The following is a 110,756-nucleotide window of genomic DNA, read 5'->3' on the forward strand; positions in this document are numbered from 1 at the left end:
CGTGCGCCGCGTCGGCGAGGTTGTTCACGGCCGTGGTGGACTGGCCCAGCGGGCCGAGGACAAGGAACATCGCCGGCGTCAGGGCGAGCGGCAGCGGCCCGTGGTGGACCAGCCGGGAGAAGACCGCCGACAGGATGAGCAGGGTGGCCAGCAGGCTCATCCCGAACAGGGCGTAGCAGCCCAGCAGCATCGCCTGGCGCCACTGTCCGGCCGGCAGGTGCGGCACGAGCGCCGGACCGAGCGCGGCGGAGACCATGGGGGCGACCACCGGCAGCAGCCACACCGGGGACGCCTCGCCCGGGGCGATGCGGTGCCGGGTGACCATCAGATACGGGATGGCCGCCGTCGCGGCCAGGCCCACGACGGTGCCGGCCACCCACAGGGTCGCGTCGACGGCGACCGCGGCGCTCTCGCCGACGACCGCCGAGCCCACCGAGAGCGTGGCGCCGCCGACCGCGAGCAGGGCCATGGCCAGACAGCCGTAGAAGGGGGCGACGGCCGGGTCGGCCAGGTGGCGTCCGGCCTGGTCGCGATGGCGGGCCCAGTGCCCGGCGCGGGCCGTGAGCAACGCGAGGAGCAGCACGGCGGACAGCGCCCACACCACCTCGCACGCTCCCCGCAGCCCTGGCGGCCGGACCGGCAGCGCCGCCCCGGCGCTCGCGACGATCGCGGTGCCCATGACGGTGGCGTACCAGTTGGGGCCGAGGTGGCGGAGGGGACTTTCGTTGCTCATGCCATCTACCTTCGCCCGGGGGCGAGGCCCTCACCAGGGACCATAGGGCTATGAGGGCATAAGCTGAAGTTATGAGTGACTCACTGCCCGTGCCGCTGGCGCACCGCGTGCCCGACCTCGCGGCGCTGGAGCTGCTGCTGGCCGTGGCCCGGCTGGGCAGCCTCGGGCGGGCCGCCCGGGAGCTGGGCATCACCCAGCCCGCCGCCAGCGGCCGGGTGCGCAGCATGGAGCGGCTGCTCGGGGTCGCGCTGGTCGAGCGCTCGCCGCGGGGCTCGCGGCTGACGGACGCCGGGGTGCTGGTCACGGACTGGGCGCGCAGGATCGTGGAGGCGGCCGAGGCCTTCGACGCGGGCGCGCAGGCGCTGCGGTCGCGGCGGGACTCGCGGCTGCGGGTGGTGGCGAGCATGACCATCGCCGAGTACCTGATGCCCACCTGGCTGGTCGCGCTGCGTGCGGAGCGGCCCGGCACGGCGGTCTCGCTGCTTGCGGGGAACTCGGCGGCCGTCGCCGAGCGGCTGCGCGCGGGCGAGGCCGACCTGGGCTTCGTCGAGGGGCTCCAGGTGCCGCCGGGGCTGGACGGCGTCGTCGTCGGCCGCGACCGGCTGATGGTCGTGGCCGCGCCGGGGCACCCCTGGGCCCGGCGCCGGGCGCCGCTGGAACCGGGGGAGCTGGCGGCGACGCCGCTGGTGCTGCGCGAGCGCGGGTCGGGCACCCGACAGGTGCTGGATGCGGCGCTGGCCGCGCACGGGGGGCTGGCGGAGCCGCTGCTGGAGCTGGCGTCGACCACGGCGGCGAAGGCCGCGGCGGTGGGTGGCGCAGGGCCGTCCGTCCTCAGCGAGCTCGCCGTCGGCGAGGAGCTGGCGGCCCGCCGCCTGGTGGAGATCCCGGTGGCGGACCTGGAGCTCCGCCGCGACCTTCGGGCGGTCTGGCCCGCGGGCCACTACCCGGCGGGCCCGGCGCGGGACCTGCTGGGCCTGACGTGGTCGCCGGCCGGGCAGCGCGCCTGACGCGGTTCACCACTCCAGGAGCAGCCTCGCCGGCGCGATGACGTTGATGCCCGGCTCGTACACCCGCTCCTGGCCCCGGACCAGGCGCAGGCCGGGGCGGTGCCGCATCAGCGCGGTGAGGCCGGCCCGGGTCACCGTCCGGGCCAGGTTGACGCCCAGGCAGTAGTGCAGGCCCTGGGAGAAGTGCAGGCTGCTGCCCAGCAGCGGGCGGTGCGGGTCGAAGGCGTCGGGGTGCGGGAAGTGCCGCTCGTCGCGGTTGGCCGAGGCGGTCAGGGCCCAGACGGCCGCACCCGCCGGGATCACGACGCCGCCCACCTGCGCATCGGCCGCCGTCTTGCGGAACACCCCGAGGGCGAGCCCCGAACGCCGCAGGGTCTCGTGGAACAGCCCGTCGAAGCGGGCGGGTTCCTCCCGCAGCGACTCCCAGCGCTCCGGCTCGCTCAGCAGCTCGTTGCAGAGGTTGACCAGGGCGAAGCCGGTCGGCCGGATGCCCGCGGTGACGATGTCGAAGCTGAAGAAGCTGATCAGTTCTTCGTCGCTGTACTGCGCCTCGCCCCGCGCCACCTTCCGGGTGAGCAGGCTGATCAGATCGTCCCGCGGCGCGCGCCTGCGCTCGGCGATGACGCCCGCGAGATAGCCCTCCCACTCCTTGACGTCCTTGGCGTAGCCGAGTTGGAGGTGCTCGGGCGGCTGACCGAAGAAGAAGTCGTTGAGCGCCCGGTGGTAGCGCAGGATGCGGTCGTGGTCGGCGGCGGGGAGCCCGGCCAGCTCGATGACGATGTCCGCCGACAGCGGCCGTGCGTACGCCTCGACGAGGTCGGCCGGGGGCTCGGCGGGGAACGCGCGCACGTGCCGCTCGGCGATCCCGGTGATCCGCGACTCCAGGCGCGCCACGCCCCGGTGGGAGAAGTACTGCGTGACCGGCCTGCGCAGCCGCTCGTGGACCGGCGACCCGTCGAACCCCATGTTGGGCGCCGCGAACGTGCAGGTGTCCTCCAGGACTTCGCGGACCTCGGCGGGAACGCCCGCCAGGATGAAGGAGCGGGTGGAGGACGGGAAGAGCTCCGCGTCCTTGAGGATCCCCGCGACGTCGTCGTACCGCGTGACGACCCAGGTGCCGAGTTTCTCGCTGAAGAAGACCGGCGCCTCGTCCCGCAGCCGCTTCAGCAGCGGGTGCAGGCCGGGGGAGCCGGGTGTGAGGAAGGTGGTGGATATGGATTCGGGCGAGAGCGCCGGGCAGTGGTCCGCCCCGGCGCCCGCCCCCGTCGTGATGTCGGACGGCTCTGACAACGTCTTCCCCCGTTTCGCCGATTGCCTGACAAGAGTCCCGGATTTACCAGTTGTCCGGTAGGGGGGAGAAAGGTCTTATCAGGCCTCGACAGGCGAAATACGGCGTTCGTCAGAAGGGCCCCTCGACCGCCGCCCGTACCAACGCCTCGGTCAGGCGCAGGTCTTCACGCGCTTCCGGGTGCCACTGCACGCCCAGGACGAAGCCCCCGCCCGGCCGCTCCAGCGCCTCGACCGTGCCGTCCTCGGCGTACGCGGAGGCGACCAGGCCCTCGCCCAGGCGGTCCACGGACTGGTGGTGGTGGGTGGCCACGCCGAAGGCGTCCGGCAGCAGCTTGCCGGTCAGTGTGCCGGGCACCGGCTCGACGGCGTGGTCGGTGAAGGTCCCCGGCGCCGGGTTGTGCCCGTCGTGACCCACCAGGTCCGGCACGTGCTGGCAGAGCGTGCCGCCCGCCTGGACGTTCATCACCTGCATGCCCCGGCAGATGCCGAGCACCGGCACTCCGCGCTCCAGCGCGGCGGAGAGCAGGGCCGTCTCCCAGCGGTCGCGCTCGGGCACCGGGGCGCCTGCGCGGGCGTGCGGGGCCTGGCCGTACAGGGCCGGGTCGAGGTCCTCCCCGCCGCCGAGCACCAGGCCGTCCAGGCGGCTCACGACCGCCTCGGCCGCGCCCGGCTCGTCCGGCGGCAGCATGACGGCGAGCCCGCCCGCCCGTTGGACCTGGGCGGGGTAGGAGGCCGGGAGCAGTGCGGCCTTCAGGTCCCAGGCGCCCCAGCGGGCGCGGGTGAGATAGGTGGTGATGCCGATGAGGGGTTTCGCGGTCACGGTCTGTACGTCCCTTTCCGTGTGGTGCGGCAGCGGTTGGTCGTCGAACACCGGTCATTCACGGGCCAGTTCCGCCTCTGCCCGGGCGAGCGCCGCGAACTCCTCTTCCGGTGCGCCCGCCACCAGGCGGTGCCTGCTGTACAGGGCGAAGTACGCGGCGGCCACGGCGTAGACGCCCAGGGCGATCAGCGCCGCCGCGACGTCGACCACGAAGGTCGCCACCAGCGCCGCGCACGCCAGCACGAAGGCGGTGGTGGAGGTGAGTACGCCGCCCGGCGTGCGGTACGGCCGGGCCAGGTGCGGCTCGCGGCGGCGCAGCACGATGTGGGAGAGCGACATCAGCGCGTAGGAGATGGTGGCGCCGAAGACCGCGACGTTGAGCATGCGCGCCCCGTCACCGGTCGCGGCGGCCAGGCCGAAGCCGAGCGCGCCCGGCACCAGCAGCCCGAGGTAGGGGGCCTTGCGGCGGCTGGTGAGGGAGAGGAAGCGGGGGAGGTAGCCGGCCCGGGAGAGGGCGAAGAGCTGGCGGGAGCCGGCGTAGATCAGGGAGAAGAAGGAGGCCACCAGCCCGGCCAGGCCCGCGTAGTTGACGATCCGGCCGAGCGCCGTGCCGTGCCCGTCGGTCTCCAGGGCGGCGACCAGCGGATTGCCCGCGTCCTTCATGGCGTCGGCGCCGCCTGCTCCAGTGGCGGCGAGGAAGGTCAGCAGGGCCAGGAGCAGCAGGATGCCCATCGAGGTGGCCATCGCCTTCGGCAGCGTGCGCGCCGGGTCCCGTGTCTCCTCGGCCGCCAGCGGCACGCCCTCGACGCCGAGGAAGAACCACATGCCGAAGGGGAACGCCGCCCAGATGCCCAGCAGTCCGAACGGCAGCCAGGAGGAGGAGCCGAAGGCGCCCGCGTCGACGGGTATGTCGTTGAGCCGTCCCGCGTCGAAGTGGCCGAACGCCCCGGCCGCGAAGACCAGCAGGGCCGCCACGGCGATGCCGGTGACCACGAAGCTGAAGCGCAGCGCCTCGCCGACGCCCCACAGGTGGATGCCGATGAAGAGGACGAAGCACGCGAGGTAGACCGGCCAGCCCGACGTGAGACCGAACAGGTGCAGCGACTGGACGTAGTCGCCGATGAAGATGGCGATCGCGGCGGGCGCGAGCACGTACTCGATGAGGATGGCCGTGCCGGTCAGGAAGCCGCCCCACGGGCCGAGGGCGCGCCGCGCGAAGCCGTAACCGCCGCCCGCCGTGGGCAGGATGGCGGCCATTTCGGCGAGGGCGAAGACCATGCAGGTGTACATCAGCCCCATCAGCACGGCGGCGACGGCGAGCCCGCCGAAGCCGCCGTGCGCGAGGCCGAAGTTCCAGCCGGAGTAGTCGCCGGAGACGACATAGGCCACGCCCAGGCCGGTGAGCAGGAGGGGGCCGGCGCTGCCCCGGCGCAGGGTGCGCTTCTCGAGGTAGTCGGCGGTGCCCTCCCCGGGGGCGGCGTCGGCGGGCGGTGCGGTGGGGGAGTCCGTGCGATCGGCCATGAGCCGCTCCTGCCTCGGGGACTGGGGTAAAGGTTTTGCGCCATACCTTTGCGGTGTCGACGGCGGAAAGGCAACCCCCTTGCGTAAAACCCCGGTTACGTGCGAGGTGCCGGGACGTTACGCCAGGAACCCCCGCAGCAGCGCCGCCGTGCCGCAGCAGTGTTCCCGCATCACCTCGCGCGCCGTGTCCGCGTCCCCGTCCAGCACCGCCTCCACCAGCGCGGTGTGCTGCCGCTGGGAGTGCTCCAGGTTGCGCACCAACAGCGGTATGCAGTCCAGCAGGTCGTTGACCGACGCGCGCACGGCAGCGTACTGCGCGGCCAGCGTGGCGGATCCCGAAAGTTCGGCCAGGGTCAGATGCAGCAGCGTGTCCAGGCGGCGGTAGGCACCCAACGGCGCGTCATGGGTCGCGGCCAGCGCCTCCCGCAGCCGGTGCGCCTGCGCGCCGGACAGCCCGTGCGCCGCGCACAGCCCCGCCGCACCCACCTCCAGCACCTCGCGGAAGCGCAGCGTGTCCTCCACGTCCACGGCCGCCAACCGCTGCCGCAGCACGTCCCCGTCCGCCACCGGCACCGCCTTTGCCAGCACGAACGTCCCGCCGTACCGGCCGCGCCTGCTCTCCACCAGCCCCTGGTCCTGGAGCACCTTCAGCACCTCGCGCAGCGTCACCCGGCTGATGTGCAGCCGCTCGGCCAACTCCCGCTCGGCGGGCAGCCGTTCGCCGTGCTCCACCAGCCCCAGCCGCACGATCTGGAGTATCTGCTCCAGGGCCTCCTCGAAGCCGTTCCCCGCGCGGACCGGCCGCAGCACCGTCGCCAGCCGGTCCGCCGTCCGCTCGTCCGCCGATGCACCTTCGTTCATCGGACCCCCTTCCCAACCAATGGTCTACGGCCCTACCTTAAGACCTCCGGTCGTACCGACAGGAGGCAACACCGTGGCACACCGCATACCCCCGCTCACGGTCGACGAGCTGCGTCGGCTCGTGGACACCGGGGAGATCGACACAGTCGTCCTCGCCTTCACGGACATGCAGGGGCGGCTCCAGGGAAAGCGGTTCGCCGCCCGGTTCTTCCTCGACGACGCGCTGGAGCACGGCACCGAGGGCTGCAACTACCTCCTCGCCGTGGACGCAGACATGAACACCGTCGACGGCTACGCCATGTCGTCATGGGAGCGGGGCTACGGCGACTTCGCCATGCACCCCGACCTCAGCACCCTCCGCCGCGCCCCCTGGCACCCCGGCACCGCCCTCGTCACCGCTGACCTCGCCTGGCACGACGGCTCGCCCGTCCTCGCCTCGCCCCGCCAGATCCTGCGCCGCCAGCTCGACCGCCTCGCCTCGCACGGCTGGAGCGCCCACGCCGGCACCGAGCTGGAGTTCATGGTCTTCAAGGACACCTACGAGGACGCCTGGAACCGCGGCTACCGCGGGATGACCCCGGCCAACCAGTACAACATCGACTACTCCGTCCTCGGCACCGGCCGCATCGAGCCCCTCCTGCGCCGCATCCGCAACGAGATGGGCGCGGCGGGCATGACCGTCGAATCCGCCAAGGGCGAGTGCAACCTCGGCCAGCACGAGATCGCCTTCCGCTACGACGAGGCGCTCACCACCTGCGACCAGCACACCGTCTACAAGACCGGCGCCAAGGAGATCGCCGCCCAGGAGGGCATGGCGCTGACCTTCATGGCCAAGTACGACGAGCGCGAGGGCAACTCCTGCCACATCCACCTCTCGCTGCGCGACGAGGACGGCCGCCCGGTGCTCGCCGACGACACCGGTCCGTACGGCATGTCGAAGACCATGCGGCACTTCCTCGCCGGACAGCTCGCCGCGCTGCGCGACTTCACCCTGCTGTACGCACCGAACATCAACTCCTACAAGCGCTTCCGCCCCGGCTCCTTCGCCCCCACCGCCGTCGCCTGGGGCCCCGACAACCGCACCTGCGCCCTGCGCGTGGTCGGCCGCGGCCACGCCCACCGCTTCGAGAACCGCCTGCCCGGCGGCGACGTCAACCCCTACCTGGCGGTGGCGGGCATGGTCGCCGCGGGACTGTACGGCATCGAGAACGGCCTGGAGCTGCCCGAGGCCTGCACCGGCAACGCCTACGCCGGAGACGCCGCACACGTGCCGGCCACCCTGCGCGAGGCCGCCGAACTGTGGGAGGCCAGCCCGATCGCCCGCGCCGCCTTCGGCGACGAAGTCGTCGAGCACTACCTCCATATGGCGCGCGTCGAGCAGGAGGCCTACGACACCGCCGTCACGGACTGGGAGCGCTTCCGTTCCTTCGAGCGGATGTGAGCCACCCCGGCGGCCCGCGAGGGGGCGGCCGCCGGAAGGAACGAGCAGGGAGACCACGTGCACGAGCACCACATCATCAACCCGGCGACCGAGGAACTCATTGCCACGGTCCCGGCGGCGACCGCTAGGGACGTGGACGCGGCCGTCCGCCGCGCCACCGCGGCGCAGCGCGGCTGGGCGGCGCTCGCCCCCGGCGACCGCGCCCGCCACCTGCGCCGCTTCGCCGCCGCCGTCGACGCGCACCTGGAGGAACTGGCCCAGCTGGAGGTCCGCGAGGCGGGCCACCCCATCGCGGGCGCCCGCTGGGAGGCGGGCAACGTCCGCGACCTGCTCGACTACGCGGCCGGGGGCGTCGAGCGGCTCACCGGCAGCCAGATCCCGGTCGGCGGCGGCCTGGACGTCACCTTCCACGAGCCCCTGGGCGTCGTCGCCGTCATCGCCCCCTGGAACTTCCCCATGCCCATCGCCGCCTGGGGTTTCGCCCCCGCCCTGGCCGCGGGCAACGCCGTCCTCCTCAAACCCGCCGAGACCACCCCGCTGACCGCCCTGCGCCTGGCCGAACTGGCCCTGGAGAGCGGGCTGCCGGAGGGGCTGCTGCAGACGCTGCCGGGCGCCGGTCCCGTCGCGGGCGCCGCGCTCGTCGAACACCCGGGTGTGGCCAAGATCGTCTTCACCGGCTCGACCGCCGTCGGCCGGCAGATCATGGCCAAGTGCGCGGGGGACGTCAAGCGCGTCACCCTCGAACTCGGCGGCAAGAGCCCCAACATCGTCTTCGCCGACGCCGACATCGAGCAGGCCGCCGCGGCCGCCCCCGGCTCCTTCCTCGACAACACCGGCCAGGACTGCTGCGCCCGCAGCCGCATCCTCGTCCAGCGCGGCGTCTACGACCGCTTCATGGAACTGCTCGAACCCGCGGTCGCCGCCTTCACCGTGGGCGACCCCGCCGACCCGGCCACGCAGATGGGCCCGCTGATCTCGGCCGCGCACCGCGAGCGCGTACGCTCCTACGTCCCCGAATCCGCCCCGGCGGCCATCCGCGGCGAGGCCCCGGCGGGCAAGGGCTTCTGGTACCCGGCCACGGTCCTGGAGGGCTCGCCCGGCGACCGCGCCGCCACCGAGGAGGTCTTCGGGCCCGTCGCCGTCGTCATCCCCTTCGAGGACGAGGCGGACGCGGTGCGCATCGCCAACGCCACCGAGTACGGCCTGTCCGGCTCGCTGTGGACGCGGGACGTCTCGCGCGCCCTGCGCGTCTCGCGGGCCGTCGCGGCGGGCAACCTCTCCGTCAACTCCCACAGCAGCGTGCGCTACTGGACGCCGTTCGGCGGCTTCCGCCGCTCCGGCCTGGGCCGGGAGCTGGGCCCGGACGCGCTCGCCGCCTTCACCGAGACCAAGAACGTCTTCATCGCCGTCGAGCCTCTCGAGGCCCGATGACCCGGGGGCGACCCCCGCACCCGCACGCCCCCCAGCCGTACTGCCACATCCACAGAAGGGCCAGAGCATGACCGACCAGACCCCCGCCGTCTGCCGCCGCCTCGTCGGCCGCACCGCCGTCGTCACCGGAGCGGGCAGTGGCATCGGCCTGGCCACCGCCCGCCGGCTCGCCTCCGAAGGCGCCCACGTCGTCTGCGCGGACATCGACGAGAGCGCGGGAAAGGCCGCCGCGGCCGAGGCCGGCGGCCTCTTCGTCAAGGTCGACGTCACCGACCCCGCGGAGGTGGAGGCGCTCTTCAAGACCGCCTACGACACCTACGGCTCGGTCGACATCGCCTTCAACAACGCCGGGATCTCGCCGCCCGACGACGACTCCATCCTCACCACCGGCCTGGAGGCCTGGAAGCGCGTGCAGGAGGTCAACCTGACCTCCGTCTACCTGTGCTGCAAGGCGGCGCTGCCCTACATGCAGCGCCAGGGCAGAGGTTCCATCATCAACACCGCCTCCTTCGTCGCCGTCATGGGCGCCGCCACCTCCCAGATCAGCTACACCGCCTCCAAGGGCGGGGTGCTCGCCATGTCCCGCGAACTGGGCGTGCAGTTCGCCCGCGAGGGCATCCGCGTCAACGCGCTGTGCCCCGGACCGGTCAACACCCCGCTGCTCAAGGAGCTCTTCGCCAAGGACCCCGAGCGCGCCGCGCGACGGCTGGTGCACGTGCCGGTGGGCCGGTTCGCCGAGCCCGAGGAGATCGCCGCCGCCGTCGCCTTCCTGGCCAGCGACGACTCGTCCTTCGTGAACGCCGCCGAGTTCCTCGTGGACGGCGGCATCGCGGGCGCCTACGTCACCCCGCTGTAAGGTCCATGACGGTACGTCGGGTCCGGTGCGCAACCCCACCGGCCCCGACGTGCGTCCTTGCCCCACGTACCAAAGAGAGCACATGCGCACCAAGTCCGCCATCGTCGTCGGCCTCGCTGCCGCCGCAGCCCTCGCCGCCGCGGTCCCGGCCGGCGCCGCCGCCCCGGCCCACGGCAACCCCCGCACCGACTGCCCCCGGCTCGACGCGAACCTCGCCTGGTACGGCGACAACCGCGCCAAGCTGCAGAAGATGATCGACGAGCGCGGCACCTGCTCCGGCATACCCGGCGGCAGCCGCCCCGTCGCCGCCTTCGACTGGGACAACACCGTCGTCAAGAACGACATCACGGACGCCACGCTCGCCTGGGCGCTGGGGCACGACAAGATCCTCCGGCCCAAGAGCTGGAAGGACACCAGCAAGTGGCTGACCCCGGCCGCCGACCGCGCCCTGACCAAGGCCTGCGGCACGTCCGTACCCGTCGGCAAGCCGCTGCCCACCTCCCGCAACACCGCCTGCACCGACGAGATCTTCGAGATCCGCGAGAAGTCGCAGACCATGGCCGGCGAGAGCGCCTTCGCCGGTGACTGGAACCACCGGCGCACCGTCCCCGCCTACGCCTGGATCCCCCAGCTGTTCGCCGGGCACACCCCCGCCGCCCTGACCTCCTTCGCCGAGCGGGCCCGCGCCGAGCAGCTCGCCGCGCCCGTCGGGGCCACGCAGAAGGTCGGCACGCACACCATCGCCGGTTACGTGCGCTACTACGACCAGCAGAAGGACCTCATCCGCACCCTCAAGGCGGCCGGATTCGACGTCTACATCGTCTCCGCCTCCTCCGAGCCGATCGCCGAGGCCTGGTCGGGCGGCGTCGGCCTCGACCGCAAGCACACCATCGGCATCCGCAGCATCACCGAGCACGGCCGTCTGACCACCCGCACCAAGGGCTGCGGCGACGTGCCGGACGGGCAGGGCGAGGCTCTGCCGTACATGGACGGCAAGCGCTGCCTGATCAACCAGGAAATCTTCAAGATCAAGGGCGCCAAGGCCTGGCAGCAGCAGGACTGGTCGCACCGCATCGCGCTGGGCGCGGGCGACGCCGACACCGACGTGACGTTCGTGAACGACGCGACCGGCGCGCACATCGCCGTCAACCGCAACAAGGCCGAGCTGATGTGCCGTGCCTTCGACGACGCGGACGGCCGCTGGGTGGCCAACCCCATGTTCATCGACCCGATGCCGCGCAAGTCCGGCACGTACCCGTGCTCGACGACGGCCGCCACCGCCCCTGACGGCTCGCACGGCCCCGTGCTGCGCGCGGACGGCAGCGTCATCCCGGACCAGACGGACAAGGCGTACTGACCGGGCACGCCTCCGGCCGCCGGGGACCGGCGGGTTTCGGCCCATCGGTCCCCGCCCGTGGATCAAGGCACCGGTAACACGCCCGCCGCGCCGTCGGCTTCGGCATGATCGGGGGAGCGAACGCCGGCTCACGCGCATCCCACTGGAGGCCCCCGCCATGACCGACACCATGCTCGCCGGACGACTGGACCTGCGCGGCGGCGGTTTCGCCGTCGAGGAGATACCCGTGCCCGCACCCGGCCCGGGACAGGTCCGCATCAAGGTCGAGGCGGCCGGGATCTGTCTGTCGGACGTCCACCTCATCGACGGCAGCCTCAAGCCCGTCCGCCCCGCGGCGGACAAGATCACCCTCGGGCACGAGACCGCGGGCGTCATCGACGCCCTCGGCCCGGACGTCCCCGGCCCCTGGGCCGTCGGGCAGCGCGTCCTCCTCCAGGCGGGCGAGCGCTGCGGGACCTGCCCGGCCTGCGTCCGCTTCGAACCCTGCCGCAACGTCCTCACCCGCGGCGTCGACTACGACGGCGGCTGGGCCGAATACGCGCTGGCCACCCACCACACGCTCGTCGCGATCCCCGACGACCTCCCCTTCGCCCAGGCCGCCGTCATCCCCGACGCCGTCTCCACCCCCTGGGCCGCCGTCACCGCCACCGGACAGGTCCGGCCCGGCCGCCCCGCGGGCGTCTGGGGCGTCGGCGGCCTCGGCGCGCACGCCGTGCAGTTGCTGCGCCTGGCCGGGGCCGCGCCCGTCATCGCCGTCGACCCGCTCCCGGCCGCGCGCGAGCGCGCGCTGGAGTTCGGCGCCGACCTCGCGCTGGACGCCGCCGCGCCCGACATCCGCGACCGCATCCGCGCCGCCACCGACGGCCTCGGCCTGGACCTCGCCCTCGACATGGCGGGCGTCCCCGCCGTGCGCGAACAGGCCGTGCGCTGCCTGGCACACACCGGACGGCTGGTCCTGGTGGGCCTGGGCCCGGCGCCGCTGACCGTCACCGACAGCATCGGCTTCAGCTACCGCGAGCAGCGCATCCTCGGCCACTACGGATCCCAGCCCGGGCACGTGGCCGAACTCGTCACGCTCGCCCGGCTGCACCGCCTGGACCTCTCCCGCTCCATCAGCGGCACCCTCCCGCTGGCCGAAGCCGCCGCCGGGGTCGAGCGCCTGGCCAAAAAGGACGGCAACCCGATCCGGCTGATCCTCACGCCCTGAGTTCTCGCACCTTCACAGAAATGTGTGGCCCTCGCCCCGGTAGGTGGGCACCGTCTCCGTCACCCGGTCGCCGTCCACGAGGTGCAGCGCCGCGAAGTGCTCGCACATCTCGCCCGCCTTCGCATGCCGGAACCACACCTTGTCGCCGATGAGGAGGTCGTCCGCCGCGTGCCCGAGCAGCGGCGTCTGCACCTCGCCCGCGCCCTCCTGCGGCGCGTACCGCAGCCCGGCCGGCAGGTACGGCACCGGCAGCCGGTCCCGCCCCGGCACCCCGGACGCCGGATAGCCGCCGCCCAGGACGGTCACCACACCCAACCCCGGGCGGCGCACCACCGGCAGCGCGAACAGCGCCGCCGGGCGGCCGGTGAACGAGCGGAAGTCGTCGAACAGGCGCGGTACGAACAGCCCCGACCCCGCGGCCACCTCCGTCACCGCCGGCTCGGCCGCCGTGTGCTGCACGCTGCCCGTACCGCCGCCGTTGACGAACTCCAGCTCCGCCACGGCCCGTACCGCCCGCACCGCCTCCGCCCGGCGGGCCGCCAGCTCGCGGCGGGCCGCCGCCTGCATCAGGCGGACCGCTGCCGAGCGCAGCGGACGGCCCGCCACCGCATCGCCCACGCCCGCCACATGGGCCTCGTACGCCATCAGCCCCACCAGCCGGAAGCCCGGCCTCCGGTCGATCAGACGGGCCAGCTCCGCCAGCCGCTCCGGGGTGCGCAGCGGTGAACGCAGCGCCCCGATCCGCGCCCGCCCGCCCAGCAGGCGCAGCGAGGTGTCCAACTCCAGGCAGACGCGCACCTCTTCGCGCCCCGCACGCGCCGCGTCGACCACCGCCAGCTGGGCCGGGTCGTCCACCATCACCGTGACCGCGCGGGCGAGCTTGGCGTCGGACGTCAGCTCGGCGAAGGCGGACCGGTCGGCCGAAGGGTAGGCCAGCAGCACGTCCTCCACACCGGACCGCGCGAGCCACAGCGCCTCGGCGAGCGTATGGGCCATCACGCCGGCGAACCCGTCCCGCGCCAGCACCCGCTCCAACAGCGCCCGGCACCGCACCGATTTGGTCGCGATGCGCACCGGCTTGCCGTGCGCACGCCGCACCAGATCGTCCGCGTTGGCATCGAACGCCCGCAAGTCGACCACCGCCAACGGGGCGTCCAAGTGGCCGGTGGCCCGGTCGTAGCGTGCCCGCTCGAAGGACATGGCGGGCAGCTTGCCAGAGCCGGATTGCCCTGGGTAGGGGTCCGGCACGGGTGAATGGCACACGCCGCGGCGGGCATCGTAAAGTGGCGCGCACGCCACCGGCCTTCCGCCGCGGGCGTGATGTCCGAACTACGGCGGTACGGGGTACAGCGGTACGGTGAGCCGGCTCGCAAGGGGGAGCGCTAGGTGAGTACCGAAGCGGAAGCGATGCGGCCGCCACCGCTCCCCGCCTACGCGCCGCCGCTCCCGGTGACGCCGCCCGTCGCCGGCCTGCCGCAGAAGTCCCGCCGCGCTGCGGCCGCCGCCGCGTGCCTGGTGGTCGGGCTCGGCCTCGTCACCGGGGCGATAGCGGGCACTTGGGCCGCCGCCGGGCCGCAGGACCGCCCCGCCGCCCAGGCTGCCTATGCGCGCGGCGGCACCCTCTGGCAGAACGTCCCCGTCGACACGCTCTTTCCGCCCGCCGTGCACGCCGACGCGGCCGGCCCCGGCGGAGCCGACCGCGACTGGACCCGCATCGGCGTCGCCCCCGACGGCGGCTGCACGGGCGCCTTCGACCCCTTGCTGACCAAGGCGCTGGCCCCCGTCGGCTGCAAACGGCTGCTGCGCGCCACCTACGCCGACGCCACCTCCACCAGCGTCACCACGGTCGGCCTGCTCATCACGGACACCGACCCGGCGGGCATGCGGGCGCTGCGCGACCGCTTCACCGAGGAACGGCTCGACGAACGCCCCGACCTGATGCCCCGCCCCTACGCCCCCAAGGGCACCGTCGCCGACGGCTTCGGCGACGCGCAGCGCGGCAGTTGGCGCATCAGCGTGCTCACCGACGTCCCGGTGGTCGTCTACGCGGTCACCGGCTTCGCCGACGCCCGCACCGGCATCCCACCCCAGCCCGCCGACCAGGCCGTCGTCCCCGGCGCCACCACGGCCCCCGCCCAGGCGGGCCTGGGCCACGACGCGGCCGCCCTCGCCGAGCAGACGGAACGCACCTACCGCGCGGCCGCGCGGCAGAGCCCGCAGGAGGCACGCCGGTGAGGGGAGGACGCGCGCTCGCCGGGGCCGCCCTGGCCGTGGCCCTCGCGGCCGCGGGCGCCGTGCCCGCCCGGGCCGACGCGATACGGACGCAGGAGTGGGCGCTGGACTCGCTGCACGTCCAGGAGGCCTGGAGGACGACCAAGGGGGCCGGCGTCACCGTCGCGGTCCTCGACACCGGCGTCGACGAGAACCACCCCGACCTGCACGGCCGGGTGCTGCCCGGCAAGGACCTGGTCGGCCTCGGCGCCGGGCCGGGCGACCGGGCGTGGGCCCGGCACGGCACCGCCATGGCCGGGATCATCGCGGGGCGCGGACACGGCGAGGACGACGCGGACGGGGTGGTGGGCGTCGCACCCGAGGCCCGGATCCTGCCGGTGCGAGTGATCCTCGAAGACGGCGACCCGGCCCGGGCCAAGGCCCGCGGCGCTCGCGGCGGGGCGCTCGCGGACGGCATCCGCTGGGCCGCGGACCACGGCGCCGACGTCATCAACCTCTCCCTGGGCGACGACAGCGACACCGCCCACCCCGAGCCGAACGAGGACGCCGCCGTGCGCTACGCCCTCGGCAAGGGCGCGGTCGTGGTCGCCTCGGCGGGCAACGGCGGCGAGCACGGCGACCACGTCTCCTACCCGGCCGCCTACCCCGGCGTGATAGCGGTCACCGCCGTCGACCGCTACGGCGCCCGGGCCTCCTTCTCCACCAGCCGCTGGTACGCCACCGTCAGCGGCCCCGGCGTCGACGTGGTGATCGCCGACCCCGACCGCCGCTACTACGAGGGCTGGGGCACGAGTGCGGCGTCCGCCTTCGTCTCCGGCTCGGTGGCGCTGCTGCGGGCCGCGCACCCCGGGCTGACGCCGCCGCAGATCCGCCGGCTGCTCGCGGAGACCGCCCAGGACGTACCGGCCGGCGGGCGCAGCGACGAGGTGGGCGCGGGTCTGGTGGACCCGGCGGCGGCCCTGGCCCGTGCCGAGGGGGCGGCGGGGGCGGGCACCCGGGCGGCTCCGGGCAGCGCCCCGCGCTACTTCGGGTCCGGCCCGCAGGCGGTCGCGGCGGACGCCGGTGACGATGGCTTCGGGGCTCCCGCGATGCTGGCGGGGGCGCTGGGGCTGCTGTTGCTGGGGGCGGCGGCGGTGCTGCGGCGCACACCCCGGTTCACCCGGCCTTCGAGCACGATGCACGTCGGCGCGGATCCGGGTCTCCGGGGCCACGCCCCCCGGGGATAAGCTCGGGCCGTGGCGCTCAAGAACATCCCCGACCCCGGCTTCTCCGACGACGACGGCTCCGCCGACCCCGCACTGGCACAGGCGCTCGCCGCCTGGGCGCGGGACCCGGCCGCCGAGAGCGGGGTGCTCGCCGCCCTCCCGAAGGCCCGCCTGCTGGTGCCCGTCGTCGCCGTGCTCGGCGAGGTGGAGACCGGCTCGGACGGGCTCAAGCGGGAGAAGACCAGCGACATGGCCGTCCCGACGCTCCAGGCTCCGGACGGGCGGCGCGCCCTTCCCGCCTTCACCTCCCTGGAGACGCTGGCCCGCTGGCGTGCGGACGCCCGGCCCGTGGCCGTACCGCTGCACCAGGTGCTGCAGGCCGCCGCGCACGAGAAGGCGGACACGATCGTGCTGGACCTGGCCGGTCCGGTGACCTATCCGCTGACCGGCCCGGCGCTGCTCGCGCTGGCCGAGGGGCGCGCGAGCGCCCACCCGCTGACGGACCCGGCGGTCGCCGAGGCGCTGCGGGCCGTGCTCGCGACCGAGCCCGGCGTGCACCGCGCCCACCTGGTCGCGGCCGCGGACGCCGACGGCACCCTGGCCCTCGCCCTGGCCCCCGGGGCCGCGGCCCCCGAGGTGGTGCGGCGCGTCGCCGAGGGGCTGGCCGCCGACGAGGTGCTGCGGGCCCGGCTCGTACGGGGCCTGGACCTGGCCCTGCTGCCGCCGGAGGCAGCCGTTCCGGGAGAGCCGCTCTTCACCCGCTGATCTCCGACAGGCGCCCGGGGAGGGACCGTCCGACAATGCCTAAGGACGGTCCACGAGATCCTCAGGAGGTCGCCATGGACGCCCTGAAGAACATCAAGCCGGACCTGAGCCATCTGGATCCGGTCGTGACCAGGGCCATCGCCGCCGAATTCCTCGGGACGCTGTTGCTGGTCTTCTTCGCCGTGGGCTCCGTGGTGCTCGCAGCCGACTACATCGGTGTGCTCGGTATCGCGCTGGCCTTCGGCTTCACTCTTATGGCCCTGGTGTACGCGCTGGGCCCGGTCTCGGGCTGCCACGTCAATCCGGCGGTGACCTTCGGCATGCTCCTGGAGCGCCGCATCACCCTGCACACGGCGATCGAGTACTGGATCGCGCAGCTGCTGGGCTCCATCGTCGGCTCGGCCATCCTTTTCCTGCTCGCCAAGCAGGTGCCGAAGCTCAAGACCGACGAGGCCTTCGGCAGCAATGGCTACGGCGACCGCTCAGCCGTGCACGTCAACACCGGCGGCGCGTTCCTCGCGGAGGTCGTGCTGACCTTCCTGCTGGTGTTCGTGCTGCTGGCGGTGACCCACCGGGTGGCCATGGTCGGCTTCGACGGGCTGGCCGTCGGCATCGCCCTCGCGGTGGTGCACATCGTGGGCGTGCCGCTTACCGGCACCTCTGTCAACCCGGCCCGCAGCATCGGCCCGGCCCTGTTCGCGGGCGGCGCGGCGCTCTCACAGCTGTGGCTGTTCATCATCGCTCCGCTGGTCGGCGGCGCCCTGGCCGCCTACGCGCACCGGGTCACCCATCCGCTGCACTCCGCCGCCGTCTCCGCGGACGACCTCGCGGCCTCCGAGCCGCTGGCCGGCTCGGGTGAGGGCCGGCCCGACCGGCCCACCTTCGGCGGCCGGGCCGACTGACGGCTCAGCCGAAGACCGGGCCCGTGAACTGCTCGCCCGGACCCTTGCCCGGCTCGTCCGGCACCACCGACGCCTCGCGGAAGGCCAGCTGGAGCGACTTGAGGCCGTCGCGCAGCGGTCCGGCGTGGAAGTTGCTGATCTCGGTGGCGCTCGCGGTGACCAGGCCGGCCAGCGCGTGGATCAGCTTCCTGGCCTCGTCCAGGTCCTTGTGGGCCTCGCCCTGCTCGGCCAGGCCCAGGTTGACCGCCGCCGCGCTCATCAGGTGCACCGCCACCGTCGTGATCACCTCGACAGCGGGGACGTCCGCGATGTCGCGCGTCATGGTGTCGAAGTCCGGTGCCCCGGCCTCGTCGGCGGTCCCGGGGGTGGGCTCGGGAGTGGCGTCGGGGGTCGCGTCGCTCATCGTTGTTCTTCCGCTTCTTCGGGCACTGCTTCGTGCTGGACGATGGCCCCAGCCTATGGCCACGGCGCGCACGAGTGGGGACCGGGCCGGGTCGCTGGTATGCTGGTGAGCGACCGGTCGGACACTCGTGTGCCCGACCCACAAGTGGAGGCTCCGATCTCCCACCTCGCAGACCCCCGGGTCGGCAGGTCTCCGGTCGGCAGAACTCATCGTTCCGTACGGACGATGAGAAGCTGTCCAGCGCGCCTCGCGGTTCACCGCGGCGGTGCTCCGGTGTGTGAGGAGCTCTGCCTGTGACCCGTCCGAGGCGTTTTTTGCGTTTCGTGCGACGCGGCGGTCATACCGAAAAGACGTTACGCGGCTGTCCGCCAGGCGGCCGTGTGGTGCTACCGAGGAGGCCCCATCAGCGCCGAGCCCCGCATCAACGACCGGATCCGAGTCCCCGAGGTGCGACTTGTCGGTCCCAGTGGCGAGCAGGTCGGCATCGTGCCGCTTGCCAAGGCCCTGGAGCTTGCGCAGGAGTACGACCTCGACCTGGTCGAGGTGGCGGCGAACGCCCGTCCGCCGGTCTGCAAGCTCATGGACTACGGGAAGTTCAAGTACGAGTCGGCCATGAAGGCCCGTGAGGCGCGCAAGAACCAGGCGCACACGGTCATCAAGGAGATGAAGCTCCGGCCGAAGATCGACCCGCACGACTACGACACCAAGAAGGGTCACGTCGTCCGGTTCCTCAAGCAGGGCGACAAGGTCAAGATCACGATCATGTTCCGTGGTCGCGAGCAGTCCCGGCCCGAGCTGGGCTACCGACTGCTGCAGCGCCTCGCGGAGGATGTCCAGGAGCTGGGTTTCGTCGAGTCGAACCCCAAGCAGGACGGCCGCAACATGATCATGGTTCTCGGTCCGCACAAGAAGAAGACCGAGGCGATGGCCGAAGCCCGCGAGGCGCAGGCCGCCCGCAAGGCCGAGCGCCAGGGTGGATCCAGCGCGGACGCCGCCGAGGAGCCCGCAGAGGCGTGATTCCGGGGCCCTCGGCCCCGGCTCACCCGGGGCATCCGCCCCGGACAGCAATCGAACCAGCTGACGCTCCCGTGCGCCCGCATGCCGGGTGGGAGCGCCACCGACGAGGAGATACGGCGCGATGCCGAAGAACAAGACGCACAGCGGTGCCAGCAAGCGCTTCAAGATCACGGGCTCCGGCAAGGTGCTGCGTGAGCGCGCCGGCAAGCGCCACCTGCTCGAGCACAAGTCGTCCAAGCTGACGCGTCGCCTCACCGGCAACGCCGAGATGGCCCCGGGCGACGCCAAGAAGATCAAGAAGCTTCTCGGCAAGTGACGCCCTGCACCCCCGGCCGCAAGGTCACGGGGTGCGCGTCTGACACCGGGACCCAATCGATTTCGGGCCGCGTGAGATTCGACCGCGGCCCCGCTACAAGGAGTTAATCAAGTGGCACGCGTCAAGCGCGCAGTCAACGCGCACAAGAAGCGTCGGGCGATCCTCGAGGCGGCCAGCGGTTACCGCGGCCAGCGGTCGCGCCTGTACCGCAAGGCCAAGGAGCAGGTCACCCACTCCCTGGTCTACAACTACAACGACCGCAAGAAGCGCAAGGGCGACTTCCGTCAGCTGTGGATCCAGCGCATCAACGCCGCTGCCCGCCAGAACGGCATGACGTACAACCGCCTCATCCAGGGTCTGAAGGCCGCCAACATCGAGGTGGACCGCAAGATCCTGGCCGAGCTCGCGGTCAACGACGCCAACGCGTTCGCCGCGCTCGTCGAGGTGGCCCAGAAGGCGCTGCCGGCCGACGTCAACGCGCCGAAGGCCGCCGCCTGATCCGGCGCCCGCAAGGCTCGAGCGGACCCGCAGGCCCCGGAGGCCTGCGGGTCCGCTGCCTTTTGCACGCCGCCTGCCGGCCTGCCGCGCGCGTCAAGCGCAGCTCCGTACCGCACCGCACCACCACAGTGAAGTGAGCCGCCGCCCATGGGCACCCCCGAGCTGATCTCCTCGCGCTCCCCCCGCGTCATCGCCGCACGGCGGCTGGCCAAACGCAGCTTCCGGGTCAAGGAGCGCCGGTTCATCGCCGAGGGCCCCCAGGCCGTGCGCGAGGCCATCGAGCACCGCAGCGCCGGCGAGCCCACCCTCCTGGAGCTCTTCGCCACCGTCGAGGCGGCCGAACGGCACGCCGAGATCGTCGGCGCCGCCCGCGCCGCCGGGGTGCGCTTCCACCTCGCCTCCGACGAGGTCATCGCCGACCTCTCGCAGACCGTCACCCCGCAGGGCCTGATCGGCGTCTGCCGCTTCCTGGACTCGCCCTTCGAGGAGATCCTTGCGGCCCGCCCCAAGCTGGTCGCCGTCCTGGCCCACGTCCGCGACCCCGGTAACGCCGGCACCGTGCTGCGCTGCGCGGACGCCGCCGGGGCCGACGCCGTCGTGCTGACCGACGCCTCGGTGGACCTGTACAACCCCAAGTCCGTACGGGCCTCCGTCGGCTCCCTCTTCCACCTGCCGGTCGCCGTCGGCGTCCCCGTGGAGCAGGCCGTGCACGGCCTGCGCGGCGCCGGGGCGCGGATCCTGGCCGCCGACGGCGCAGGCGAGCGCGATCTGGACGCCGAGCTGGACGAGGGCACCATGGGTGGCCCCTCCGCCTGGATCTTCGGCAACGAGGCCTGGGGCCTGCCCGAGGAGACCCGGGCGCTGGCCGACGCGGTGGTGCGGGTCCCGATCCACGGCAAGGCCGAGAGCCTCAACCTCGCGACGGCCGCCGCGGTGTGCCTGTACGCCTCCGCCCGTGCGCAGCGCGCGTCCGGAGGGTGCCGCTCCGTGACCTCCAGCTAGTAGGGTTGCGCTCCGGGGGCTCGGGAGGGGGTGCGGATGACGAACGTCAGGACTTCCGGGAGCGTGGCCGCCGACTGCGTGCCCGCTTCCTTCGACGGCCTCGGCCTGCACCCCGACGACCTGCCTCACGGCCTGGTCGTCGCCGACGACAGCGGACGCGTGACCTGCTTCAACGCCGCCGCCGCCCGGATCACGGCGGTGCGCCCGGGCGAGGCGCTCGGCCGCCCGCTGGAGAGCGCCCTGCCGCTGGAGGACCTCGACGGCCGCCGCTGGTGGGCGCTGACGGACCCCTACGGCGGCCTGGCCACCCGGATCGGGCAGCCCGAGCGGAATCTGCTGCTCCCCGGCGGCCGCCAGGTGCTGGTCTCCGCCCGCTACATCCGGCCGCGGCCGGGCGGGCCCGTGGTGCGCCTGGTGATCCAGCTGCGCGGCACGGAGGCCCGCCGCCGCACCGAGCGCAGCCACGCCGAGCTGATCGCCACCGTCGCCCACGAGCTGCGCTCACCGCTGACCTCCGTCAAGGGGTTCACGGCCACGCTGCTGGCCAAGTGGGAGCGGTTCACCGACGACCAGAAGCGGCTGATGCTGGAGACCGTCGACGCCGACGCCGACCGCGTCACCCGGCTGATCGCCGAGCTGCTCGACATCTCCCGCATCGACTCCGGCCGCCTGGAGTTGCGCCGCCAGCCGGTCGACATGGCCGCTGCCGTGCGGCGCAACGTCGAGGCGCGCACCCGGGCCGGCCAGCCCGCCGACCGCTTCGAGATCAAGGTCGCGGATTCGCTGCCGCCTCTATGGGCAGACCCGGACAAAATCGACCAGGTGCTGGGCAACCTCCTGGAAAACGCGGTGCGCCACGGTGAGGGAAGGGTCACCATAGAGGTGTCACCAGCACTGATCAAGGCCCGGACGGAGGGGACGGCGGTCACCGTGAGCGATGAGGGCCCCGGCATCCCCGAGGAGTCGATGGGCCGCGTCTTCACCCGCTTCTGGCGGGGCAGCAAGCGCGGCGGCACCGGCCTGGGCCTGTACATCGTCAAGGGCATCGTCGAGGCCCACGGCGGGACAATCACGGTGGGGAGGGCCGTCAAGGGCGGCGCCCAGTTCCGATTTACCCTGCCCGTGGGCGCCCCGGCCTTCCTGTCCCAGGGCTGAGCGGCCGCCCGCGGGCTCATCCGACCACACGCGCCCCTTAGACTCGACCTTTGGCACCTTTGGCAACCACCAGTGGCCAACGTCGTCGGGCGAAGCAGCGCGAACCGAAGCCAGCGAATCGGAAGCACGGGAAGAGATGTCGGCACCCAATAAGTCGTACGACCCTGTCGAGGTCGAGGCACTGAAACCGGAAGAGATCGAGCGCATGCGGGACGAGGCGCTCGCCGCCTTCGCCGCCGCGGGCGGTCTCGACGCGCTCCACGAGGCCAAGGTCGCGCACACCGGCCCCACCTCCCCGCTGTCCCTCGCCAACCGCGAGATCGGCGCGCTGCCCCCGCAGGCCAAGGCCGAAGCGGGCAAGCGCGTGGGCATGGCCCGCGGTGCCGTGAACAAGGCCCTCGCCGCCCGCCAAGCCGAGCTGGAGGCCGAGCGCGACGCCCGGGTGCTGGTCGAGGAGGCAGTGGACGTCACGCTGCCGCACGACCGCCTCCCGGCCGGCGCCCGGCACCCGCTCACCACGCTCTGCGAGCGCATCGAGGACGTCTTCGTGGCCATGGGCTACGAGGTCGCCGAGGGCCCCGAGGTCGAGACGGAGTGGTTCAACTTCGACGCCCTGAACTTCGGCCCCGACCACCCGGCCCGCGCCATGCAGGACACCTTCTTCGTGCAGGGCAAGGCTGCTGCTGATAGCGGCTCCGCCGCGGGGTCGGCCGAGTCCGGCGTCGTCCTGCGCACCCACACCTCCCCGGTGCAGGTCCGCGCGATGCTCGACCGCGAGCCGCCCGTCTACGTGGTCTGCCCGGGCCGTGTCTACCGCACGGACGAGCTGGACGCGACCCACACCCCGGTCTTCACCCAGGTCGAGCTCCTCGCCATCGACGAGGGCCTGACCATGGCCGACCTCAAGGGCACCATCGAGCACATGGTGCGCTCGCTGTTCGGCGAGGGGCTGACCACGCGGCTGCGCCCGAACTACTTCCCCTTCACCGAGCCCTCCGCCGAGCTGGACATGCAGTGCTATGTCTGCCGCGGCGAGTCGGCCGGCAACCCCGACCGTCCGTGCCGCACCTGCTCCAGCGAGGGCTGGATCGAGCTGGGCGGCTGCGGCATGGTCAACCCGCGGGTGCTGATCGCCGCGGGCATCGATCCGGAGAAGTACAGCGGCTTCGCCTTCGGGTTCGGCATCGAGCGACTGCTGATGTTCCGCCACAACGTCGAGGACATGCGAGACATGGTCGAAGGTGACGTGCGCTTCACCCGGCCGTTCGGGATGGAGATCTGATGCGCGCCCCGCTTTCCTGGCTGCGGGAATACGTCGACCTGCCCGCGGGCGAGACCGGCCGTGACGTACAGGCCGAGCTCATCGCCGCAGGTCTCGAGGTCGAGCGCGTCGAGCAGCTCGGCACCGGCCTCACCGGACCCCTGGTCGTCGGCCAGGTCCTCACCATCGAAGAGCTCGAAGGCTTCCGCAAGCCGATCCGCTTCTGCACGGTCGACGTCGGGCAGGCCAACGGCACCGGCGAGCCGCAGGAGATCGTCTGCGGCGCCCGCAACTTCTCCGTCGGCGACAAGGTCGTCGTCGTGCTGCCCGGCGCCGTGCTCCCCGGCGACTTCGCCATCGCCGCCCGCAAGACCTACGGCAAGACCTCGCACGGCATGATCTGCTCGGGCGAAGAGCTCGGCATGGGCGACGACGGCACGCACGGCATCATCGTGCTCCCGCAGGAGTACGAGCCCGGCACCGACGCCATCGAGCTGCTGGAGCTCGTCGACGAGGTCCTGGACATCGCCGTCACCCCCGACCGCGGCTACTGCCTGTCCATGCGCGGCATCGCCCGCGAGCTGGCCACCGCCTACGGCCTGCCGCTGCGCGACCCGGCCCTGCTGGACGTCCCGGCGCCCAACAGCTACGGCTACCCCGTCCAGGTCGCCGACCCGGCCGCCTGCGACCGCTTCACCGCCCGCACGGTCACCGGCCTCGACGCCGAGGCGCGCTCCCCGATCTGGCTCCAGCGCCGCCTGCAGAAGGCGGGCATGCGCCCGGTCTCGCTCACCGTGGACATCACCAACTACGTGATGCTCGAGCTGGGCCAGCCGCTGCACGCCTACGACCGCACGCGCATCCAGGGCGCCATCGGCGTCCGCCGCGCCGAGCCCGGCGAGAAGCTCACCACCCTCGACGGCACCAAGCGCGTCCTGGACGCCGAGGACCTGGTCATCACCGACGACCGCGGCCCCATCGGGCTCGCGGGCGTCATGGGCGGAGCCGAGACCGAGATCGCCGACCACGGGGCCGCCACGAGCTCCACCGAGGTCGTCATCGAGGCCGCGCACTTCGACCCCATCGTCGTCGCCCGTGCCGCCCGCCGCCACAAGCTCTCCTCCGAGGCGGCCAAGCGCTTCGAGCGCGGCGTCGACCCGCAGGCGGCCTCCGCGGCCGCCCAGCGCACTGTCGACCTGCTGGTGCTGCTCGCGGGCGGCACCGCCGAGGCCGGAGTCACCGAGGTCGTCACCCCCAGCGGCCCGCACACCATCGCGATGCGCGCCGACCACCCGGACCGTGTCGCCGGCGTCCGCTACGGCCGCGAGAGCGTCGTGCGCCGCCTGCAGCAGGTCGGCTGCGACGTCTACGGCCAGGACGAGCTGATCGTCACCGTCCCCAGCTGGCGGCCCGACCTGACCGACCCCAACGACCTCGCCGAAGAGGTCATCCGGCTGGAGGGCTACGAGAACCTGCCCTCCACCCTGCCGCAGCCGCCCGCCGGGCGCGGCCTGACCGAGCGGCAGCGCCTGCACCGCCGCGTCGGCCGGGCACTGGCCGGGGCCGGCTACGTCGAGGCGCTCAACTACCCCTTCGTGGGCGACGAGGCCCTCAACCACCTGGGCCTGGAGGCCGACGACCCGCGCCGCACCGCCGTGCGCCTGGTCAACCCGCTCTCCGACACCGAGCCCGCGCTGCGCACCACCCTGCTGCCGGGGCTGTTCGCCGCCCTGCGCCGCAACGACGGCCGCGGTGAGCACGACCTGGCGCTCTTCGAGACCGGCCTGGTCTTCCGGCCCACCGGTGACGAGGCCACCCCGGTCCGGCTGCCGGTCGACCGCCGCCCGACCGACGAGGAGATCGCCGCCCTCGACGCCGCGCTGCCCCGGCAGCCGCGCCGTGCCGCGGTGGTCCTCGCCGGCGCCCGCGAGCAGACCGGCTGGTGGGGCCAGGGCCGCCCGGCCACCTGGGCCGACGCCGTCGAGGCCGGCCGGACCGTGGCCCGCGAGGCGGGCGTCGAGCTGATCGTCCGCCAGGACCAGCACGCGCCGTACCACCCCGGCCGCTGCGCCGCGCTGCTCGCCGTGGTCGACGGCCAGGAGACGCTCGTCGGCAACGCGGGCGAGCTCCACCCGCGCGTCACCAAGGCGTTCGGCCTGCCCGAGCGCACCTGCGCGATGGAGATCGAGCTGGACCTGCTGGAGCGGGCCCGCACGGGCGCCCTCCAGGCCCCGCACGTCTCCGCCTTCCCGGTGGCCACCCAGGACGTCGCGCTCGTCGTCGACGCCTCGGTCGCCGCGGCCGACGTCGAGGCCGCGCTCAAGGCCGGCGCCGGTGAACTGCTGGAATCGCTGCGCCTGTTCGACGTCTTCACCGGCGAACAGCTCGGCGAGGGCAAGAAGTCGCTGGCGTACGCGCTGCGCTTCCGCGCCGACGACCGCACCCTGACCGCCGAGGAGGCCTCGGCGGCCCGCGAGGCGGCGGTCCGCTCGGCCGTCGAGCGCACGGGCGCGGTGCTGCGCGGCGCATAGCACCGCACGGCAGCTGCGCCGTCCGCACAGGTGAGGGGCGCCCCGGAGATCCGGGGCGCCCCTCGCGTCTGTCACGCGTGATGGCCGAGCACCACCCGAATATCACTCAATGGGTGGAATCGGGAGGTCGGGTCGTTACTTCGGCGTGAAGGCTCGGCAAGAATCGTGCGCGTCATTGCTGCTATGGGGGGCCGACGGCATGATCCGTACAGGGGCGGTGCGCTGCCGGCGGAATCTGGTGTTGGCGCTTCCCGGACTCTGGGTGCTCGCCGTGGTCGTCTGGGAGCTGGTCAGCCCGCTCGGCACACAGTTCGTCGAACTGCTCGCCGCCGCGCCCGCGATCGCCTGTGCGGGCAGCGGCCGCCGCCAGTGCGTCGTGCTCGGCGGCGGCTGCGCGCTCTTCGCGCTCCTCCCGCTCGGCTCCGCCGGGCGCGCCGCCCCCGGCACCCGGCTCGGCACCTGCTGCGCGATCCTTGCCGTCGTCGCCGCCAGCTACCTCACCTCCGGCCGCGGCCGCAGGCTCGCCCAGGAGCTGGAGCGGGTCAAGGAGATCGCGGCCACCGCACAGCACGCCCTGCTGCGCCCCGTGCCGCCCCGGCTGGGCGGCCTCACGCTCGCCGGCGGGCACCTGTCGGCGAGCGAAGGCGCCCTGGTCGGCGGCGATCTCTACGAGGCCCTGGCCACCCCGTACGGCGTGCGGGTCGTCATGGGCGACGTCCGCGGGCACGGGCTGCCCGCGCTCGGCATCGTCGCCGCGCTCCTCGGCAGCTTCCGCGAAGCCGCCCACGACGAGAGCGAACTCCCCGGCGTGCTGCGCCGCCTGGAGCGCGCCCTGCACCGGCACCTCGGCGACGGGGCGTGCGGGGAAGCACAGCCGGAGCGGCAGTCGGCCGAGGAGTTCGCGACCGTGCTGCTGCTCGAAGTCCGCGAGGACGGCGAGGTCGTGGCGCTCAACTGCGGGCACCCCTGGCCGCACCGGCTCTCCGCCCTGGGCCACGGCCGCAGCAGCCGTGCCGTCGCCATGGCGCCCGGCGACCCCATGCCGCCGCTCGGGATGTTCCCGCTCCCCGCCGACACCCCACCGCTCGCCCTGGACCGGCTGCTGCCCGGCGAGGCTCTGGTGCTGCATACGGACGGCGCCGAGGACGCCCGGGACGCGGCGGGGGAGTTCTTCCCGCTCACCGGGGTCCTCGCCGAGGCGGCCCATGGCCGGTCCGTCGTCCCCTCGGCCGTCGTCGAGCACGTCCGGGGCGCCCTGCTGAGGCACACCGGCGGCGTGCTCACCGACGACTTCGCCCTGCTGGCCCTGCGCAACGACCACCCGCGCTCGCCGGCCGCCATGGCCGCCCTGCCGCCCGTCCGTTCCTGCCTGCGCGAGTGAACGCCCGTCCGTCCGTGGCCCGTTCACACCCCGTGCGAATCGATCTCCACTACGCTGAGCCCACCGAGCGCATCGGAGGGCAGGGATGGAGCCCAACACACTGCTCGACGCCATCCTGGACGAGGCGGGGATATCCCACGCCGGTCTGGCCGCCCACGTCAACGCGGCGGGCCGGGCCCGGGGGCTGGCGTTGCGCTACGAACACACCGCCGTCGCCCGCTGGTTGAAGGGTCAGCGCCCGCGCGGTCAGGTGCCCGACCTGATCTGCGAGGTCCTCGGCGAGCGGCTGCACCGCGCGCTGACCCTCGACGACATCGGGCTCGGCACCCCCGGCACCCCGCGGGTGCCCGGCACCCCGCTGTCCGGCTTCGTCGAGCGCGCCACCGCCCTGTGGCGCTCCGACGAGCAGCAGCGGGAGCACATCGTGCGCGCCCCCGCGGTCACCGGCACCCCCGCCGTCATCCCCGTGTGGGAGTGGGAGAACCCGCCCGAGGACGCCGACGTCTCCCGGCGCGGACTGACCCGGGTCTCGGCCGACGACATCGAGATGCTCCGCGCGGCCCGCGCCCACTACGAGCAGATGTACCGCAAGGCCGGGGGCATCGCGACCCGCGTCCGCGTCGTCGGTTTCCTCAACTCCGAGGCGGCGCCGCTGCTGCGCGGCGCCTACTCGGATGCCACCGGGCGCCAGCTGCACCGCGCCACCGGCGGCCTGGTGGCCGTCGCGGGCATCTGCGCCTACGACTCCGATGCGCACGGACTCGCCCAGCGCTACTTCCACCAGGCCCTGCGGCTGGCCAAGGCCAGCGGGGACCGGGGCCTGGGCGCGTATGTGATAGCCCTCCTCGTCAACCAGTCGCTCTTCATGGGGGAGTACCGGCAGGCCGTCGCCTTCGCCGAATCCGCGCTCCGCGCCGCCGGCGCGCAGCTGACCCCGGCGCTCGCCGCCGACCTCTACGCCATGCAGGCCAAGGCATACGCCCGGCTCGGCGACGGCCAGGGCGCGCTCGGCTGCATCCGGCGCGCCGAAGCGGCCGCCGAACGCATCCACCGTGGCCAGGAGCCCGCCGAAACCGGCTACGTCCAGCCCGGCCTGGTGAACGTACAGGTGGCGGAGGCGCTGCTGAGCCTCGGCGACCTCGGACCCGCCCGTGAGCATGCGGACCGGGCCGTCGACACCCCCGCGCACGACCGGGGCCGTGTCCACCGGCTCGCCATGCTCACGCACATCGAGCTGCGTCAGGGAGACGCGGACAAGGCGGTGGCCACCGCACGGGAGATGACCGAGCAGGCGAGAGGCATGGAATCGCAGCGCTTACGGGACCGGCTCCGTGCGGTGCGCGAGCACCTGATCGAGAGTGGGTGCGCGGCCACGGCCGAGGCCGCCGAGATGATCGACGGGGCGCTGCGCGTGCCCTTGTGAGGAGTGTCGTGAGGACAGCGCCCGGGAGGTGGCCACCTCGGCGGAAGGTGGCAGACACGTGCGTTGGAAGAATCTCAAGGAACTGACGGTCTACGAGAACCGCTGGTTCCAAGTCAATCTCGCGGATGTCGAACTCCCCGACGGCCGTCACCTCGACCACTTCCTCATCAGGCTGCGGCCCGTCGCCGTGGCCACGGTGGTCAACGCGGCCAACGAGGTGCTGCTGCTCTGGCGGCACCGTTTCATCACCGACAACTGGGGCTGGGAGCTGGCCGCGGGCGTCGTCGAGGACGGCGAGGACATCGCCTTCGCGGCGGCCCGCGAGATGGAGGAGGAGACCGGCTGGCGGCCGGGGCCGCTCAAGCACCTGATGTCCGTCGAGCCGTCCAACGGCCTCACCGACGCCCGGCACCACATCTACTGGTCGGATGAGGCGGAGTACATCGGTGACCCGGAGGACGGCTTCGAGTCGGACCGGCGCGAGTGGGTGCCGCTGAAGCTGGTGCCCGACCTGATCGCCCGCGGCGAGGTGCCGGCCGCCAACATGGCGGCGGCGCTGCTGCTCCTGCACCACATCCGGCTCGGCTGACGGGCCCGGAGGACAGGGCGCGCTCACCGTCCCGAGGCCTGCCAGACGGCGACCGCGAGGCCGGCCAGGCCGGTGAGCGCGGCAAGTGACGCCAAGGGCCATTTGCCGTGCTCCAGGGCCCGCAACCGCTCCTCGACCTCGGTGAGGTCGCGCTCGGCCTGGTCGCTGCGCTGGGTGAGGAGGGCGAGGTGGCCGTCGATGCGGACGACGCCGACGTCGAGGCTGCGCCTGAGCTCCGCGAGCTCGGCCGCCTTCGCGGCGTGCTCGGGATGGATGGTCACGGTCCGTACCCCTTCCGGAAGAATCTCCGCGTGTTTGCGTAACGAGGCGAGTCAACCGCGTGGGCGGGCGGGGCGGGAGCGTGTGCGGAGGGTATCTGCGGGTCAGTGGCGCACACCCCGTGCGAACGACGGCCCCCGGCGCGGAAGAGCGCCGGGGGCCGGTCGGGGAAAAGCAGGTCAGTAGGTGTAGAAACCCGACCCGGTCTTGCGGCCGAGGCGGCCTGCGTCGACCATCCGCTGCAGCAGCGGGGGAGCGGCGTACAGCGGTTCCTTGTACTCCGCGTACATGCTGTCGGCGACCGAGGCGACCGTGTCGAGGCCGATCAGGTCGGCGAGCTTGAGCGGGCCCATGGGGTGGGCGCAGCCCATCTCCATGCCGTTGTCGATGTCCTCGCGGCTGGCGATGCCCGACTCGAACATCCGGATGGCGGAGAGCAGGTAGGGGATCAGCAGGGCGTTGACGACGAAGCCGGAGCGGTCCTGGGCCCGGATGGCGTGCTTGCCCAGGACCTTGCCGACCAGCGCCTGGGCGCGCTTGATCGTCTCCTCGCCGGTGGTGAGCGCCGGGATCAGCTCGACGAGCTCCTGCACCGGGGCCGGGTTGAAGAAGTGGATGCCGATGACCCGGTCCGGGCGGGAGGTCGCCACGGCCAGCTTCACCAGCGGGATGGAAGAGGTGTTGGAGGCCAGGATGGCGTCCGGGCGGGTGACCACCTGGTCGAGCACCTGGAAGATCTCGGTCTTGACCTGCTCGTTCTCGACGACCGCCTCGATGACCAGGTCCCGGTCGGCGAATTCGCCGAGGTCCGTGGTGAAGCTCAGGCGCGCCAGGGTCGCATCGCGCTCCTCCTCGGTCATCTTGCCGCGCTCGGCGGCCTTGCCCAGGGAGTTGGTCAGCCGGGTGCGGCCCAGCTCCAGGGCCTCACCGGTGGTCTCCGCGACCTTGACGTCCAGGCCGGAGCGGGCGCACACCTCCGCGATGCCCGCGCCCATCTGGCCGCAGCCCACCACCCCGACGCGTGCCACGTCTGCCACAGTGTCCGTCACATCGTGCCTTTCGCTGATCTTCGTCGACCGGCGGGAGGCCGAAGGTCGTCCGGCTGCCGCCTTGGGAAAAGACGTTACTCCGCGCGGCGGGGTGCCCGGCGGGCCGGGGCGGGCATGCTGTGCGCAGACGGTGCACCCGTTGCGACGGGACGACAGCGAGAGGGGGCCCGCATATGGGGCGTATGGGTCGAAGGTCGTTCACCGTGGCCTCCGTGGCCTCCGTGGCGGGTGTGCTGGCCACCGGTGAAGCGGCCGCGCAGACAGTGGCCGAAAAAGGCGCCCATGACCGGAAGCGAGAATTCCGCGGCATGTGGGCGGCCACGGTGGTCAACGTCGACTGGCCCTCACGACCGGGCCTGCCCCCCGATCGGCAACGCGCCGAGCTGCTCGGGCTGTTCGACACCGCCGTGGCCCGCCGGCTCAACGCCGTGCTGCTGCAGATCCGCCCGACGGCGGACGCCTTCTGGCCCTCGCCGTACGAGCCCTGGTCGGAGTACCTGACCGGCACTCAGGGGCGCTCGCCCGGCTGGGATCCGCTGGCCTTCGCGGTGCGCGAGGCCCACCGGCGCCGGCTGCAGCTGCACGGCTGGTTCAACCCGTACCGGGTGGCCAATCACACTGACCCCACGCGGCTCACCCCGACCCACCCGGCGCGCAGACACCCGGACTGGGTGCTGCCCTACGGCGGCAAGCTCTACTACAACCCCGGCCTGCCCCAGGTCCGTCGCTTCGTCCAGGACGCCATCCTGGACGCCGTCCGGCGCTACGACCTCGACGGCGTGCACTTCGACGACTACTTCTACCCCTACCCCGTCGCCGGGCAGACCTTCGACGACACCGCGGCCTACGAGCGCTACGGCAAGGGCTTCCCCGACCGCGCGGCATGGCGGCGCGACAACATCGACCTTCTGGTGAGGGAGACGGGGGAGCGCATCAAGAGGTGCAGACGGGAGGTGCGGTTCGGCATCAGCCCGTTCGCCGTCTGGCGCAACGCCGACACCGACCCCCGCGGCTCGGACACCCGGGCCGGGGTGCAGACCTACGACGACCTGTACGCCGACACCCGCAAGTGGGCCCGCGAGGGATGGATCGACTACATCGTCCCGCAGTGCTACTGGCACCTCGGCTTCGCCCCGGCCGACTACGCCAAGCTGGTGCCCTGGTGGGCACAGACGGTCCACGGCACGAAGACGCAGCTCTACATCGGTGAAGCCCTCTACCGCGCGGGCGATCCGGCACAGCCCTCCCCCTGGCAGGACCCCGCCGAGCTCTCGCGGCACCTCACGCTCTGCCACGAGCACCCGGAGGTCCTGGGGAATGTCTATTTCTCGGCCAAGCAGGTGGTCGCGGACCCCATCGGGGCGATGGCGCGCGTGGTGAAGGACCACTACCCCCACCGCGCACGCCCGCCGCGCTGAGCCGTGCGGCCACCGGGGCCGCTATGCGTTGCCGGTGGCCTTGCGGTGGTCCACCACGGAGTCGGGGCCGGGAGACATGACCGTCTCGTGGCCGTTCTCCGCACGGACACGGTACGGCGGTGTGCCGTTGGGGCCCAGCACCTCCACGATCTCCACGACGTGGTCCTCCTTGCCGACCACTCTGCCGTGCACAACCAACCGGTCGCCCTTGCTCGCATGCATCGACGGTGACCCTTCCGTTCGAGAGGGGACAGGTGCCTCGGACGCTCCCAGCCTAGGGTGACCGCCGGTATATGGCACGCGCAACGTACGAGCCCTATGCCCGCTGGGTCACCCCGATGCAGACCAGCACGGCCACGGCCGCCAGCGGCGCCGCCGGCGTCAGGTGCTCGCCCAGCAGCGCCACCGACCAGACGAGGGTGAGCAGCGGCTGCGCGAGCTGGAGCTGGCTCGCCTTGGCGATGCCGATCGCGCCCATCCCGCGGTACCACACCCATAGGCTCAGGAACTGGGCCGCGCCCAGCCACAGCATCCCCGCCGTCATCCGTCCGCCCAGGTGGACGGGCTCGACGGACAGGGCCACGGCCGCCCCGGCCAGGGCCAGGGGCAGGCAGAGCACCAGCGCCCAGCCGATGATCTGCCAGCCCGGCAGCTCGCGCGCCAGCTTGCCGCCCTCGGCGTAGCCCGCCGCGCAGATCAGCAGGGCGCCCAGCAGGTACAGGTCGCTCAGGCCGGGCCGGCCGCCGCTCTGCTGCACGGCGAAGACGACGACCACGGCGGCCCCGGTTAGTGCCGCGGCCCAGAACCGCCCGGAGTGCCGGGTGCGGGTGCGCACCGCCGCATACGCGGCCGTGGTCAGCGGCAGCAGGCCCACGACCACGGCGGCGTGCGAGGTCGAGGAGGTCTGCAGGGCGAGGGTGGTGAGCAGGGGAAAGCCGACGACGGTTCCGGCGGCCACCGCCAGCAGGCCGCCCAGATGCCGCCGCGCCGGAGGGGAGACCCGCCGGTCGAGCAGGCACCCGCCCGCGATCAGCCCGCCGAGTACGGCCCGGCACGCGGTCACCGACCAGGGGCCGAGCCCGTCCAGGGCCCACACGGTCGCCGGGAAGGTCAGCGAGAACATCGCCACGGCGAGCGCCGCGAGCAGGACTCCGCCGCTTACTGCTATCGCCACGCGGCCGGTAGCGCTATCTTGTGCTGTCATGCACGAGCGTAACAGCGTCGCCGAACTGGCTCTCACCCTGCGGAGCGAGCTCAACCGCTACTCTCCGGGTGAGAAGCTGCCGTCCAGTCGGGCACTGGTCGAGCGGTTCAGGGTCAGCCCCGTCACCGTCTCGCGGGCGCTGGCGACCCTGGCGGCCGAGGGCCTGGTCGTGACCCGCCCCGGCGCCGGGGCCTTCCGTGCCGAGCCGCACCCCGCTTCCGCACCGCCCGGCGACACCTCCTGGCAGCAGGTCGCGCTCAGCGCCGAGGCCGGCGAGGAGGCGGTGCCCCGGTCCGTGGACGCCGCCGGAGTGATCGCGAGCCTCGCCGGGCCGCCGCCCGGCGTCATCGAGCTCAGCGGCGGCTACCTCCACCCCTCCCTCCAGCCCGAACGCGCCCTGGCGGCCGCCCTCGCCCGGGCCGGCCGGCGCCCCGGCGCCTGGGAGCGCCCGCCCCTGGAGGGCGTGGCCGAGCTGCGCTCCTGGTTCGCCCGCGAGATCGGCGGCCCGACGGGCTCCGTCACCCCCTCCGGGGTCCTGGTCACCGCGGGCGGACAGAGCGCACTCACCACCGCGCTGCGCGCCCTCGCCCCGCCCGGCGCGCCCGTGCTCGTCGAATCGCCCACCTATCCCGGCGTGATCGCCGCCGCCCGCGCCTCGGGGCTGCGGCCCGTGCCCGTGCCCGTCGACGCCCAGGGCGTACGGACCGATCTGCTCGCCGAGGCGTTCCGGGCCGGCCGGGCGCGGGTCTTCGTCTGCCAGCCGCTCTTCCACAATCCGACCGGCTCCGTCCTCGCCGAGGACCGCCGCCGAGAGGTGCTGCGCATCGCCCGCGAGGCGGGGGCCTTCGTCGTCGAGGACGATTTCGCGCGCCGTCTCGCACACGAGGATGCGCCGCCGCTGCCGCCCACGCTCGCCTCCGAGGACGCCGACGGCGTGGTCGTCCACGTCTGTTCGCTGACGAAGTTCACCTCGCCCAGCCTGCGGGTGGGCGCCCTCGCCGCCCGTGGCCCGGTTCTCGACCGGCTGCGGGCCATCCAGGTCGTGGACAGCTTCTTCGTGCCCCGGCCGCTGCAGGAGACCGCGGTCGAACTCGTCGGCTCGCCCGCCTGGCCGCGCCACCGCCGCGCCCTCGCCGCCGAGCTGCGCGTGCGCCGAGAGGCGCTGCTTGCGGCGCTCGGCCGCGAACTGCCCGGATCCGAGGTGGCGTACGTGCCGCCGGGCGGCTTCCACGTGTGGGTGCGGCTGCCCGACGGCACGGACGAATCCGCCCTCGCGGCGGCCACCCTGCGCGCGGGCGTCCTGGTCACGCCCGGCCGCCCCTTCTACCCCGCGGAGCCCGCGGCGCCGCACCTGCGCCTGTGCTTCGCCGCCGCCGCGGGGGTGGCGGAACTGAGGGAGGGCGTACGGCGGTTGGGTGCGGTGATGCGCGAGGTGTGACGGTCCCCGGCCTCAGCCACCGGCCGCGGCCCGCGCCGCGGCCCGGCGCAGCCACGCATGGGCCGGATCCGCATCCAGCCGTGCATGCCAGGCCATCCCCATCGGCACCTGCGGCAGCGACAGTGGAATCTCCAGCACCGCCAGCGGCATGACCTCGGCAGCCCGTGCCCCCACCGGTGCCGGCACCAACGCCAGGGCATCCGAGTGCAGAGCGAGGAAGCACGCCGTCATCTGCGTGGGCACCGTCGCCAGCACGTTCCGCCGCAGGCCGAGCTCCGCGAGGCGCTCGTCGACCACGCTGTGGAAGCGCCCCCGCCGCGAGACGGTGATGTGCGCGGCCGCCGCGAACCCCTCCACAGTCAACGGCCCTTGCGCGTGCGGGGAATCCGCGCGGCAGACGGCCGCATAGCCGTGCGGGGGCAGCTCCAGGCTCCGTACGTCGTGCGGGAGCTCCGGAAGATGGCCGATGTCCAGGTCGACGCGGTCGCGCAGGTCGGCGGGGTCCTCCTCGCACTCGGGCAGGATCCGCAGCCGGATGCCGGGCGCCTCACGCGCGATGCGGCCCGTCAGCTCCGGCCCGATGACGACGGCCAGGCCGTCGTTGGTGCGCACGGTGAACTGCCGTGCCACGGAGGCGATGTCGAGCGGCTGCGCCGGCTGCAGTGCGGCCAGCGCGCCGATGAGCGCCGCCTCCACCTGCGGACGGAGCTCCAAGGCCCGTGGGGTGAGGGCGAGTCCGCGCCCGGCCGGCACGAGGAGCGGATCCCCCAGCACCCGCCGCAGTCGGCCGAGCGTACGGCTCATCGCGGAGGCGGAGACGCTCATCTCGGCAGCCGCGCCCGTCACACTCCCCTCGCGCAGCAGGGCGTTGAGGGCCGGGAGCAGATTCATGTCCGGTAGCTGCATGCGGTCATAGTTGCATGCGGATCAAGGCTGGTATGACCACTCGGACCTTGTGGTCAACTGTCCCGGGCCCGAGGATGAGAGACATGATCGACGCCAAGCAACGCAACGTCGCGCTCCTGGTCGCGGGCTGCTTTTTTATGGAAAACCTGGACGGCACCATCGTGTCGACCGCCGCCCCGAGCATGGGCGCGGCCCTGGGCGTGGCCCCCGCCGCGATCGGCCTGGTCGTCACCGCCTACCTGGTGACGCTGGCCGTGCTGATACCCCTCAGCGGCTGGCTGACCGCCCGCTTCGGGGCGCGGCGGGTGTTCCTCACCGCCATCACCGTCTTCACCCTTGCCTCGCTCGCCTGCGCCCTGAGCGAGAACCTCGGGCAGCTGGTCGCCATGCGGGTGCTGCAGGGCGCGGGCGGTGCGATGATGGTGCCCGTCGGCCGGCTGATGGTCGTGGCGAAGGCGGAGAAGCCCGACATCCCGCGGCTCGTGTCGTACGTGGTCTGGCCGGCCCTCGCCGCCCCCGTCATCGCGCCGCTGCTCGGCGGCCTCATCACCACCTACGCCGACTGGCGCTGGATGTTCCTCGTCAACCTCCCGCTGGGGGCGGTGGCCTTCGCCGTCGCCTGGCGGCTCGTGCAGGCCGGGCCGGAGGCCGGCCGTCCGCCGCGCCTGGACTGGTGGGGCGTCGCCCTCACCTCCACCGGCCTCGGCGCCCTGACCTGGACCGCCCATCTGCTGTCCGCCGCAGGCGCGGCCTGGGGCCCGGCGGCCGCCACCGGTGCGCTGTCCGTCCTCCTGCTGGCGGCGGCGGCCCGTCATCTGCTGCGCACCGAGCAGCCGTTGGCCGACCTCCGAACGCTGAAGGTGGCCACCTTCAGGGCGTCGGTGTCCGGCGGTTCGCTGTTCTGGATCGTGGTGGCGGCTGTTCCCTTCCTGCTGCCGCTGCTGTTCCAGGAGGCCTTCGGCTGGAGCGCGGTGGAGTCCGGCACGGTGGTGCTCTTCGTCTTCGTGGGCAACATCGGCATCAAGCCCGCCACCAACCGGCTGCTCGACCGCTACGGCTTCCGTCCGCTGCTGCTGGCCGCCACCGCCGGGGTGGCGGCGACCACGCTGCTGTGCGGCTTCCTCACCGCGTCGACGCCGGTTGCCGCGATCGTCGTCCTCGCCGTCGTCAGCGGCGCCGCGCGCTCGCTGGGGCTGACCTGCTACCAGGTCATCGCCTTCGCCGACATGCCCCAGGAGCGCATGCGCCACGCCAACACCCTGCAGTCCACCGCCCAGCAGGCCGCGGCGGGCCTCGGCGTGGTGGCCGCCACGGTCGCCCTCCGCCTCGGCGGCCCCCTCGGCGACGCGCTGCCGGGCCGGCCCGGCGCGACCACCGCCTACCACGTGGCATTCGGCCTGCTCGCGCTCGTATCGCTGGGCGCCCTGGCCGGAGCCCTGCGGCTGCACCCGGCCGCGGGCGACGCGGTCCGCCGCCCGGCGGCGCCCAAGCAGCCCGCCCCGGCCGGGCGGTAGCGGTCAGGACGGCGGCAGGTGCCGGGCGAAGAAGGAGTGCACCCGGCGGCGCACCTCGGGCACCGCCACGGCCGGGGAGGCCGCGCCGACCAGAGCGTTCCGGTCGGCGGCGGGCATCAGTCCGGCGGCCTGCAACTGGGGTGCGAGCGCCGCGTAGTCGGTGAACACCCAGTGCGCGGCGTCGCGGATCCTCTCCCGGCGCGCGCATCCCCGCGGGTGGGCGAGCAGCGGGGTCCAGGACCGCTCCAGCTCCTCCCGGTGCGTGAAGCCGTCGCTGCCCAGCAGAAGCAGCGGCCGGCCCGCCCCGTACCGGGCCACCGGGAACAACTCCCCGGGCCGGCCGGGTGTTTGCGGAGTGTGGTCCAGATAGCCCTCCATGTTGACCGCCGCGCGGATGCGACCGTCCTCGTACAGCGCCTCGGCCGCGGTGGTGCCGCCCGCCGAATGGCCGTAGACGCCCACCCGTCGCATGTCCAGCGCGAGGCCCAGGCCCTCGGGCAGCGCGCGGCCCTTCGCATCCGGGTTCCGGCCCGCCGCCAGGGCCTCCAAAGAGTCCAGTACGAAACGGACGTCGGCGATCCGGGTGGTGATCGCGGTGTCGAAGCGGTGCGCATCCATGCGGGGGTCCCCGCGGAAGACGGTCGTACGGACCTTCTCCCGCCCCTGCATCGTGCCGGGGAAGTCCACCTCGCTCGCGTCGCCCGGGTGGTCGACGGTCACCACGATCCAGCCGTGGCTGGCCAGTTCACCGGCGAGCCCGGTGCCCATGGTGCGCGGGTCGCCGCCGCCGGGGCTGTACACCAGCACCGGCCGCCGCACGGTCTGTGCGGGGGCGCCCGTGTGCACGTACGTCAGGGTGGACCCCCAGTTCACGCCCTTGTCCGGCAGGTGGTGGAAGACGACGTCCACGTCCCGGAAGGCCTTCGCGGCGCCCTCGGTCAGCTGCGGTGCGAGGGGGTGGCCGTGGACGGTGCGGGCCGGATAGCAGACCGTGATCATCACCTCCCGGACGGGGATCGCCTCCCACGGGTCGCGCCGCTTGTGGTCGACGAGATACAGCGTGGCGGCCCCGACCGGGTGCGGGCCGCTCGGCGCGGGCAGCCGCAGGGTGAGCCCGTCCGCGGCCCGGGCCCGCGCGGTGCCCAGCGGTCCCGCGAGCACGAGCCCGGCGGCGAGTACGGACGAGGCGAGGAAGGTCCGCCGGTCCGTACCGACGGTCTTACGGATCAAGGAAGAGGTCATGCCGTGCATGCTGGCGCCCGGCGGCCGGTACGGGCGATGGTTGAGGCCCAGCCCGAAACGATGGCGCAGCGCCACCGGGGAGAGCAGTGATCCGCATCCGCCTGACGGCCGCCGACTTCGCCCGGGTGCGCTTCGCGTCCAGGCCGGCCCCGTTGCAAGAGCTCAACACCGCCCTCGGCATGATGGTCCGTCACGACGAGGAGCTGTTCTTCGGCAGGTGGCGACGGCGCGTGCTGCGCTGTCTGCCCGCTGCCGTCGAGCCGCTGGCCGACCTCGTCCCCGCCGGGCGGGCGCCCGGATTCCTCGACGTGACCGACGACAGCCTGGGGGAGGGGCTCGACACCGTCCGGTCCTGGCACCCCGACCGGGTCCGCTCCGAGATCGAGCGCGTCTACGCCGGCCACCCCGCGCCGCCCCCGCCGTGGATCCGCGGCCTGCACCGGGGCGATGCCGAGGCCTGGCGCCTCCTGTGCCGCGCCCAGCAGGCGGCCTTCGACACGATCGTGGGCCCCGTATGGCCCGTCGTACAGGACCTGCACCACCGGGAGTTCGCCCGCCGGGCCGTGGCCGTGGCCGAGCAGGGCATCGGTGCCGTGCTCGCCGGGCTCGTCCCCGGCGGCCGACTGCGGGGGGACGTCTGGGAGTTCGCGGGGCCCGGCGGCCTGGAGATCGAGCCGGGCGGCCGGGGCGTGCTCCTCCTGCCCGCCTTCCACTGGACCGGCCACCCCCTCATATCCGACCTGCCCAGCCGCCCCCTGGTCGTGACCTACCCGGCCGGTACGGGCCTTCCGCCCGCACCGGCCGGGCCGGGCGGCGCGGAGGACGCACTGGCCGCGGTGCTCGGCCGCACGCGCTTCGAGATCCTGCTTCTGCTGGCCGAGGAGCACACCACCGGCGACCTGGCGCGGCGCCTGCGCGTCAGCAACGCCACCGTCTCTGCCCACACGGCCGCACTGCGCGGTGCGGGCCTGGTCACCACGGCCCGCGCCGGACGCGCGGTGCTGCACCGGCGCACCGCCCTGAGCGCCTTGCTGGTGCAGCGCCGTACGGGCCCCGCCTCACGGGCCAGGTGAGTGGCACCCCTCGGTCAGCCGTCGAGATCCTCCACTTCGAGCCGGCCCAGCCGCTCGGGGTCGGCCAGGATGTCGATGGCCGTGACCTTGCCGTCGGTGACCGTGAAGCCCAGGACCGCCACCGGCCGCCCGTCCACGGTCGTGACGATGCCCGCCGCACCGTTGACGAGCGCGGGCCGGGCGGATTGCGAAACGCGCTGGAAGGTGAGCGCCTGCCCGGCCACCGCGGCCGCACCGCGCACCACCTTGGCCGCGGCCTCGCCCCCGGTGTCGGCGCGCAGCACGACGTCCGGGTCGAGCACGGCGACGAGCGCGTCGAAGTCGCCGTCCCGGGCCGCGGCGAGGAAGGCGTCGACGGCCTTCCGCTGACGGGTGAGATCGGCGTCGGGCACCGTGGCCGCCCCCTGCACCCGGCGGCGCGCCCGGCTGGCCAGCTGCCGGGCCGCGGCCGGGGTGCGCCCCACCATCGGGGCGATCTCGTCGAAGGGCACCGCGAACATGTCGTGCAGGACGTACGCGAGCCGCTCCGCGGGGCCCAGCGTCTGCACCACCACGAGCAGCGCCAGGCCGACCGAGTCGGCCAGCATCGCCTGGTGTTCGGGATCGATGGCCTCCACATGGCCGACGAGCGGATCGGGCACCCGTACGTCCAGCGGCTCCTCACCGCGCGAGGTGCGCGACCGCAGCATGTCGAGGCACACCCGGCCGACGACGGTCGTCAGCCAGCCGCCCAGGTTCTCGATGCCGTCGCTGTCGCTGCGCACCAGGCGCAGCCACGCTTCCTGCACCGCGTCGTCCGCCTCGGCCAGCGAGCCGAGCATGCGGTAGGCCACCGCCCGGAGATGGGTGCGGTGGGTCTCGAAGCACTCCGCCAGAAAATCTTTCTCGTCCATCGGTCACATTCTCTCTGCGCGTTCCGTCAGTGGGATGACGGACGAAATCCCGTCGATGTGACACGTGATGGAGGAGCACTCATGCAGGCACGTATGCAGAACCCCGCCCAGATCATTCCCGAGGCCATGCCGGCCGTCCTCAGCGTGGTCAAGGCCGCACACCGGGGCGGTGTGCCGGAGACGACCCTCCAGTTGGTGCACCTGCGGGCGAGCCAGATCAACGGCTGCAGCTACTGCGTCGACGGCGGCGTGCGCGGCGCCAAGCAGAAGGGCGAGACCGACGAGCGGCTCCACGCGGTCGCGGCCTGGCGGGACGCGCCGTACTTCACCGACGCCGAACGCGCGGCCCTGGCGCTCGCCGAGGCCGTCACCCGGCTCGCCGACCGCACCGACCCGGTGCCGGACGAGGTGTGGGACGAGGCGGCCGCGCACTACGACGAGAAGCAGCTTTCCGGGCTGCTCCTGTGGATCGGCCTGACCAACCTCTTCAACCGGCTCAACGTGCCCACCAAGCAGCCCGCGGGCGCCGCCTGGTAGGACAGCGCCCGCGCGCGGGCCTTACGGAGCCGGGGTGAACACCAGCGAGGCGTTGTGGCCACCGAAGCCGAACGAGTTCGTCAAGGCGGCGGTCACCGCGCCCCGCCGGGGCGCGCCCGCGACGACGTCGAGGGGCACCTCGGGGTCGAGGCGGTCGAGGTTCGCGGTCGCGGGGACGACGCCGTCGCGGACCGCGAGGAGCGCGGCCAGCGCGCCGAGCGCCCCGGCGGCACCGAAGAGGTGACCGGTCATCGACTTGGTCGCGGTGACGGACGGATGGGTGCCGATGGCCTCGGCGACCGACCGTGCCTCGGCGAGGTCGCCCATGGGCGTCGACGTCGCGTGCGCGTGCACATGCTGCACATCCAGCGGGGACAGTCCCGCGGAGGCCAGGGCGAGCCGCATCGCGCGGACCTGGCCCTCCGGATGCGCGGCGGTGATGTGGTGGGCGTCCGAGGTGACCCCCGCACCGGCCAGGGTGGCGTGGGCGCGGGCCGCCCGCGCGGCGGCGAAGGAGGCACGCTCCAGCACGACCACGGCGGCCCCCTCGCCGATCACGAACCCGTCCCGGTCGGCATCGAAGGGCCGGGAGGCCCGCTGCGGCTCGTCGTTGCGCGTCGAGTGCGCCTTGGCCTGCGAGAACCCGGCCAGCGGCAGCGGATGGATGCAGGCCTCCGCGCCGCCCGCCACGACCACGTCGGCCCGGCCCAGCCGGATCAGGTCCAGCCCCATCGCGATCGCCTCCGCCCCGGATGCGCAGGCGCTGACCGGGGTGTGGGCGCCGCCCTTGGCCCCGAGCTCGATGCTGACCCAGGCCGCGGGCCCGTTCGCCATCAGCATCGGAACGGTGTGGGGGGAGACCCGCCGCACCCCGGACGCCTCCAGCACGTCGTCCTGCGCCAGTGTGGTGAGCACGCCGCCGGTGCCCGTGCCGATCACCACGGCGAGCCGTTCCGGATCGACCTCCGGCCGCCCCGCGTCGCCCCACGCCTCCCGCGCCGCGACGAGCGCGACCTGCTCGCAGCGGTCCATCCGGCGGGCCTGCACCCGGTCCAGCACCTCGGTCGGCTCGACCGCGAGCCGCCCCGCGATCCGCGCGGGCAGCGCCTCGGCCCACTCTTCCTCGATCCTGCCGATCCCGGACCGCCCGTCGAGCATCGCCCGCCAGGTCGACACGGCGTCCCCGCCGAGCGGAGTCGTGGCCCCGAGACCGGTGACCACCACGGCGTCGGTGTGAGTGCTCATGGACTACCCCCTTTGTGTTACTGCTACAACTCCCGCGATCGCGGCCGCGAGAGGAAGATCAACCTGTGGGCAACTCTGCCAGGGTGGTGATGGAGGGTCGGATGCCGTGATCGACGGAGTGGGTCGCCGGGGATTTGTAGGGTCCGCCTATTTTCTGCGCCCGATGCGGCCTGCTCGGCGGCCCCCTACCCGTAGTACTCGCGAGCTACGCGGCAGGTGCCCTCTCCGGCGGGACGCCGACCACCCGCGCTGATCCATAGCTTCGGTGCCGAACCCACGACGGAGAAATCCGGCACCGGAAGGACCACCCACCATGGCGCCCCGCCCGCCCCGCAGCCGCTTGCGGCGCACCCTGCTCGCCGCACTCGTCATCGGCTCGGTGACCCTGCCGGTGCTGGGCGCGGCCCGCCCCGCGGCCGTACCGGCGCCCGCGCCCTCCGCGCTCGCCCCGCTGCGGGCCGCCACCCCCGCCGCCCTCGCCGAGCGGTACGCCGCAACCCGCGCCGACATCCGGGCCGCCGAGCGGGCCGCCACGGACCACGGCGACCTGCGGCGGGCCGCCGCGCTGCACGCCATGGCCGAACCGGCCCGCCACTTCCTCTCGTTCGACGGCCGCGACGGCGGCCGCACCGCCGAGGTCTTCGGCGACCTGTCCCGGGCCGAGCGGACAGCCGTCCTCGTCCCGGGCTCGGACACCAGTCTCGACCGGTACGGACGCCTGCAGGCCGGTGCCACGGCACTCCAGCGGCAACTCGGCGACCGCTCCGCCGTCGTCGCCTGGCTGGGATACCGGACACCGGCCACGGTGAGCCTCGATGCAGTGACCCCCGGCCGCGCCGCCGCCGCGGCCCCGGCGCTGCGGCGGTTCGTCGGCGAGCTGGGCGCGCTCAAGCCCGCCACCCGGATCTCCCTGCTGTGCCACTCCTACGGCTCCGTGGTCTGCGGCCGGGCCGTGTCCGGCCTCGACGTCGCGGACGTCGTCCTCTACGGCAGCCCCGGCATCGGGGTCGGCACCGCCGCCGCGCTGCACACCCGGGCCACCGTCTGGGCCGGCCGCGGCACCGGCGACTGGGTCGCCGAGGTGCCCCACGCGCACCTCACGCTCCCCTTCGCGACCCTCGGCTTCGGGACGGACCCCCTCTCGCCGCGCTTCGGCGCCCGGATCTTCGCGGCGGGCGACGGCGGACACAGCGACTACCTCGCCCCCGGCTCCGTCTCCCTGGCCAACATCGCCCGGATCGTCTCCGGCCGGACCCCCGCCGAGGAGGGCCGTCATGCGTGACCTCGTCCGCCGGATCGATTCCGCGACCCCACCCGGCCGCGACCGCGCCGTCGACGCGCTGCGCGCCTTCGCCATCTCCGGCGTCGTGCTCGGCCACTGGCTGGTGACGGCCCTGGTGGTCGACAGCGGCACGGTCCGCGCCGTCAGCCCGCTCCACTACATGCCCCTGCTGACGCCGGTCTCCTGGGTCGTCCAGACCCTCGCGGTCTTCTTCCTGGTGGGCGGCTACGCCGGCGCCACGGGTTACTCCGCGGCCCGCGCCCGCGGCGCGACGTACGGGCAGTGGCTGCGCGCCCGGGGCGCACGGCTGTTCCGGCCGGTCGCCGCCGTGCTGGTGGTGTGGGCCGTGGCCGCCACCGCGATGCTCGCCCGCGGAGCCGGCCTGGACACCGTGCACACGCTGTTCAAGCTGGTCGTCTCCCCCCTCTGGTTCCTGCTGGTCTTCACCGCGCTGACGGCGGCGACCCCGCTGGTCGCCCGGCTGCACCCGGCGTGGCCGCTGGCCGTCGTGCTCCTCGTCGACCTGATCCGGTTCGGCCTCGGCGGACCGGCGTGGCTCGGCTGGATCAACGTGGCGGCGGGCTGGCTCGTCCCGTACTGCCTGGGCGCGATGTGGGCCCGGGGCGCTCTGCGCGGCCGTGCGACGGGGTGGGCCCTGCTGCTCGGCGGCGCCGCGGCCACCGCCGCACTCGTCCTCGCCGCCGGCTACCCGGCCTCCATGGTCGGCGTGCCCGGTGAGCGGATCTCCAACCTCAACCCGCCCACCCTCGCCGCCGTCACCTTCGGCCTCGCCCAGTGCGGCGCGGCCCTGCTGCTGCTCGGCCCGCTGCGGCGGGTGCTCGCCCGGCCCGCCGCCTGGGCCGCGGTGGCCCTGCTGAACCTCTCCGCCATGACGGTCTTCCTCTGGCACCAGACCGCGATGATGACGGTCACCTCGCTCGGACTCCTCGCGGGCTGCCCCCTGCCCGGCCTGCACACCGTCCCCGACGGCCCGGCCTGGGTGTGCGCCCGGCTGGCGTGGCTGCCGGTGTTCGCCATGGCGCTGCTGATCTGCCTGGCCGCGTTCCGCGCGTACGAGCACGGGCGGCACACACGTGGCGCTCGCGGCCGGGTCGTACGCGAGCAGCGGCCCGCACGGGCCACGGAGGTGCCGCGTGTCTAGAGTGGATCTTGTGAAGTGGGGGAACGGGGAGGACGGCCGACGCGCGCCGACCGTGCGGCAGGTGGCGCGCGCCGTGCGTGAGGACCTGCTGACGCTGTCCCGCGACCCGCTGCCGCGCTCGGCCTGGATGGGCCGGGTGCCGCACGTCCATGCGGTGGCAGTCGTCTTGCTGGTGGGCTGGGCCAACGCCGCCCAGCACGTAGGGGGCGTCGGGACCTCGCCCACCGGGGTGCTGCTCGGCCTGCTCGAGTGCGGCGCCGCCCTTCTCGCGCTGTCCCGCCCGGTGCCCGCCTGGTGGCTCTCGACGGCAGTGCTCGTCGCCGTGGCGGTCTTCCGGGAAGACACCATGAACCCCAACGTGCTGTTCCCCTGGAACGTCGAGGGCATCGCGCTGCACACCCTCGTGCTGCTCCTCCTCGCGCTGCGCGCCCGCCCCTGGGTCACGGCCACGGCGCTGGGCATCACGGTCCTGGCGGGGCTGGGCAACATGTCCTTCACGACACAGGCTCACAACTCCGGCCTGGGCATCGGCACGGTGTTCTTCGCGGCCGCGGCGGCGGTCGGCGCCTCGCTGCGCATGAGCCGGCTGGCCCGGACGCGGCTGGTCGTGCAGGAGGAACTCACCGCCGAGGAGCGGGCCCGGCGCACCCTCCTGGAGGAGCGCAACCGGATCGCCCGCGAGCTGCACGACGTGGTCGCCCACCACATGTCGGTGATCTCCATCCAGGCGCAGGTCGCCCCGCACCTGGTCGAGAACCCGTCCGAGGAGCTGAGGGAGAACCTCGCGGGCATCCGCGAGAACGCGGTCGAGGCCCTCGCCGAACTGCGCCGGGTGCTTGGCGTCCTGCGCTCCGAGGACGCCCTGGCGGACGGCGTGCGGCACGCCCCGCAGCCCACCCTGGACCGGCTGGACGAGCTGGTCGGCAAGGTGCGGGGCGCCGGGCTCACCGTCACCACCAGGACCACCGGGGAGCGGTGCCCGCTGCCGCCGGGCGTCGAGCTGTCGGCGTTCCGCATCGTGCAGGAGGCGCTCAGCAACGTCATGCGCCACTCGCCCGGGGCGACGGTGCGGGTGGAGATCGGCTACCGCCGGTCCGGGGTCATGGTCCGCATCGCCAACACCGCCCCGGACCGCCCCGCCCCGCCCTCGCCGGGCGCCGGCCACGGACTGCTCGGCATGCGGGAGCGCACCGCCATGCTGGGGGGCGAACTCGCCGCCGGAGCCACCCCCGACGGCGGCTACGAAGTGACCGCGATCCTGCCCACCCAGGCCCTCCCCAAGGACGACTCGTGACCATCCGCGTACTGATCGCCGACGACCAGGTCATGGTCCGTCAGGGCTTCACCGTGCTGCTCAACGCCGAACCCGGCATCGAGGTCGTCGGCCAGGCCGTCGACGGCCTCGACGCCCTCGCCAAGGCCGACGAACTCGACCCCGACGTCGTCCTGATGGACATCCGCATGCCCGGACTCGGCGGCATCGAGGCGACCCGCCGCATCACCGCCCCCTCCCCCGAGCTCTCCGAGCAGGGGGGACCCCCAGCCACCGTCAAGGTCCTGGTGCTGACCACCTTCGACCTCGACGAGTACGTGTACGAGGCGCTGCGCGCGGGCGCGTCCGGCTTTCTGCTCAAGGACGCCTCGGCGGCCGAACTCGCCCAGGCGGTCAGAGTGGTGGCGGGCGGCGACGCCCTGCTCGCCCCGAACATCACCAAGCGCCTGATAGCCGAGTTCTCCCGGATGGCCGCCGCTCCCCGCGCCCCCCTCAAGGACCGGATCGGCGGCCTGACGGAACGCGAGACGGAGGTCCTGTCCCTGATCGCGCAGGGCCTGTCCAATGCGGAGATCGCCGCGAGACTGGTGGTGGCGGAGCAGACGGTGAAGACCCATGTGAGCCGCATCCTGGTCAAGCTGGGCCTGCGCGACCGCACCCAGGCCGCGGTCTTCGCCTACGAGACGGGCCTGATCCGCCCCACCGGGTACTAGGGCGTGTCCGGTGGGTCGGCACAGGCCCCGCGACTCCCCCAGCTACCGCCGGGAGGTGCCCCCAGCGCCAGACGCCGCGGGGCCCGCACTGACCCATCGGACACGCCCTAGGGCGTGTCCGCCGTCATCCGCCGCCGCGCCAGATGTTGTCGAAGGCCGCATCCTCGATGACCTTCCGCTGTCGCACGGCCCCCAGCTCCACCAGCGCGTCGCTGACGGCGGCCAGCACTGTCGCCACGGCGTCGTCGGTCACGTCGGGGGAGTCCCCGGTCCGCTTGCTGCCGACCCCGACCGCCTCCGCGAGCGTGGCGAGGACGGGCTCGTCCGAGGCCCAGCGCTCCGCCGCCCGGTGACGGGCGGGCGAATCGGTCAGCGTCGGCCGCCCGGCCCGGAAGCTCAGGCCCTGGCGGCGCTGCCGGACGAGCTGGCCTTCCGCCTCAAGGGCGGCCTGGTAGGCCGCGGACAGGCCCCGGCCCCTGCGCCACAGCCAGTCGGTGACCGACTCGTAGGGCGCCTCCCGGACGAGCGATGCGGCCGCCTCGTTCAGCAGGTGGTCGGCCAGCGCCGGCCGGTAGCCCGGCACGATGCGCTCGTCGTCCAGGGTGACGGCTTGGGAGCCGAGGAGGTCGATCACCTCGGCTGCCGCGAGCGCGAGCGACAGGTCGCCCTGCTCGACGGGGCGACTGGACTCCATGTCCATGGTGACGATCAACAGGTCCCGCGGTGTATTCATGAAGGGCTCCTCGCGACCGTACGGACAGAGGCACGGGCCGACTATTCGGTCAAAGTCGCAGTGTCGACGTCACAGTACTGACCCGCCCTGTGACTGAGCGATTCAGTTGGCGACTGAGTGCTTGAGTTGGCGGCTGGGCGTTTCAGTTGGTGGGCAGGGCCACCGCACCACCATCGCATCCTCGCCGAGGACGAGCCGAGGACGAAGCAGGAAGCGCCGGCCCGGCGGCATGGGGCACTGGAGTGAGGTCGAGAGGCGGCATGGACACTATGCAGGTCGGCATGCATCGGCGCATGGCGCTGGTCGTGCTGCTGGCCGCCACGTTCATGGGAATCCTGGACGTGCTGATCGTGAACGTCGCCGCCCCGTCCATCCAGCGTGATCTGGGGGCGAGCTTCGGCGATATCCAGCTGGTGATCAGCGGCTATGTGCTTGCCTATGCCGTCGCCCTGACGTCGGGCGGCCGGTTGGGTGATTCTCTGGGCAAGAAGGAGGTCTTCCTCGCCGGGCTGCTGGCGTTCGTCGTGTGCAGCGCGGGTTGCGCCTTGGCGCCCTCGGTCGGGGTGCTTATCGGGCTGCGGGTGGCGCAGGGGTTCGCAGCGGCGGTGATGCTGCCTCAAGTGCTCTCGATCATCCAGGACGTCTTCCCGCCCGACCGTCGTCCGCGCGCTTTGGCCCTTTATGGCGGGACGATCGGGATGGGCGCAGCGGTCGGGCAGATCGTCGGCGGGGCGCTGATCCACGCTGACGTGCTCGGGCTCGGCTGGCGCTCGGTGTTCTGGGTCAACATGCCGATCGGCCTGGCCGCGGCCGCGTGCGTGCCCTTCGTCCTGCCGAAGACCGGGGCGATGCGGCGACCGGCGGACATCCAGGGGCTGGTCCTGACCGCGGTGGCGATGACGCTGCTGGTGTATCCCCTGGTACGGGGAAGTGACGATGGCTGGCCGTGGTGGGTGTGGCCGGCGTTCGCCGGATCGGCCCTGTCCCTGGTGGGGCTGTGGTCCGTCGAACGGGGCCGGGAGAAAGCGGGACGGGCGCCTCTGATTACGCCCTCGCTGTTCCGAGATCGTGGATTCACCACGGGGCTGGGCGCAGCGTTGGTGTTCTACAGCGGCAACTACGGCCTGTTTCTGCTGCTGGCTTACGTCTTCCAGGAGGGGCTGCATCTGTCACCGTTGGCTTCTGGCGTGGGGTTCCTGCCGCTCGGGCTGGGCTTCGCGGGGGCCTCGCTCGCCGGGCGGCGGTTCGCCGTCCGCCGTGGGAACGCGGTCTTGAAGGTGGGCGCGGTCACGATGGCTATGGGCTACCTGGTCCTGATCGTCACGCTGGCCCCGGCCCCGTCGGCCTCCCCCCATGCGGAGGCCTTGGTTATGGCCCCCGCGCTGCTGATCGCGGGGGTGGGGCAGGGGCTCGTGGCGGCGCCGCTGATCGGCGTCATCCTGGCCACCGTGCCCCCGCCCGAGGCGGGAGCGGCCTCGGGAGTCGTCCTGACGGTCAACCAACTCGCCAGCTCTCTCGGCGTGGCCGTGTTCGGCGCCCTGTTCGTTGCCCTCCTCGGCGTCGACCCACAGCAGAGGAGCGCACACCTGACGGGCCGCGACTTCACGGCGGCCCTGATGGGGTGTGCGTGGGCCCTGTTCGCCCTCGCGGGGGCCACCGGCCTGCTGGCCTGGCGCCTTCCGAGCCGATCGCAGCCTGCCGTTGGCACCTCGCGCTGAGACGGCTGTCACCCGGGCGGCGGCACATGGCGTCCCGACATGGCGGGAAGACAGGGATGCGCTGCCACCCCAATCCTCGACGTGGAGGTGCAATACCTCCATGACCCCCCAGTCCACCGCGCCAGGGACCGAGATCGCCGACAGGCGGCACCGCCGCTGGGTGCTGGTCGCGATGAGTGGCGCGCTTGCCATGACGTTCATCGACGAGACCGGTGTCGGCGTCGCGCTGGCGACGATCCACCGGGAGCTTCACGCCTCCCGTACCGGGACGCACTGGGTGATGAACGCCTACATGCTCACCCTGGCCGCTTTCGTCGCCGTCGGCGGACGGCTCTCCGACATCTGCGGCCGTCGCCGGACCTTCGCCGTCGGTTTGGCCGTCTTCGGCCTGGCATCGCTGTTCAGTGCCACCGCCCCCGACCTGGCCCTGCTCATCACCTGGCGGGCGGTACAGGGGGTCGGCGCGGCCCTGGTGATCCCCACCGCGCTCGCCATCGTCTCCCAGACCTTCCCACCGGCCGAACGCGGCCGTGCAGTGGGCGCTTACATCGGCGCCGCCAGCGTCTTCTACGTCATCGGCCCCCTGCTCACGGGAGCCCTGATCGACCAGATCAGCTGGCGGGCCGTCTTCTGGATCAACGTCCCCATCGCCTGCGCCGTCGGGCTCATCTGCGCCACGACCGTCCGCCATGACGTCCGGTCAGGGCGCCGCGAGCGATTCGACGTACCCGGTCTGCTCACCAATGCGGCCGGACTCGCCGCACTCGTCGTCGCCTTGATGCAAGCCCCCGCTTGGGGCTGGGACTCGCTCCCGGCCGGGCTGCTGTATGCGGCCGCGGTGATCCTCTTCGCCGCCTTCGCCCTCATCGAGTTGCGCCGCCGTACACCGCTGTTCGATCTGGGCATCCTGCGCGACCGGGTCTTCTCCAGCGCCGTCGCGATCGTCTTTCTGGTCTACGTGGTCTACCTCGGCCTGATCGTCTTCGCGCCCCTGTTCCTGCAGCACGAGGCCGGATTGCGGCCGCTCCTGGCGGGTCTCGCCCTGGCCATTGCGCTTGGCCCGATCATCGCGGTCGCTCCGGTCACCGGCCACGTCGTCGACCGGGTCGGATCCCGCCTCCCGGCTTTGGTCACCGCCCTTACCGCGATCGTCGCCTTCGCCTGGCTCGCCCTGGCCGCCTCGGCACACTCCCTGCCGTGGATCATCCCCGCTCTGCTGCTGTACGGAATCTCCATCCCCGCCGTCTACAACTGTGCGGTCACCGCGGCCCAGAACACCGTCGCCGACGAGCACCGAGGACAAGCCTCCGGCATCATCACCAGCGCAGCCCAGATGGGCGCCACCATCGGCATCGCTGTCATCGGCGCGGTCATCGCCGCCGTCTCCGGCTCCGCCGACTACACCACGGCCGGCTTCCAAGCAGGCTTCGCCGCCTGCGCCGTCTTCTCCGTCCTCATCGCCCTCCTTGCCCTCGCACTCCCGCACGCACCATCACCATGACCTCAAAATTCTCAGCGGCACAGCGAGTGCCTTCGGTGCCTGCACTGCAGACGATGGCCCGATCCCAGGTCGTCCCCCCGCCAACTGAAGCACTCACTCGCCAACTCGGGCGCTCAGCCACACTCATTCGCCGTCTGCCGCCGAAGACCACTCGTTGTGACTGAGCGCTGTAGTTGGCCAGTATGGCCAACTACAGCGCTCAGGGCATGGGGCGCCTGTCGGCTATCTGCATCGTCACGTCCGGCCGAACTGGAAGCTGGAGGGCGCGAGCGGTTCAGGAGAGCCAGTCGGCGTAGCGGGTAGGGGCGAGGTGAGCGTCCATGTCGGTGAGGACGTCGCCCTTGACGACGGCGAACATGCCAGCGGTGGGGTCGGTAACGACGGTACGGTTGTCGCCCTTGTGGGACAGGGTGATCCGGCCCAGTTCGTCCAGGGGGAAGATCTCGGGGCCGGCGATGTTGCGGATGCCACTCAGCGGGGCGCCCGTGGCAACCTCGGCCACCGCGTTGGCCACGTCCTTGGAGGCGATCGGCTGGATCGGCGTGGCGGGCAACCGGACACTGTCGCTGTCGACGGTCCAGGACAGGACGGCATCCATGAACTCCATGAACTGCGTCGCCCGGACGATTGAGTAGGGGATCGGCCCGGCCGCGAGGATGTCCTCCTGGAGCACCTTGGCCCTGTAGTAGTCCAGTTCCGGCACCTGGTCCGCGCCGACGATCGAGAGGATGACGAAGTGGCCGACGCCGCCCTTCTGGGCCGCGGCCAGAAGGTTGTCCATCGAGGTCTGGAAGAAGGCCAGGGAGGCTTCGTCGAAGGTAGGGGAGTTCGTCAGGTTGACGACGGCGTCGGCTCCCGCCACCGCCTCGTCCAGTCCCTGGCCGCTGATGACGTCGATTCCGGTGGACTGCGAGTGTGGTATCGCCTCGTGCCCGTCGGCGTTCAGAATCTTGACGACCTGCGACCCGATCAGCCCGGTACCGCCGATGACTGCGAACTTCATGACGTGCCTTTCGTCGGGAGATATGTCCGTAATATGACACATGATTCCGATATGGGTGTTTGGTGCGAGGTAAGGGCCGTACGTCTGGCAAGTGTGGTTACCCAACTGGGCAACTCTCGCACCCAGTGGCCAACGGAAGCGCTCAGTCACATCACGCCCGCTCCCCGGCATGCGCGGAGGCCATTGCATAAAACTGCTGCTCTTCGTATAGTCATGCCGTGACGAGGAGGGCCGATCCATGGCGGTAAGCGCGGCAGTGGCCGGGGCGAGCGGGTATGCGGGCGGGGAAGTGCTGCGTCTGCTGCTCACCCACCCCGAAGTGCGCATCGGCGCCCTGACCGGGAACTCCAACGCCGGGCAGCGCCTGGGCGCGCTCCAGCCGCACCTGTACCCGCTCGCCGAGCGGGTGCTCCAGCCGACTGCCCCCGAGGTGCTCGCCGGGCACGACGTCGTCTTCCTCGCCCTGCCGCACGGGCAGTCCGCCGCCGTCGCGGCCGAGCTGGGCGACGAGGTGCTCGTCGTCGACTGCGGAGCCGACTTCCGGCTGAGGGACGCGGGGGAGTGGGAGCGCTTCTACGGCTCGCCGCACGCCGGTACCTGGCCGTACGGGCTGCCGGAGCTGCCCGGCGGGCGGGAGGCGCTGCGCGGGGCGCGGCGCATCGCCGTCCCCGGCTGCTATCCGACCGCCGTCTCCCTCGGGCTCTTCCCCGCGTACGCCGCCGGGCTCGCCGAGCCCGAGGCCGTGATCGTCGCCGCGTCCGGCACCTCCGGCGCGGGCAAGGCGGCCAAGCCGCACCTGCTCGGCAGCGAGGTCATGGGCTCGATGAGCCCGTACGGCGTCGGCGGCGGCCACCGGCACACCCCCGAGATGGTCCAGAACCTCTCGGCCGCCGCCGGGGAGCCCGTCACCGTCTCCTTCACCCCCACGCTGGCGCCCATGCCCCGCGGCATCCTCGCCACCTGCAGCGCCAAAGCGAAGGCGGGGGTGACGGCCCAGGAGGTGCGGGCCGCCTACGGCAAGGCGTTCCAGGGCGAGCCCTTCGCCCGGCTGCTGCCTGAGGGGCAGTGGCCCGCCACCGGAGCCGTTACCGGCTCCAACACCGCGCTCGTCCAGGTCGCCCTCGACGAGTCGGCCGGACGGATCGTCGCGGTCTGCGCCATCGACAACCTCGCCAAGGGCACCGCGGGCGGCGCGGTGCAGAGCATGAACATCGCCCTCGGACTCCCCGAGGAGCTGGGACTTTCCACCACGGGAGTGGCTCCATGAGCGTCACGGCAGCAAAGGGATTCACGGCGGCGGGCATCGCTGCCGGGATCAAGGAGAGCGGCAGCCCCGACCTGGCCCTCGTGGTCAACCAGGGGCCGCGCCTGGCCGCCGCCGGCGTCTTCACCGCCAACCGCGTCAAGGCCGCACCCGTGCTCTGGTCCCAGCAGGTCCTGCGCGGCGGCCAGGTCTCCGCCGTCGTCCTCAACTCCGGCGGCGCCAACGCCTGCACCGGCCCCGAGGGCTTCCAGGACACCCACGCCACCGCCGAGAAGGCCGCCGAGGCGCTCGGGCACAGTGCCGCCGAGATCGCCGTGGCCTCCACCGGCCTCATCGGCGTCCGGCTGCCGATGGGCAAGCTGCTCACCGGCATCGAGAAGGCCGCCGTCGAACTCTCCCCGCACGGCGGCGAGAAGGCCGCCATCGCCATCAAGACCACCGACACCGTGCACAAGACGGCCGTCGCCCAGGGCGAGGGATGGACCGTGGGCGGCATGGCCAAGGGCGCGGGCATGCTCGCCCCCGGCCTCGCCACCATGCTCGTCGTCCTGACCACCGACGCCGACGTCGACGCGGCCGGGCTCGACGACGCCCTGCGCGCCGCCACCCGCACCACCTTCGACCGGGTCGACTCCGACGGCTGCATGTCCACCAACGACACCGTGCTGCTCCTGGCCTCCGGCGCCTGTGGCATCACCCCGCAGCAGACCGAGTTCGCCGAGGCCGTACGGACCGTCTGCGACGACCTTGCCCGCCAGCTCATCGGTGATGCCGAGGGCGCCAGCAAGGACATCCGCATCGAGGTCGTCGGCGCGGCCACCGAGGACGACGCCGTCGAGGTGGGCCGCTCCATCGCCCGCAACAACCTCCTCAAGTGCGCCATCCACGGCGAGGACCCCAACTGGGGCCGGGTGCTCTCCGCCATCGGCACCACCTCGGCCGCCTTCGACCCCGACAAGCTGGGCGTGGCCATCAACGGCGTCTGGGTGTGCAAGAACGGCTCCGTCGGCGAGGACCGCGACCTCGTCGACATGCGCTACCGGGAGGTCCGCATCACCGCCGACCTCGCCGAGGGCTCCGAGACCGCCGTCATCTGGGCCAACGACCTCACCGCCGACTACGTCCACGAGAACAGCGCGTACTCCTCATGACGACCACCCAGGCCACTACCGGCGCCACCCGCAAGCACACCGCGCTGCCCAAGGCGCGCACCCTCGTCGAGGCGCTGCCCTGGCTGACGCGCCACCACGGCAAGACCGTCGTCATCAAGTTCGGCGGCAACGCCATGGTCGACGACGAGCTGAAGGCCGCCTTCGCCCAGGACGTCGTCTTCCTGCGCCACGCGGGCCTCAAGCCCGTCGTCGTCCACGGCGGCGGCCCGCAGATCAGCGCACAGCTCGACAAGCTCGGCATCGACTCCGAGTTCAAGGCCGGACTGCGGGTCACCACGCCCGAGGCCATGGACGTCGTACGGATGGTGCTGGCCGGACAGGTGCAGCGCGAGCTCGTCGGGCTGCTCAACCGGCACGGCCCGCTCGCCGTCGGCATGACCGGCGAGGACGCCCACACCATGACCGCCACCAAGCGCTACGCCCACGTCGACGGCGAGCGCGTCGACATCGGGCGGGTCGGCGAGATCACCGCGACCGACACCGGCGCCATCCGGGCCCTGCTGGACAACGGCCGCATCCCCGTCGTCTCCTCCATCGCCCGCAGCGCCGACGACGGCCACGTCTACAACGTCAACGCCGACACCGCGGCCGCCGCGCTCGCCGCCGCGCTCGGCGCCGAGACGCTGATGGTCCTCACCGACGTCGAGGGGCTGTACGAGGACTGGCCGCACAGCGACGAGGTCATCAGCAAGCTCACCGCCGGCGAGCTGGAGGCGCTGCTGCCCGAGCTGGCCAGCGGCATGGTCCCCAAGATGGAGGGCTGCCTGCACGCCGTGCGCAACGGCGTCAGGACCGCCCGGGTGATAGACGGCAGGGTGCAGCACGCCATCCTGCTGGAGATCTTCACCGACGAGGGCGTCGGCACCATGGTCGTACCGGACGAGGAGGAGTCGTGACCAACGCGGAGCTCACCAAGCGCTGGCAGGGCGCCCTGATGGACAACTACGGTACCCCCCGCATCCCGCTCGTGCGGGGCGAGGGCCCGTACGTCTGGGACGCCGACGGCAAGCGCTACCTGGACTTCGTCGGCGGCATCGCCGTCAACGCCCTCGGCCACGCCCACCCGGCCGTCGTCCGCGCGGTCTCCGACCAGATCGCCACGCTCGGCCACGTCTCCAACCTCTTCTCCGCCGAGCCCACGGTCGAGCTGGCCGAGCGGCTGCTGGCGCTGGCCGGGCGGCCCGGGCGGGTCTACTTCGCCAACTCCGGCGCGGAGGCGGTCGAAGCCGCCTTCAAAATCGGCCGGCGCACCGGGCGTACGCACATGGTGGCCGCCGCCGGCGGCTTCCACGGCCGCACCATGGGCGCCCTCGCCCTCACCGGCCAGCCCGCGAAGCAGGCACCCTTCCTGCCGCTGCCCGGCGACGTCACCCACGTCCCGTACGGCGACGTCGAGGCCCTGCAAGCCGCGGTCACCACCGACACCGCGCTCGTGATGCTGGAGCCGGTGCAGGGCGAGAACGGCGTCGTCGTGCCCCCGGCGGGCTATCTCGCCGCGGCCCGCGAGATCACCCGGGCCACCGGAACCCTCCTCGTCCTGGACGAGATCCAGACAGGTATCGGACGCACCGGACACTGGTTCGAGCACCAGGCGCAAGGGATCGAGCCGGACGTCGTCACCCTCGCCAAGGGGCTCGGCGGCGGGCTGCCCATCGGCGCCACGCTGGCCTTCGGCACCGCCGCCGACCTGCTGACACCTGGTCAGCACGGCTCGACCTTCGGCGGAAACCCCGTCTCCTGCGCCGCCGCACTCGCCGTTCTGGACACCCTCGGGGCGGACGGCGCGCTGCAACGGGTCGCGCGCACGGGGGCGCTGCTGCGTGACGGGATCGCTGCGCTCGACCACCCGCTCGTCGACCACATCCGTGGTGCGGGCCTGCTGCTGGGTATTGTCCTTTCCGAGCCCCTCGCACCAAAGGTGCAGCACGCTGCACAGGAAGCCGGTCTCCTGGTGAACGCGGTCGCACCCGACGTGGTGCGGCTGGCCCCTCCGCTGATCATCACAGAAGATGAGGCGGAGACGTTCCTCCGGGCACTGCCGGGTGTCCTGGACGCCGTCGCCGACGGGGCCCACGAGGAACGACGATCCGGAGACTGACGAAGAGATGCCCGAGGCACAGCAGACCGAGCCGGTGCACGGCGGACAGGCCGTGCCGCAGACCCGCACCGCCCGGCACCGCCGGATCGTGGACATCCTCGGCCGCCAGGCCGTGCGCTCGCAGAGCCAGCTCGCCAAGCTGCTCGCCGACGACGGCCTGTCGGTCACCCAGGCGACGCTCTCGCGCGACCTCGACGAACTGGGCGCGGTCAAGATCCGCAACACGGGCGGCGAGCTGATCTACGCCGTCCCCTCCGAAGGCGGCGACCGCACCCCCCGCGCACCCCTGGGCGAATCGGCCACCGAGGCCCGCATGGGCCGCCTGGCCGCCGAACTCCTGATCTCGGCGGAGGCCTCCGCCAACCTGGTGGTCCTGCGCACCCCACCGGGCGCGGCCCAGTTCTTCGCCTCGGCCATCGACCAGGCGGGCGTCCACGAGATCATCGGCACGATCGCGGGCGACGACACGGTCCTCCTGATCAGCCGCGACCCCCTGGGCGGCCAGGCCCTGGCGGACCACTTGCTGAGACTGGCCCAGAAGGAGCGGTGAGGCGCTGAAAGGGCGGCGCGGGGCACCCCAATGTTCCCCGCCCGCCGCCCGCTCGGGGAAAACGGCCAGGGGCCCTGCTTCACCGTAGTGAAGCAGGGCCCCTGAATGGCCTTCTACATCCGACCCATGGTCGGGACGACAGGATTTGAACCTGCGACCCCTTGACCCCCAGTCAAGTGCGCTACCAAGCTGCGCCACGTCCCGATGCCGTGTCCCTCCGGGCGTTTCTTCCCGGTGGGGCGTGCAGGAAGAAAATATCCTGTTCCGGGCTGTGATCCAAATCCGGGGGGCTGGGGCGGTCAGATGCGGCGCTTGAACGTGTGCGTGGGGATCTCGATGCTGCTGCCGTCTCGGAGTCGGAAGGAGATGGTGTCGCCGTACTTGTACTCCTCGCACGAGGTGTACAAGTCGTTCGCCGGCTCGGTGAGCAGGCTGCATTGGCCGCTGAAAGGGTCAATGATCAAGTAGGCGGGCACGCCGAAGCGGGCGTACTGGTGCACCTTGATCGCGTAGTCGTTCCTGTCGTGCTTCGAGGAGACGATCTCGATGGCGGCCAGCAGGTCGTCGTAGGTGTACGGGTTGTCGGCGCCGTCTTCGGTGATCGCCACGTCGGGGCACCGCGGGGGTTCCCCCGGGAACTGGATCATTACGTCCGACAGGATGCGCTCCTCGGTGATGCCGCAGGCCTCGACGGCGTTCACCACCCGGCGGATCGTCCAGCACTGGACGCTGCTCTGTGGCGTCATGATGATCCGGTCCCCCACCACTTCGATCTTGAAGCCCTCGATCACCGACGCTGCAAGCTCGACGGTCTCCCGCAAGAAGTCGTCCTGCACGGTCATGGCGGAACCTCCCCTGGTTGGGCACCCGGATACTCGCATCGTAGAACGCCCCGCCGACATCCACTCGTGACCGATTCACCCTCACGCGCTATTGACGAAACATGCGGCGCACTGCATAGTTATACCTATCAGCGCATGAATGCGCAGCGCACTGCACCGTAAGGAGAATCCCGTGACCGAGCGCGTCGTACTCGCCTACTCGGGCGGCCTGGACACCTCCGTCGCCATCGGCTGGATCGCCGAGGAGACGGGCGCCGAGGTCATCGCCGTTGCCGTGGACGTCGGCCAGGGCGGCGAGGACCTGGACGTCATCCGCAAGCGCGCGCTCGCCTGTGGTGCGGTGGAGGCGGAGGTCGCGGACGCCAAGGACGAGTTCGCCGAGGAGTACTGCCTCCCGGCGATCAAGGCGAACGCCCTGTACATGGACCGGTACCCGCTGGTGTCCGCGCTCTCGCGGCCGACCATCGTGAAGCACCTGGTCGCCGCTGCGAAGAAGCACGGCGCGACCACCGTCGCCCACGGCTGCACCGGCAAGGGCAACGACCAGGTGCGGTTCGAGGCGGGGATCTCCTCGCTCGCGCCGGAGCTGAAGTGCATCGCCCCGGTGCGGGACTACGCCATGACGCGGGACAAGGCCATCGCCTTCTGCGAGGCGAAGCAGCTGCCGATCGCGACGACCAAGAAGTCGCCGTACTCCATCGACCAGAACGTCTTCGGGCGGGCCGTGGAGACCGGCTTCCTGGAGGACATCTGGAACGCGCCGATCGAGGACGTCTACGACTACACCGCCAACCCGGCCACCCCCCGGGAGGCCGACGAGGTGATCATCACCTTCGAGCGGGGCGTCCCCGTGGCGATCGACGGCAAGCCTGTCACCGTGCTCCAGGCGATCCAGCAGCTCAACGAGCGGGCCGGCGCCCAGGGCGTCGGGCGGATCGACATGGTCGAGGACCGGCTCGTCGGCATCAAGTCCCGGGAGATCTACGAGGCGCCCGGCGCCATCGCGCTGATCACCGCCCACCAGGAGCTGGAGAACGTCACCGTCGAGCGCGAGCTGGCCCGCTACAAGCGGCAGGTCGAGCAGCGGTGGAGCGAGCTGGTCTACGACGGCCTGTGGTTCTCCCCGCTCAAGCGGGCGCTGGACGGCTTCATCGCCGAGGCCAACGAGCATGTCTCGGGCGACATCCGGATGACGCTGCACGGCGGCCGGGCCGTGGTCAACGGCCGGAAGTCCGCGCAGTCGCTCTACGACTTCAACCTCGCCACCTACGACACCGGCGACACCTTCGACCAGTCCATGGCGAAGGGCTTCATCGAGATCTTCGGGCTCTCCTCGAAGATGGCGGCCAAGCGGGACCTCGTATGAGCGAGCAGCAGGACGTACGCCTGTGGGGCGGCCGGTTCGCCGACGGCCCCGCCGAGGCCCTGGCCAAGCTGTCCGCCTCCGTCCACTTCGACTGGCGCCTCGCCCCGTACGACATCGCCGGCTCCCGTGCCCACGCCCGCGTGCTGCACAAGGCCGGGTTGCTCACGGACGACGAGCTGAAGCGGATGATCGAGGGCCTCGGACTGCTGGAGGCCGACGTCGCCGCCGGCACCTTCACCGGCACCATCGCCGACGAGGACGTGCACACCGCCCTCGAGCGCGGGCTGCTGGAGCGGCTCGGCCCCGACCTCGGCGGCAAGCTGCGCGCCGGGCGGTCCCGCAACGACCAGGTGGCCACGCTCTTCCGGATGTACCTGCGCGACCACGCGCGGATCATCGGCGGGCTGATCGCCGACCTCCAGGAGGCGCTCGTCGGCCTCGCCGAGGCGCACCCCGACGTGGCCATGCCCGGCCGTACGCACCTCCAGCACGCCCAGCCCGTGCTCTTCGCCCACCACGTGCTCGCGCACGTCCAGGCACTGTCGCGGGACGCCGAGCGGCTGCGCCAGTGGGACGAGCGCACGGCGGTCTCGCCGTACGGGGCGGGGGCGCTCGCCGGGTCCTCGCTCGGGCTCGACCCCGAGGCGGTCGCGGCCGACCTCGGCTTCGAGCGCGGCTCGGTGGGGAACTCCATCGACGGCACGGCCTCGCGCGACTTCGTCGCCGAGTTCGCCTTCATCACGGCGATGATCGGCGTCGACCTGTCGAAGATCGCCGAGGAGGTCATCATCTGGAACACGAAGGAGTTCTCCTTCGTGACCCTGCACGACGCCTTCTCCACCGGCTCCTCGATCATGCCGCAGAAGAAGAACCCGGACATCGCCGAGCTGGCGCGCGGCAAGTCCGGGCGGCTGATCGGCAATCTGACCGGCCTGCTGGCCACGCTCAAGGCCCTGCCCCTCGCCTACAACCGCGATCTGCAGGAGGACAAGGAGCCGGTCTTCGACTCCTGCGACCAGCTGGAGGTCCTGCTCCCGGCCTTCACCGGGATGATGGCGACCCTCACCGTCCACCGCGAGCGGATGCAGGAGCTGGCCCCCGCCGGCTTCTCGCTGGCCACCGACATCGCCGAGTGGCTGGTCAAGCAGGGCGTGCCGTTCCGGGTGGCACACGAGGTGGCGGGGGAGTGCGTCAAGGAGTGCGAGGCGCACGGCATCGAGCTCGACCAGCTCACGGATGCGCAGTTCGCCGCCATCTCGCCGCACCTGACGCCCGAGGTCCGTACGGTCCTCGACGTGCCCGGCGCGCTCGCCTCGCGCAGCGGCCGCGGCGGGACTGCACCGTCCGCGGTCGCCGTCCAGCTCCAGGAGGTCAAGGCGGACCTGGCCGTGCAGCGGGAGTGGGCGGTCGCCAAGCAGCGCTGACCACGAGCAAAGCGATACGGCGATAACCCGAATGAGACATCAACGTCTCATTCGGGTTATCGTTGTCTCATGAGTGTTGACCGTGACCATGTCCTGAGAGCGGCAGCGACCCTGCTCACCCGCAAGGCGACCGCGTCCATGGACGAGATCGCCAAGGCCGCCGGCATCGGCCGCGCCACCCTCCACCGGCACTTCGCGGGCCGCGACGCACTGGTGCGCGCCCTGGAAGAGCTCGGCATCGAGCAGTTCGGACGGGCTCTGGACGCGGCGCGGGTGGACGAGGGCGACGCGGCCGAGGCCGTGCGCCGGCTGGTGGCCGAAGCCGAGCCGGTGGCCGGCATCCTCGCCTTCCTCTTCACCGAGAACCAGCTCTACGAAGGCGGGATCAACGAGGGCTGGAACCGCCTCGACGCCCGCGTCCAGGCGCTCTTCAGCCGGGGCCAGGAGCAGGGTGCCTTCCGCATCGACCTGTCACCCGCCTGGCTCACCGAGGCCCTCTACGGGCTGATCGGCACCGGCGCCTGGGCCGTGCAGGACGGCCGGGTGGCCGCCAAGGACATCAGCCGCATGGTCTCCGAGCTGCTGCTGGGCGGCGCGCAGCGACGGAGGATGGAGCCGTGAGCAGCGAGATCCTCTCCCCGCAGCCGGACGCGCCCAAAATGGCGGACGCTCCGCGTCCGGGACGCTGGCTCGCCCTGGCCGTCCTGGTGCTGGCCGTCCTCCTCGTCGCCGTCGACGCGACCGTCCTCGGCCTCGCCACGCCGTTCCTCAGCGAGGACCTCAAGCCCTCGGGCACCCAGCTGCTGTGGATCGGCGACGTCTACTCCTTCGTCATCGCCGGACTGCTGGTCTCGATGGGCAGCCTTGGTGACCGCATCGGCCGCAAGCGGCTGCTGCTGAGCGGCGCGGTGGCGTTCGGGGCCGTCTCGGTGCTCAACGCCTATGCCTCCAGCCCCGAGATGATGATCCTCGCCCGGGCGCTGCTGGGCGTGGCGGGCGCGACGCTGATGCCCTCCACCCTGGCCATGATCCGCAACCTCTTCCACGATCCCCAGGAGCGCAGCCTGGCCATCGGCATCTGGGGCGCCATGGCCTCGGCCGGTGCCGCGGTGGGCCCGGTGGTGGGCGGGTTCCTGCTGGAGAACTTCTGGTGGGGCTCGGTCTTCCTGATCAACCTGCCGGTGATGGCCGTGCTCGTGCTCGTCGGCATCCGGCTGCTGCCCGAGTCGCGCGACCCCTCGCCCGGCCCCTGGGACCTGCTCAGCGTGGCGCTGTCGATGGTCGGCATCGTGGCGATCATCTACGCGGTCAAGGAGTGGGCGACGGCCGGCTTCGGCGTGCAGGTCGCCCTGGCGGGCGCCGTCGGCCTGCTGGCGCTGCTGTGGTTCGTACGGCGCCAGCTCAAGCTGCCCGCGCCGCTGCTGGACATGCGGCTCTTCCACCATCGGGGGTTCTCGGGGGCCGTGCTGGCCGATCTGCTGACGATCCTGGGCCTGTCGGGGCTGGTGTTCTTCCTCTCGCAGTTCCTCCAGCTGGTGCAGGACCGCGATCCGCTGGAGGCGGGCCTGGCGGAACTGCCCGCCGCCGTCGGCGCGGTGACCGCGGGGCTGCTCGCCGGGCAGGCCGCCCGGCGCTGGTCGGTGCGGTCGGTGGTGGCCGGCGGGCTCGCGGCGATCGGCGTCGCCCTCGCCGTGCTGGTCTGGCTCCGGGGGGACACCGCCTATCCGGTGCTGGGCGTGGTGCTGCTGGTCGTCGGCGTCGGTGCGGGCTTCTCCTTCACCGTCACGGCCGATGTGATCCTCTCCAGCGTGCCCAAGGAGCAGGCGGGCGCGGCCGCGGCCGTCTCGGAGACGGCCTACGAGCTCGGCGCGGCGCTCGGCATCGCGCTCCTGGGGTCGATCGTCACCGGCGTCTACCGCGGGTTCGCCGTGCCGTCGGGGGTCCCGGCGGGCGCGGCGGCGGAGGCCCACGAGTCCCTCGGCGGCGCGGTCGAGTCGGCCGGCCAGCTGCCCGCCGACACCGGGGCCGTGCTGCTCTCCTCGGCGCAGGACGCCTTCGTCGACGGCTTGCGGATCGCCTCCGGCGTGGGCGCGGCGGTGCTGCTGGGCACGGCCGTCACCGCGTGGTTCCTCCTGCGGGGCCAGCGGCTGGAAGAGGGCACGACGGGGCACTGATCGCTGAGCCGTACACAGCTCAGATGAGCAAACATCACAGGGACCGGGGCGGGCAAGCCCCGGTCCCTGTGATGTTTACCAGCGAGTAACTCTCTTGACGCGCTCCTGACGCCCGGGGAACCATCTCGACCACTGGTCGACAATGTCGAACGTGGTTCGGACGACAGTCCGGTGTTCTAAGGAATCCCCCACATGCGTCCCATCCGTCTGCGCAGCACCGTCAGGTTCCTGCTCGCCGCCGCGGCCACCGCCGCCCTCGGCCTCACGGGCCTCGCCGCCCCGGCCTCCGCCTCGCCCCTGGACATCCCGCCGAGAGGGGCCAACGACTGGTCCTGCAAGCCGGATTCGGCGCATCCGCAGCCCGTCGTGCTGGTCAACGGCACGTTCAAGCTGATGGTCGAGAACTGGGCGGCGCTCTCGCCGAAGCTCAAGGAGGCGGGCTACTGCGTCTTCGCCTTCAACTACGGGCACATGGAGACCGACCCGATACCCCAGGCGGCCGCGGAACTGCGGGACTTCGTCGAGGCCGTGCGCGGCGCCACCGGCGCGGCCAAGGTCGACATCGTCGGCCACAGCCAGGGCGGCATGATGCCGCGCTACTACGTGAAGTTCCTCGGCGGCGCGGACAAGGTCGACGACCTCATCGGCATCGTGCCTTCCAACCACGGCACCAAGAACCCGCTGGCGATCCCCGCGGGCTGGACCTTCTGCCCGTCCTGCGTGGACCAGCAGTTCGGCTCCGACCTGATGAAGAAGCTCAACGCGGGCGACGAGACCCCGGCCGGCCCGGACTACACGGTCATCACCACCCGGCACGACGAGGTCGTCATCCCCTACACCAGCGCCCTGCTGACCGGGCCCAAGGAGCACCTCACCAACGTCGTGCTCCAGGACAAGTGCCCGCTCGACCCGTTCATGCACGACCAGGCGACCAAGGACCCGGTTGTCGCACAGTGGGTGCTGAACGCACTGGGCCGCAAGGGCCCGGCCGACCCGGCGTACCAGCCGCACTGCTGGGGCTGAGCCGGAAAAGCGGGATGCCCCGGCGCGCAAGGCACCGGGGCATCCCTGAACGTCAGTGCAGCTGTCAGGCCGCCTCGGCCCGGCGCGCCTTGGTCGCGTAGATGTCCACGTACTCCTGGCCGGACAGGCGCATCACCTCGCTCATCACCTCGTCGGTGACGGCGCGCAGCACATAGCGGTCGCGGTCCATGCCCTCGTAGCGGGAGAAGTCCAGCGGCTCGCCGAAGCGGACCGTCACCGGTGCGATGCGCGGCAGGCCCTTGCCGCTCGGCTGGACCTTCTCGGTGCCGATCATCGCGAACGGCACCACCGGGGCGCCCGTCATCAGTGCGAGCCGGGCGATGCCGGTGCGGCCGCGGTAGAGGCGGCCGTCGGGGGAGCGGGTGCCCTCCGGGTAGATGGCGAAGACCTTGCCCTCGTCCAGCACCCGACGGCCGGTCATCAGCGCGGCGACACCGCCGTGGCCGCCGTCGCGGTCGACCGGGATCATCCCGCTGGCGCCGAAGAACCACGCCATCACACGGCCCTTGAGCCCCTTGCCCTTGACGTACTCGTCCTTGCCGATGAAGTACACCGCGCGCTTGACGGTCAGGGCGAGGAACAGCGAGTCGATGAAGGTGACGTGGTTTCCGGCCAGGATCACCGGGCCGTTCTCGGCAATACGCTCGGCGCCCTCCACCTTGGGACGGTACAGGACGCGCATCAGCAATCCGAGGAATGCCTTGAGCAGAATGCGGGACAACGGACCCTCCGGTCGTGATGGTTCGGTACGGCGCATGCTGGGCAGCCGCTGACGATACTCGCGGGTACAACGGCCGCGCACACCAGGTTCACGGAGTCGATACACAGTGTTGACGTGAGTTTCCCCTCCGTTCGATCTTCGTCCTTCTGTGCGTATGCCAATCATGCATACGATCTGCCCGGCCGGGCAGCCGCCAGGACGGCTGCCACACCGGGCAGCGGACGAAGTGAACGAGGAGCGTACATGCAGCAGGAGCAGCGGCCGGGCAGGCGCACGATGCTGGGGGCCGCGGCGGCCCTCGGCGCGGGGGCGGTCGCCCTCGGCAGCGGGGCGGGCCAGGCGACGGCGGCTTCGCGGAGCGCGGCGGACGGGTACGGGCGGGACACCGGTTCGTACAAGGACCTGCCGAAGCCGACCGTCATCGGCCACCGCGGTGCCTGCGGCTACCGGCCCGAGCACACCTTCGGCTCCTACGAGTACGCGCTCGCCAACGGCGCGGACGTCATCGAGCAGGACCTGGTGCCCACCAAGGACGGCCACCTGGTGTGCCGTCACGAGAACGACATCACCGCCACCACCGACGTGTCCAAGCGGCCGGAGTTCGCCTCCCGCAAGACCACCAAGACCGTCGACGGCGAGGCCCACACCGGCTGGTTCACCGAGGACTTCACGCTCGCCGAGCTCAAGACGCTCCGCGCCGTCGAGCGCCTGCCGCAGAACCGGCAGCACAACACGCTCTACGACGGCCGCTGGGACGTGCCCACCTTCGAAGAGGTCCTCAAGTGGGCCGACGAGCAGGGCCGCAAGCGCGGCCGCCGGATCTGGCTGCACACCGAGACCAAGCACCCCACGTACTTCCGCAAGCTGGGTCTGGGCCTCGAGGAGCCGCTGGCCAAGCTGCTGCGCCGGTACGGCCGGCACCGTGCCGACTCGGCGCAGTTCCTGGAGTCCTTCGAGCCGAGCAGCCTCCAGCGGCTGAGCCGGCTGGGTGTCCACAGCCCGAAGATCTTCCTGCTGGACGACCTCACGACCCGGCCGTGGGACTTCGTCGAGGCCAAGGACCCGCGCACCGTCGCCGACCTCATCACGCCCAAGGGGCTCAAGTGGATCGCCGGCTTCGCCGAGGGCATCGGCCCGTGGGTGCAGCAGATCATCCCGCGCGACGCCAAGGGCAAGCTCGGCAAGCCCACCACCCTCGTCCGCGACGCGCATGCCGCCGGGCTGATACTGCACCCGTACACCATGCGCAACGAGAACACCTTCCTGCCCGCGGACTTCCAGCGCGGCTCGGACCCGAACGCCTACGGTGACGCGTTCGGGGCGTTCAAGGCGTACTACGCCACCGGGATCGACGGCATCTTCTCGGACAACTGCGACACCGCGGCCTTCGCGCGGGCGGACTTCCTCAAGAAGTGACCCGACGGGCGGCACCGCCGGGCCGGGCGTCCGGCGGTGCCACCCACCCGGAAGGGTGATTCCGGAGGGTTCCGGAAACCATGGAAGCGGAGACTCACGTCCCGCTTGCCATGACGCAGAGTGATCTCCTGACCCGGCTGAGCCCGCTGCTCAAGGCGGAGTGCGCGGCGGAGGCGTCCGCCGCCGGAGTCGACGCCGCGGATCTCGAACAGGCCGTCTGGGTACGGCTGCTGAGCGAACGCGACGGGCAGCCCGCCGTGCGGTTACATGCGGCCGTACGGGCCGAGGCGCGTGCCGCCCGCCGCCGGGCCCGCCGCGAGGTGCCGTACGACCCCACCGCCGCCGAGCCGTCCGGGCGGCGCCTGGAATCCGGAGTGGAACAGCAGGTGCTGGCCGCCGAGGCGGGGCGGGAACTGAGGGCGGCCGTGCGCCGGCTGCCCGGCAGATGTCCCCGGCTGCTGGCCGCACTGCTGTCCCGCAGCGACCCGACGTACCGGGAAATCGCAGGGAAGTTGGGAATGTCACAAGGATCTCTGGGGCCCGTGCGTTCCCGCTGCCTGGGATGCCTGCGCAGAATGCTCTTGGCGGAGATTGCGGCTCCTTGACCCGGGGGAAAGGAGCGTTAGACAACCGGTGCCACGGAGGCGGCGTAACCGCGACGGCTCCCGTCAGGGCGGACCGAACCGAAAAGGGGAGGCAGGCGCACATGGGCATGAGCGTGACCGTCTCGGCCGCGGCCGAGACCGATGCCGAGCAGATCCTCAAACTCCAGTACCTCTGTTATCAGAGCGAAGCCGAGCTCTACGGCGACTACTCCATCGAACCCCTCACCCAGAGCCTGGACGCGCTCCGCGCCGAGCTGGGCGGGGGCTGCGTCCTGGTGGCGCGGCTGGGCGACGAGGTCGTCGGCTCGGTGCGCGGCACGGTCGACGGCGACGGCACGGCCGTCATCAGCGGACTCATCGTGCACCCCCGGATGCAGCGGCACGGCCTGGGCCGCCGGCTGCTCGGCGCGATCGAGGAGCGACTGGCGGGGGAGTGGTCGGCCAAGCGCTACCGGCTCGCCATCGGCCAGCGCAGCGAGCGCACATTGCGGCTGCACCGCAAGTGGGGTTACACGCAGACCGGTACGGAGCGGGTCACCGGCAAGCTCACCGTGATCACCCTGGAGAAGGAGGCCGGGCCCGCCGAGGCGCCCGCCCTCGCCACCAGTGCCTGACCCGCCCCGCCTTACGCCTCAGCGCTCGGACCGGCGCAGCCAGATCATCGCGGTCACCGGCAGGATGACCGGGATGAAGAGATAGCCCATGCCGTAGTCGGACCAGACCGTCGCATCGGGGAAGGCGGACGGCGCAACCAGCGTCCAGGTCCCCACGGTCAGCACCCCCGCCAGCTCGGCGGCGCAGCACACCAGCGCCGCCTTGCGGGCGGACTCGCCGCCGCGCACCAGCGAGTACGTGATGAACGCGTACACCACGGCCGCGGCCGCCGACAGGGCGTAGGCGAGCGGCGCCCTGCCGAAGTCCAGGATCATCTGGACGACCGAGCGGGACGCCGCGGCGACGGTGAACACCCCGTACAGCCACACCAGCAGCCTTCCCGGGCCCTGCCCGAGGTCGAAGCCGGACTTCGCCTGCGCGTCGGTGGATTCGGACACGGTCAGCCTCCCCAGATGTCGTAGAGCCGTACTTCCAGCACGGCGAGGATCACGGCGCCCGCCGACACCGTGGCCGAGCCCCAGCGGGTCCGCTCGGCCAGGGACATGAAGCCCGCCGCGGGCACGGCGGCCGCCGCGCCCAGGAGATACGCCACGAAGATCGCCGTGCCCTGCGCGGGCTTGTCGCCGCCCGCGAGGCGGACCAGGCCGATGACGAGCTGCAGCAGGACGAGCACCGAGACCACGGCCATGCCGATGAAGTGCCAGTCCTTGGTGGGCTGGTCGCGCTTGAAGGCGAAGCCGCACCAGGCGGCCAGCGCGAGAGCGGCCAGCGAGGCCGCGAACGTCAGCGCGTCGATCACCGCGGCCGCCGGGCGGCGCGGGGGCGCGGAAGGGACAGGACAGGCATGGGGACGACTTTAATGGCCCGGCCCCCGACCACCGCGTGCGACCCCTGGGGCGGCTGCGGTGCCGACCGTGGACCGTCCACGGACCGATCAAGCCTGTCCGCTATTCGGACAAGCTTGGCCTGTTCGCACACCCTTCTGTTTTACTTGCCCGCATGACCACGACGAGCACCCGCATTCTTGCGACCGAGGCGATGAAGACGCCCGGTGCTGCTCGTTGCATGTGTCGAATGTGTGACTGCTGAGGGCCCCCGTCTGTGCCTCGCGCCCCGAAGCGAGACCCGTAGAGCCCCGCATCCGGCCTCCCCGCCGGCGCGGCCCGCTCCGCCCCCGCGTCACCAGGATCCCTTAAGACCCCGCGCCCAGAAGTGCGCCCGGGCTCCCAATGCCGCGTTCCGCAATGAATGCCCGTGCGTCGGCACCACCACCGCCACGCACTCGACAGTGACGGAATCCCCTGTGATCACCACTACGGGCCTGACAAAGGTCTACCGCTCACGAGGCCGCGAGGTCACCGCTCTCGACGGCGTCGATCTGCACGTCCGCGAGGGCGAGGTGTACGGCGTCGTCGGCCAGAGCGGCGCCGGAAAGTCGACCCTCATCCGCTGCGTGAACCTCCTGGAGCGTCCCACCTCCGGCACGGTCACCGTCGCGGGCCAGGACCTCACCGCACTCGCCGGACGGGGACTGCGGGCGGGCGCCGCCCTGCGCGAGGCGCGCAGCCACATCGGCATGGTCTTCCAGCACTTCAACCTGCTCTCCTCGCGCACCGTGCAGTCCAACATCGAGCTGCCGCTGGAGATCCTCGGCCTCTCCGGCCAGGAGCGCCGGCGCAAGGCCCTCGACCTGCTGGACCTGGTCGGCCTCGCCGACAAGGCCAAGGCCTACCCCGGCCAGCTCTCCGGCGGCCAGAAGCAGCGCGTCGGCATCGCCCGCGCCCTGGCCGGCGACCCCAAGGTGCTGCTCTCCGACGAGTCGACCTCCGCGCTCGACCCGGAGACCACCCGCTCCATCCTCCAGCTGCTGCGCGACCTCAACCAGCAGCTCGGCCTGACCGTCCTGCTCATCACCCACGAAATGGACGTCGTCAAGACCATCTGCGACTCCGCGGCCCTGATGAAGGGCGGCCGCGTCGTGGAGTCCGGCACCGTCGCCGAACTGCTCGCCACCCCCGGCTCCGAGCTCGCCGCCGAGCTCTTCCCGGTCGGCGGCGAGCCCTCCGGCCCCGACCGCACCGTCGTGGACGTCACCTTCCACGGCGAGGCCGCCACCCAGCCGGTCATCTCCCAGCTCTCCCGTACCTACAACGTCGACATCTCGATCCTGGGCGCCGCGATGGACACCGTCGGCGGCAAGCAGGTCGGCCGGATGCGCATCGAACTGCCCGGCCGCTTCGAGGAGAACGTCGTCCCCATCGGCTTCCTGCGCGAGCAGGGCCTGCAGGTCGACGTCGCCGACGTGCACACCCCGGCACCCGCCGACGCGCTCCTTAAGGAAGGTGCCAAGTGACCTGGACCGAGATGCAGCCCCTGCTGCACGACGCCTGTCTCGACACCCTCTTCATGGTGTGGTGGTCCACCCTCTACGCCGTCCTCGGCGGCCTGCCGCTCGGCCTGCTGCTCGTCCTCACCGACCGGGGCGCGCTGCTGCAGAACGTGGTGGTCAACAAGGTCCTCGGCGCCGTGCTCAACCTCGGCCGCTCGCTGCCCTTCATCATCCTCATCGTCTGGCTGATCCCCTTCAGCCGCGCCGTGGTCGGCACCTCCATCGGCCCCAGCGCCGCCGTGGTGGCCCTCGCCGTCGGCGCCGTCCCCTTCTTCGCCCGCCTGGTGGAGTCCTCGGTGCGCGAGGTCGACCACGGGCTCGTCGAAGCGGTGCAGTCGATGGGCGGCGGCACCTGGACGATCGTCTTCAAGGTGCTGCTGCCGCAGGCCCTGCCCTCCCTCATCGCGGGCCTCACCACCACCGTGATCACCCTCATCGGCTACTCGGCGATGGCCGGCGCGGTCGGCGGCGGCGGCCTGGGCAACCTCGCCATCACCTACGGCTACATGCGCCACGAGACCGGCCTGATGAACATCACCATCGTGCTGCTCATCGTCATCGTCACCGCCGTCCAGCTCCTCGGCGACCTGGTCGTGCGCCGCCTCGCCGGACGCGGCGGCCGCCAGGCGGCCCCCGTGGGCCTGCGCCGGCTGCTGCCCGCCCAGCGCACCCCCGCCACCGTGCCCGCCCCCCGGGCCGCGGCGGAAGCCGAGGCCACCACGGCCGGCAAGGCGGCCTGAGCGCCGCAACCCCCCACAGCCTCCCAGGAGCCCGGACCCTTTGCCGGGCGGCAACACCTCGGGACACCCGGAAACACCAAGCAAGGAAGGCACTCTTCGTGCGTACCACCATCAAGCTCACCGCCGCCGTCGCCGCAGCCGCAGCCCTCACCCTGGGCCTGAGCGCCTGCAGCGCCCCCTCCGACACCTCCGCCGGTTCGGAGAAGAAGGGCAAGGACGCCGACCCCAGCGCCGAGCTCGTCGTCGCCGCCAGCCCCACCCCGCACGGCGACATCCTCAACTTCGTCCGCGACAACCTCGCCGCGAAGGCCGGGCTCAAGCTCAAGGTCAGAGACTTCAACGACTACGTCCTGCCCAACACCGCCACGCAGAACGGCGAAGTCGACGCCAACTTCTTCCAGCACAAGCCCTACCTCGACGACTTCAACAAGAAGAACAAGACGGACATCGTGCCCGTCGTCAACGTCGAGATCGAGCCGCTGGGCCTGTACTCCAAGAAGGACAAGAAGGTCTCCGACCTCGGCTCCGGCTCCACCATCGCCGTCCCCAACGACGCCACCAACGAGGGCCGCGCCCTCAAGCTCCTCGCGGACAACGGCGTCATCAAGCTGAAGGACGGCGTCGGCGCCGAGGCCAAGCTCTCCGACGTCGAGGACAAGAAGGGCGTCAAGTTCACCGAGCTCGAGGCCGCCCAGATCCCCTCCCGCCTCGCCGACGTCGACGCCGCCGTCATCAACGGCAACTTCGCCATCGGAGCCAAGCTCAACCCCGCCAAGGACTCCCTCGTCCTGGAGAAGGCCGAGGGCAACCCCTACGCCAACTTCCTCGCGGTCAAGAAGGGCAACGAGTCCGACCCCCGGATCCAGAAGCTCGCCAAGCTCCTCAACTCCGACGAGGTCAAGAAGTTCATCCAGCAGAAGTTCAGCGGCGCCGTCATCCCCGCCTTCGGTCCCGCAAAGAGCTGACACCTTGTAACCTCGGCCGTCCGTACGGTTGTAGGCCCCGCGCACGAAACCGTCGTGCGCGGGGCCTACGCGCTTGGCGCACCGGCACGCCCATGCTGCATGCTGGTGCACCCGACAAGCGACACCCCGCCACACCCGAGAAACCCAGAACCACCGAGCCCACCCGCCCCGGCGTTGGAGCAGCGCATGACTTCCACCTTTCCGGACATCTCCATCAGTACGGACCGGCTGGTGCTGCGCCCGTTCGAGGCCGGTGACATCCCCGCCCTCGCGGAGATGATGAACGACGAGCTCATCACGGCCTGGACCTCCGCCCCGCACCCCTACACCACCGCCGACGCCCGCGACTGGGCCCTGCGGCAGGCGCCCGCCGAGCGCACCTCCGGCCGCGGAATCGTCTTTGCGGTCGCCGAGTTCCTCACCCACCGCCTCGTGGGCATCGTCCACCTGCGCAACACCGACTGGCGCAACCTCGCCGCCGAGGCCGCCTACGTCACCGCGCCCTGGGCCCGCGGCGAGGGCTACGCCTGCGAAGCGGTCCTGGCGAGTGCCCAGTGGCTCTTCCGCGACCAGAAGTTCGAGCGCCTGGAGCTGCGCACCGCCGCCGACAACACCGCCGCCCAGCAGGTCGCCCAGAAGACCGGCTGCGTCAGCGAGGGCGTGCTGCGCAACGCATGGATAGCGCGCAGCCGCACGGAAGACGGCGGCTGGACCGACATCCGCACCGACCTCATCGTCTGGAGCCTGCTGCCCGAGGACCTCGACGAGGTCCGCGAGACCCACGCCGGCGGCTACGACTACTCCGACTACGCGACCGCCTTCCCCGACTGGCGCTGAGCGCCACAGCCACCGGACCGAAGGTCCGGACCAACCGGGGTACTCTCAGCCTGCCCGCGCCCGCCCGATCCCGACAAGCCCAGGAGACTGACGACGATGGCCGACCGGGTCACGGTGATCGGATGGGACGGCTCACCGCTGACGGAAGCGGCCCGCTCCGCCGTCGGCGCCGCCACCCTCGTGGCCGGAGCCGCCCACCACCTGGCCCTGCCGGAGATCCCGCCCACCGCCGAACGCATCCGCCTCGGCAGCGTCGACCTCGCCGCCCGCCGCATCGCCCAGCACCGCGGCTCCGCCGTGGTCCTCGCCGACGGCGACCCCGGCTTCTTCGGCGTCGTCCGCACCCTGCGCGCCCCCGAACACGGCCTCGAGGTCGAGGTGGTGCCCGCTGTCTCCTCCGTCGCCGCCGCCTTCGCCCGGGCCGGCATGCCCTGGGACGACGCCCAGATCGTCGCCGCCCACGCCCGCGACCTGCGGCGCGCCGTCAACGTCTGCCGCGCCCACCCCAAGGTCGCCGTCCTCACCTCGCCCGGCGCGGGCCCCGCCGAACTCGCCCTGCTCCTCGGCCCCGTCCACCGCACCTTCGTCATCTGCGAGGAACTGGGCACCGAACGCGAGCAGGTCACCGTCGTCACCTCCGACCGGGCCGCCGACCACGCCTGGCGCGACCCCAACGTCGTCATCGTCATCGGCGGCTCGGTGGCCGCCGCGGGCCGCGCCGGCGGCTGGATCGCCGGCCGCGAGAGCGGCTACCCCCCGCCCGTACGCGGCTGGGCGCTGCCCGCCGACGCCTACGCCACCGCCCTCGGCGAAGGCGAGCGCACCGAACTGCGGGCCGCCCAACTCGCACGGCTCGGGCCCCGTGTGGGCGACCTGGTCTGGGACATCGGCGCCGGCAGCGGCGCCGCCGCCGTGGAGGCGGCCCGCTTCGGCGCGGCCGTCATCGCCGTGGACCGGGACCCCGAGGCCTGCCGCCACACCGCCGCCACCGCCCGCCGCTTCGGCGTGCAACTGCAGGTCGTCCACGGCACCGCGCCCCACGTCCTGGAGGACCTGCCCGAACCCGACGTGGTGCGCATCGGCGCGGGCGGAGCCCCCGTCGTCACCGCCTGCGCCGCCCGCCGCCCCGAGCGCATCGTCACCCACGCCGCCACCCGGGACGAGGCCGAGGCCATCGGCCGGGCGCTCGCCGAGGGCGGGTACGCGGTGGAATGCGTACTGCTCCAAGCAGTGGAGTTGGACACAAGCGCCTGGACGGAACGCGAGCGGGCCGTAGCCTTCCTTCTGAGTGGCCGTCGTACCCACCCCTGAGGGCAGGGGGCCGGGCGCGGGGTAGGCTGGCGGACCGTTGTGCAGCCGCCCGGTGTCCGACACCACAGTCGCCAATGCTCCGAACGCACCCTCGTCTTGGCGCGTACAGGGCAGGGTGGCTCGGGACGGCACACAACGTGCCGCGAGGCACCGACGCTCGTTCTTGTCTATGGGCGTCAGCGGTTGGAAGGAGCACTACCGATGGGCGAGGGGTACGCATGACCGACACCGGCCGGTTCCCGGGCGAGGGACAGCCGGAGAACGCAGGCGCACTGCCCGGCCACCCGCTTCCGGCGGATGCCGCAGCCCCTGCCGACACCGGAACCCCGGCTCCCTACACCTTTGCCGACTCCGCCGACGCGGCGGACGAGGACGACCTGCTGCTGATGCCGGGCGCCCAGGGCGCCTGGATGGAGCAGCCGCCGGTCCAGGGCGGCACGCACGAGACGGGCGGCCGCGACACCGGCTCCGTCGAGTACCACGGTGTCCGTACGGCCCCGGCCGCCGCCGCTGCGTCGGCGCAGCCGCGCCGCCCGCTGCACATGGGCCCGCCCGTGCCGGAGCCCAACACCGGCGTCGTGCGCTCCCTCGCCGACCGCGGCCCGGCCGCGCCCCAGCAGCCCGTGGGCGCCCCCGTCGTGCCGCAGCAGGCGCAGGCCACCACCCCCGGCCTGGAGTACCTCGACGTCCCCGGCGCCGACGCGCAGTCCACGCCGGGCACCTGGGAGGCGGAGCCCGCTCCGGTCGCCTTCGTGCCCCCGCAGGCCACCGGGCACGAGATAGTCGCGGAAGAAGCCGCGCCGGCCGCGCCCACGGTTGACTCGCCGTCAACGGACCAGGCGGCACCGGCCGCGCCCGCGGGCGGTCTCGACCTCGGCGGCATGCGCGCGTTCGTCGAGCCGGCGCAGCCCGCACAGCCGGCCCCGGTGGCTGCGCCCGCGGAGCCGGTTGGCGCCGTGTCAGCCCCCGAGGCCGCCGTGGCCGCTGTGGCCGCTGTGGCCGCTGTGGCCGCTGTGGCAGCCGAACCGGTGCCGGCCGCGGATGCGCCGCAGGTCACGCAGGCCGCGCAGGACGAGCCGGTCGCCGTGCCGGTCCCGGCCGAGGCGCAGCCTGCCGCCGCCCCCGCGGAAGCGGTGGCCGTGCAGAGCGTGCCCGAGCCCGTGGCCGAGGCGCCGCAGGAAGCTCCGGCCGCTGTCGAGAGCGCCCCCGCGCCCGTCCAGGAGGCCCAGCCTGCCGCCGTCGCCGCGCCGGTTGACGGTGCGGCGCAGGTGCCCGCGCCCGCCCCGGAGCCCGAGGCCGCGCCCGTGCCCGTGCCCGCGCCCGCGCCCGTGCCCGCGCCCGTGCCCGTGACCGTGCAGGAGGTCCAGGCCGCGGTCGAGGCCGCCCCGGAGCCCGTCGTCGAGGTTCCGGCAGCTCCGGCGGACGAGCCCCAGGTCCAGCAGGCTGCCGCCGCTCCGGTGCCCGCTCCCGTGCCCGTGCCCGAAACTCAGACGCCCGCGCCCGCCGTGAGCCAGCCGGTTGCCGAGGCTGCTCCGCAGGAGGTCCAGGCCGCCGAAGAGCCGGCCGCGCCCGCGCAGGAGCCCGTGGCCGAGGCGGTGCAGGAAGCCCCGGTGCAGGAGGCCCCGATTGCCGCCGCGGCGGTCGAGGCTCAGGCGCCGGTGCTCGTCCAGGAGGCCGACGGCGCCGGTACGCCGGTTGACGGTGGGTCGCCCGCTCCGGCCCAGGAGACCGTCGTCGACAACGCGGCGTCCGTGCTGCCCGCCCAGGAAGTGCCTGCCGCTGCCGTCAGCGCCCCCGACAGCGAGGTGCCCGTGCCCGTCCAGGAAGCTGCCCCCGTGGCCGCGGCTCCCGAGGGCGTATCGCCCGTGCTCGTCCAGGAAGCCGCCGTCGGCATCGTCCCCGACAGCGAGGTGCCCGTGGCCGCTCCGGCCGAGCCGCAGGACGTCCCGGCCGAGGCCGTCGCCCCCGAGCCGCCGGCCGTCACCGTCGACGAGGTGCAGCCCGTGCCGGAACAGCAGGCCGAGGCCGTGACCCCCGAGGCGCAGCCGGTGCCGGAAGAGCAGAGTGCCGCTGCCGCCCCCGTGCCCGTACCCGACGAGCAGCCGCAGCAGGCGGCGCCCGTCGAGACGCCCGCTCACATCCGTCTGGTACCGGACGAATCCGAGCCGGCCGTCGTCCCCGACGCGGCAGCCGAGCCGCAGGAGCCCGCCCCGGCGCCGGAGCCGCTCGGCCCGCCCGCCGTCGGTTACGGCGAAGCCGAGCGCGCCGCCGTGCACCGCGTGATGCGCGAGCGCCGCGACATCCGCAAGGGCTTCCGCACCGACCCCATCCCGCACGAGGTGCTGCTGCGCGTCCTGGAGGCCGCGCACACCGCGCCCAGCGTCGGGCACTCCCAGCCCTGGGACTTCGTCGTCATCCGCTCCGAGGAGACCCGCCGTACGATGCACGAGCTGGCGGCCCGCCAGCGCGAGGCGTACGCCAAGTCCCTCCCCAAGGCCCGGGCCAAGCAGTTCAAGGAACTGAAGATCGAGGCCATCCTCGACACGCCCGTCAACATCGTCGTCACCGCCGACCCCACGCGCGGCGGCCGGCACACCCTCGGCCGGCACACCCAGCCGCAGATGGCCCCCTACTCCTCGGCCCTCGCCGTCGAGAACCTCTGGCTCGCCGCCCGCGCCGAAGGCCTCGGCGTCGGCTGGGTCAGCTTCTTCGACGAGCGCGAGATGGTCCGCACCCTCGGCCTGCCCGAGCACCTGGAGGTCGTCGCCTACCTCTGCATCGGCTACGTCGACGAGTTCCCGGACGAGCCCGAGCTGATGCAGGCCGGCTGGTCCAAGCGGCGGCCGCTGTCCTGGGTCGTGCACGAGGAGGAGTACGGACGCCGCGCCCTGCCCGGCGAGGACCCGCACGACCTGCTCGCCGAGACGCTCCGCGGCATCCGCCCGCTCGACGCCAAGGCGCTGGGCGAGGCCTGGGAGCGGCAGAAGCGGATGACCAAGCCGTCCGGCGCGCTCGGCATGCTGGAGATCATCTCGGCGCAGCTGTGCGGCCTGTCCCGCAAGTGCCCGCCGCCGATCCCGGAGCCTGCGGCCGTCGCGATCTTCGCGGGGGACCACGGCGTGCACGCCCAGGGCGTCACGGCGTGGCCGCAGGAGGTCACCTCGCAGATGGTGGCCAACTTCCTGGGCGGCGGGGCCGTGTGCAACGCCTTCGCGAACCAGGTCGGCGCCGAGGTCTGCGTCGTCGACGTCGGCGTGGCCGGCGAACTGCCGAGCACCCCCGGACTGCTGCCCCGCAAGATCCGCCCCGGCACGGCCGACTTCACCGCGGGCCCCGCGATGAGCCGCGAGGAAGCACTGCGCGCCATCGAGGTCGGCATCGAGACGGCCCGCGACCTGGTCACGGCCGGGAACAAGGCGCTGCTCACCGGCGAGATGGGCATCGCCAACACCACCGTGTCGGCCGCCCTCATCGCCATCTACACCGGCGCGGACCCGGCCGAGATCACCGGTCGCGGCACCGGCATCAACGACGAGATGCACGCCCGCAAGATCGATGTGGTCCGCCGCGCGCTGGAACTGCACCAGCCCGATCCGAACGACCCCATCGGGGTCCTGGCCGCGGTCGGCGGCCTGGAGCACGCCGCGCTCGTCGGCCTGATCCTCGGCGGCGCGTCGCTGCGCACGCCGGTGATCCTGGACGGCGTCAGCGCGGGTGCCGCGGCCCTGGTGGCCCGGGCCATCGCCCCCGAGGCGCTGGCGGCGTGCATCGCCGGGCACCGCAGCGCGGAGCCGGGCCACGTCGCGGCCCTGACCAAGTTGGGCCTGCGCCCGCTGGTGGACCTCGACCTGCGCCTCGGCGAAGGCACGGGCGCCCTCCTGGCGCTGCCGGTGGTGCAGAGCGCGGCGCGTGCGATGCACGAGGTGGCGACGTTCGACACGGCGGGCGTCACGGAGAAGAGCTGACGCTCACGGCCCGGACGCACGCGTCCGGGCCACGAGCCGGTGGCCGGGCGGGCGCCGGGCCCGCCCACCCCCTCCACCGACCCGCCGTTGCACCTTAGGGTGTCCCCACCAGCGCATTTACGAGGAGACCCGCCCCATGGCCGAGCCTGCACCCGTTGCCGCCTACCCCGTCGGACTGCGTCTCACCGGGCGCCGCGTCGTCGTCCTCGGCGGCGGCCAGGTCGCCCAGCGCCGTCTGCCGGCCCTGATCGCCGCCGGCGCCGACGTCCGGCTCGTCTCCCCCTCCGCCACCCCGTCCGTGGAAGCCATGGCCGAGGCCGGCGAACTGCGCTGGGAGCGCCGCCGCTACCGGCCCGGCGACCTCGACGGCGCCTGGTACGCCCTGATCTCCACGGACGAGCCCGCCGCCAACGAGGCCGCCTCCGCCGAGGCCGAGGAGCGCCGCGTCTGGGCCGTGCGCAGCGACGACGCGGAAGCCGCCTCCGCCTGGACCCCGGCCACCGGCCGCAGCGAGGGCGTCACCGTCGCCGTCCTGACCGGCCAGGACCCCCGCCGCTCCGCCGCCGTCCGCGACGCCATCGTCGAGGGCCTGCGCGACGGTTCCCTCGCGGCCCCCCACCACCGCGCCCGCCACAAGGGCGTCGCCCTCGTCGGCGGCGGCCCCGGCGACCCGGACCTGATCACCGTGCGCGGCCGCCGGCTCCTGGCCGAGGCCGACGTGGTCATCGCCGACCGCCTGGGCCCCCGCGACCTCCTCGACGAGCTGCCCCCGCACGTCGAGGTCATCGACGCGGCGAAGATCCCGTACGGCCGCTTCATGGCCCAGGAGGCCATCAACAACGCTCTCATCGAGCACGCCAAGGCGGGCAAGGCTGTCGTGCGACTCAAGGGCGGCGACCCGTTCGTCTTCGGCCGCGGCATGGAAGAGGTCCGGGCGCTGGCCGAACACGGCATCCCGTGCACGGTCGTCCCCGGCATCTCCAGCTCCATCAGCGTGCCGGGCGCCGCCGGAATCCCCGTCACCCACCGTGGCGTGGCCCATGAGTTCACCGTGGTCAGCGGGCACGTGGCGCCCGACGACCAGCGGTCCCTCATCGACTGGGCGGCCCTGGCCCGGCTGCGCGGCACGCTCGTGCTGCTGATGTCGGTCGAGAACATAGCCGCGATCGCCGCGACCCTGATCCGGCACGGCCGCCCGGCCGACACCCCCGTGGCCGTGGTGCAGGAGGGCACGACGGCCGCCCAGCGCCGCGTGGACGCGACCCTGGCGACGGCGGGGGAGCGGGTGAAGGCGGAGGGCATACGCCCGCCGGCCGTCATCGTGATCGGCGAGGTCGTCACGGTCGGCCCGGCCGCCGACACCGACAACTAGGGCCCCAGCCCCCCCAGCCCCCGAAGAAGGCACGAACCGCACCATGGCCGAACTCATCACCATCGACGACCCCGCCGATCCCCGTCTGGCGGACTACACCGACCTCACCGACGTCGAGCTGCGGCGCAGGCGCGAGCCCGCCGAGGGCCTCTTCATCGCCGAGGGCGAGAAGGTCATCCGCCGCGCCGGGCAGGCCGGATACGCCATGCGCTCGATGCTGCTGTCGGCCAAGTGGGTCGACGTGATGCACGACGTCATCGACGAGACCGACGCCCCGGTCTACGTGGTCACCCCGGACCTGGCCGAACGGGTGACGGGCTATCACGTGCACCGCGGCGCGCTGGCGTCCATGCAGCGCAAGCAGCTCCCGGACGCCGCCGAGCTGCTGCGCTCCGCCCGCCGCGTGGCGATCATGGAGAAGGTCAACGACCACACCAACATCGGCGCCATCTTCCGCAGCGCCGCGGCCCTCGGCATGGACGCGGTCCTGCTCTCCCCGGACTGCGCCGACCCGCTCTACCGGCGCTCGGTGAAGGTGTCCATGGGCGCCGTCTTCTCCGTGCCGTACGCGCGCCTGGAGAACTGGCCCCGCGACCTGGAGACGGTCCGCGAAGCGGGCTTCAAGGTCCTGGCGCTCACCCCGGGCGAGAAGGCCGTGTCCATCGACGAGGCGGCCCCGCACCGCCTGGAGCGCGTGGCGCTCATGCTGGGCGCGGAGGGCGAGGGCCTGTCGGCCAAGGCGCTGCGGGCGGCCGACGTCTGGGTGCGGATCCCCATGGCCCACGGCGTCGACTCCCTGAACGTGGGGGCGGCCGCCGCCGTGGCCTTCTACGCGGTCGCTACGGGCCGTCCGCAGGACTGACGCCGACCGCGGGCCCGCCGGGCAGCGGGCCCATGCCGTGGCTGCGGGACGGGCCCTGGCAGCCCTGGGCGGCCGCGATGCCGAGCGCGACCAGCAGCGTCACCACGACGAAGACGATCAGTCGCTGACGCAGCAGCTTGCGGTCGGGCCCCGGCCGCCGGGCACCCGCCCCGGGGCGCGCCGCCGGGCGGGCGCCCTTGCGGCCGCCGGGCACCCGCGGCGCGGCCGGGTGCCGCTCACCGCGCCCCGGATCGGCGGGGCGTGACGGGGCGTGGGGCCGCGGCGTCGGTGCGCTGCCCGGGCGCCGCTCGGTGCGCTGGAGCTCGTACTCGGCGGCCCGCTGGCCCAACGGCCGGTCCGCCTCCCGGCGCGGCGACGGGGGGCGGGATTCGGTCAACCCGTGGGCCTCCCGCGCCGCGATCTCCTTGAGCCGCAGCGACAGCTGGAGCGTGCTCGGCCGCTCCTCCGGGTCCTTGGCCAGACAAGCGTGGATCAGCGGCGCCAGCGCATCCGGCACACCCATGAGCTGGGGTTCCTCATGGACGACCCGGTAGAGCATGACCTCGGAACTGCCCTGGCCGAAGGGGGAGTCCGCGGTGGCGGCGTAGGCGAGCGTGGCACCGAGCGCGAAGACGTCCGTCGCGGGCGTCACCCCTGCCCCGCGCACCTGTTCGGGCGCCAGGAAGCCGGGGGAGCCGACCGCCGTGCCGACGTGCGTCAGCGTGCTCGCGCCCGTGGCCCACGCGATGCCGAAGTCGATGATGCGGGGGCCCTTGGGGGACAGCAGGATGTTCGACGGCTTGAGGTCGCGGTGGACGACCCCCGCGTCGTGCACGGCCAGCAGGCCCTCGGCCAACGCCGCGCCGATGGAGGCGGTCTGAGCCGCCGACAGCGGCCCCTCCTCGTTCACCTTGTCGTGCAGCGAGGGGCCGGGCACGTACTGGGTGGCGAACCAGGGGCGGTCCGCGTCGAGGTCGGCGGCCACCAGCCGGGCCGTACAGCCGCCGCGGATCCTGCGCGCGGCGGACACCTCGCGGGCGAAGCGCGAACGGAACTCCTGATCCTCCGCCAGATCCGGCCGGATCACCTTCAGCGCCACCCGCTGGCCCCGCCGGTCGGAACCCAGATAGACCACGCCCATGCCGCCCGCGCCGAGCCTGCGGTGCAGCCGGAACGAGCCGACGACACGCGGGTCCTCGCGCCGGAGCCGCATCATCGTCATCTTCGTCCCCTACCTCCGGTGTGGCTGCCCCACTTAGCTGCCCGGCGTCTGACGTGCCACAGCTTACGGATTGACGGGCGGGCTCGCTGATAGGCCGCGCATGCGTCGGCAGGTGGATTGTCAGTGCCCGGTGGGATCCTTGGAAGGCGGGCACGAGACGCCGGCCGTGCGTCGCCGGCCCGCTTGCCAGGCCCCAAGGGGCCGTCACGGAAGGGGGATTGGTGCCGTGAAGGGTGACCGAGTGGAGATAGTCGTCGACGCAGGGGACACGACTCGAACGTATGAAGTGGTGGCCGACAGAGCCGGCCGCAGGGTGGAGACGGCGGTACGCCGGGGCGTGGTGGAAGTGAGCGAAGTCACCCGTACCGGGGTCGTGGTGCGCACCGCCCGGTTCATGGCCAACCGGGTCCTCGCCCTGGTGGAGCACCCGGTGCCGCGGGTGGACGGGAGCGAGCGCCTCCTCGGGGAAGACCCGGGGGTCCAGGGGTCCGCTCTCCACCCACGGGTGTAGCCGTCCGGCCGTCGCGTCATCCTCCGGGAGAAGCGGCAAGCGGCACCACGGCATGACGCCCTACCCGGGGGCCCGCGCCTAGTGTTGAGCACAAGCGGCGGGCGCACTACTCGTCCCCCGAGGTCAGGTGCCCGCCGCCCCCTGACACACACGGAGGGAGCAGGGTGATGGCGGACATCGCAGGCCGCCCGGCGGACCGGGCGCACGGCCGCCCGGGTACCGACGTCTTCGGCGACCGCCCGTCCTCCACCCGCCATCCGCTGGTGGCCGCCGCGATGGTGCTGCCGCTGGCAGTCCTTCTCGCGGTGGTCTTCGGCGGCTGGGACGCCGTCGTCACACAAGCGTCGTCCGTTGCCGGAATGCTGGGGCGCTGAGCGCCCAAGGCCCGGGAGAGCGGCCCGGGCCGGGGACATACCGGCAATGACCCCGTGGGGACGGGGGCGCGGCGGACGGCATGGCGGGCCGGGCACCTGGGGAGGTGCCCGGCCCGTCGTGTACTCATCAAAGTTGTGGCCGGACACGAAAGCGGCCGGGGGCCGGAGCATCGAAGCTCCGGCCCCCGGCCGACTGCGCGTGCGCGATACTGGGATTGAACCAGTGACCTCTTCCGTGTCAGGGAAGCGCTCTCCCGCTGAGCTAATCGCGCGGGAAGGTCCGTGAGGACCCGGTGGACGATACTGGGATTGAACCAGTGACCTCTTCCGTGTCAGGGAAGCGCTCTCCCGCTGAGCTAATCGTCCGCAACTGTGCGTGTGCACCGTGCGCGATACTGGGATTGAACCAGTGACCTCTTCCGTGTCAGGGAAGCGCTCTCCCGCTGAGCTAATCGCGCGGGAAGGTCCGTGAAGACCTGGTGGACGATACTGGGATTGAACCAGTGACCTCTTCCGTGTCAGGGAAGCGCTCTCCCGCTGAGCTAATCGTCCTTGGAGGTGGAGACGGGATTTGAACCCGTGTAGACGGCTTTGCAGGCCGTTGCCTCGCCTCTCGGCCACTCCACCAACGGAGCGGGGGTTCGGGAAGATCCCCCACATCGAGCGGACAACGAGACTCGAACTCGCGACATCCACCTTGGCAAGGTGGTGCTCTACCAACTGAGCTATGTCCGCAGGTCTTGCATCTCCGGGGCGCTTCCGCGTCCCGGCGACGTGTTGAACTTTAGCGGATTACGGCGCCAGCTCAAATTCCGTTTGCCCAGCGTGCTGCGCTGATCCTCGGCCGGACCGCCCGCGAGGCCCGCGCCATAGACTCGATGACGTGCACGACCTCGCTCCCATGGCCCGCTTCGGCGGCCTTCTCGCCACCGACCTGCGCGATGTCACCAGCGATCCGGCAGCCCTGGATTCCAGGGGCTGGTGGGCGGTGGTCGCGGACTACGAGGGGGGGATCGTGTGCGCCCGCTTCGGCGACGTGCGCCCCGATCCCGACCCCGGCCCGGGACGCTGGCGGGGCCCCGCCCCCGAGCAGTGGACCAGCTCCCTGGACCGCGCCGCCTACACCGCGGGCGTACGCCGCATCCGCGAACACATAGCGGCGGGGGAGGTCTACCAGGCCAATCTCTGCCGGGTGCTGAGCGCGCCCCTGCCCGACCCGCAGGCCGCCGACGTGGACGCCCTCACCGCCCTCCTCGCCCACGGCAACCCCGCCCCCTACGCCGGAACGGTCCGGCTGCCCGCCCACGGCGTGGAGGTGGCGACCGCCTCACCCGAGCTCTATCTGCGCCGCAGCGGCCGCACCGTGGAGTCCGGCCCGATCAAGGGCACCGGCCGCACCGCCGCCGACCTGCTGGAGAAGGACCACGCCGAGAACGTCATGATCGTGGACCTGGTCCGCAACGACCTGGGGCGCGTCTGCGCCACCGGCTCCGTGACCGTCCCCGGCCTGTGCGTCGTCGAAGCGCACCCCGGCCTCGTCCACCTCGTCTCCACCGTGCGCGGCGAGCTGGCCGACGGCGCCCGGTGGGCCGACCTCTTCGCCGCCACCTTCCCGCCCGGCTCCGTCACCGGCGCACCCAAGGCCAGCGCCCTGCGCATCATCGAATCCCTGGAGACCGCGCCGCGCGGCCCCTACTGCGGCGGCATCGGCTGGGTCGACGCCGACCGGGGCGCGGGCGAGCTCGCCGTCGGCATCCGCACCTTCTGGATCGAGCGGAACGCGCCCGGCGGGCCCGTACTGCGCTTCGGCACCGGCGCCGGGATCACCTGGGGCTCGGATCCCGAGCGCGAGTGGGCCGAGACGGAACTCAAGGCGGACCGGCTGCTCGCGATAGCGTCGGGAACACACCGGACGCTTGGAAGGACGACACGGTGAAGATCTGGTTGGACGGCGCACTGCGCGACGCGAACAGCGCCCGGGTCTCGGTCTTCGACCACGGGTTCACGGTCGGTGACGGCGTCTTCGAGACGATCAAGGCCGTGGACGGCCGGCCCTTCGCCCTGACCCGGCACCTGGACCGGCTGGCCCGCTCCGCCCGCGGCCTCGGCCTGCCCGAGCCCGACCGGGACGAGGTGCGGCGGGCCTGCACGGCGGTGCTCGAAGCCGAACCCGTGCCGCTGGGCCGGCTGCGGATCACCTACACCGGCGGACTCTCCCCGCTGGGCTCCGACCGCGGCACCACCGGCCCCACCCTCGTCGTGGCCGTCGGCGCGACCCACCGGCGGCCCGACACCACGGCCACCGTCACGGTCCCCTGGACGCGCAACGAACGCGGCGCCCTCGCCGGGCTGAAGTCCACCTCCTACGGGGAGAACGTCGTCGCCCTGGCCCGCGCCGCCGAGCAGGGCGCCACCGAGGCGCTGTTCGCCAACACTGTGGGGGCGCTGTGCGAGGGCACCGGCTCCAACGTCTTCGTCGTCCTCGACGGCGAACTGCACACCCCGCCGCTCGCCTCCGGCTGCCTGGCCGGCATCACCCGCGCCCTCGTCCTGGAATGGACCGGCGCCCGGGAGACCGACCTGCCCTACGACGTCCTGGACCGCGCCGAGGAGGTCTTCCTGACCTCCACCCTCCGCGACGTCCAGGCCGTGCACACCGTCGACGGCCGCCAACTCCCCGGCGCCCCCGGCCCGGTGACCGCCAAGGCCATGCGGATCTTCGACGAGCGCGCGGGCTCCGACCTCGATCCGTAGAGCCCTCGATCCGTAGAAGAAAACCGGTGACGTACGGCCCCCGGGCCGGTACAACACCAGGGTGACCACCACCCTGCGGCCCACCGCACCCGAACGGCGCAGCGACGACGGCGGCCGGTCCCGCTCGTTCGAGGTCTGCGTCAACAGCAGGCCCGTCGGCACCGTCGAGCTCACCACGGACGCCCGCTTCGGGCCGCACGTCGGCCGGATATCGGCGCTGGCCATCGACGAGCGCGACCGCGGCCGCGGGCGCGGCACGGTCGCCGCGCTCGCCGCCGAGGAGGTGCTGCGCACCTGGGGCTGCGGGCAGATACAGGTGAGCGTGCCCGCTCCGGCCGAGACGGCCCTGGGCCTGGCCGGGGCGCTCGGCTACACCGAGCGCAGCCGCACCATGACCAAGCCGCTGGCCACCGCGCCCGCGCTGCCGGCCGGCAGCATCCCCCGCCCCATGGACGAGGAGGAGTCCCGCCGCTGGCTCGCCCACGCCCGGCAGCGCTACGTCCGCCACTGGACGGAGCTGGGCGTGCCGCCCGCCCGGGCCGAGGCCATGGCCGTACGCGACCACGACGGCGCACTCGGCACCACCCTCGCCGTCCTGTCCCACGACGGCGAGGACGTCGGCACCCTGTGGGTGGGGCCGCACGCCGACGGCGCCCATGTCTTCGACGTCGAGGTCGGCGCGGCCCACCGGGGCCGCGGGCACGGCCGCACCCTGATGCTCCTCGCCGAGCGCGAGGCCCTGGCGGCGGGCGCGGTCGCGCTCGGGCTCAACGTCTTCGCCGGGAACGAGCCGGCCCGGCGCCTCTACGACTCGCTCGGCTACGAGACGACCGTGGTGCACCTGTACAAGGCGTTGATCTAGGGGCGTTGATCCGGGGCGCGTCCCGGAACCCCGGCGGGCCTACTCCGCGAGCAGCCGGTCCGCGATCTCCTCGATCCGCTCGCGCAGGCCCTCCTGGCTCTTGCCGCCGTCCAGCCGCTCCCCGCCGATGACGTACGTGGGCGTCCCCGTCACGCCGATAGCCTTGCCCTCGGCCTGGTCCGCGTCGACGATCAGCAGGTGCCGCCCGTCGATCAGCGCGGTGTCCATCTCCTCGGCGTCCAGCCCGAGCTCGTCGGCGACCGCCAGGAGCAGCTTCTCGCCCTGCGTGCCGAGCTCACCGGTCCTGGCCAGCACGGCCTCGACGTAGGCCCAGTCCTGCCCCTGCTCGGCCGCCTCCTCGGCGGCCTGCGCGGCGGCGTAGGAGTGCTTGTGCTTCTCCAGCGGGAAGTGGCGCAGCCGGATCTCCAGCCGCTCGCCGTAGCGGGCGCGCAGGGCACGGAGGTCGTCCAGGGCCCGGTGGCAGTCGGGGCACTGCAGCTCGCACCAGAAGTCGAGAACGGCGCGGGAGGTGTCGGTGTCGCTCATGGGGCCAGTCTTCCAGTAGGTGCCAGGGGACGGGACCCGGGACCTGAGGAGGAGAAGCGCCCCTGAGTCGACCCCGACTTCCCCCCGAGCGCCCGGCAGGCCGTGGCATGCGCGGCGGCGGGCGGTGCAGGATGGATGCAGCACACCGTCATCGGCAGGAGGACCGGATGCTGACCTCGACCGTTTGCGCCGCGGTGTCCGCGGCCGGCTTGGGCATCGCCCTGCTGACTGCCTACCGCAAGCGATTCCTGGCCGCCACCCGCATCGCGGCCTACTCCCTGATCCCCATCGGCCTGGTCATGACGGGGATCGTCGACTGGATCACCGACCTGGTCTTCAAGCCCAGCGTCTGGGCCGGCTTCGGCGTGCTCGCGCTCTCCGCGGTGCTGTTCATGGTGAGCAGGACCGCCCCGCGCCGCGGCGGGCGCAAGGAGCGCAAGGCGGTCGGCGCCGCGCGCCGCGAGGCCGTCGCCCCCGCCGCGGCCGCGCCCCCGCTCGCCCCGGGCCGGACCGCGGACCACCCCAAGAGCCGGGGGAAGAAGGCCGCGGGCGGCGACGGGGAAGACTTCTCGGACATCGAGGAAATCCTCAAAAAGCACGGGATCTGATGAACTGCCGCGCCCAGGAGGCGCGTTGGTGAGACGGCGCCGCCCGGCTGCGCCATGATCTGTCGGAGATGAACGACGAACCGGCCGAGATCACCGATGAACCGCGCGGCTGCCTGTTCGCGCTCTCCCAGCCGCCCCTGATGTTCTTCCTGGCCCTCGTGGCCACCCTGATCCTGCTGACGGCCGTGCACGACCTGTACCGCTGGTGAGGCGGTCAGTCCGCCGCCTCCCGGCGCCGCGCCCGGTAGGCGGCCACGTGCAGGCGGTTGCCGCAGGTGCGCCCGTCGCAGTAGCGGCGCGAGCGATTGCGGGAGAGATCGACGAAGGCGCGCCCGCAGTCCGGCGCCGCGCACCGCCGCAGCCGCTGGCGCTCGCCGCCGACGAGCAGGAACGCCAGCGCCATCCCGCCGTCCGCCGCCAGGTGCTCGGCCAGCGAGGCGCCGGGCGCGAAGTAGTGCACGTGCCAGTCGTAGCCGTCGTGATCGGTCAGCCGGGGCGTGGTCCCGGCCCCGGCCACCAGCGCATTGAGCAGCTCGGCCGCCGCCTCGTTGCTCCCCGCGTCGAAGACCTGTCCGAATCGCGCCCGCAGCTCGTGCACGGCCGTCAGGTCGCGCTCGTGCAGGGCGCCCACCCCGCTGATGCCGTGCCGCTCGACGAACCCCTGCAGGCCCGCCAGATCGGCGGGCCCGGCATTGAGCAGGTCGACGACGGCGTCGAGTGCGCACCGGGTGTCGTGGTTGATCAGCACGGATCATTCGCTCCCTGGCCGGACGGGTGGGGCGGCAACTGTTCGACTGCGGGCAGCAGACTCTAGCGGTTCCCCGACGCGACGGCGCCGTCGCCCGCGGTGATCCGCGGCGACGGCGCCGTCGTCCTGCCGTATGCGAGATGTCGTGCGCTGGTGCTTCCTTGCGAAGTGATGGCCGGCCTCCCCGAGTGGGCCGGCGCCTTCCGGTTTCGATCCGCCCTGGCGTCAGCTCTCGGCCAGGATGTGCGAGAGCTCCGTGTCCAGGTCGAAGTGGCGGTGTTCGGTGCCTGGCGGAACGGCGGCGTCCGTCCGCTTGAGGAACGACTCCAGGGCCCTTGCCGGAGCCTCCAGCAGCGCCTCGCCCTCCGGCGAGCTCAGCGCGATGCAGACGACGCCCTGCCCGTGACTGCGGGAGGGCCAGACCCGGACGTCGCCGGTGCCGGTGGGCCGGTGCAGGCCCTCGGCGAGCAGATCGCGGGCGAAAACCCATTCGACCGTCTCTTCGGCTCCGGTGTGGAAGGTGGCGTGCACGGCATACGGATCGGCCGTGTCGTACCGCAGGCCTGCGGGTACAGGCAGTGAGGATTCGCTCGACACGACGAGGCGCAGGTGCAGCTCGCAGCTGACCGTGGTGTTCATAAGCGCCAGGGCCTTTCGCTCAGTGTGCGCTCGGGGATTCGCACGTCGGCGAAATCGACATGCCACCTACGGTGCCGTTGTAAACCCCTCTGACCGTTTTGAGGCTCTTCGGATACCTCGTACGGCCCAGTCGCCGCGCGGCGTATACCGCCGAACCGGTGAGTTCCGGACCTTCTCGGTACGTTGGGTCCCATGAACGCGGAGAGTGACGAGCGGCGGGAGGTCGCTGCGGACGGTGACGACGCCGCCGCGCACCGCCTCGGCTCGCGAGCGCCCCACTTCGTCAGGCGGTCCCGGCCGCTGCACCTGAGCTGGCAGGCCGGCGTCTTCGTCGTCGGCCTCGCCGTGGTCGTGGCGGGCGTCATCATGCTGCCCCTGCCCGGCCCCGGCTGGCTGGTGATCTTTGCCGGGATGGCCATCTGGGCCACCGAGTTCGTCTGGGCCCAACTGGTGCTGCGCTGGACCAAGCACAAGGTCACCGAGGCGGCCAAACGCGCCCTCGACCCCAAGGTCAGACGCCGCAACATCGCCCTCACTGCGGCCGGTTTTGTGATCATCGCCGTCCTGCTGGGGATCTACGTGTCCACCCACGGCCTCCGGCTGCCCTGGCACACCGGCCGCTGACCAGGCACGCATGGTTCGGGGCACCGTCTGACATGCGGTAATGTTTGCGGTGCGCCCGGGCGATTAGCTCAGCGGGAGAGCGCTTCGTTCACACCGAAGAGGTCACTGGTTCGATCCCAGTATCGCCCACCCTCAAACCGGGGGTCCGCAAGGTTCACCCTTGCGGACCCCCGGTTTTTTGTAGTCCGCTGGCCCCGTGGACCGACGCCGCCTGCCCTCGCTGCATCACTACCGCTTCCACGACACCTGGACGCTGGCCGCCGCCCCCGACGCCGTCTACGCCGTGCTCGAAGACCCCGACGGCTACCCCGCCTGGTGGCCCCAGGTCATCGGCGTCACCAGGACCGGCGACGACAGCGGCACCGTCCGCTTCCGGTCCTTCCTGCCCTACGACCTCGCCGTCACCGCCCGCCAGGGCCGCCGCGACCCCGCCGCCCGCACCCTGGAGATCACCCTGCACGGCGACCTCGAGGGCTGGGCCCGCTGGACCGTCCTGCCGCGCGGCCGCACCGGCAGCACCGCCCGCTTCGAACAGGAGGTGACCGTGCACAAACCCCTGATGAGGCGCCTGGCGCTGCCCGGCCGCCCGCTCTTCCTCGCCAACCACGCCTGGATGATGCGCGGCGGCCGCCGCGGCCTCGCCGCTCTGCTGGAGAGCCGGGCCGAGGGGATTTGATGGAGAGCCGCCGCGACCTGTATTGTTCAGTGCGTTGCCGGGGGGAACCCCGGTGCGGAATCCCGGGCGATTAGCTCAGCGGGAGAGCGCTTCGTTCACACCGAAGAGGTCACTGGTTCGATCCCAGTATCGCCCACATCGACAAGGCCGGTCCGTCAAACCACGGACCGGCCTTGTGCGTTACCCGGCCGCGCTACGCCGCCGACTGCACCTCCGGCCTCAGCGGCCACGCCGGATCGCACTCCTCCTCCGAACCGTTGCGCGCGAACCACGCCTGCAACCCCCTCGCCTGCGCCGCGTGCCACACCGCCTGCCGCGTGTGCAGCTCGGCCGCGCTCAGCCGCTCCAGCCGCGACGCGAACCGCCGCCCCACCGCCCGTACGACCGCCAGGGCCGCCGTCGCATCGGCCGCCGCGTCATGCGCGCCCGTCAGCTCCACCCCGTACTGCGTGCACAGATCCGACAGCGTGCGCCGGCCCTTGCGATAGCGGTCCAGGTGCTTGTCCAGCACCCACGGATCCAGCACACATAGCGGGGCACCGCCCAGATAGCGGTCCAGCGAGGACGCCCGATGTCGCCGCAACTCCCGGTCCAGCAACGTCAGATCGAACGGCGCGTTCATCACCACCAGCGGAACGCCCCGCGCCGCATGCCCCGCCAGCCCCCGCGCCACCTCCTCCATCACCGGCGCCGGCCACCGGCCGTGCCGCTGCAGATGGGCGTCCGTAAGGCCGTGTATCGCCGTCGCCCCCTCGGGCACCGGCACCCCCGGATTCACCAGCCAGCGGGTGACCACCGGCAGCGCCCCCTCCTGCGACTGCGTCACCAACGCCGCAGACACGATCCGGTCGTGCTCCACATCGACCCCGGTCGTCTCGGTGTCGAAGGCGGCGAGCGGCCCATCGAACCAGCACGGCATCACACAACTCCTCGCGCTTGCCCGGCGAATGGCGGATTTCCCCTCCCCGCGAGGTGATACCCGGCCGCGGCACGGCCCGAACCGCCGCTGTTTGCCGGGGAGTTCGTCTGGAGACAACACAGATGTACGACCTGTACGAGCAATGGACCGGCGAGCCCGGAAGGTTTTTCGGACATGGTGCTCGCTCACCCCGACCCCGCCACCCCCTCCGGCGGCCGGCTGCCCGGGGGCGTCCTGCCCCCGCCGCCGCGCGGCACCCTTGCCACCACCGCCTGCATGGAGACCCTCCAGGTCGGCTACCTCCACGCCGTCGCCGCCGCGGCCGGGTGCTCGCTCGCCCAGCCCTTCCCCGACAACGGCATCGACTGGCACGTCAGCCACAGCGCCCCCGGGCACATCACCGACGACGAAGTCACCATCAAGGTCCAGCTCAAGTGCACCTACCAACTCACCCCCCGCACCCACCCGCAGCCCGAACCCCGCATCCCCCAACGGCCCGGACCGACCTTCGCCTTCACCCTCGACAACGACCACCTGGTCAAGCTCGCCCGCACCCCCGTATCGGTCCACAAGATCCTCGTCGTGATGATCGTCCCCCGCACGCAGGACGACTGGCTGCACGCCGACCACGACCGCCTCGAGCTGCGCCACTGCTGCTACTGGACCAACCTCGCGGGACACCCCGTGACCGGCAGACACCGGACCACCGTGCGGATCCCCACCTCGCGCGTCTTCGACGACCGCGCCCTCTGCGAGATCATGACCCGGGTCGGGTCGGGAGGGAGACCCTGATGCACCGGCCGGACGGACACCACCCCCGCAGCCCCGACCCTGCGGTCCTCTGCGCGCTCCTCGCCCGCCACGGCTGGCGGCGACGCGGCGGAGCCCCCGGACGCTACAGCCGCTGGACGCCCCCCGACGCCCCCGGCACCAGCCTCCTGCTCCCCGAGAGCCGCGCCTTCCCCGACAGCGCAGACCTCCTCGCCGAGGCACTCACCGCCCTCGAGCGCAGCGCCGCCCCCTCCGCCCGCGACATCCTCGTCGCCCTGCGCACCCCGGGCGACGAGATCCGCTGGCGCCGCGACATCCCCGAACCCACCGCCCCCGCCACCGCCTGGACCGCACAGGAACGGCTGCGCACCGGAGCCCGCGCCATGCTGCTCGCCGGGGCGCTGGCCGCCCGCGGCCGGGCCGGCTACCACGGGGCCCGGCGCCGCCGCCAGGCCGAAGCCGCGCTCGACCCCGTCCTCGTCGGCCCCGCGCCCGGCGGCCGGCTGCTCACCGTCCACCTGCCGCTCGGCCAGGGCGGCCCGTACGCCCCCGACCACGCGGGAGACGGGCGGGCGACGGCCACCGCGCTGCTGCGCGCCCTGCAAGCCGCCCGCGACGCCACCGACTACCAGCGCGCCACCGGCCGTACCGATGCCTTCGACGCCGCCGTCGAGGCCGGGGTCTGCCAGGAGCTCACCGAGTCCCTGGTGACCCTCGTCAGCGGCTCCGAAGGCGTCCGCATCGAGGTCGAGTGGGCCCCGGCCGCGGGCCCGCCCGAAGGATTCGCCGCCCGCCCCGAGCCGGTGGACTTCTCACCCGGCGACCTCCCGGCCCTCCGCGACGCCGGGGCCCGGTATATCCGCAACGAGCCCGCCGAGGCCGTGCAGCTCACCGGAGCGGTGGTGCGCATGCGGCGCGAGGCACCCAGCGGGGGAGGGGTGGTGCGGCTGCGGGTCCTGGCAGGAGCGGATGTCACGCAGGTGCGCGCCGCCCTCGACGAGGACGACTACCGCATCGCCGGCCATGCCCACCTCCTGGGCCTGCCCGTCCGGATCGGCGGCCGCCTGGAGAGCCGCGGCGGCTTCCGGCGGCTGGCGGATGCCGGCGGCGTCATGCCGGTCCATGTGGACGAGGCCGAGCGGGACCGCCTGCTCAAGTCCCTGCACGAGAACCTCGACGTCTTCGGGGAGGCCTGCGACGGCGATCGGCCCCGGTAAAGCGTTTCGCGACCACGGCCCGGGGATCGGTACGATTCAAGCGCACAGCAACCGCTGCCGCGCCCCAGAGTCAGGAGAGACCGGTGTCAGACGTCCGTGTGATCATCCATCGCGATTCCGAGCGGGAAGAACGCGTGGTGACGACGGGCACTACGGCCGCCGAGCTCTTCTCCGGTGAGCGCACCATCGTGGCCGTCCGCATCGCGGGCGAGCTCAAGGACCTCGCGTACGCCGTCGCCGACGGCGAGGAGATCGAGCCCGTCGAGATCTCCTCCAAGGACGGCCTCGACATCCTGCGCCACTCCACCGCACACGTCATGGCCCAGGCTGTGCAGGAGCTCTACCCCGAGGCCAAGCTGGGCATCGGCCCGCCGGTCAAGGACGGCTTCTACTACGACTTCGACGTCGAGAAGCCCTTCCACCCCGATGACCTCAAGGCCATCGAGAAGAAAATGCAGGAGATCATCAAGCGCGGGCAGAAGTTCTCCCGCCGCGTGGTCACCGACGAGGCCGCCCGCGAGGAGCTCGCGGACGAGCCGTACAAGCTGGAGCTGATCGGCCTCAAGGGCTCCGCCTCGCACGACGACGGCGCGGACGTGGAGGTGGGCGCGGGCGAGCTCACGATCTACGACAACCTGGACGCGAAGACGGGCGAGCTGTGCTGGAAGGACCTCTGCCGCGGTCCGCACCTGCCGACGACGCGGATCATCCCGGCGTTCAAGCTCATGAGGAATGCGTCCGCCTACTGGCGCGGCAGCGAGAAGAACAAGCAGCTCCAGCGCATCTACGGCACCGCGTGGCCGTCGAAGGACGAGCTCAAGGCGCACCTGGAGTTCCTGGCGGAGGCCGAAAAGCGCGACCACCGCCGCCTGGGCAGCGAGCTGGACCTCTTCTCCATCCCGGACGACATCGGTTCAGGCCTGGCGGTCTTCCACCCCCGGGGCGGCATCATCCGCCGGGTCATGGAGGACTACAGCCGTACCCGGCACGAGCAGGAGGGGTACGAGTTCGTCTACACCCCGCACGCCACCAAGGGCGCCCTGTTCGAGAAGTCGGGCCACCTGGACTGGTACGCCGACGGCATGTACCCCCCCATGCAGCTCGACGCGGGCGTGGACTACTACCTGAAGCCCATGAACTGCCCGATGCACAACCTGATCTTCGATGCGCGCGGGCGTTCGTACCGTGAGCTGCCGTTGAGGTTCTTCGAGTTCGGGACTGTGTACCGGTACGAGAAGTCGGGCGTCGTGCACGGCCTGACCCGTGCCCGTGGCTTCACGCAGGACGACGCGCACATCTACTGCACCCGCGAGCAGATGGCGGAGGAGCTCGACCGGACGCTGACCTTCGTCCTGGACCTGCTGCGCGACTACGGTCTGACCGACTTCTTCCTCGAGCTGTCCACCAAGGACCCGGAGAAGTTCGTCGGCAGCGACGAGACCTGGGAGGAGGCCACCGAGACTCTGCGCAAGGTGGCCGAGAAGCAGGGCCTCGAGCTCGTCGCCGACCCGGGTGGCGCGGCCTTCTACGGCCCGAAGATCTCGGTGCAGGCGCGGGACGCCATCGGCCGTACCTGGCAGATGTCGACGATCCAGCTGGACTTCAACCTGCCCGAGCGTTTCGATCTCGAATACACGGCAGGGGACGGCTCGCGTCAGCGTCCGGTCATGATCCACCGTGCGCTCTTCGGCAGCATCGAGCGATTCTTCGCGGTCCTGCTGGAGCACTACGCGGGTGCGTTCCCGGCGTGGCTGGCCCCGGTCCAGGCGGTCGGCATCCCGATCGGCGACGCCCACATCGAGTACCTGCAGGAGTTCGCCGCCGAGGCGAAGCGCAAGGGCCTGCGGGTCGAGGTGGACGCGTCCTCGGACCGTATGCAGAAGAAGATCAGGAACCACCAGAAGCTCAAGGTCCCGTTCATGATCATCGTTGGCGACGAGGACATGCACGCGGGTACGGTCTCCTTCCGCTACCGCGATGGTTCGCAGAAGAATGGCGTTCCCCGTGACCTGGCCCTGCAGGAAATCGTTGACGTGGTGGAGCGTCGAGTGCAGGTGTGACGTGGTCCCCGCGTGAGCGGGGGTGATCCTGACGCCATCGGTCGCACGTGGCAGATGACGACGTGCTCCCCGCAACTGTGGGGTTAGAGGGGCGGCCCACCAGGGCCGCCCCTCGCTCGTTCCCCCCGGAGGAATATGCTGACCCCCATGACGAGCGAGCCGGAGCAGCAGTTCGGTGTCGGGGCCCCCGACGCCTTCCAGCGCCTGTGGACGCCCCACCGGATGGCGTACATCCAGGGGGAGGGCAAGCCCACCGGTCCGGGGGCGGAAGACGGCTGCCCGTTCTGCTCGATCCCGGCCAAGAGCGACGAGGACGGGCTGATTGTCGCCCGGGGCGAGCTCGTCTACGCGGTGCTGAACCTCTACCCGTACAACGGCGGGCACCTCATGGCCGTCCCCTACCGGCACGTCGCGGACTACACCGAGCTGAACGAGGCCGAGACCGCCGAGCTCGCCGACTTCACCAAGCGCGCCATGCGGGCCCTGCGGGAGGCCTCGGGGGCGCACGGTTTCAACATCGGCATGAACCAGGGCTCTGTCGCCGGCGCCGGCATCGCCGCCCATCTGCACCAGCACGTCGTGCCGCGCTGGGGCGGGGACACCAACTTCCTGCCCGTCGTCGGCCACACCAAGGTGCTGCCGCAACTCCTCGCGGACACCCGCAAGATGCTCGCGGACGTCTGGCCGACCGTGTAGCAGGGCGGTGCCGGGGCATGCATCCGGTCGTATGCCGACCGGACAGGACACGCTCCGGACACATACAGGCAAATCGCCCTAATTATCTCTAAAAACAGCTCTAATAGGGCGGTGACCTTCCTTCACCGCCGCACTGTGCTGCGCGCGGCCGCGGGCAGTGCTCTGGCCGGGGCCGCGGGTTGCGGCGAGGACCGGACGGCAGCCCGCTCCCGGCCCTCACCGTCGCCGTCGTCCAAGAGCCCGGCGGCGCACGGGCCCCCGCCGCACGGGCCGCCCCTGCTGCTGCCCAGGCTGCCGCGGGGGCTGCCGGCCCAGATCGACCACGGGCCCCGCAACGGCAAGGCGGTGGCGCTCACCTTCCACGGCCGGGGCGATGCGAAGTCGGCCACCGCCCTGCTGACCGAAGCCGAACGGGCCGGGGCCCGGATCACCGTGCTCGCGGTCGGCGACTGGCTGGACGCCCAGCCGCAGCTGGCGCGCCGGGTGCTGGACGGCGGGCACGAGCTGGGCAATCACACCATGCGCCATCTGAACATCTGCTCGATGAGCGCACAGGCCGCGTACGCCGAGATCACCGAGTGCGCGGAGCGGCTGCGCAGGCTGACCGGGGGCATCGGCCGCTGGTTCCGGCCCTCGCAGGCGCGGCGGGCCACCGACCAGGTGGCGGGGCTGGCGCGCAAGGCCGGATACCCGCACGTCCTGTCGTACGACGTGGACTCCCTCGACTTCACCGATCCCGGCGCCGAGGCGGTCCGGCGTACCGTGTTGGACGCGGTGCGGCCTGGGTCGGTGGTGAGTCTGCACTTCGGGCACGCCGGCACGGTCGCCGCGCTGCCCGCGATCCTCGACGGCTTGCACCGCCGCGGTCTGCGCGCGGTGACGACTACGGAGCTGCTGACCCGATGATCCAGTTCTCGCACCACCGCCCCCGCCTCCCCTCCCGTTCGCGCCGGGTCCGCCGGGCCGCGCTGCTGGCGGCCGCCTGTGCGCTGCTGGCCGCCGGCTGCGGCGACGGCGGAAGCGAAGAAGGGCAGGCGGGCCGGCAGCAGCCGCACCAGGGCGTGCACAGCCAGGGCGCGGCGCGCGGGGTGCCGCAGGGGCTGCCGGGGATGCCTCCGCTGCTGGACCCCAACGACCTGTACGCGGCGGACCGCCCGAACGCCCTGTCGCCGGTGGTGAAGGACTTCCCGTCGCGGGTCTATGTGCCGAACACGGAGTCGGACACGGTGAGCGTCATCGACCCGAAGACGTACAAGGTGATCGAGACGATTCCGGTGGGGGAGCAGCCGCAGCACGTGGTGCCGTCCTGGGACCTGAAGACGCTGTGGGTCAACAACGACCGCGGGCATACGCTGACGCCGATCGATCCGGCCACGGGGAAGGCCGGGAAGCCGGTGGACGTGCACGATCCGTACAACCTCTACTTCACGCCGGACGGCAAGTACGCGGTGGTGATGGCGTCGATGGACCGGGAGCTGGTCTTCCGGGATGCGCACACGATGAAGCGGATGAAGACGGAGCCGGTGAGCTGTCTGGGCGTCAACCACGCGGACTTCTCGCCGGACGGGCGCTATTTCATCGTCTCGTGCGAGTTCTCGGGCGAGCTGCTCAAGGTGGACACGGCGCGGATGAAGGTGATCGGCCAGCAGAAGCTGCCGTTCGACGGGGCCATGCCGCAGGACGTGAAGATCTCCTCCGACGGCAAGACCTGGTACATCGCGGACATGATGGCCGACGGGGTGTGGGTGCTGGACGGCGACAAGTTCACCGAGCCGTGGCTGATGCCGACCGGCAAGGGTGCGCACGGTCTGTACGTCAGCCGGGACTCGAAGTCGATGTACATCTCCAACCGCGGCGAGGGCTCGATCTCGGTGCTGGACCTGCCCAGCCGCAAGCTGGTGAAGAAGTGGGAGCTGCCGGACGGTGGCAGTCCGGACATGGGTGGGGTGTCGGCGGACGGCAAGGTGTTGTGGCTGTCGGGGCGCTACAACAGCGAGGTGTACGCGATCGACACGACCGACGGACACCAGATCGCGCGGATCCCGGTGGGTGCCGGGCCGCACGGGCTGGCCGTCTATCCCCAGCCGGGCCGGTATTCGCTGGGCCACACCGGGATCTTCCGGTGAGGCCCAGCGGGGCGGGGTGATGCCCGGTCAGGCGTTGTAGACGTCGGCCTGTCGTGGCGCGGGGTCCTGGATGGCGCCGCTGAGGAAATTGGCGCGGTTGCCGAAGCGGCCGGTGTCCACGCCGTGTTCGGCGAGGACGCGCAGTGCGGCCTCGTGGACGACGCGGAGCACCGGGGTGGCGGCGCGCAGTGCGTCGTCGGCCATGAAGCGGTGCCGCCACGGCTTGTCGGCCCAGGCGTGGCGGAGGCCGAAGGGCTCGGGGAGCACGAGCTTGCCGCCCCAGTATTCGAGCAGCGGCGGATACCAGGTGAGCGGGGCGCGTGCGGTGAGGCGCACGACCTCGCGGGGCTCGACGACGGGCAGGGTGCGCTCCCAGGTCTCCCAGAACTTGATGCCCTTCTTGAATTTCTTGGTGCGGTTCGAGGGCTTGCCGTTGAAGAGGGCGTGGGTGGGGCCGAGGGCGTGGCCGGTGACCTCGATGCGCAGGGTTTTGTGCAGGACGGTGACGTTGACGAGCATGGTGATGACCAACTGGCCGTCCCAGAGGACGAACTGGACGCCCAGGTAGTGGCGCTCGCCGCTGCCGAAGTGCTGCTTGTCGCAGATTTCCTGGAGCCGGGGGCCGCGTATCTGGTAGGTGCCGCCGTCGCTGCCCGCGGGCCGGGAGACGGCGCCGGCGCCTTCGCCGATGGGGGAGATGATCCAGTGCTCGATGCGGGGTGCGGGCAGGCCGCCGCTGTTGATCGGGGTGCGTTCGAGGAGTTTGAGCTGGTCGTGGACGGCTCGGACGATGTCCCAGCTGCGGAAGGGCTGGATCTCCCGGCCGCTTTCGCCGGGGGTGAGCTCCTCGGCGAGCTGCCAGCTGCCCCAGCGGGTGCCCATGCCGAGGATGCCTTTGGGGCCCGCGTAGAAGGCGACGTTGCTCTGCTGCTCGGCGGAGACCTGTTCCAGGCTCCTGCGCAGCTGTTCGGCGGCCTTTTCGCCGGGGGTCTGGGGGACGGCTTCGGGGATCTTGGCGCCGATGCCGCCGCCCGCGAGCAGGCCCGTCCAGCGCTCGCGCAGGTCCTTGGCGGTGCGCTCGCAGATGGTCTTGGCGAGGGCGCCGCCGATCAGCGGGGCGACGATCATGGCGCGGAGGTAGATGCCCCAGAAGCCGTTGAAGGGCAGCTTGACGAGGAAGATGACGCCCAGGACGGCGAGGGCGGCGAGCAGTGCGGTGCCGAGGGCGCCGGCGCGTTTGTTCTGGGCGCCGGCGAGGGTGCGGCGCAGCTGGAATCCGCCGAGCCAGAGCAGGACGCCGGGCAGGAAGAGCAGCCCGAAGACGATCATGATGATGCTGAGCCGGGAGTCGCGCTGTTTGCGGATGCGGCTGGCGGCGAGGCAGTGCTCGACGATGACCTGGGGTTCGAGGCCGAAGGACTGGATGAGGGGCTTGCGGCCGCCGCCGAGCATGCGCTGCTGGACGGCGCGGGAGAAGGCCTCCCCGAGGTTGGGCTCGAAGAGGGAGATGCGCGCTGGTGTGACGGCGGAGGCGGCCCAGTCGGAGTTGGCCTTGAGGAGCTGGTCGACGGGGCCGTCGCGGTAGGCGGCGGAGGCCAGGGCCTGCGTCGCCGCGGTCTGTCCGGCGCCCCCGGAGACCGGGATCTGTGCGCCTGGGCTGAAGTCGAACGCGTCCCCTGCCACTGCTGCCCCCAATGCCGTGCGCGTCCGGTGCGCCGGCCTGCTCCCGACTACTGCCCACATCCATGCGTCATGGGCCGCGTGCTCAGCGTAGTGGTCGGAGGCGCCCCCTGTCGCCGGAGATCGGAAAGCCGCCCGCGCCAAGCGAGTTGGGGCGGGCGGCTTGTGAACTATGCTCCGCTATCGGCCTGTTCGCGGATGCGGTCGGCGGCCTGGGGCGGCATCGGTTCGTGCCGGGCGTAGGTGCGGCTGAACCGCCCGGTGCCGTGGGAGATGGAGCGCAGGTCGACCGCGTACCGGCCGATCTCGATCTCGGGCACTTCGGCGCGTACGAGCGTACGGCCCGTTCCGGACTGCTCGGTGCCCAGGACCCGGCCGCGGCGGCCGGACAGGTCGCTCATCACCGGGCCCACGTAGTCGTCGGAGACCAGGACCTGCACCTCGGCGACGGGTTCGAGGAGGTGGATGCGGGCCTCGGCGGCGGCCTCCCGCAGGGCGAGGGCGCCCGCGGTCTGGAAGGCGGCGTCGGAGGAGTCCACCGAGTGCGCCTTGCCGTCGAGGAGGGTGACCCTGACGTCCACCAGCGGGTATCCGGCGGCGACGCCGCGCGCCGCCTGGGCGCGCACGCCCTTCTCCACGGAGGGGATGAACTGGCGGGGCACGGCGCCGCCGACGACCTTGTCGATGAACTCGATGCCGGAGCCGCCCGGCAGCGGTTCGACCTCGATCTCGCAGATGGCGTACTGGCCGTGGCCGCCGGACTGCTTCACGTGCCGACCCCGGCCGGACGCCTTGGCGCCGAAGGTCTCGCGCAGGGACACCTTGTGCGGGACGACGTCGACCTGCACGCCGTAGCGGGTGCGCAGCCGCTCCAGGGCCACGTCGCGGTGAGCCTCGCCCAGACACCACAGGACGACCTGGTGCGTGTGCGGGTTCTGCTCCAGCCGCATGGTGGGGTCCTCGGCGACCAGCCGGGCCAGGCCCTGGGAGAGCTTGTCCTCGTCCGCCTTGCTGTGCGCCTGGATGGCGACGGGCAGCAGCGGGTCGGGCATCAGCCAGGGCTCCATCAGCAGGGGGGCGTCCTTGGCGGAGAGGGTGTCGCCGGTCTCGGCGCGGCCGAGCTTGGCCACGCAGGCGATGTCCCCGGCGATGGCCTGGGCGAGCTGGCGCTGGTGCTTGCCGAAGGGGGAGGAGAGGGCGCCGATGCGTTCGTCGACGTCGTGGCTCTCGTGGCCGCGGTCCTCCAGGCCGTGGCCGGAGACGTGGACGGTCTCGTCGGGGCGCAGCGTGCCGGAGAAGACCCGGACCATGGAGACCCGGCCGACGTAGGGGTCGGACGAGGTCTTGATCACTTCGGCGGCGAGCGGACCGCCGGGGTCGCAGGCGAGGGCGGGCCGGGGGGCGCCGCCGAGCGTGGTGACGGCGGGGGCGGTGCGCTCGGGCGGGGTGGGGAAGCCGCCGGTGATCAGCTCCAGCAGCTCCACGGTGCCCAGGCCCTGTTTGGCGCCCTCCGCGGCCGGGGCGGCGGCCAGCACGGGGTGGAAGCTGCCGCGGGCCACGGCTCGTTCGAGGTCTTCGATCAGTGTCTTGACGTCGATGTCCTCGCCGCCGAGATAGCGGTCCATGAGGGTCTCGTCCTCGCTCTCGGCGATGATGCCCTCGATGAGCCGGTTGCGGGCCTCCGCGATCAGCGGCAGCTCCTCGGGGCCGGGTTCGGCCTCGGTGCGGGTGCCGGAGGAGTAGTCGAAGATGCGCTGGGAGAGCAGCCCGATCAGGCCGGTGACGGGCCGGTGGCCGTCGGGGGCCTCCGGGCCGCGCAGCGGCAGGTAGAGCGGGAGCACGCCGTCGGGGGAGTCGCCGCCGAACGCGGTGCGGCAGGCCTGTGTCATCGCCTCGAAGTCGGCGCGGGCCGCCTCCAGGTGCGTCACCACGATGGCGCGGGGCATACCGACGGCCGCGCACTCCTCCCACAGCATGCGCGTGGCGCCGGTGATGCCTTCGATGCCCTCCGCCGCCGAGACGACGAAGAGGGCCGCGTCCGCCGCCCGCAGACCGGCCCTCAGCTCGCCGACGAAGTCGGCGTAGCCCGGTGTGTCCAGCACATTGACCTTGATACCGGCCCATTCGACGGGCACCAGCGACAGCTGCACCGAGCGCTGCTGGCGGTGCTCGATCTCGTCGTAGTCCGACACCGACGCGCCGTCCTCCACCCGGCCCGCCCTGTTCACCGCGCCGGTGGCCAGCGCCAGCGCCTCCACCAGCGTGGTCTTGCCGGAGCCAGTGTGGCCGACCAGCGCCACATTGCGGATGCCGTGCGGCCGGTCGGCCGTCACTGCCCTGCCCGCGGCCCCTGGTTGCGTGCTCGTCTTCTCGCCCATGTGTCCCGCCTCCCGGTCGACACCTGCGGTCCTTCGAGCTTTCCACCGTGGTCACGCTGCGTCCATACGTCGCACACGGTGCTGCAACCGTCCGCCCCCGGGCCCCTTCCCGCCCGGCCCGTGTGACCTGCGCCGGGGTCTTGTGCGCCATGTGCGCGCGGCAGGCCCCGGCCGCCTGGCTACGATGGGCCAGCCGGTGGCCTTTCCGACCACCCGGCCCGCATACGACCCTCGGGAAGGCCATGCTGAACAAGTACGCGCGTGCGTTCTTCACGCGTGTTCTCACGCCGTTCGCCGCCCTGCTCATCCGCCTCGGCGTCAGCCCCGACGCGGTGACCCTCGTCGGCACCGGTGGCGTCATGGCGGGTGCGCTGGCCTTCTATCCGCGTGGCGAGTTCTTCTGGGGCACGATCGTCATCACCCTGTTCGTCTTCTCGGACCTGGTCGACGGCAACATGGCCCGGCAGCTGGGTCGCTCCAGCCGGTGGGGCGCCTTCCTGGATTCCACCCTGGACCGCGTCGCCGATGCGGCGATCTTCGGCGGGCTCGCCCTGTGGTACGCCGGGGGCGGCAACAGCCAGGTGCTCTGTGCGGTGACGATCTTCTGCCTCGCCAGCGGCCAGGTGGTCTCCTACACCAAGGCCCGCGGCGAGAGCATCGGGCTGCCGGTCAACGTCAACGGCCTGGTCGAGCGGGCCGAACGACTGGTGATCTCCCTGGTGGCCTGCGGCCTGTCCGGCCTGCATGCGTTCGGCGTGCCGGGCGTGCAGCACCTGCTGCCCATCGCCCTGTGGGCCGTGGCCGCGGGCAGCCTGGTCACCCTGATCCAGCGCGTGGTCACCGTGCGCCGCGAGGCCGCCGAGGCGGAGGCCGCGGCCGGCGGAGGCGATGCCGGGTGAACGAGCGGCTGACGGACGCGCTGTACGGACTCGGCTGGAGCACGGTCAAGAAGCTCCCCGAACCCCTGGCTGCTGTGCTCGGGCGGCGGATCGCCGACGTCGCCTGGAAGCGGCGGGGCAAGAGCGTGCTGCGCCTGGAGGCCAACCTCGCCCGCGTCCTGCCCGACGCCTCCGCCGAGCGGCTCGCCCGGCTCTCCCGTGAGGGCATGCGCTCCTACATGCGCTACTGGATGGAGTCCTTCCGGCTGCCCGTCTGGAGCAAGGACCGCGTCCGCAACGGCTTCACCCCCCAGGACGTGCACCACCTGGAAGAGGCCCTGGCCAGCGGGCGCGGCGTCGTCATCGCCCTGCCGCACATGGGCAACTACGACCTGGCCGGGGCCTGGGTCACCACCAAGCTGGGCGTGCCCTTCACCACCGTCGCCGAACGCCTCAAGCCCGAGTCGCTCTACGACCGCTTCGTGGCCTACCGCGAGGGTCTGGGCATGGAGGTTCTCCCGCACTCGGGCGGCAGCGCCTTCGGCACCCTGGCCCGGCGGCTGCGCGCCGGGGGACTGGTCTGTCTGGTGGCCGACCGTGATCTGTCCTCCTCCGGGATAGAGGTGAAGTTCTTCGGCGAGGCGGCGAAGATGCCCGCCGGACCCGCGATGCTCGCCGTGCGCACCGGCGCCCTGCTGCTGCCGGTCACCCTCTGGTACGACCGGTCGCCGGTGATGAAGGGCCGGATCCACCCGCCCATCGCGGTGCCGGAGACCGGCACCCCGGCGGAGCAGGCCACCGTCATGACCCAGGAGATGGCCGACGCCTTCGCCTCCGGCATCGCCGAGCACCCGCAGGACTGGCACATGCTCCAGCGGCTGTGGCTCGCCGACCTCGACCCGCGCCCCGAGCCCGGCTCCGGAGCGCGGCCGGAACCACCCACCGAGCAGAGCGCCGGAACGGAGAAGCCTTGAGGATCGGGATCGTCTGCCCGTATTCGTGGGACGTCCCCGGCGGGGTGCAGTTCCACATCCGGGACCTGGCCGAGCACCTCATCGGGCTGGGCCACCAGGTGTCGGTGCTGGCCCCGGCCGACGACGAGACGCCGCTGCCGCCCTTCGTCGTCTCCGCGGGCCGCGCGGTGCCCGTGCCGTACAACGGCTCGGTCGCCCGGCTCAACTTCGGCTTCCTCTCCGCCGCCCGCGTCCGCCGCTGGCTGCACGAGGGCGACTTCGACGTCATCCACATCCACGAGCCCACCTCCCCCTCGCTGGGCCTGCTGGCCTGCTGGGCCGCTCAGGGCCCCATCGTGGCCACGTTCCACACCTCCAATCCGCGCTCGCGCGCCATGATCGCCGCCTATCCGATCCTCCAGCCCGCCCTGGAGAAGATCAGCGCGCGCATCGCGGTCAGCGAATACGCCCGCCGCACGCTGGTGGAGCACCTGGGGGGCGACGCGGTGGTCATCCCCAACGGCGTCGACGTGGACTTCTTCGCCCGCGCCGAACCCCGCCCCGAATGGCAGGGCACGGGCTGCGCCGCCTCCGGTGAGAGCGACGCCCCGGCCACCATCGGCTTCATGGGCCGTATCGACGAGCCCCGCAAGGGCCTGCCCGTCCTGATGCGCGCTCTGCCCAAGATCCTCGCCGAGCGGCCGGGCACCCGGCTCCTCGTCGCCGGGCGGGGCGACGAGGAGGAGGCCGTGGCCGTGCTGCCTCCCGAGATGCGCTCCAGCGTCGAATTCCTGGGCATGGTCAGCGATGAGGACAAGGCTCGCCTGCTGCGCAGCGTCGATGTGTACGTGGCCCCCAACACCGGCGGCGAGTCCTTCGGCATCATCCTCGTCGAGGCGATGTCGGCGGGCGCTCCCGTCCTGGCCAGTGACCTCGACGCCTTTGCACAGGTCCTCGACCAGGGGGCGGCCGGAGAGCTGTTCGCCAACGAGGACGCGGACGCGCTGGCCGCCGCCGCCCTCCGGCTGCTGGGCGACCCCCGCCGCCGCAAGGAGCTCAGCGAACGGGGCAGCCGGCACGTGCGCCGCTTCGACTGGTCGACGGTCGGGGCCGATGTGCTGGCCGTCTACGAGACGGTGACGGCCGGAGCGGCGTCGGTGGCCACCGACGAACGGACCGGGCTGCGGGCCCGGTTCGGACTGGCGCGCGACCAGGGCGGATTCGGCTAGGTCGGATTCGGCCGGTTCGGATTCGGCTGGGTCGGATTCGACTCGGCCGGGTCCGGCCGGGCCGGGCCACGGCGCGTACGGCGGTCGGGGAAGTAGGCCGGACCGCCACCCCCGTGGGCGGTCCGGCCTGGTCAGTGGGTGCCGGACGCTGCGGGCCGTGCTTCCGCGGCAGCTGCCCGGAGCCCGAAGAGCGGTATGCCGTACCGCGCCCTGAAGCCCCGGCTGCGGCGCACGGTGGCCATGGCCACCAGGCCCAGCAGCGAGAACGAGACGACGCGGCCCACGACCGGCACCACATCGACCGGCAGCGCCAGCGCCATCACCGTGCTCAACGTGGCGTCGAGCAACTGGACACAGCCCCACAGCACCGTCAGGCCCCGCAACGCCTCCCGGAACTCCGGCCGCTCGCGCCAGGCGCGCTCGGCCGCCCCGGCACCGGAAGATCCCCGCAGCTGGTCGCCGAAGTGGAAGGCGAAGGGCCGGGAGAAGAAGAGCGAGCCCAATATCCACAACCCCAGCGCCGCCGGGAGCGCCGCGTCCTTCAGCAGCAGCACCCGCGGATCGCCGCTGATCAGGGAGGTCCCCGCGGACACCAGCAGCAGCCCGACCACGAACAGGTCGAAGAACGCGGCCCGGCGCCGGACGACGGCGGTGACCAGGGCGTGCGCCGCCGGGAGCGCACTGCTCAGCAGAAGCGCCGCCCACTGCGTTATGCCCTGGGCGCGCAGCATGTAATACATCGCGAGGGGCAGCAGGATGTTGACGCTCAGCGGGACCAGGAGTGCGCTCCTGCCGCGCGACGCGTGCGGGCCCAGAGGCGTCTTCTCGGCACTCGTCTTCATGGCGGGCCTCCCTCGGTGGACATCCGGTGCCTCGGCCTGGCATCCGGTCCTGATCCGAAATTAGGGGCCGCCCGGGTGCAGACGGATCGGAGCCAGGGTCGATTCGCCGAAGGCTCCGCTCCACCCCGGCCTCCACCTCGCCGTCCACCCCCGGGTGGAGCCCCGCCCCGGGCGGCCTTGGTCACCTTGGTCACGGCAGTAGTCCCGCCCGGCACAGCCCCGCCTCGCGATCGCGGCGGCCCGCCTCCGTCGGCCCGGTACTGTGACCCGGCGTGACCACCATCATCTGGATCGCCGCCGTCCTCGTCCTCGTCGGCGTCTACCTGAGCTGGACGGCGGGCCGGCTCGACCGGCTGCACAGCCGCATCGACGCGGCCCGGGCGGCCCTGGACGCCCAGTTGCTGCGGCGGGCCTCGGTCGCCCAGGAGCTCGCCACCGCCGGAGTGCTCGACCCGGCCGCCTCGATCGTGCTCTACCAGGCCGCGCACGCCGCCCGGCAGGTGGAGGAGGAGAACCGCGAGGTCGCCGAGAGCGAGCTGAGCCAGGCGCTGCGCGCGGTCTTCGCCGAGCCGCCGCAGGTGGAGGCCGTACGCGAGGCGCCCGGCGGCGAGGAGTCGCTCACCGAGCTCACCCAGGCCGTGTGCCGGGTGCCGATGGCGCGGCGCTTCCACAACGACGCGGTCCGCGCCGCCCGGGCCGTGCGCCGTCACCGCGTGGTGCGCTGGTTCCGGCTGGCCGGGCACGCGCCGTTCCCGCTCGCCTTCGAGATGGACGACGAGCCGCCGGCGGTGCTGGCTGACCGGACAGGCCACTGACCTCCAATTGGCTCTTTTTCCCTCACAAAGAGCATGGGTTTGATGACCCTGCAGCATCACCGCCCTTGATAGTGAGGTCACATCGTGTCCAGCCCCACCACGCCCCAGACTCCCGAGACCGGCACCGCCCGCGTCAAGCGCGGCATGGCCGAGCAGCTCAAGGGCGGCGTGATCATGGACGTCGTCAACGCCGAGCAGGCGAAGATCGCCGAGGACGCCGGCGCCGTCGCCGTCATGGCCCTGGAGCGGGTGCCCGCCGACATCCGCAAGGACGGCGGCGTGGCCCGGATGTCCGACCCGAACATGATCGAAGAGATCATCGGCGCCGTCTCCATCCCGGTGATGGCCAAGTCCCGCATCGGTCACTTCGTCGAGGCCCAGGTCCTGCAGTCCCTCGGCGTCGACTACATCGACGAGTCCGAGGTCCTCACCCCCGCGGACGAGGTCAACCACAGCGACAAGTGGGCCTTCACCACCCCCTTCGTCTGTGGCGCCACCAACCTGGGTGAGGCCCTGCGCCGCATCGCCGAGGGCGCGGCCATGATCCGCTCCAAGGGCGAGGCCGGCACCGGCAACGTCGTCGAGGCCGTGCGTCACCTGCGCCAGATCAAGAACGAGATCGGCAAGCTGCGCGCCCTGGACAACAACGAGCTCTTCGCCGCCGCCAAGGAGCTGCGCGCCCCCTACGAGCTGGTCAAGGAGGTCGCCGAGCTGGGCAAGCTGCCGGTCGTCCTCTTCTCCGCCGGCGGCGTGGCCACCCCGGCCGACGCCGCGCTGATGCGCCAGCTCGGCGCCGAGGGCGTCTTTGTGGGCTCGGGCATCTTCAAGTCCGGCGACCCGGCCAAGCGCGCCGCCGCCATCGTGAAGGCCACCACCTTCTACGACGACCCGAAGATCATCGCGGACGCCTCCCGCAACCTGGGCGAGGCCATGGTCGGCATCAACTGCGACACCCTCCCCGAGGCCGAGCGCTACGCCAACCGCGGCTGGTAATCCCGCCGTCCTCCGGTCGGGCGGTCCCACGTGGTGGGGCCGCCCACCGTCCGTCGTACGTCCCGGCGGCCGTCATCCGTGCTTGAGAGGTACCCACCGTGTCCACCCCCACCATCGGCGTCCTCGCCCTCCAGGGCGATGTCCGCGAGCACCTCGTCGCCCTCGCCGCGGCCGACGCCGTGGCCCGCCCGGTCCGCCGCCCCGAGGAGCTCGCCGAGGTCGACGGCCTGGTCATCCCCGGCGGCGAGTCCACCACCATGTCCAAGCTCGCGGTCGTCTTCGGCATGCTCGAGCCGCTGCGTGAGCGGGTACGGGCGGGAATGCCCGTCTATGGCACCTGCGCCGGTATGATCATGGTCGCCGACAAGATCCTGGACGGCCGTGAGGACCAGGAGACCCTGGGCGGCATCGACATGATCGTCCGCCGCAACGCCTTCGGCCGTCAGAACGAGTCGTTCGAGGCGGCCGTCGAGGTGGCGGGCATAGCCGGCGGCCCGGTCGAAGGCGTCTTCATCCGCGCCCCGTGGGTGGAGTCCGTCGGAGCCGCCGCCGACGTCCTCGCCACCCATGACGGCCACACGGTCGCCGTGCGGCAGGGCAACGTCCTCGCCACGTCCTTCCATCCGGAACTCACCGGCGACCACCGGGTGCACGCCCTCTTTGTGGAGATGGTGCGCACGGAGATGGTGCGCGCGGCCCGCTAGCGGGATCCCGGTAGGATCTCAGTCGTTCGTTCAGAATTTGGTTACGCGAAGGAGACAGGCGGATGTCCGGCCACTCTAAATGGGCTACGACGAAGCACAAGAAGGCCGTGATCGATGCCAAGCGCGGCAAGCTCTTCGCGAAGCTGATCAAGAACATCGAGGTCGCGGCCCGCACCGGCGGAGCCGACGTGGACGGCAACCCCACTCTCTACGACGCCATCCAGAAGGCGAAGAAGAGCTCCGTTCCCAATAAGAACATCGACAGCGCCGTCAAGCGCGGCGCCGGTCTCGAGGCGGGCGGCGCCGACTACGAGACCATCATGTACGAGGGCTACGGTCCCAACGGCGTTGCGGTGCTCATCGAGTGCCTCACCGACAACCGTAACCGTGCCGCCTCCGACGTGCGCGTCGCCATGACCCGCAACGGCGGCTCGATGGCCGACCCCGGCTCGGTGTCGTACCTCTTCAACCGCAAGGGCGTCGTGATCGTCCCCAAGGGCGAGCTGTCCGAGGACGACGTGCTCGGTGCCGTCCTGGACGCCGGTGCCGAAGAGGTCAACGACCTCGGCGAGAACTTCGAGGTCATCAGCGAGGCCACCGACATGGTCGCGGTCCGCACCGCGCTCCAGAAGGAAGGCATCGACTACGACTCGGCCGAAGCCAACTTCGTGCCCACCATGCAGGTCGAGCTCGACGAGGAAGGCGCGCGCAAGATCTTCAAGCTGATCGACGCGCTGGAGGACAGCGACGACGTGCAGAACGTCTTCGCCAACTTCGACGTCTCCGACGAGGTCATGGCCAAGGTCGACGCCTGACCGACGGCGACTGCCGGAAGCGGACCGACGGGCCGACGGGGAAACACCCCGCCGGCCCGTCGGCGTCCCGAGGCGTTGTCAGTGGCAGCCGATAGCCTGCTCCGGCAGGTGATCAGGTGATCGAAGGGAGGGGCGCGATGCGGGTGCTGGGCGTGGACCCGGGGCTCACACGCTGTGGCGTGGGCGTGGTGGAGGGCGTGGCGGGCAGACCGCTGCGCATGGTCGGCGTCGGCGTCGTCCGCACCCCGGCCGAGGCCGACACCGCCGACCGCCTCGTCCTCATAGAGCGCGGCATCGAGCAGTGGCTCGATGAGCACCGGCCCGAATTCGTCGCTGTGGAGCGGGTGTTCAGCCAGCACAACGTCAGCACGGTCATGGGCACCGCCCAGGCCAGCGCTGTTGCCATGCTCTGCGCCGCCCGCCGTGGACTGCCCGTCGCCCTGCACACCCCGAGCGAGGTCAAGGCCGCCGTCACCGGCTCCGGCCGGGCCGACAAGGCCCAGGTCGGCTCCATGGTCACCCGGCTGCTGCGGCTGGACGCACCGCCCAAGCCCGCCGACGCCGCCGACGCCCTCGCCCTGGCCATCTGTCACATCTGGCGCGCTCCCGCGGCCAACCGGCTCCAGGAGGCCGTGGCCGCCCAGCGGCGCACGGCCGTTCCCGTACGACTCCCGAAGGGCACCCGATGATCGCCTTCGTCTCCGGGCCGGTCGCGGCCCTCGCCCCCGATGCGGCCGTCGTCGAGGTCGGCGGCATCGGCATGGCCGTGCAGTGCACCCCCAACACGCTCTCGCACCTCCGGGTGGGGGAGCAGGCCAAACTCGCCACCTCCCTCGTCGTGCGCGAGGACTCCCTGACGCTCTACGGCTTCGCCGACGACGACGAGCGGCAGACCTTCGAGCTGCTGCAGACCGCCAGCGGGGTCGGGCCGCGGCTGGCGCAGGCCATGCTGGCCGTGCACTCCCCGGACGCGCTGCGCCGGGCCTTCGCCGCCGGCGACGAGAAGGCGCTCACGGCCGTGCCCGGGATCGGGAAGAAGGGGGCGCAGAAGCTGCTGCTGGAGTTGAAGGACCGGCTGGGCGAGCCGGTCGGCTCCGGCCGCGGTACCGCGGTCGCCGCCCCGGCCGCGGCGGGCTGGCGCGATCAGCTGCACGCCGCCCTCGTCGGCCTCGGCTACGCGAGCCGCGAGGCGGACGAGGCCGTGACGGCCGTCGCCCCCCAGGCCGAGGCCACCGTCGCCGACGGCGGCACGCCGCAGGTGGGGCAGTTGCTGCGGGCGGCGTTGCAGACGCTGAACCGGGCGCGATGAGTGGGATCCGGTGTGCCCGCAAACCGACGACGAACCATCTGATCGTGAGGTCTCACCCGTGAACTGGGACGACGAGTCCGCATACGCCCCTTCCCCTGCGGCCGATCGCCTCGTCGACACCGTTGCCGACGGCGAGGACCAGGCCGTCGAGGCTGCCCTGCGGCCCAAGGACCTCGGCGAGTTCGTCGGCCAGGAGCGGGTCCGCGAGCAGCTCGACCTCGTGCTCAAGGCCGCCCGCGCCCGCGGCGCCACCGCCGACCACGTCCTGCTCTCCGGAGCCCCGGGCCTCGGCAAGACCACCCTGTCGATGATCATCGCGGCGGAGATGGGCGCCCCCATCCGCATCACCTCCGGCCCCGCCATCCAGCACGCCGGCGACCTCGCCGCGATCCTCTCCTCCCTCACCGAGGGCGAGGTCCTCTTCCTCGACGAGATCCACCGCATGTCCCGGCCCGCCGAAGAGATGCTCTACATGGCCATGGAGGACTTCCGGGTCGACGTGATCGTCGGCAAGGGCCCCGGCGCCACCGCCATCCCCCTGGAGCTGCCGCCCTTCACCCTGGTCGGCGCCACCACCCGCGCCGGGCTGCTGCCGCCCCCGCTGCGCGACCGCTTCGGCTTCACCGGACACATGGAGTTCTACGCCCCGGCCGAGCTCCAGCGCGTCGTCCACCGCTCGGCCCGGCTGCTCGACGTCGCGATAGAAGCGGAGGGCGCCGCCGAGATCGCGGGCCGCTCCCGCGGCACCCCCCGCATCGCCAACCGCCTGCTGCGCCGCGTCCGCGACTATGCGCAGGTCAAGGCCGACGGCGTCATCACCCGGGAGATCGCGGCCCAGGCCCTCCAGGTCTACGAGGTCGACGCCCGCGGCCTCGACCGGCTCGACCGGGCCGTGCTCACGGCCCTGCTCAAGCTCTTCGGCGGCGGCCCCGTCGGCCTGTCGACCCTGGCCGTGGCCGTGGGCGAGGAGCGCGAGACGGTCGAGGAGGTCGCCGAGCCGTTCCTGGTCCGGGAGGGATTGCTGGCCCGTACACCCAGGGGGCGGGTGGCGACCCCGGCGGCCTGGGCGCACCTGGGGCTGGTGCCGCCCGGACAGGGCGCCCCGGGGGCGGGGCAGGGCGGACTCTTCGCCGAGTGACGGCGCGTGGGCTGGTCCGGTCAGGAACCGCGGTGCCATGCTGGGCGTTGTTCCATAGGCGCGGACTCGCTTAGACTCCGCCGATGCCGTCCGTATCGGTGCGGCATACCACCCCCGTAGCCCAGGCCGCGCCCCCAGCGGTCGTGTGAAGGAAACCCCGTCCCGTGAATATCGTGACTCTCCTGCCGTTCATCGTGCTTATCGGGGCCATGTTCCTGATGACCCGGTCGGCCAAGAACAAGCAGCGCCAGGCGGCGCAGATGCGCGACCAGATGGCGCCGGGCACCGGTGTCCGGACGATCGGCGGCATGTACGCCACCGTCAAGGAGATCAACGACGACACCGTCCTTCTCGAGGTCGCCCCGGGCGTCCACGCGATCTACGCGAAGAACGCGATCGGTGCCGTCCTGGAGGACGCCGAGTACAACCGCATCGTCCACGGCGTCGAGGCGGATGAGACCCCGGCCGTTCCGGACGACGCTTCGTCGCTGACCGAGGGCGAGCCCGAGGCCGCCGCGGAGACGAAGATCGACCTCGGCAAGGAGGCCCC

The 110,756-nt window shown here is 72.4% G+C and carries 107 protein-coding genes and 9 tRNA genes (2 of these 116 only partly in view); 80 read left to right on the forward strand and 36 right to left on the reverse strand.

Going from position 1 to position 110,756, the window contains the following annotated elements; genetic code table 11:
• Positions 1-733 carry the 5' portion of a TDT family transporter gene (locus tag FHS39_RS20235; protein ID WP_184350773.1) on the reverse strand. It extends 383 nt beyond the left edge of the window, so the window shows 733 of its 1,116 coding nt (coding positions 1-733); it begins with the start codon at positions 731-733; its stop codon lies off the left edge, out of view.
• A 71-nt stretch (positions 734-804) separates the two neighbouring features.
• Here FHS39_RS20235 and FHS39_RS20240 point away from each other — a divergent pair, with 71 nt between their 5' ends.
• On the forward strand, positions 805-1,740 hold the full coding sequence (locus tag FHS39_RS20240; protein ID WP_184350774.1) for a LysR family transcriptional regulator: 936 nt from the start codon (positions 805-807) through the stop codon (positions 1,738-1,740).
• Between the two features lie 6 nt (positions 1,741-1,746).
• Here FHS39_RS20240 and FHS39_RS20245 read toward each other — a convergent pair whose 3' ends face one another.
• The 4 genes from FHS39_RS20245 to FHS39_RS20260 form a co-directional block, all read right to left on the reverse strand.
• Complete coding sequence (locus FHS39_RS20245; protein WP_184350775.1) at positions 1,747-3,030, reverse strand: cytochrome P450; 1,284 nt, start codon at positions 3,028-3,030, stop codon at positions 1,747-1,749.
• Positions 3,031-3,139: 109 nt separating this feature from the next.
• Positions 3,140-3,850 (reverse strand): gamma-glutamyl-gamma-aminobutyrate hydrolase family protein, encoded by a 711-nt coding sequence (locus FHS39_RS20250; protein ID WP_184350776.1) that lies wholly within the window; start codon positions 3,848-3,850, stop codon positions 3,140-3,142.
• A 54-nt stretch (positions 3,851-3,904) separates the two neighbouring features.
• Positions 3,905-5,371, reverse strand: coding sequence for an ethanolamine permease (gene eat / locus FHS39_RS20255; protein ID WP_184350777.1), 1,467 nt, complete (start codon positions 5,369-5,371; stop codon positions 3,905-3,907).
• A gap of 117 nt (positions 5,372-5,488) precedes the next feature.
• The gene (locus FHS39_RS20260; RefSeq protein ID WP_184350778.1) at positions 5,489-6,232 is read right to left on the reverse strand and encodes a FadR/GntR family transcriptional regulator; all 744 of its coding nucleotides are present in this window, start codon (positions 6,230-6,232) and stop codon (positions 5,489-5,491) included.
• Between the two features lie 73 nt (positions 6,233-6,305).
• On the opposite strand from FHS39_RS20260, the gene FHS39_RS20265 reads away from it, so the two are divergent.
• The 5 genes from FHS39_RS20265 (at position 6,306) to FHS39_RS20285 (ending at position 12,524) form a co-directional block, all read left to right on the forward strand.
• Positions 6,306-7,673, forward strand: coding sequence for a type I glutamate--ammonia ligase (locus FHS39_RS20265; protein ID WP_184350779.1), 1,368 nt, complete (start codon positions 6,306-6,308; stop codon positions 7,671-7,673).
• Between the two features lie 57 nt (positions 7,674-7,730).
• Positions 7,731-9,104, forward strand: a complete 1,374-nt coding sequence (locus tag FHS39_RS20270; protein WP_184350780.1) for an aldehyde dehydrogenase family protein — start codon at positions 7,731-7,733, stop codon at positions 9,102-9,104.
• A 67-nt stretch (positions 9,105-9,171) separates the two neighbouring features.
• Positions 9,172-9,960, forward strand: a complete 789-nt coding sequence (locus FHS39_RS20275) for a 3-oxoacyl-ACP reductase (protein ID WP_184350781.1) — start codon at positions 9,172-9,174, stop codon at positions 9,958-9,960.
• A gap of 82 nt (positions 9,961-10,042) precedes the next feature.
• Positions 10,043-11,317 (forward strand): HAD family hydrolase, encoded by a 1,275-nt coding sequence (locus tag FHS39_RS20280; protein WP_184350782.1) that lies wholly within the window; start codon positions 10,043-10,045, stop codon positions 11,315-11,317.
• A gap of 157 nt (positions 11,318-11,474) precedes the next feature.
• Positions 11,475-12,524, forward strand: a complete 1,050-nt coding sequence (locus FHS39_RS20285; RefSeq protein WP_184350783.1) for a zinc-binding dehydrogenase — start codon at positions 11,475-11,477, stop codon at positions 12,522-12,524.
• A gap of 12 nt (positions 12,525-12,536) precedes the next feature.
• On the opposite strand, the gene FHS39_RS20290 is transcribed toward FHS39_RS20285, so the two are convergent.
• The gene (locus tag FHS39_RS20290; RefSeq protein WP_425507798.1) at positions 12,537-13,724 is read right to left on the reverse strand and encodes an amino acid deaminase/aldolase; all 1,188 of its coding nucleotides are present in this window, start codon (positions 13,722-13,724) and stop codon (positions 12,537-12,539) included.
• Between the two features lie 186 nt (positions 13,725-13,910).
• Between FHS39_RS20290 and FHS39_RS20295 the strand changes: the two genes are divergently transcribed.
• From FHS39_RS20295 to FHS39_RS20310, 4 genes are all read left to right on the forward strand, one after another.
• Positions 13,911-14,759 carry a hypothetical protein gene (locus FHS39_RS20295; protein WP_184350784.1) on the forward strand — a complete coding sequence of 283 codons (849 nt, stop codon included), beginning with the start codon at positions 13,911-13,913 and terminating at the stop codon, positions 14,757-14,759.
• Positions 14,756-15,982, forward strand: a complete 1,227-nt coding sequence (gene mycP, locus FHS39_RS20300; RefSeq protein WP_184350785.1) for a type VII secretion-associated serine protease mycosin — start codon at positions 14,756-14,758, stop codon at positions 15,980-15,982. Before FHS39_RS20295 ends, mycP begins: the two co-directional genes overlap by 4 nt.
• A gap of 9 nt (positions 15,983-15,991) precedes the next feature.
• The gene (locus FHS39_RS20305; RefSeq protein WP_184350786.1) at positions 15,992-16,726 is read left to right on the forward strand and encodes an SseB family protein; all 735 of its coding nucleotides are present in this window, start codon (positions 15,992-15,994) and stop codon (positions 16,724-16,726) included.
• A gap of 74 nt (positions 16,727-16,800) precedes the next feature.
• Positions 16,801-17,628: an MIP family channel protein gene (locus FHS39_RS20310; RefSeq protein ID WP_184350787.1), complete on the forward strand. Its 828-nt coding sequence runs from the start codon at positions 16,801-16,803 to the stop codon at positions 17,626-17,628.
• A gap of 4 nt (positions 17,629-17,632) precedes the next feature.
• Here FHS39_RS20310 and FHS39_RS20315 read toward each other — a convergent pair whose 3' ends face one another.
• The gene (locus FHS39_RS20315; protein ID WP_184350788.1) at positions 17,633-18,031 is read right to left on the reverse strand and encodes a DUF1844 domain-containing protein; all 399 of its coding nucleotides are present in this window, start codon (positions 18,029-18,031) and stop codon (positions 17,633-17,635) included.
• Between the two features lie 378 nt (positions 18,032-18,409).
• Between FHS39_RS20315 and infC the strand changes: the two genes are divergently transcribed.
• From infC to FHS39_RS20365, 10 genes are all read left to right on the forward strand, one after another.
• Positions 18,410-19,048, forward strand: a complete 639-nt coding sequence (gene infC / locus FHS39_RS20320; protein WP_184350789.1) for a translation initiation factor IF-3 — start codon at positions 18,410-18,412, stop codon at positions 19,046-19,048.
• A 121-nt stretch (positions 19,049-19,169) separates the two neighbouring features.
• Complete coding sequence (rpmI, locus tag FHS39_RS20325; RefSeq protein WP_046504486.1) at positions 19,170-19,364, forward strand: 50S ribosomal protein L35; 195 nt, start codon at positions 19,170-19,172, stop codon at positions 19,362-19,364.
• A 111-nt stretch (positions 19,365-19,475) separates the two neighbouring features.
• Complete coding sequence (gene rplT, locus FHS39_RS20330) at positions 19,476-19,862, forward strand: 50S ribosomal protein L20 (protein ID WP_125652405.1); 387 nt, start codon at positions 19,476-19,478, stop codon at positions 19,860-19,862.
• A gap of 147 nt (positions 19,863-20,009) precedes the next feature.
• Positions 20,010-20,864: a TrmH family RNA methyltransferase gene (locus FHS39_RS20335; RefSeq protein ID WP_184350790.1), complete on the forward strand. Its 855-nt coding sequence runs from the start codon at positions 20,010-20,012 to the stop codon at positions 20,862-20,864.
• Positions 20,865-20,900: 36 nt separating this feature from the next.
• Positions 20,901-22,019, forward strand: coding sequence for a sensor histidine kinase (locus FHS39_RS20340; protein WP_184350791.1), 1,119 nt, complete (start codon positions 20,901-20,903; stop codon positions 22,017-22,019).
• Between the two features lie 136 nt (positions 22,020-22,155).
• Entirely contained in the window at positions 22,156-23,301 is a 1,146-nt protein-coding gene (gene pheS / locus FHS39_RS20345; protein WP_184350792.1) for a phenylalanine--tRNA ligase subunit alpha, read from the forward strand.
• Positions 23,301-25,811, forward strand: a complete 2,511-nt coding sequence (gene pheT / locus FHS39_RS20350; protein ID WP_184350793.1) for a phenylalanine--tRNA ligase subunit beta — start codon at positions 23,301-23,303, stop codon at positions 25,809-25,811. Before pheS ends, pheT begins: the two co-directional genes overlap by 1 nt.
• Before the next feature lie 199 nt (positions 25,812-26,010).
• Positions 26,011-27,192 carry a PP2C family protein-serine/threonine phosphatase gene (locus FHS39_RS20355; protein ID WP_184350794.1) on the forward strand — a complete coding sequence of 394 codons (1,182 nt, stop codon included), beginning with the start codon at positions 26,011-26,013 and terminating at the stop codon, positions 27,190-27,192.
• Positions 27,193-27,277: 85 nt separating this feature from the next.
• Positions 27,278-28,615 (forward strand): tetratricopeptide repeat protein, encoded by a 1,338-nt coding sequence (locus FHS39_RS20360; RefSeq protein WP_184350795.1) that lies wholly within the window; start codon positions 27,278-27,280, stop codon positions 28,613-28,615.
• Between the two features lie 58 nt (positions 28,616-28,673).
• Entirely contained in the window at positions 28,674-29,204 is a 531-nt protein-coding gene (locus tag FHS39_RS20365) for an NUDIX domain-containing protein (RefSeq protein ID WP_184350796.1), read from the forward strand.
• 23 nt (positions 29,205-29,227) lie between these two features.
• Here FHS39_RS20365 and FHS39_RS20370 read toward each other — a convergent pair whose 3' ends face one another.
• The gene (locus FHS39_RS20370) at positions 29,228-29,485 is read right to left on the reverse strand and encodes a hypothetical protein (protein ID WP_184350797.1); all 258 of its coding nucleotides are present in this window, start codon (positions 29,483-29,485) and stop codon (positions 29,228-29,230) included.
• A gap of 177 nt (positions 29,486-29,662) precedes the next feature.
• Positions 29,663-30,520: a 3-hydroxybutyryl-CoA dehydrogenase gene (locus FHS39_RS20375; protein WP_184350798.1), complete on the reverse strand. Its 858-nt coding sequence runs from the start codon at positions 30,518-30,520 to the stop codon at positions 29,663-29,665.
• Positions 30,521-30,705: 185 nt separating this feature from the next.
• Between FHS39_RS20375 and FHS39_RS20380 the strand changes: the two genes are divergently transcribed.
• Positions 30,706-31,950, forward strand: a complete 1,245-nt coding sequence (locus FHS39_RS20380) for a glycoside hydrolase family 10-like protein (RefSeq protein WP_184350799.1) — start codon at positions 30,706-30,708, stop codon at positions 31,948-31,950.
• A 21-nt stretch (positions 31,951-31,971) separates the two neighbouring features.
• Here FHS39_RS20380 and FHS39_RS20385 read toward each other — a convergent pair whose 3' ends face one another.
• Both FHS39_RS20385 and FHS39_RS20390 read right to left on the reverse strand, forming a co-directional pair.
• A complete protein-coding gene (locus FHS39_RS20385; protein ID WP_184350800.1) occupies positions 31,972-32,172 on the reverse strand; it encodes a DUF1918 domain-containing protein in 201 nt (66 codons plus the stop codon).
• Between the two features lie 94 nt (positions 32,173-32,266).
• On the reverse strand, positions 32,267-33,154 hold the full coding sequence (locus tag FHS39_RS20390) for a DMT family transporter (RefSeq protein WP_184350801.1): 888 nt from the start codon (positions 33,152-33,154) through the stop codon (positions 32,267-32,269).
• Between FHS39_RS20390 and FHS39_RS20395 the strand changes: the two genes are divergently transcribed.
• A complete protein-coding gene (locus FHS39_RS20395; protein WP_184350802.1) occupies positions 33,153-34,592 on the forward strand; it encodes an aminotransferase-like domain-containing protein in 1,440 nt (479 codons plus the stop codon). The two genes, FHS39_RS20390 and FHS39_RS20395, sit on opposite strands and share 2 nt — an antisense overlap.
• A 12-nt stretch (positions 34,593-34,604) precedes the next feature.
• Here FHS39_RS20395 and FHS39_RS20400 read toward each other — a convergent pair whose 3' ends face one another.
• Positions 34,605-35,498 (reverse strand): LysR family transcriptional regulator, encoded by an 894-nt coding sequence (locus tag FHS39_RS20400; RefSeq protein WP_184350803.1) that lies wholly within the window; start codon positions 35,496-35,498, stop codon positions 34,605-34,607.
• Positions 35,499-35,581: 83 nt separating this feature from the next.
• Here FHS39_RS20400 and FHS39_RS20405 point away from each other — a divergent pair, with 83 nt between their 5' ends.
• On the forward strand, positions 35,582-37,012 hold the full coding sequence (locus tag FHS39_RS20405; RefSeq protein WP_184350806.1) for an MFS transporter: 1,431 nt from the start codon (positions 35,582-35,584) through the stop codon (positions 37,010-37,012).
• 3 nt (positions 37,013-37,015) lie between these two features.
• Here FHS39_RS20405 and FHS39_RS20410 read toward each other — a convergent pair whose 3' ends face one another.
• Positions 37,016-38,254: an alpha/beta hydrolase gene (locus tag FHS39_RS20410; RefSeq protein WP_184350807.1), complete on the reverse strand. Its 1,239-nt coding sequence runs from the start codon at positions 38,252-38,254 to the stop codon at positions 37,016-37,018.
• Between the two features lie 86 nt (positions 38,255-38,340).
• Here FHS39_RS20410 and FHS39_RS20415 point away from each other — a divergent pair, with 86 nt between their 5' ends.
• Positions 38,341-39,327, forward strand: coding sequence for an ArsR family transcriptional regulator (locus FHS39_RS20415; protein WP_184350809.1), 987 nt, complete (start codon positions 38,341-38,343; stop codon positions 39,325-39,327).
• 14 nt (positions 39,328-39,341) lie between these two features.
• Here FHS39_RS20415 and FHS39_RS20420 read toward each other — a convergent pair whose 3' ends face one another.
• On the reverse strand, positions 39,342-40,220 hold the full coding sequence (locus FHS39_RS20420) for a sigma-70 family RNA polymerase sigma factor (RefSeq protein WP_184350811.1): 879 nt from the start codon (positions 40,218-40,220) through the stop codon (positions 39,342-39,344).
• A gap of 81 nt (positions 40,221-40,301) precedes the next feature.
• Here FHS39_RS20420 and FHS39_RS20425 point away from each other — a divergent pair, with 81 nt between their 5' ends.
• The gene (locus tag FHS39_RS20425; protein WP_184350813.1) at positions 40,302-40,757 is read left to right on the forward strand and encodes a carboxymuconolactone decarboxylase family protein; all 456 of its coding nucleotides are present in this window, start codon (positions 40,302-40,304) and stop codon (positions 40,755-40,757) included.
• 21 nt (positions 40,758-40,778) lie between these two features.
• Here the strand turns inward: FHS39_RS20425 and FHS39_RS20430 are convergent, their stop codons facing one another.
• Positions 40,779-42,002, reverse strand: coding sequence for a beta-ketoacyl-[acyl-carrier-protein] synthase family protein (locus FHS39_RS20430; protein ID WP_184350815.1), 1,224 nt, complete (start codon positions 42,000-42,002; stop codon positions 40,779-40,781).
• Between the two features lie 313 nt (positions 42,003-42,315).
• On the opposite strand from FHS39_RS20430, the gene FHS39_RS20435 reads away from it, so the two are divergent.
• Genes FHS39_RS20435 through FHS39_RS20450 form a run of 4 tightly spaced genes read left to right on the forward strand, consistent with a single transcriptional unit; the run spans position 42,316 to position 46,432 of the window.
• Positions 42,316-43,284, forward strand: coding sequence for an alpha/beta hydrolase (locus tag FHS39_RS20435; RefSeq protein WP_184350816.1), 969 nt, complete (start codon positions 42,316-42,318; stop codon positions 43,282-43,284).
• A complete protein-coding gene (locus FHS39_RS20440; RefSeq protein ID WP_184350818.1) occupies positions 43,277-44,446 on the forward strand; it encodes an acyltransferase family protein in 1,170 nt (389 codons plus the stop codon). The genes FHS39_RS20435 and FHS39_RS20440 overlap by 8 nt, the downstream gene beginning before the upstream one ends.
• 10 nt (positions 44,447-44,456) lie before the next feature.
• A complete protein-coding gene (locus FHS39_RS20445) occupies positions 44,457-45,740 on the forward strand; it encodes a sensor histidine kinase (protein ID WP_343069661.1) in 1,284 nt (427 codons plus the stop codon).
• The gene (locus tag FHS39_RS20450) at positions 45,737-46,432 is read left to right on the forward strand and encodes a response regulator (RefSeq protein WP_184350820.1); all 696 of its coding nucleotides are present in this window, start codon (positions 45,737-45,739) and stop codon (positions 46,430-46,432) included. The genes FHS39_RS20445 and FHS39_RS20450 overlap by 4 nt, the downstream gene beginning before the upstream one ends.
• Positions 46,433-46,556: 124 nt before the next feature.
• Here FHS39_RS20450 and FHS39_RS20455 read toward each other — a convergent pair whose 3' ends face one another.
• A complete protein-coding gene (locus FHS39_RS20455; protein WP_184350821.1) occupies positions 46,557-47,165 on the reverse strand; it encodes a GOLPH3/VPS74 family protein in 609 nt (202 codons plus the stop codon).
• A gap of 260 nt (positions 47,166-47,425) precedes the next feature.
• Here FHS39_RS20455 and FHS39_RS20460 point away from each other — a divergent pair, with 260 nt between their 5' ends.
• Together FHS39_RS20460 and FHS39_RS20465 are read left to right on the forward strand one after the other, a co-directional pair.
• A complete protein-coding gene (locus FHS39_RS20460) occupies positions 47,426-48,883 on the forward strand; it encodes an MFS transporter (RefSeq protein WP_184350823.1) in 1,458 nt (485 codons plus the stop codon).
• A 100-nt stretch (positions 48,884-48,983) separates the two neighbouring features.
• Positions 48,984-50,384, forward strand: a complete 1,401-nt coding sequence (locus tag FHS39_RS20465) for an MFS transporter (protein WP_184350824.1) — start codon at positions 48,984-48,986, stop codon at positions 50,382-50,384.
• A gap of 274 nt (positions 50,385-50,658) precedes the next feature.
• Here FHS39_RS20465 and FHS39_RS20470 read toward each other — a convergent pair whose 3' ends face one another.
• A complete protein-coding gene (locus FHS39_RS20470) occupies positions 50,659-51,387 on the reverse strand; it encodes an SDR family oxidoreductase (RefSeq protein ID WP_184350826.1) in 729 nt (242 codons plus the stop codon).
• A 238-nt stretch (positions 51,388-51,625) separates the two neighbouring features.
• On the opposite strand from FHS39_RS20470, the gene argC reads away from it, so the two are divergent.
• The 5 genes from argC to FHS39_RS20495 are packed head-to-tail and all read left to right on the forward strand — an operon-like array spanning position 51,626 to position 56,471.
• Positions 51,626-52,654 carry an N-acetyl-gamma-glutamyl-phosphate reductase gene (gene argC, locus FHS39_RS20475; protein WP_184350828.1) on the forward strand — a complete coding sequence of 343 codons (1,029 nt, stop codon included), beginning with the start codon at positions 51,626-51,628 and terminating at the stop codon, positions 52,652-52,654.
• Positions 52,651-53,802 carry a bifunctional glutamate N-acetyltransferase/amino-acid acetyltransferase ArgJ gene (gene argJ, locus FHS39_RS20480; RefSeq protein ID WP_184350829.1) on the forward strand — a complete coding sequence of 384 codons (1,152 nt, stop codon included), beginning with the start codon at positions 52,651-52,653 and terminating at the stop codon, positions 53,800-53,802. Before argC ends, argJ begins: the two co-directional genes overlap by 4 nt.
• A complete protein-coding gene (gene argB, locus FHS39_RS20485) occupies positions 53,799-54,719 on the forward strand; it encodes an acetylglutamate kinase (protein ID WP_184350831.1) in 921 nt (306 codons plus the stop codon). The genes argJ and argB overlap by 4 nt, the downstream gene beginning before the upstream one ends.
• A complete protein-coding gene (locus FHS39_RS20490) occupies positions 54,716-55,921 on the forward strand; it encodes an acetylornithine transaminase (RefSeq protein WP_184350833.1) in 1,206 nt (401 codons plus the stop codon). The genes argB and FHS39_RS20490 overlap by 4 nt, the downstream gene beginning before the upstream one ends.
• A 7-nt stretch (positions 55,922-55,928) precedes the next feature.
• Positions 55,929-56,471: an arginine repressor gene (locus tag FHS39_RS20495; RefSeq protein WP_184350835.1), complete on the forward strand. Its 543-nt coding sequence runs from the start codon at positions 55,929-55,931 to the stop codon at positions 56,469-56,471.
• Positions 56,472-56,598: 127 nt separating this feature from the next.
• Here the strand turns inward: FHS39_RS20495 and FHS39_RS20500 are convergent.
• Together FHS39_RS20500 and FHS39_RS20505 are read right to left on the reverse strand one after the other, a co-directional pair.
• A tRNA-Pro gene (locus FHS39_RS20500) sits at positions 56,599-56,675 on the reverse strand.
• A gap of 95 nt (positions 56,676-56,770) precedes the next feature.
• Entirely contained in the window at positions 56,771-57,313 is a 543-nt protein-coding gene (locus FHS39_RS20505) for a Uma2 family endonuclease (protein WP_184350837.1), read from the reverse strand.
• 172 nt (positions 57,314-57,485) lie between these two features.
• Here FHS39_RS20505 and FHS39_RS20510 point away from each other — a divergent pair, with 172 nt between their 5' ends.
• The 5 genes from FHS39_RS20510 to FHS39_RS20530 all read left to right on the forward strand — a co-directional run bounded on the left by FHS39_RS20510 (position 57,486) and on the right by FHS39_RS20530 (position 63,300).
• A complete protein-coding gene (locus FHS39_RS20510; RefSeq protein WP_184350838.1) occupies positions 57,486-58,679 on the forward strand; it encodes an argininosuccinate synthase in 1,194 nt (397 codons plus the stop codon).
• Positions 58,676-60,103, forward strand: coding sequence for an argininosuccinate lyase (argH, locus tag FHS39_RS20515; RefSeq protein ID WP_184350840.1), 1,428 nt, complete (start codon positions 58,676-58,678; stop codon positions 60,101-60,103). Before FHS39_RS20510 ends, argH begins: the two co-directional genes overlap by 4 nt.
• A gap of 69 nt (positions 60,104-60,172) precedes the next feature.
• Positions 60,173-60,724, forward strand: coding sequence for a TetR/AcrR family transcriptional regulator (locus FHS39_RS20520; RefSeq protein WP_184350842.1), 552 nt, complete (start codon positions 60,173-60,175; stop codon positions 60,722-60,724).
• A 38-nt stretch (positions 60,725-60,762) separates the two neighbouring features.
• Complete coding sequence (locus FHS39_RS20525; protein WP_184351099.1) at positions 60,763-62,277, forward strand: MFS transporter; 1,515 nt, start codon at positions 60,763-60,765, stop codon at positions 62,275-62,277.
• Between the two features lie 192 nt (positions 62,278-62,469).
• The gene (locus FHS39_RS20530) at positions 62,470-63,300 is read left to right on the forward strand and encodes an alpha/beta fold hydrolase (RefSeq protein WP_184350844.1); all 831 of its coding nucleotides are present in this window, start codon (positions 62,470-62,472) and stop codon (positions 63,298-63,300) included.
• Between the two features lie 64 nt (positions 63,301-63,364).
• On the opposite strand, the gene FHS39_RS20535 is transcribed toward FHS39_RS20530, so the two are convergent.
• Positions 63,365-64,042 (reverse strand): lysophospholipid acyltransferase family protein, encoded by a 678-nt coding sequence (locus FHS39_RS20535; RefSeq protein ID WP_184350845.1) that lies wholly within the window; start codon positions 64,040-64,042, stop codon positions 63,365-63,367.
• 243 nt (positions 64,043-64,285) lie between these two features.
• On the opposite strand from FHS39_RS20535, the gene FHS39_RS20540 reads away from it, so the two are divergent.
• The 3 genes from FHS39_RS20540 to FHS39_RS20550 all read left to right on the forward strand — a co-directional run bounded on the left by FHS39_RS20540 (position 64,286) and on the right by FHS39_RS20550 (position 66,677).
• Complete coding sequence (locus FHS39_RS20540; protein WP_184350847.1) at positions 64,286-65,458, forward strand: glycerophosphodiester phosphodiesterase; 1,173 nt, start codon at positions 64,286-64,288, stop codon at positions 65,456-65,458.
• Between the two features lie 110 nt (positions 65,459-65,568).
• Positions 65,569-66,063: a sigma-70 family RNA polymerase sigma factor gene (locus FHS39_RS20545; RefSeq protein ID WP_184350849.1), complete on the forward strand. Its 495-nt coding sequence runs from the start codon at positions 65,569-65,571 to the stop codon at positions 66,061-66,063.
• A gap of 101 nt (positions 66,064-66,164) precedes the next feature.
• Complete coding sequence (locus tag FHS39_RS20550) at positions 66,165-66,677, forward strand: GNAT family N-acetyltransferase (RefSeq protein ID WP_184350851.1); 513 nt, start codon at positions 66,165-66,167, stop codon at positions 66,675-66,677.
• Between the two features lie 18 nt (positions 66,678-66,695).
• Here FHS39_RS20550 and FHS39_RS20555 read toward each other — a convergent pair whose 3' ends face one another.
• The gene (locus FHS39_RS20555) at positions 66,696-67,115 is read right to left on the reverse strand and encodes a hypothetical protein (RefSeq protein WP_425507799.1); all 420 of its coding nucleotides are present in this window, start codon (positions 67,113-67,115) and stop codon (positions 66,696-66,698) included.
• 2 nt (positions 67,116-67,117) lie between these two features.
• Positions 67,118-67,477, reverse strand: coding sequence for a hypothetical protein (locus FHS39_RS20560; protein WP_184350853.1), 360 nt, complete (start codon positions 67,475-67,477; stop codon positions 67,118-67,120).
• A 504-nt stretch (positions 67,478-67,981) separates the two neighbouring features.
• Between FHS39_RS20560 and FHS39_RS20565 the strand changes: the two genes are divergently transcribed.
• The 8 genes from FHS39_RS20565 to FHS39_RS20600 all read left to right on the forward strand — a co-directional run bounded on the left by FHS39_RS20565 (position 67,982) and on the right by FHS39_RS20600 (position 79,119).
• Complete coding sequence (locus tag FHS39_RS20565; protein WP_184350855.1) at positions 67,982-69,031, forward strand: ATP-binding cassette domain-containing protein; 1,050 nt, start codon at positions 67,982-67,984, stop codon at positions 69,029-69,031.
• Entirely contained in the window at positions 69,028-69,807 is a 780-nt protein-coding gene (locus FHS39_RS20570; protein ID WP_343069662.1) for a methionine ABC transporter permease, read from the forward strand. Before FHS39_RS20565 ends, FHS39_RS20570 begins: the two co-directional genes overlap by 4 nt.
• Positions 69,808-69,905: 98 nt before the next feature.
• Positions 69,906-70,772 (forward strand): MetQ/NlpA family ABC transporter substrate-binding protein, encoded by an 867-nt coding sequence (locus FHS39_RS20575; protein ID WP_184350856.1) that lies wholly within the window; start codon positions 69,906-69,908, stop codon positions 70,770-70,772.
• 186 nt (positions 70,773-70,958) lie between these two features.
• Positions 70,959-71,609: a GNAT family N-acetyltransferase gene (locus tag FHS39_RS20580; RefSeq protein WP_184350857.1), complete on the forward strand. Its 651-nt coding sequence runs from the start codon at positions 70,959-70,961 to the stop codon at positions 71,607-71,609.
• 96 nt (positions 71,610-71,705) lie between these two features.
• Positions 71,706-72,920, forward strand: coding sequence for a precorrin-6y C5,15-methyltransferase (decarboxylating) subunit CbiE (gene cbiE, locus FHS39_RS20585; RefSeq protein WP_184350859.1), 1,215 nt, complete (start codon positions 71,706-71,708; stop codon positions 72,918-72,920).
• 218 nt (positions 72,921-73,138) lie between these two features.
• Positions 73,139-76,885, forward strand: a complete 3,747-nt coding sequence (cobT, locus tag FHS39_RS20590; RefSeq protein WP_184350861.1) for a nicotinate-nucleotide--dimethylbenzimidazole phosphoribosyltransferase — start codon at positions 73,139-73,141, stop codon at positions 76,883-76,885.
• Between the two features lie 136 nt (positions 76,886-77,021).
• Positions 77,022-78,257, forward strand: coding sequence for a uroporphyrinogen-III C-methyltransferase (cobA, locus tag FHS39_RS20595; protein ID WP_184350863.1), 1,236 nt, complete (start codon positions 77,022-77,024; stop codon positions 78,255-78,257).
• 43 nt (positions 78,258-78,300) lie between these two features.
• Entirely contained in the window at positions 78,301-79,119 is an 819-nt protein-coding gene (locus FHS39_RS20600) for a TrmH family RNA methyltransferase (protein WP_184350864.1), read from the forward strand.
• Here FHS39_RS20600 and FHS39_RS20605 read toward each other — a convergent pair.
• On the reverse strand, positions 79,097-80,341 hold the full coding sequence (locus FHS39_RS20605) for a serine/threonine-protein kinase (RefSeq protein WP_184350865.1): 1,245 nt from the start codon (positions 80,339-80,341) through the stop codon (positions 79,097-79,099). The genes FHS39_RS20600 and FHS39_RS20605 overlap by 23 nt on opposite strands.
• A gap of 226 nt (positions 80,342-80,567) precedes the next feature.
• Here FHS39_RS20605 and FHS39_RS20610 point away from each other — a divergent pair, with 226 nt between their 5' ends.
• Complete coding sequence (locus FHS39_RS20610; RefSeq protein ID WP_184350866.1) at positions 80,568-80,852, forward strand: hypothetical protein; 285 nt, start codon at positions 80,568-80,570, stop codon at positions 80,850-80,852.
• A gap of 167 nt (positions 80,853-81,019) precedes the next feature.
• A complete protein-coding gene (locus tag FHS39_RS20615; RefSeq protein WP_184350867.1) occupies positions 81,020-81,226 on the forward strand; it encodes a hypothetical protein in 207 nt (68 codons plus the stop codon).
• Between the two features lie 200 nt (positions 81,227-81,426).
• Here FHS39_RS20615 and FHS39_RS20620 read toward each other — a convergent pair.
• The 6 genes from FHS39_RS20620 to FHS39_RS20645 all read right to left on the reverse strand — a co-directional run bounded on the left by FHS39_RS20620 (position 81,427) and on the right by FHS39_RS20645 (position 81,961).
• Positions 81,427-81,498: transfer RNA gene (locus FHS39_RS20620), tRNA-Val, on the reverse strand.
• A 22-nt stretch (positions 81,499-81,520) separates the two neighbouring features.
• Positions 81,521-81,592 (reverse strand) — tRNA-Val (locus FHS39_RS20625).
• 20 nt (positions 81,593-81,612) lie between these two features.
• Positions 81,613-81,684 (reverse strand) — tRNA-Val (locus FHS39_RS20630).
• Positions 81,685-81,703: 19 nt separating this feature from the next.
• Positions 81,704-81,778: transfer RNA gene (locus tag FHS39_RS20635), tRNA-Val, on the reverse strand.
• Position 81,779: 1 nt separating this feature from the next.
• Positions 81,780-81,853 (reverse strand) — tRNA-Cys (locus FHS39_RS20640).
• Between the two features lie 35 nt (positions 81,854-81,888).
• A tRNA-Gly gene (locus FHS39_RS20645) sits at positions 81,889-81,961 on the reverse strand.
• A 148-nt stretch (positions 81,962-82,109) separates the two neighbouring features.
• On the opposite strand from FHS39_RS20645, the gene FHS39_RS20650 reads away from it, so the two are divergent.
• The 3 genes from FHS39_RS20650 to FHS39_RS20660 all read left to right on the forward strand — a co-directional run bounded on the left by FHS39_RS20650 (position 82,110) and on the right by FHS39_RS20660 (position 84,842).
• Positions 82,110-83,162, forward strand: coding sequence for a chorismate-binding protein (locus FHS39_RS20650; protein ID WP_184350868.1), 1,053 nt, complete (start codon positions 82,110-82,112; stop codon positions 83,160-83,162).
• Positions 83,159-83,980 (forward strand): aminotransferase class IV, encoded by an 822-nt coding sequence (locus FHS39_RS20655; protein WP_184350869.1) that lies wholly within the window; start codon positions 83,159-83,161, stop codon positions 83,978-83,980. The genes FHS39_RS20650 and FHS39_RS20655 overlap by 4 nt, the downstream gene beginning before the upstream one ends.
• A gap of 61 nt (positions 83,981-84,041) precedes the next feature.
• Entirely contained in the window at positions 84,042-84,842 is an 801-nt protein-coding gene (locus tag FHS39_RS20660) for a GNAT family N-acetyltransferase (protein WP_184350870.1), read from the forward strand.
• 39 nt (positions 84,843-84,881) lie between these two features.
• Here FHS39_RS20660 and FHS39_RS20665 read toward each other — a convergent pair whose 3' ends face one another.
• The gene (locus FHS39_RS20665) at positions 84,882-85,388 is read right to left on the reverse strand and encodes a DsbA family protein (protein WP_184350871.1); all 507 of its coding nucleotides are present in this window, start codon (positions 85,386-85,388) and stop codon (positions 84,882-84,884) included.
• 167 nt (positions 85,389-85,555) lie between these two features.
• Between FHS39_RS20665 and FHS39_RS20670 the strand changes: the two genes are divergently transcribed.
• A complete protein-coding gene (locus FHS39_RS20670) occupies positions 85,556-85,996 on the forward strand; it encodes a hypothetical protein (protein WP_184350873.1) in 441 nt (146 codons plus the stop codon).
• 68 nt (positions 85,997-86,064) lie between these two features.
• Positions 86,065-86,205 (forward strand): hypothetical protein, encoded by a 141-nt coding sequence (locus FHS39_RS20675; protein ID WP_184350874.1) that lies wholly within the window; start codon positions 86,065-86,067, stop codon positions 86,203-86,205.
• A gap of 5 nt (positions 86,206-86,210) precedes the next feature.
• Here the strand turns inward: FHS39_RS20675 and FHS39_RS20680 are convergent, their stop codons facing one another.
• Positions 86,211-86,744 carry a CGNR zinc finger domain-containing protein gene (locus tag FHS39_RS20680; RefSeq protein ID WP_184350876.1) on the reverse strand — a complete coding sequence of 178 codons (534 nt, stop codon included), beginning with the start codon at positions 86,742-86,744 and terminating at the stop codon, positions 86,211-86,213.
• A gap of 225 nt (positions 86,745-86,969) precedes the next feature.
• Entirely contained in the window at positions 86,970-87,383 is a 414-nt protein-coding gene (locus FHS39_RS20685) for an SsgA family sporulation/cell division regulator (protein WP_003959770.1), read from the reverse strand.
• Between the two features lie 192 nt (positions 87,384-87,575).
• Here FHS39_RS20685 and FHS39_RS20690 point away from each other — a divergent pair, with 192 nt between their 5' ends.
• The 4 genes from FHS39_RS20690 (at position 87,576) to FHS39_RS20705 (ending at position 88,819) form a co-directional block, all read left to right on the forward strand.
• Positions 87,576-88,007, forward strand: a complete 432-nt coding sequence (locus tag FHS39_RS20690) for a TIGR02611 family protein (protein ID WP_184350877.1) — start codon at positions 87,576-87,578, stop codon at positions 88,005-88,007.
• 57 nt (positions 88,008-88,064) lie between these two features.
• Positions 88,065-88,136, forward strand: a tRNA-Val gene (locus tag FHS39_RS20695).
• 67 nt (positions 88,137-88,203) lie between these two features.
• Positions 88,204-88,683 carry an SRPBCC family protein gene (locus tag FHS39_RS20700; protein WP_425507800.1) on the forward strand — a complete coding sequence of 160 codons (480 nt, stop codon included), beginning with the start codon at positions 88,204-88,206 and terminating at the stop codon, positions 88,681-88,683.
• Between the two features lie 64 nt (positions 88,684-88,747).
• Positions 88,748-88,819, forward strand: a tRNA-Val gene (locus FHS39_RS20705).
• Positions 88,820-88,876: 57 nt separating this feature from the next.
• On the opposite strand, the gene FHS39_RS20710 is transcribed toward FHS39_RS20705, so the two are convergent.
• Positions 88,877-89,602, reverse strand: coding sequence for a 3'-5' exonuclease (locus tag FHS39_RS20710; RefSeq protein ID WP_184350879.1), 726 nt, complete (start codon positions 89,600-89,602; stop codon positions 88,877-88,879).
• Between the two features lie 174 nt (positions 89,603-89,776).
• Here FHS39_RS20710 and FHS39_RS20715 point away from each other — a divergent pair, with 174 nt between their 5' ends.
• From FHS39_RS20715 to FHS39_RS20740, 6 genes are all read left to right on the forward strand, one after another.
• The gene (locus FHS39_RS20715; RefSeq protein WP_184350881.1) at positions 89,777-90,394 is read left to right on the forward strand and encodes a DUF4365 domain-containing protein; all 618 of its coding nucleotides are present in this window, start codon (positions 89,777-89,779) and stop codon (positions 90,392-90,394) included.
• On the forward strand, positions 90,394-91,590 hold the full coding sequence (locus FHS39_RS20720; protein ID WP_184350883.1) for a hypothetical protein: 1,197 nt from the start codon (positions 90,394-90,396) through the stop codon (positions 91,588-91,590). Before FHS39_RS20715 ends, FHS39_RS20720 begins: the two co-directional genes overlap by 1 nt.
• A gap of 83 nt (positions 91,591-91,673) precedes the next feature.
• Positions 91,674-93,650 (forward strand): threonine--tRNA ligase, encoded by a 1,977-nt coding sequence (gene thrS, locus FHS39_RS20725; RefSeq protein ID WP_184350885.1) that lies wholly within the window; start codon positions 91,674-91,676, stop codon positions 93,648-93,650.
• Between the two features lie 135 nt (positions 93,651-93,785).
• Positions 93,786-94,346, forward strand: coding sequence for an HIT family protein (locus FHS39_RS20730; RefSeq protein ID WP_184350887.1), 561 nt, complete (start codon positions 93,786-93,788; stop codon positions 94,344-94,346).
• Positions 94,347-94,457: 111 nt separating this feature from the next.
• Positions 94,458-95,252, forward strand: coding sequence for a polysaccharide deacetylase family protein (locus FHS39_RS20735; RefSeq protein WP_343069663.1), 795 nt, complete (start codon positions 94,458-94,460; stop codon positions 95,250-95,252).
• Entirely contained in the window at positions 95,249-96,472 is a 1,224-nt protein-coding gene (locus FHS39_RS20740; RefSeq protein WP_184350889.1) for a YncE family protein, read from the forward strand. The genes FHS39_RS20735 and FHS39_RS20740 overlap by 4 nt, the downstream gene beginning before the upstream one ends.
• Before the next feature lie 27 nt (positions 96,473-96,499).
• Here FHS39_RS20740 and FHS39_RS20745 read toward each other — a convergent pair whose 3' ends face one another.
• Together FHS39_RS20745 and FHS39_RS20750 are read right to left on the reverse strand one after the other, a co-directional pair.
• Positions 96,500-98,215 (reverse strand): hypothetical protein, encoded by a 1,716-nt coding sequence (locus FHS39_RS20745; protein ID WP_425507801.1) that lies wholly within the window; start codon positions 98,213-98,215, stop codon positions 96,500-96,502.
• 107 nt (positions 98,216-98,322) lie between these two features.
• Entirely contained in the window at positions 98,323-100,530 is a 2,208-nt protein-coding gene (locus FHS39_RS20750; protein WP_184350893.1) for an elongation factor G-like protein EF-G2, read from the reverse strand.
• Between the two features lie 242 nt (positions 100,531-100,772).
• Here FHS39_RS20750 and pgsA point away from each other — a divergent pair, with 242 nt between their 5' ends.
• From pgsA to FHS39_RS20765, 3 genes are read left to right on the forward strand one after another with little or no spacing between them, the layout of a single operon-like run.
• Positions 100,773-101,429: a phosphatidylinositol phosphate synthase gene (gene pgsA, locus FHS39_RS25535; RefSeq protein ID WP_184350896.1), complete on the forward strand. Its 657-nt coding sequence runs from the start codon at positions 100,773-100,775 to the stop codon at positions 101,427-101,429.
• The gene (locus FHS39_RS20760) at positions 101,426-102,382 is read left to right on the forward strand and encodes a phosphatidylinositol mannoside acyltransferase (protein WP_184350898.1); all 957 of its coding nucleotides are present in this window, start codon (positions 101,426-101,428) and stop codon (positions 102,380-102,382) included. Before pgsA ends, FHS39_RS20760 begins: the two co-directional genes overlap by 4 nt.
• Entirely contained in the window at positions 102,379-103,590 is a 1,212-nt protein-coding gene (locus tag FHS39_RS20765; protein ID WP_184350899.1) for a glycosyltransferase family 4 protein, read from the forward strand. The genes FHS39_RS20760 and FHS39_RS20765 overlap by 4 nt, the downstream gene beginning before the upstream one ends.
• A gap of 131 nt (positions 103,591-103,721) precedes the next feature.
• Here FHS39_RS20765 and FHS39_RS20770 read toward each other — a convergent pair whose 3' ends face one another.
• The gene (locus FHS39_RS20770) at positions 103,722-104,432 is read right to left on the reverse strand and encodes a VC0807 family protein (protein ID WP_184350901.1); all 711 of its coding nucleotides are present in this window, start codon (positions 104,430-104,432) and stop codon (positions 103,722-103,724) included.
• Positions 104,433-104,704: 272 nt separating this feature from the next.
• Here FHS39_RS20770 and FHS39_RS20775 point away from each other — a divergent pair, with 272 nt between their 5' ends.
• The 8 genes from FHS39_RS20775 to yajC all read left to right on the forward strand — a co-directional run.
• Positions 104,705-105,247 (forward strand): LemA family protein, encoded by a 543-nt coding sequence (locus FHS39_RS20775; RefSeq protein WP_184350903.1) that lies wholly within the window; start codon positions 104,705-104,707, stop codon positions 105,245-105,247.
• Positions 105,248-105,328: 81 nt separating this feature from the next.
• The gene (gene pdxS, locus FHS39_RS20780; RefSeq protein WP_184351104.1) at positions 105,329-106,240 is read left to right on the forward strand and encodes a pyridoxal 5'-phosphate synthase lyase subunit PdxS; all 912 of its coding nucleotides are present in this window, start codon (positions 105,329-105,331) and stop codon (positions 106,238-106,240) included.
• Positions 106,241-106,338: 98 nt separating this feature from the next.
• The gene (pdxT, locus tag FHS39_RS20785; protein WP_184350905.1) at positions 106,339-106,944 is read left to right on the forward strand and encodes a pyridoxal 5'-phosphate synthase glutaminase subunit PdxT; all 606 of its coding nucleotides are present in this window, start codon (positions 106,339-106,341) and stop codon (positions 106,942-106,944) included.
• Between the two features lie 62 nt (positions 106,945-107,006).
• A complete protein-coding gene (locus tag FHS39_RS20790) occupies positions 107,007-107,759 on the forward strand; it encodes a YebC/PmpR family DNA-binding transcriptional regulator (protein ID WP_184350907.1) in 753 nt (250 codons plus the stop codon).
• A gap of 137 nt (positions 107,760-107,896) precedes the next feature.
• Positions 107,897-108,448, forward strand: a complete 552-nt coding sequence (gene ruvC, locus FHS39_RS20795; protein ID WP_184351105.1) for a crossover junction endodeoxyribonuclease RuvC — start codon at positions 107,897-107,899, stop codon at positions 108,446-108,448.
• The gene (ruvA, locus tag FHS39_RS20800; RefSeq protein ID WP_184350908.1) at positions 108,445-109,068 is read left to right on the forward strand and encodes a Holliday junction branch migration protein RuvA; all 624 of its coding nucleotides are present in this window, start codon (positions 108,445-108,447) and stop codon (positions 109,066-109,068) included. Before ruvC ends, ruvA begins: the two co-directional genes overlap by 4 nt.
• A 58-nt stretch (positions 109,069-109,126) precedes the next feature.
• The gene (ruvB, locus tag FHS39_RS20805; RefSeq protein WP_184350909.1) at positions 109,127-110,206 is read left to right on the forward strand and encodes a Holliday junction branch migration DNA helicase RuvB; all 1,080 of its coding nucleotides are present in this window, start codon (positions 109,127-109,129) and stop codon (positions 110,204-110,206) included.
• Positions 110,207-110,370: 164 nt separating this feature from the next.
• Positions 110,371-110,756, forward strand: partial view of a preprotein translocase subunit YajC gene (gene yajC, locus FHS39_RS20810; RefSeq protein WP_184350911.1) — the 5' portion only. The gene runs 100 nt beyond the window's last position; the window shows 386 of its 486 coding nt (coding positions 1-386); its start codon is at positions 110,371-110,373; the stop codon falls past the right edge of the window.

This window comes from Streptomyces olivoverticillatus, from assembly GCF_014203555.1.
GTDB classification, from domain to species: domain Bacteria; phylum Actinomycetota; class Actinomycetes; order Streptomycetales; family Streptomycetaceae; genus Streptomyces; species Streptomyces olivoverticillatus.

What these genes read in the sequence shown, in the direction of transcription:
- FHS39_RS20770 (WP_184350901.1), bottom strand. Translation starts at nt 104,432, where the DNA reads ATGAAGACGAGTGCCGAGAAGACGCCTCTGGGCCCGCACGCGTCGCGC.
- FHS39_RS20360 (WP_184350795.1), top strand. Translation starts at nt 27,278, where the DNA reads ATGGAGCCCAACACACTGCTCGACGCCATCCTGGACGAGGCGGGGATA.
- cbiE (WP_184350859.1), top strand. Translation starts at nt 71,706, where the DNA reads ATGGCCGACCGGGTCACGGTGATCGGATGGGACGGCTCACCGCTGACG.
- FHS39_RS20400 (WP_184350803.1), bottom strand. Translation starts at nt 35,498, where the DNA reads ATGCAGCTACCGGACATGAATCTGCTCCCGGCCCTCAACGCCCTGCTG.
- FHS39_RS20690 (WP_184350877.1), top strand. Translation starts at nt 87,576, where the DNA reads ATGAACGCGGAGAGTGACGAGCGGCGGGAGGTCGCTGCGGACGGTGAC.
- FHS39_RS20275 (WP_184350781.1), top strand. Translation starts at nt 9,172, where the DNA reads ATGACCGACCAGACCCCCGCCGTCTGCCGCCGCCTCGTCGGCCGCACC.
- rpmI (WP_046504486.1), top strand. Translation starts at nt 19,170, where the DNA reads ATGCCGAAGAACAAGACGCACAGCGGTGCCAGCAAGCGCTTCAAGATC.
- FHS39_RS20240 (WP_184350774.1), top strand. Translation starts at nt 805, where the DNA reads ATGAGTGACTCACTGCCCGTGCCGCTGGCGCACCGCGTGCCCGACCTC.
- FHS39_RS20520 (WP_184350842.1), top strand. Translation starts at nt 60,173, where the DNA reads ATGAGTGTTGACCGTGACCATGTCCTGAGAGCGGCAGCGACCCTGCTC.
- FHS39_RS20405 (WP_184350806.1), top strand. Translation starts at nt 35,582, where the DNA reads ATGATCGACGCCAAGCAACGCAACGTCGCGCTCCTGGTCGCGGGCTGC.
- argH (WP_184350840.1), top strand. Translation starts at nt 58,676, where the DNA reads ATGAGCGAGCAGCAGGACGTACGCCTGTGGGGCGGCCGGTTCGCCGAC.
- ruvA (WP_184350908.1), top strand. Translation starts at nt 108,445, where the DNA reads ATGATCGCCTTCGTCTCCGGGCCGGTCGCGGCCCTCGCCCCCGATGCG.
- ruvC (WP_184351105.1), top strand. Translation starts at nt 107,897, where the DNA reads ATGCGGGTGCTGGGCGTGGACCCGGGGCTCACACGCTGTGGCGTGGGC.
- FHS39_RS20715 (WP_184350881.1), top strand. Translation starts at nt 89,777, where the DNA reads ATGGTGCTCGCTCACCCCGACCCCGCCACCCCCTCCGGCGGCCGGCTG.
- FHS39_RS20550 (WP_184350851.1), top strand. Translation starts at nt 66,165, where the DNA reads ATGGGCATGAGCGTGACCGTCTCGGCCGCGGCCGAGACCGATGCCGAG.
- FHS39_RS20315 (WP_184350788.1), bottom strand. Translation starts at nt 18,031, where the DNA reads ATGAGCGACGCGACCCCCGACGCCACTCCCGAGCCCACCCCCGGGACC.
- pheT (WP_184350793.1), top strand. Translation starts at nt 23,301, where the DNA reads ATGCGCGCCCCGCTTTCCTGGCTGCGGGAATACGTCGACCTGCCCGCG.
- FHS39_RS20390 (WP_184350801.1), bottom strand. Translation starts at nt 33,154, where the DNA reads ATGACAGCACAAGATAGCGCTACCGGCCGCGTGGCGATAGCAGTAAGC.
- FHS39_RS20615 (WP_184350867.1), top strand. Translation starts at nt 81,020, where the DNA reads ATGGCGGACATCGCAGGCCGCCCGGCGGACCGGGCGCACGGCCGCCCG.
- FHS39_RS20740 (WP_184350889.1), top strand. Translation starts at nt 95,249, where the DNA reads ATGATCCAGTTCTCGCACCACCGCCCCCGCCTCCCCTCCCGTTCGCGC.
- FHS39_RS20440 (WP_184350818.1), top strand. Translation starts at nt 43,277, where the DNA reads ATGCGTGACCTCGTCCGCCGGATCGATTCCGCGACCCCACCCGGCCGC.
- FHS39_RS20420 (WP_184350811.1), bottom strand. Translation starts at nt 40,220, where the DNA reads ATGGACGAGAAAGATTTTCTGGCGGAGTGCTTCGAGACCCACCGCACC.
- FHS39_RS20465 (WP_184350824.1), top strand. Translation starts at nt 48,984, where the DNA reads ATGACCCCCCAGTCCACCGCGCCAGGGACCGAGATCGCCGACAGGCGG.
- pheS (WP_184350792.1), top strand. Translation starts at nt 22,156, where the DNA reads ATGTCGGCACCCAATAAGTCGTACGACCCTGTCGAGGTCGAGGCACTG.
- FHS39_RS20430 (WP_184350815.1), bottom strand. Translation starts at nt 42,002, where the DNA reads ATGAGCACTCACACCGACGCCGTGGTGGTCACCGGTCTCGGGGCCACG.
- FHS39_RS20685 (WP_003959770.1), bottom strand. Translation starts at nt 87,383, where the DNA reads ATGAACACCACGGTCAGCTGCGAGCTGCACCTGCGCCTCGTCGTGTCG.
- FHS39_RS20730 (WP_184350887.1), top strand. Translation starts at nt 93,786, where the DNA reads ATGCTGACCCCCATGACGAGCGAGCCGGAGCAGCAGTTCGGTGTCGGG.
- FHS39_RS20425 (WP_184350813.1), top strand. Translation starts at nt 40,302, where the DNA reads ATGCAGGCACGTATGCAGAACCCCGCCCAGATCATTCCCGAGGCCATG.
- cobT (WP_184350861.1), top strand. Translation starts at nt 73,139, where the DNA reads ATGACCGACACCGGCCGGTTCCCGGGCGAGGGACAGCCGGAGAACGCA.
- FHS39_RS20435 (WP_184350816.1), top strand. Translation starts at nt 42,316, where the DNA reads ATGGCGCCCCGCCCGCCCCGCAGCCGCTTGCGGCGCACCCTGCTCGCC.
- FHS39_RS20710 (WP_184350879.1), bottom strand. Translation starts at nt 89,602, where the DNA reads ATGCCGTGCTGGTTCGATGGGCCGCTCGCCGCCTTCGACACCGAGACG.
- FHS39_RS20395 (WP_184350802.1), top strand. Translation starts at nt 33,153, where the DNA reads ATGCACGAGCGTAACAGCGTCGCCGAACTGGCTCTCACCCTGCGGAGC.
- FHS39_RS20455 (WP_184350821.1), bottom strand. Translation starts at nt 47,165, where the DNA reads ATGAATACACCGCGGGACCTGTTGATCGTCACCATGGACATGGAGTCC.
- FHS39_RS20525 (WP_184351099.1), top strand. Translation starts at nt 60,763, where the DNA reads ATGGCGGACGCTCCGCGTCCGGGACGCTGGCTCGCCCTGGCCGTCCTG.
- eat (WP_184350777.1), bottom strand. Translation starts at nt 5,371, where the DNA reads ATGGCCGATCGCACGGACTCCCCCACCGCACCGCCCGCCGACGCCGCC.
- FHS39_RS20495 (WP_184350835.1), top strand. Translation starts at nt 55,929, where the DNA reads ATGCCCGAGGCACAGCAGACCGAGCCGGTGCACGGCGGACAGGCCGTG.
- FHS39_RS20285 (WP_184350783.1), top strand. Translation starts at nt 11,475, where the DNA reads ATGACCGACACCATGCTCGCCGGACGACTGGACCTGCGCGGCGGCGGT.
- argB (WP_184350831.1), top strand. Translation starts at nt 53,799, where the DNA reads ATGACGACCACCCAGGCCACTACCGGCGCCACCCGCAAGCACACCGCG.
- FHS39_RS20750 (WP_184350893.1), bottom strand. Translation starts at nt 100,530, where the DNA reads ATGGGCGAGAAGACGAGCACGCAACCAGGGGCCGCGGGCAGGGCAGTG.
- FHS39_RS20745 (WP_425507801.1), bottom strand. Translation starts at nt 98,215, where the DNA reads ATGTGGGCAGTAGTCGGGAGCAGGCCGGCGCACCGGACGCGCACGGCA.
- FHS39_RS20530 (WP_184350844.1), top strand. Translation starts at nt 62,470, where the DNA reads ATGCGTCCCATCCGTCTGCGCAGCACCGTCAGGTTCCTGCTCGCCGCC.
- FHS39_RS20355 (WP_184350794.1), top strand. Translation starts at nt 26,011, where the DNA reads ATGATCCGTACAGGGGCGGTGCGCTGCCGGCGGAATCTGGTGTTGGCG.
- argJ (WP_184350829.1), top strand. Translation starts at nt 52,651, where the DNA reads ATGAGCGTCACGGCAGCAAAGGGATTCACGGCGGCGGGCATCGCTGCC.
- FHS39_RS20460 (WP_184350823.1), top strand. Translation starts at nt 47,426, where the DNA reads ATGGACACTATGCAGGTCGGCATGCATCGGCGCATGGCGCTGGTCGTG.
- FHS39_RS20605 (WP_184350865.1), bottom strand. Translation starts at nt 80,341, where the DNA reads ATGACGATGATGCGGCTCCGGCGCGAGGACCCGCGTGTCGTCGGCTCG.
- FHS39_RS20545 (WP_184350849.1), top strand. Translation starts at nt 65,569, where the DNA reads ATGACGCAGAGTGATCTCCTGACCCGGCTGAGCCCGCTGCTCAAGGCG.
- FHS39_RS20580 (WP_184350857.1), top strand. Translation starts at nt 70,959, where the DNA reads ATGACTTCCACCTTTCCGGACATCTCCATCAGTACGGACCGGCTGGTG.
- cobA (WP_184350863.1), top strand. Translation starts at nt 77,022, where the DNA reads ATGGCCGAGCCTGCACCCGTTGCCGCCTACCCCGTCGGACTGCGTCTC.
- FHS39_RS20720 (WP_184350883.1), top strand. Translation starts at nt 90,394, where the DNA reads ATGCACCGGCCGGACGGACACCACCCCCGCAGCCCCGACCCTGCGGTC.
- FHS39_RS20335 (WP_184350790.1), top strand. Translation starts at nt 20,010, where the DNA reads ATGGGCACCCCCGAGCTGATCTCCTCGCGCTCCCCCCGCGTCATCGCC.
- FHS39_RS20410 (WP_184350807.1), bottom strand. Translation starts at nt 38,254, where the DNA reads ATGACCTCTTCCTTGATCCGTAAGACCGTCGGTACGGACCGGCGGACC.
- argC (WP_184350828.1), top strand. Translation starts at nt 51,626, where the DNA reads ATGGCGGTAAGCGCGGCAGTGGCCGGGGCGAGCGGGTATGCGGGCGGG.
- FHS39_RS20790 (WP_184350907.1), top strand. Translation starts at nt 107,007, where the DNA reads ATGTCCGGCCACTCTAAATGGGCTACGACGAAGCACAAGAAGGCCGTG.
- FHS39_RS20600 (WP_184350864.1), top strand. Translation starts at nt 78,301, where the DNA reads ATGGCCGAACTCATCACCATCGACGACCCCGCCGATCCCCGTCTGGCG.
- FHS39_RS20280 (WP_184350782.1), top strand. Translation starts at nt 10,043, where the DNA reads ATGCGCACCAAGTCCGCCATCGTCGTCGGCCTCGCTGCCGCCGCAGCC.
- FHS39_RS20380 (WP_184350799.1), top strand. Translation starts at nt 30,706, where the DNA reads ATGGGGCGTATGGGTCGAAGGTCGTTCACCGTGGCCTCCGTGGCCTCC.
- FHS39_RS20340 (WP_184350791.1), top strand. Translation starts at nt 20,901, where the DNA reads ATGACGAACGTCAGGACTTCCGGGAGCGTGGCCGCCGACTGCGTGCCC.
- FHS39_RS20310 (WP_184350787.1), top strand. Translation starts at nt 16,801, where the DNA reads ATGGACGCCCTGAAGAACATCAAGCCGGACCTGAGCCATCTGGATCCG.
- FHS39_RS20385 (WP_184350800.1), bottom strand. Translation starts at nt 32,172, where the DNA reads ATGCATGCGAGCAAGGGCGACCGGTTGGTTGTGCACGGCAGAGTGGTC.
- FHS39_RS20540 (WP_184350847.1), top strand. Translation starts at nt 64,286, where the DNA reads ATGCAGCAGGAGCAGCGGCCGGGCAGGCGCACGATGCTGGGGGCCGCG.
- FHS39_RS20665 (WP_184350871.1), bottom strand. Translation starts at nt 85,388, where the DNA reads ATGAGCGACACCGACACCTCCCGCGCCGTTCTCGACTTCTGGTGCGAG.
- FHS39_RS20290 (WP_425507798.1), bottom strand. Translation starts at nt 13,724, where the DNA reads ATGTCCTTCGAGCGGGCACGCTACGACCGGGCCACCGGCCACTTGGAC.
- FHS39_RS20670 (WP_184350873.1), top strand. Translation starts at nt 85,556, where the DNA reads ATGCTGACCTCGACCGTTTGCGCCGCGGTGTCCGCGGCCGGCTTGGGC.
- FHS39_RS20260 (WP_184350778.1), bottom strand. Translation starts at nt 6,232, where the DNA reads ATGAACGAAGGTGCATCGGCGGACGAGCGGACGGCGGACCGGCTGGCG.
- FHS39_RS20505 (WP_184350837.1), bottom strand. Translation starts at nt 57,313, where the DNA reads ATGACCGTGCAGGACGACTTCTTGCGGGAGACCGTCGAGCTTGCAGCG.
- FHS39_RS20470 (WP_184350826.1), bottom strand. Translation starts at nt 51,387, where the DNA reads ATGAAGTTCGCAGTCATCGGCGGTACCGGGCTGATCGGGTCGCAGGTC.
- FHS39_RS20675 (WP_184350874.1), top strand. Translation starts at nt 86,065, where the DNA reads ATGAACGACGAACCGGCCGAGATCACCGATGAACCGCGCGGCTGCCTG.
- pgsA (WP_184350896.1), top strand. Translation starts at nt 100,773, where the DNA reads ATGCTGAACAAGTACGCGCGTGCGTTCTTCACGCGTGTTCTCACGCCG.